Annotated in this window: 110 protein-coding genes, 2 tRNA genes, 4 pseudogenes and 1 other annotated feature (2 of these 117 only partly in view); of the genes and pseudogenes, 48 read left to right on the top strand and 68 right to left on the bottom strand. The window is 66.2% G+C overall.

Translation table 11 applies throughout. The features are described 5' to 3' along the window. The 3 genes from ACM608_RS12590 to ACM608_RS12600 form a co-directional block, all read right to left on the bottom strand. Positions 1-240 carry the 5' portion of a ribose-phosphate pyrophosphokinase gene (locus ACM608_RS12590; RefSeq protein WP_419683562.1) on the bottom strand. 165 nt of this gene lie to the left of the window's left edge, so the window shows 240 of its 405 coding nt (coding positions 1-240); its start codon is at positions 238-240; its stop codon lies beyond the left edge, outside the window. Positions 241-385: 145 nt separating this feature from the next. After that, positions 386-1,432 carry a glycosyltransferase family 4 protein gene (locus ACM608_RS12595; RefSeq protein ID WP_419683563.1) on the bottom strand — a complete coding sequence of 349 codons (1,047 nt, stop codon included), beginning with the start codon at positions 1,430-1,432 and terminating at the stop codon, positions 386-388. A gap of 3 nt (positions 1,433-1,435) precedes the next feature. Next, on the bottom strand, positions 1,436-2,281 hold the full coding sequence (locus ACM608_RS12600) for a UDP-2,3-diacylglucosamine diphosphatase (RefSeq protein ID WP_419685196.1): 846 nt from the start codon (positions 2,279-2,281) through the stop codon (positions 1,436-1,438). A gap of 282 nt (positions 2,282-2,563) precedes the next feature. Here ACM608_RS12600 and ACM608_RS12605 point away from each other — a divergent pair, with 282 nt between their 5' ends. The 3 genes from ACM608_RS12605 to ACM608_RS12615 all read left to right on the top strand — a co-directional run bounded on the left by ACM608_RS12605 (position 2,564) and on the right by ACM608_RS12615 (position 4,871). Next, positions 2,564-3,208 carry a class I SAM-dependent methyltransferase gene (locus ACM608_RS12605; protein ID WP_419683565.1) on the top strand — a complete coding sequence of 215 codons (645 nt, stop codon included), beginning with the start codon at positions 2,564-2,566 and terminating at the stop codon, positions 3,206-3,208. 7 nt (positions 3,209-3,215) lie between these two features. Next, positions 3,216-3,848: a hypothetical protein gene (locus ACM608_RS12610; RefSeq protein WP_419683567.1), complete on the top strand. Its 633-nt coding sequence runs from the start codon at positions 3,216-3,218 to the stop codon at positions 3,846-3,848. 141 nt (positions 3,849-3,989) lie between these two features. After that, positions 3,990-4,871: an OmpA family protein gene (locus ACM608_RS12615; RefSeq protein ID WP_419683569.1), complete on the top strand. Its 882-nt coding sequence runs from the start codon at positions 3,990-3,992 to the stop codon at positions 4,869-4,871. A 251-nt stretch (positions 4,872-5,122) separates the two neighbouring features. On the opposite strand, the gene ACM608_RS12620 is transcribed toward ACM608_RS12615, so the two are convergent. Next, complete coding sequence (locus ACM608_RS12620; protein WP_419683571.1) at positions 5,123-6,802, bottom strand: aminotransferase class III-fold pyridoxal phosphate-dependent enzyme; 1,680 nt, start codon at positions 6,800-6,802, stop codon at positions 5,123-5,125. Between the two features lie 11 nt (positions 6,803-6,813). On the opposite strand from ACM608_RS12620, the gene asd reads away from it, so the two are divergent. Continuing rightward, positions 6,814-7,683 carry an archaetidylserine decarboxylase gene (gene asd, locus ACM608_RS12625; protein WP_419683573.1) on the top strand — a complete coding sequence of 290 codons (870 nt, stop codon included), beginning with the start codon at positions 6,814-6,816 and terminating at the stop codon, positions 7,681-7,683. Here asd and fghA read toward each other — a convergent pair. The 6 genes from fghA to ACM608_RS12655 form a co-directional block, all read right to left on the bottom strand. After that, positions 7,672-8,514 carry an S-formylglutathione hydrolase gene (gene fghA, locus ACM608_RS12630; protein ID WP_419683575.1) on the bottom strand — a complete coding sequence of 281 codons (843 nt, stop codon included), beginning with the start codon at positions 8,512-8,514 and terminating at the stop codon, positions 7,672-7,674. The two genes, asd and fghA, sit on opposite strands and share 12 nt — an antisense overlap. Further along, positions 8,511-9,374 carry a formyltetrahydrofolate deformylase gene (gene purU / locus ACM608_RS12635; RefSeq protein WP_419683577.1) on the bottom strand — a complete coding sequence of 288 codons (864 nt, stop codon included), beginning with the start codon at positions 9,372-9,374 and terminating at the stop codon, positions 8,511-8,513. The genes fghA and purU overlap by 4 nt, the downstream gene beginning before the upstream one ends. Beyond that, entirely contained in the window at positions 9,374-10,486 is a 1,113-nt protein-coding gene (locus ACM608_RS12640; RefSeq protein ID WP_419683579.1) for an S-(hydroxymethyl)glutathione dehydrogenase/class III alcohol dehydrogenase, read from the bottom strand. The genes purU and ACM608_RS12640 overlap by 1 nt, the downstream gene beginning before the upstream one ends. Positions 10,487-10,552: 66 nt before the next feature. After that, entirely contained in the window at positions 10,553-11,092 is a 540-nt protein-coding gene (locus ACM608_RS12645; protein WP_419683581.1) for a YdcF family protein, read from the bottom strand. Further along, complete coding sequence (locus ACM608_RS12650; protein WP_419683583.1) at positions 11,089-11,913, bottom strand: FtsX-like permease family protein; 825 nt, start codon at positions 11,911-11,913, stop codon at positions 11,089-11,091. Before ACM608_RS12650 ends, ACM608_RS12645 begins: the two co-directional genes overlap by 4 nt. Continuing rightward, a complete protein-coding gene (locus ACM608_RS12655) occupies positions 11,906-12,568 on the bottom strand; it encodes a cell division ATP-binding protein FtsE (protein ID WP_419683585.1) in 663 nt (220 codons plus the stop codon). Before ACM608_RS12655 ends, ACM608_RS12650 begins: the two co-directional genes overlap by 8 nt. Before the next feature lie 96 nt (positions 12,569-12,664). Here ACM608_RS12655 and ACM608_RS12660 point away from each other — a divergent pair, with 96 nt between their 5' ends. Then, the gene (locus ACM608_RS12660; RefSeq protein ID WP_419683587.1) at positions 12,665-13,321 is read left to right on the top strand and encodes a zinc-ribbon domain-containing protein; all 657 of its coding nucleotides are present in this window, start codon (positions 12,665-12,667) and stop codon (positions 13,319-13,321) included. Here ACM608_RS12660 and ACM608_RS12665 read toward each other — a convergent pair. Then, positions 13,290-14,654 (bottom strand): MATE family efflux transporter, encoded by a 1,365-nt coding sequence (locus ACM608_RS12665; protein ID WP_419683589.1) that lies wholly within the window; start codon positions 14,652-14,654, stop codon positions 13,290-13,292. The two genes, ACM608_RS12660 and ACM608_RS12665, sit on opposite strands and share 32 nt — an antisense overlap. 115 nt (positions 14,655-14,769) lie before the next feature. On the opposite strand from ACM608_RS12665, the gene ACM608_RS12670 reads away from it, so the two are divergent. After that, positions 14,770-14,856, top strand: a tRNA-Leu gene (locus tag ACM608_RS12670). Between the two features lie 260 nt (positions 14,857-15,116). Here ACM608_RS12670 and ACM608_RS12675 read toward each other — a convergent pair. Genes ACM608_RS12675 through ACM608_RS12685 form a run of 3 tightly spaced genes read right to left on the bottom strand, consistent with a single transcriptional unit; the run spans position 15,117 to position 17,482 of the window. Next, positions 15,117-16,796 carry a recombinase family protein gene (locus tag ACM608_RS12675; protein WP_419683591.1) on the bottom strand — a complete coding sequence of 560 codons (1,680 nt, stop codon included), beginning with the start codon at positions 16,794-16,796 and terminating at the stop codon, positions 15,117-15,119. Continuing rightward, entirely contained in the window at positions 16,789-17,214 is a 426-nt protein-coding gene (locus ACM608_RS12680; protein WP_419683592.1) for a DUF2924 domain-containing protein, read from the bottom strand. Before ACM608_RS12680 ends, ACM608_RS12675 begins: the two co-directional genes overlap by 8 nt. Position 17,215: 1 nt before the next feature. Next, positions 17,216-17,482, bottom strand: coding sequence for a DUF3489 domain-containing protein (locus tag ACM608_RS12685; protein WP_419683593.1), 267 nt, complete (start codon positions 17,480-17,482; stop codon positions 17,216-17,218). A gap of 87 nt (positions 17,483-17,569) precedes the next feature. Between ACM608_RS12685 and ACM608_RS12690 the strand changes: the two genes are divergently transcribed. Next, entirely contained in the window at positions 17,570-17,767 is a 198-nt protein-coding gene (locus ACM608_RS12690) for a hypothetical protein (RefSeq protein ID WP_419683595.1), read from the top strand. 31 nt (positions 17,768-17,798) lie between these two features. Here ACM608_RS12690 and ACM608_RS12695 read toward each other — a convergent pair whose 3' ends face one another. Both ACM608_RS12695 and ACM608_RS12700 read right to left on the bottom strand, forming a co-directional pair. Then, complete coding sequence (locus ACM608_RS12695) at positions 17,799-18,023, bottom strand: hypothetical protein (protein WP_419683597.1); 225 nt, start codon at positions 18,021-18,023, stop codon at positions 17,799-17,801. 632 nt (positions 18,024-18,655) lie between these two features. Beyond that, positions 18,656-20,440 (bottom strand): YbhB/YbcL family Raf kinase inhibitor-like protein, encoded by a 1,785-nt coding sequence (locus tag ACM608_RS12700; RefSeq protein ID WP_419683599.1) that lies wholly within the window; start codon positions 20,438-20,440, stop codon positions 18,656-18,658. Positions 20,441-20,591: 151 nt separating this feature from the next. On the opposite strand from ACM608_RS12700, the gene nhaA reads away from it, so the two are divergent. Both nhaA and ACM608_RS12710 read left to right on the top strand, forming a co-directional pair. After that, positions 20,592-21,767 (top strand): Na+/H+ antiporter NhaA, encoded by a 1,176-nt coding sequence (nhaA, locus tag ACM608_RS12705; RefSeq protein WP_419683603.1) that lies wholly within the window; start codon positions 20,592-20,594, stop codon positions 21,765-21,767. Further along, on the top strand, positions 21,761-22,804 hold the full coding sequence (locus ACM608_RS12710) for a potassium channel family protein (RefSeq protein WP_419683604.1): 1,044 nt from the start codon (positions 21,761-21,763) through the stop codon (positions 22,802-22,804). The genes nhaA and ACM608_RS12710 overlap by 7 nt, the downstream gene beginning before the upstream one ends. Positions 22,805-22,848: 44 nt before the next feature. Here the strand turns inward: ACM608_RS12710 and ACM608_RS12715 are convergent, their stop codons facing one another. From ACM608_RS12715 to ACM608_RS12725, 3 genes and pseudogenes are all read right to left on the bottom strand, one after another. Continuing rightward, positions 22,849-23,577 (bottom strand): SLC13 family permease, encoded by a 729-nt coding sequence (locus ACM608_RS12715; RefSeq protein ID WP_419683607.1) that lies wholly within the window; start codon positions 23,575-23,577, stop codon positions 22,849-22,851. 388 nt (positions 23,578-23,965) lie between these two features. Then, positions 23,966-24,559: pseudogene (locus ACM608_RS12720) on the bottom strand (SLC13 family permease); the annotation flags it as partial. Further along, positions 24,556-26,118, bottom strand: a complete 1,563-nt coding sequence (locus tag ACM608_RS12725; RefSeq protein ID WP_419683609.1) for a DUF389 domain-containing protein — start codon at positions 26,116-26,118, stop codon at positions 24,556-24,558. The pseudogene ACM608_RS12720 and the gene ACM608_RS12725, both read right to left, overlap by 4 nt. A gap of 290 nt (positions 26,119-26,408) precedes the next feature. On the opposite strand from ACM608_RS12725, the gene ACM608_RS12730 reads away from it, so the two are divergent. Together ACM608_RS12730 and ACM608_RS12735 are read left to right on the top strand one after the other, a co-directional pair. Continuing rightward, entirely contained in the window at positions 26,409-26,948 is a 540-nt protein-coding gene (locus ACM608_RS12730; protein WP_419683611.1) for a DUF421 domain-containing protein, read from the top strand. Beyond that, positions 26,945-27,328: a YidH family protein gene (locus ACM608_RS12735; RefSeq protein WP_419683613.1), complete on the top strand. Its 384-nt coding sequence runs from the start codon at positions 26,945-26,947 to the stop codon at positions 27,326-27,328. The genes ACM608_RS12730 and ACM608_RS12735 overlap by 4 nt, the downstream gene beginning before the upstream one ends. 71 nt (positions 27,329-27,399) lie before the next feature. Here the strand turns inward: ACM608_RS12735 and ACM608_RS12740 are convergent, their stop codons facing one another. Continuing rightward, entirely contained in the window at positions 27,400-28,245 is an 846-nt protein-coding gene (locus ACM608_RS12740) for a type 1 glutamine amidotransferase (RefSeq protein WP_419683615.1), read from the bottom strand. 165 nt (positions 28,246-28,410) lie between these two features. Here ACM608_RS12740 and ACM608_RS12745 point away from each other — a divergent pair, with 165 nt between their 5' ends. Next, on the top strand, positions 28,411-29,526 hold the full coding sequence (locus tag ACM608_RS12745) for a flavodoxin family protein (RefSeq protein ID WP_419683616.1): 1,116 nt from the start codon (positions 28,411-28,413) through the stop codon (positions 29,524-29,526). A 72-nt stretch (positions 29,527-29,598) separates the two neighbouring features. Here the strand turns inward: ACM608_RS12745 and ACM608_RS12750 are convergent, their stop codons facing one another. From ACM608_RS12750 to ACM608_RS12760, 3 genes are read right to left on the bottom strand one after another with little or no spacing between them, the layout of a single operon-like run. Continuing rightward, entirely contained in the window at positions 29,599-29,817 is a 219-nt protein-coding gene (locus tag ACM608_RS12750; RefSeq protein WP_419683618.1) for a hypothetical protein, read from the bottom strand. After that, positions 29,774-30,349 (bottom strand): cation:proton antiporter, encoded by a 576-nt coding sequence (locus ACM608_RS12755; protein WP_419683620.1) that lies wholly within the window; start codon positions 30,347-30,349, stop codon positions 29,774-29,776. Before ACM608_RS12755 ends, ACM608_RS12750 begins: the two co-directional genes overlap by 44 nt. 38 nt (positions 30,350-30,387) lie before the next feature. Then, positions 30,388-30,894 (bottom strand): cation:proton antiporter, encoded by a 507-nt coding sequence (locus ACM608_RS12760; RefSeq protein ID WP_419683621.1) that lies wholly within the window; start codon positions 30,892-30,894, stop codon positions 30,388-30,390. A gap of 795 nt (positions 30,895-31,689) precedes the next feature. On the opposite strand from ACM608_RS12760, the gene ACM608_RS12765 reads away from it, so the two are divergent. After that, a complete protein-coding gene (locus tag ACM608_RS12765) occupies positions 31,690-33,693 on the top strand; it encodes an autotransporter assembly complex protein TamA (protein ID WP_419683622.1) in 2,004 nt (667 codons plus the stop codon). After that, positions 33,693-37,892, top strand: coding sequence for a translocation/assembly module TamB domain-containing protein (locus ACM608_RS12770; protein WP_419683624.1), 4,200 nt, complete (start codon positions 33,693-33,695; stop codon positions 37,890-37,892). The genes ACM608_RS12765 and ACM608_RS12770 overlap by 1 nt, the downstream gene beginning before the upstream one ends. Here the strand turns inward: ACM608_RS12770 and ACM608_RS12775 are convergent. Beyond that, positions 37,886-38,635, bottom strand: coding sequence for an N-formylglutamate amidohydrolase (locus ACM608_RS12775; protein WP_419683626.1), 750 nt, complete (start codon positions 38,633-38,635; stop codon positions 37,886-37,888). The two genes, ACM608_RS12770 and ACM608_RS12775, sit on opposite strands and share 7 nt — an antisense overlap. 11 nt (positions 38,636-38,646) lie before the next feature. Here ACM608_RS12775 and ACM608_RS12780 point away from each other — a divergent pair, with 11 nt between their 5' ends. Beyond that, the gene (locus tag ACM608_RS12780) at positions 38,647-39,588 is read left to right on the top strand and encodes a transglutaminase family protein (protein ID WP_419683628.1); all 942 of its coding nucleotides are present in this window, start codon (positions 38,647-38,649) and stop codon (positions 39,586-39,588) included. After that, positions 39,589-40,407, top strand: a complete 819-nt coding sequence (locus ACM608_RS12785) for a transglutaminase-like domain-containing protein (protein WP_419683630.1) — start codon at positions 39,589-39,591, stop codon at positions 40,405-40,407. It begins immediately after the preceding gene. 71 nt (positions 40,408-40,478) lie between these two features. Here the strand turns inward: ACM608_RS12785 and ACM608_RS12790 are convergent, their stop codons facing one another. From ACM608_RS12790 to ACM608_RS12820, 7 genes and pseudogenes are all read right to left on the bottom strand, one after another. Continuing rightward, on the bottom strand, positions 40,479-41,072 hold the full coding sequence (locus ACM608_RS12790) for a DUF305 domain-containing protein (RefSeq protein WP_419685198.1): 594 nt from the start codon (positions 41,070-41,072) through the stop codon (positions 40,479-40,481). A 179-nt stretch (positions 41,073-41,251) separates the two neighbouring features. Beyond that, positions 41,252-41,881 (bottom strand): annotated as a pseudogene (locus ACM608_RS12795) (tyrosine-type recombinase/integrase). A 266-nt stretch (positions 41,882-42,147) separates the two neighbouring features. After that, positions 42,148-42,432 carry a hypothetical protein gene (locus tag ACM608_RS12800; RefSeq protein ID WP_419683632.1) on the bottom strand — a complete coding sequence of 95 codons (285 nt, stop codon included), beginning with the start codon at positions 42,430-42,432 and terminating at the stop codon, positions 42,148-42,150. A 2-nt stretch (positions 42,433-42,434) separates the two neighbouring features. Then, on the bottom strand, positions 42,435-44,966 hold the full coding sequence (locus ACM608_RS12805; RefSeq protein ID WP_419683634.1) for a cbb3-type cytochrome c oxidase subunit I: 2,532 nt from the start codon (positions 44,964-44,966) through the stop codon (positions 42,435-42,437). Then, positions 44,963-45,892 (bottom strand): cytochrome c oxidase subunit II, encoded by a 930-nt coding sequence (coxB, locus tag ACM608_RS12810; RefSeq protein WP_419683636.1) that lies wholly within the window; start codon positions 45,890-45,892, stop codon positions 44,963-44,965. Before coxB ends, ACM608_RS12805 begins: the two co-directional genes overlap by 4 nt. Position 45,893: 1 nt before the next feature. Beyond that, the gene (locus ACM608_RS12815) at positions 45,894-46,298 is read right to left on the bottom strand and encodes a c-type cytochrome (RefSeq protein ID WP_419683638.1); all 405 of its coding nucleotides are present in this window, start codon (positions 46,296-46,298) and stop codon (positions 45,894-45,896) included. Positions 46,299-46,345: 47 nt separating this feature from the next. Then, a complete protein-coding gene (locus tag ACM608_RS12820) occupies positions 46,346-46,609 on the bottom strand; it encodes a hypothetical protein (protein WP_419685270.1) in 264 nt (87 codons plus the stop codon). Here ACM608_RS12820 and ACM608_RS12825 point away from each other — a divergent pair. Further along, positions 46,490-46,912, top strand: a pseudogene (locus ACM608_RS12825) (c-type cytochrome); the annotation flags it as partial. The gene ACM608_RS12820 and the pseudogene ACM608_RS12825 sit on opposite strands and share 120 nt — an antisense overlap. 13 nt (positions 46,913-46,925) lie before the next feature. Here ACM608_RS12825 and ACM608_RS12830 read toward each other — a convergent pair. Both ACM608_RS12830 and ACM608_RS12835 read right to left on the bottom strand, forming a co-directional pair. Further along, positions 46,926-47,597: a cytochrome b gene (locus tag ACM608_RS12830; RefSeq protein WP_419683640.1), complete on the bottom strand. Its 672-nt coding sequence runs from the start codon at positions 47,595-47,597 to the stop codon at positions 46,926-46,928. Then, positions 47,594-48,337 carry a cytochrome c oxidase assembly protein gene (locus ACM608_RS12835; protein ID WP_419683642.1) on the bottom strand — a complete coding sequence of 248 codons (744 nt, stop codon included), beginning with the start codon at positions 48,335-48,337 and terminating at the stop codon, positions 47,594-47,596. The genes ACM608_RS12830 and ACM608_RS12835 overlap by 4 nt, the downstream gene beginning before the upstream one ends. Positions 48,338-48,480: 143 nt before the next feature. Between ACM608_RS12835 and ACM608_RS12840 the strand changes: the two genes are divergently transcribed. Continuing rightward, entirely contained in the window at positions 48,481-49,059 is a 579-nt protein-coding gene (locus ACM608_RS12840; RefSeq protein WP_419683644.1) for an exopolysaccharide biosynthesis protein, read from the top strand. An 18-nt stretch (positions 49,060-49,077) separates the two neighbouring features. Here ACM608_RS12840 and ACM608_RS12845 read toward each other — a convergent pair whose 3' ends face one another. Further along, on the bottom strand, positions 49,078-50,124 hold the full coding sequence (locus tag ACM608_RS12845) for a sodium:calcium antiporter (protein ID WP_419683646.1): 1,047 nt from the start codon (positions 50,122-50,124) through the stop codon (positions 49,078-49,080). 214 nt (positions 50,125-50,338) lie between these two features. Between ACM608_RS12845 and ACM608_RS12850 the strand changes: the two genes are divergently transcribed. The 9 genes and pseudogenes from ACM608_RS12850 (at position 50,339) to ACM608_RS12890 (ending at position 61,815) form a co-directional block, all read left to right on the top strand. Further along, entirely contained in the window at positions 50,339-51,454 is a 1,116-nt protein-coding gene (locus ACM608_RS12850; RefSeq protein WP_419685200.1) for an alpha-hydroxy acid oxidase, read from the top strand. 157 nt (positions 51,455-51,611) lie between these two features. Further along, positions 51,612-53,396 carry a thiamine pyrophosphate-requiring protein gene (locus tag ACM608_RS12855; protein WP_419683647.1) on the top strand — a complete coding sequence of 595 codons (1,785 nt, stop codon included), beginning with the start codon at positions 51,612-51,614 and terminating at the stop codon, positions 53,394-53,396. Between the two features lie 5 nt (positions 53,397-53,401). Continuing rightward, on the top strand, positions 53,402-54,208 hold the full coding sequence (locus ACM608_RS12860) for a hypothetical protein (RefSeq protein ID WP_419683649.1): 807 nt from the start codon (positions 53,402-53,404) through the stop codon (positions 54,206-54,208). Further along, positions 54,201-56,441 (top strand): GMC family oxidoreductase, encoded by a 2,241-nt coding sequence (locus tag ACM608_RS12865; protein WP_419683650.1) that lies wholly within the window; start codon positions 54,201-54,203, stop codon positions 56,439-56,441. The genes ACM608_RS12860 and ACM608_RS12865 overlap by 8 nt, the downstream gene beginning before the upstream one ends. Beyond that, complete coding sequence (locus tag ACM608_RS12870) at positions 56,438-57,439, top strand: SDR family oxidoreductase (protein WP_419683652.1); 1,002 nt, start codon at positions 56,438-56,440, stop codon at positions 57,437-57,439. The genes ACM608_RS12865 and ACM608_RS12870 overlap by 4 nt, the downstream gene beginning before the upstream one ends. Beyond that, positions 57,436-59,019 (top strand): alpha-amylase family glycosyl hydrolase, encoded by a 1,584-nt coding sequence (locus tag ACM608_RS12875; RefSeq protein ID WP_419683654.1) that lies wholly within the window; start codon positions 57,436-57,438, stop codon positions 59,017-59,019. The genes ACM608_RS12870 and ACM608_RS12875 overlap by 4 nt, the downstream gene beginning before the upstream one ends. Beyond that, entirely contained in the window at positions 59,016-60,683 is a 1,668-nt protein-coding gene (locus ACM608_RS12880; RefSeq protein WP_419683656.1) for an alpha-amylase family protein, read from the top strand. The genes ACM608_RS12875 and ACM608_RS12880 overlap by 4 nt, the downstream gene beginning before the upstream one ends. Positions 60,684-60,759: 76 nt before the next feature. After that, positions 60,760-61,619 (top strand): annotated as a pseudogene (locus tag ACM608_RS12885) (IS3 family transposase); the annotation flags it as partial. Beyond that, positions 60,977-61,092: a sequence feature (AL1L pseudoknot), on the top strand. It overlaps the preceding pseudogene by 116 nt. Before the next feature lie 55 nt (positions 61,620-61,674). Further along, positions 61,675-61,815, top strand: a complete 141-nt coding sequence (locus ACM608_RS12890; RefSeq protein WP_419685272.1) for a hypothetical protein — start codon at positions 61,675-61,677, stop codon at positions 61,813-61,815. Positions 61,816-62,640: 825 nt separating this feature from the next. Here the strand turns inward: ACM608_RS12890 and ACM608_RS12895 are convergent. After that, positions 62,641-63,801, bottom strand: a complete 1,161-nt coding sequence (locus tag ACM608_RS12895) for an IS110 family transposase (protein WP_419682330.1) — start codon at positions 63,799-63,801, stop codon at positions 62,641-62,643. 157 nt (positions 63,802-63,958) lie between these two features. Between ACM608_RS12895 and ACM608_RS12900 the strand changes: the two genes are divergently transcribed. Beyond that, the gene (locus ACM608_RS12900; RefSeq protein ID WP_419683657.1) at positions 63,959-64,405 is read left to right on the top strand and encodes a hypothetical protein; all 447 of its coding nucleotides are present in this window, start codon (positions 63,959-63,961) and stop codon (positions 64,403-64,405) included. Further along, entirely contained in the window at positions 64,402-64,758 is a 357-nt protein-coding gene (locus tag ACM608_RS12905) for a hypothetical protein (RefSeq protein WP_419683659.1), read from the top strand. Before ACM608_RS12900 ends, ACM608_RS12905 begins: the two co-directional genes overlap by 4 nt. 209 nt (positions 64,759-64,967) lie before the next feature. On the opposite strand, the gene ACM608_RS12910 is transcribed toward ACM608_RS12905, so the two are convergent. The 5 genes from ACM608_RS12910 to ACM608_RS12930 form a co-directional block, all read right to left on the bottom strand. Continuing rightward, on the bottom strand, positions 64,968-65,240 hold the full coding sequence (locus ACM608_RS12910) for a DUF5681 domain-containing protein (RefSeq protein ID WP_419683661.1): 273 nt from the start codon (positions 65,238-65,240) through the stop codon (positions 64,968-64,970). Between the two features lies 1 nt (position 65,241). Beyond that, positions 65,242-65,490, bottom strand: coding sequence for a DNA methyltransferase (locus ACM608_RS12915; RefSeq protein ID WP_419685202.1), 249 nt, complete (start codon positions 65,488-65,490; stop codon positions 65,242-65,244). Between the two features lie 3 nt (positions 65,491-65,493). Next, a protein-coding gene (locus ACM608_RS12920) for an IS5 family transposase (protein WP_419682130.1) occupies positions 65,494-66,254 on the bottom strand; the annotation gives its coding sequence in 2 pieces (ribosomal slippage) (positions 65,494-65,921 and positions 65,921-66,254; 762 coding nt in all). Positions 66,255-66,286: 32 nt separating this feature from the next. Then, complete coding sequence (locus tag ACM608_RS12925) at positions 66,287-66,802, bottom strand: hypothetical protein (protein ID WP_419683663.1); 516 nt, start codon at positions 66,800-66,802, stop codon at positions 66,287-66,289. 87 nt (positions 66,803-66,889) lie between these two features. Then, a complete protein-coding gene (locus ACM608_RS12930; RefSeq protein WP_419683665.1) occupies positions 66,890-67,360 on the bottom strand; it encodes a ParB/Srx family N-terminal domain-containing protein in 471 nt (156 codons plus the stop codon). Positions 67,361-67,824: 464 nt separating this feature from the next. Here ACM608_RS12930 and ACM608_RS12935 point away from each other — a divergent pair, with 464 nt between their 5' ends. Then, positions 67,825-68,220 (top strand): hypothetical protein, encoded by a 396-nt coding sequence (locus tag ACM608_RS12935; protein WP_419683667.1) that lies wholly within the window; start codon positions 67,825-67,827, stop codon positions 68,218-68,220. A 23-nt stretch (positions 68,221-68,243) separates the two neighbouring features. On the opposite strand, the gene ACM608_RS12940 is transcribed toward ACM608_RS12935, so the two are convergent. After that, the gene (locus tag ACM608_RS12940; protein ID WP_419683669.1) at positions 68,244-68,747 is read right to left on the bottom strand and encodes a 2'-5' RNA ligase family protein; all 504 of its coding nucleotides are present in this window, start codon (positions 68,745-68,747) and stop codon (positions 68,244-68,246) included. A gap of 14 nt (positions 68,748-68,761) precedes the next feature. Beyond that, entirely contained in the window at positions 68,762-69,343 is a 582-nt protein-coding gene (locus ACM608_RS12945) for a PRC-barrel domain-containing protein (RefSeq protein WP_419683671.1), read from the bottom strand. 293 nt (positions 69,344-69,636) lie between these two features. Between ACM608_RS12945 and ACM608_RS12950 the strand changes: the two genes are divergently transcribed. Together ACM608_RS12950 and ACM608_RS12955 are read left to right on the top strand one after the other, a co-directional pair. After that, the gene (locus tag ACM608_RS12950; protein ID WP_419683673.1) at positions 69,637-69,813 is read left to right on the top strand and encodes a CopG family transcriptional regulator; all 177 of its coding nucleotides are present in this window, start codon (positions 69,637-69,639) and stop codon (positions 69,811-69,813) included. Next, positions 69,813-69,980 (top strand): type II toxin-antitoxin system RelE/ParE family toxin, encoded by a 168-nt coding sequence (locus ACM608_RS12955; RefSeq protein WP_419683675.1) that lies wholly within the window; start codon positions 69,813-69,815, stop codon positions 69,978-69,980. The genes ACM608_RS12950 and ACM608_RS12955 overlap by 1 nt, the downstream gene beginning before the upstream one ends. A gap of 113 nt (positions 69,981-70,093) precedes the next feature. Here ACM608_RS12955 and ACM608_RS12960 read toward each other — a convergent pair whose 3' ends face one another. Continuing rightward, positions 70,094-72,040, bottom strand: coding sequence for a potassium transporter Kup (locus ACM608_RS12960; RefSeq protein WP_419683677.1), 1,947 nt, complete (start codon positions 72,038-72,040; stop codon positions 70,094-70,096). A gap of 132 nt (positions 72,041-72,172) precedes the next feature. Here ACM608_RS12960 and ald point away from each other — a divergent pair, with 132 nt between their 5' ends. Next, complete coding sequence (gene ald / locus ACM608_RS12965) at positions 72,173-73,267, top strand: alanine dehydrogenase (protein ID WP_419683679.1); 1,095 nt, start codon at positions 72,173-72,175, stop codon at positions 73,265-73,267. 86 nt (positions 73,268-73,353) lie between these two features. On the opposite strand, the gene ACM608_RS12970 is transcribed toward ald, so the two are convergent. The 7 genes from ACM608_RS12970 to ccmC all read right to left on the bottom strand — a co-directional run bounded on the left by ACM608_RS12970 (position 73,354) and on the right by ccmC (position 78,360). Continuing rightward, positions 73,354-73,989 carry a tetratricopeptide repeat protein gene (locus ACM608_RS12970; protein WP_419683681.1) on the bottom strand — a complete coding sequence of 212 codons (636 nt, stop codon included), beginning with the start codon at positions 73,987-73,989 and terminating at the stop codon, positions 73,354-73,356. Next, positions 73,986-74,258 (bottom strand): cytochrome c-type biogenesis protein, encoded by a 273-nt coding sequence (locus ACM608_RS12975; RefSeq protein ID WP_419683683.1) that lies wholly within the window; start codon positions 74,256-74,258, stop codon positions 73,986-73,988. The genes ACM608_RS12970 and ACM608_RS12975 overlap by 4 nt, the downstream gene beginning before the upstream one ends. A 263-nt stretch (positions 74,259-74,521) precedes the next feature. Continuing rightward, positions 74,522-75,046 carry a DsbE family thiol:disulfide interchange protein gene (locus ACM608_RS12980; protein ID WP_419683685.1) on the bottom strand — a complete coding sequence of 175 codons (525 nt, stop codon included), beginning with the start codon at positions 75,044-75,046 and terminating at the stop codon, positions 74,522-74,524. After that, positions 75,043-77,085 (bottom strand): heme lyase CcmF/NrfE family subunit, encoded by a 2,043-nt coding sequence (locus ACM608_RS12985; protein WP_419683687.1) that lies wholly within the window; start codon positions 77,083-77,085, stop codon positions 75,043-75,045. The genes ACM608_RS12980 and ACM608_RS12985 overlap by 4 nt, the downstream gene beginning before the upstream one ends. Then, positions 77,082-77,516 carry a cytochrome c maturation protein CcmE gene (ccmE, locus tag ACM608_RS12990; protein WP_419683689.1) on the bottom strand — a complete coding sequence of 145 codons (435 nt, stop codon included), beginning with the start codon at positions 77,514-77,516 and terminating at the stop codon, positions 77,082-77,084. Before ccmE ends, ACM608_RS12985 begins: the two co-directional genes overlap by 4 nt. Further along, a complete protein-coding gene (gene ccmD / locus ACM608_RS12995) occupies positions 77,513-77,644 on the bottom strand; it encodes a heme exporter protein CcmD (protein ID WP_419683691.1) in 132 nt (43 codons plus the stop codon). Before ccmD ends, ccmE begins: the two co-directional genes overlap by 4 nt. After that, the gene (ccmC, locus tag ACM608_RS13000) at positions 77,641-78,360 is read right to left on the bottom strand and encodes a heme ABC transporter permease CcmC (RefSeq protein ID WP_419683693.1); all 720 of its coding nucleotides are present in this window, start codon (positions 78,358-78,360) and stop codon (positions 77,641-77,643) included. Before ccmC ends, ccmD begins: the two co-directional genes overlap by 4 nt. Before the next feature lie 374 nt (positions 78,361-78,734). Here ccmC and ACM608_RS13005 point away from each other — a divergent pair, with 374 nt between their 5' ends. Beyond that, positions 78,735-79,652 (top strand): DMT family transporter, encoded by a 918-nt coding sequence (locus tag ACM608_RS13005; RefSeq protein WP_419683695.1) that lies wholly within the window; start codon positions 78,735-78,737, stop codon positions 79,650-79,652. A 103-nt stretch (positions 79,653-79,755) separates the two neighbouring features. Here ACM608_RS13005 and ACM608_RS13010 read toward each other — a convergent pair whose 3' ends face one another. Together ACM608_RS13010 and ACM608_RS13015 are read right to left on the bottom strand one after the other, a co-directional pair. Continuing rightward, the gene (locus tag ACM608_RS13010; protein ID WP_419683697.1) at positions 79,756-80,802 is read right to left on the bottom strand and encodes a Glu/Leu/Phe/Val family dehydrogenase; all 1,047 of its coding nucleotides are present in this window, start codon (positions 80,800-80,802) and stop codon (positions 79,756-79,758) included. A gap of 33 nt (positions 80,803-80,835) precedes the next feature. Then, positions 80,836-80,912: transfer RNA gene (locus ACM608_RS13015), tRNA-His, on the bottom strand. Between the two features lie 74 nt (positions 80,913-80,986). On the opposite strand from ACM608_RS13015, the gene ACM608_RS13020 reads away from it, so the two are divergent. Beyond that, positions 80,987-81,418 carry an HIT family protein gene (locus ACM608_RS13020; protein ID WP_419683699.1) on the top strand — a complete coding sequence of 144 codons (432 nt, stop codon included), beginning with the start codon at positions 80,987-80,989 and terminating at the stop codon, positions 81,416-81,418. A 76-nt stretch (positions 81,419-81,494) separates the two neighbouring features. Here ACM608_RS13020 and ACM608_RS13025 read toward each other — a convergent pair whose 3' ends face one another. The 3 genes from ACM608_RS13025 to ACM608_RS13035 form a co-directional block, all read right to left on the bottom strand. After that, entirely contained in the window at positions 81,495-83,180 is a 1,686-nt protein-coding gene (locus ACM608_RS13025; protein WP_419683701.1) for a M10 family metallopeptidase C-terminal domain-containing protein, read from the bottom strand. Positions 83,181-83,299: 119 nt separating this feature from the next. Beyond that, complete coding sequence (locus tag ACM608_RS13030; protein ID WP_419683703.1) at positions 83,300-83,491, bottom strand: hypothetical protein; 192 nt, start codon at positions 83,489-83,491, stop codon at positions 83,300-83,302. A gap of 131 nt (positions 83,492-83,622) precedes the next feature. Then, positions 83,623-84,108, bottom strand: a complete 486-nt coding sequence (locus tag ACM608_RS13035) for an SH3 domain-containing protein (RefSeq protein ID WP_419683705.1) — start codon at positions 84,106-84,108, stop codon at positions 83,623-83,625. Positions 84,109-84,196: 88 nt separating this feature from the next. Between ACM608_RS13035 and ACM608_RS13040 the strand changes: the two genes are divergently transcribed. Continuing rightward, a complete protein-coding gene (locus ACM608_RS13040) occupies positions 84,197-84,511 on the top strand; it encodes a hypothetical protein (protein ID WP_419683707.1) in 315 nt (104 codons plus the stop codon). A 65-nt stretch (positions 84,512-84,576) separates the two neighbouring features. Here ACM608_RS13040 and ACM608_RS13045 read toward each other — a convergent pair whose 3' ends face one another. The 3 genes from ACM608_RS13045 to ACM608_RS13055 all read right to left on the bottom strand — a co-directional run bounded on the left by ACM608_RS13045 (position 84,577) and on the right by ACM608_RS13055 (position 87,811). Next, entirely contained in the window at positions 84,577-85,272 is a 696-nt protein-coding gene (locus ACM608_RS13045) for a glutamine amidotransferase (protein WP_419683709.1), read from the bottom strand. Positions 85,273-85,464: 192 nt separating this feature from the next. Further along, positions 85,465-86,868, bottom strand: coding sequence for an NAD(P)H-dependent flavin oxidoreductase (locus ACM608_RS13050; protein WP_419683711.1), 1,404 nt, complete (start codon positions 86,866-86,868; stop codon positions 85,465-85,467). Between the two features lie 82 nt (positions 86,869-86,950). Beyond that, complete coding sequence (locus tag ACM608_RS13055; RefSeq protein WP_419683713.1) at positions 86,951-87,811, bottom strand: alpha/beta fold hydrolase; 861 nt, start codon at positions 87,809-87,811, stop codon at positions 86,951-86,953. 70 nt (positions 87,812-87,881) lie between these two features. On the opposite strand from ACM608_RS13055, the gene ACM608_RS13060 reads away from it, so the two are divergent. The 7 genes from ACM608_RS13060 to ACM608_RS13090 all read left to right on the top strand — a co-directional run bounded on the left by ACM608_RS13060 (position 87,882) and on the right by ACM608_RS13090 (position 95,023). After that, the gene (locus ACM608_RS13060) at positions 87,882-89,273 is read left to right on the top strand and encodes a protein adenylyltransferase SelO family protein (protein ID WP_419683715.1); all 1,392 of its coding nucleotides are present in this window, start codon (positions 87,882-87,884) and stop codon (positions 89,271-89,273) included. A 58-nt stretch (positions 89,274-89,331) separates the two neighbouring features. Then, positions 89,332-90,744, top strand: a complete 1,413-nt coding sequence (locus tag ACM608_RS13065; RefSeq protein WP_419683717.1) for a succinylglutamate-semialdehyde dehydrogenase — start codon at positions 89,332-89,334, stop codon at positions 90,742-90,744. 220 nt (positions 90,745-90,964) lie between these two features. Further along, a complete protein-coding gene (gene cobA / locus ACM608_RS13070; protein WP_419683719.1) occupies positions 90,965-91,753 on the top strand; it encodes a uroporphyrinogen-III C-methyltransferase in 789 nt (262 codons plus the stop codon). Continuing rightward, the gene (locus ACM608_RS13075) at positions 91,750-92,046 is read left to right on the top strand and encodes a DUF2849 domain-containing protein (RefSeq protein WP_419683721.1); all 297 of its coding nucleotides are present in this window, start codon (positions 91,750-91,752) and stop codon (positions 92,044-92,046) included. Before cobA ends, ACM608_RS13075 begins: the two co-directional genes overlap by 4 nt. Before the next feature lie 9 nt (positions 92,047-92,055). After that, positions 92,056-93,684, top strand: coding sequence for a nitrite/sulfite reductase (locus ACM608_RS13080; RefSeq protein ID WP_419683722.1), 1,629 nt, complete (start codon positions 92,056-92,058; stop codon positions 93,682-93,684). 159 nt (positions 93,685-93,843) lie between these two features. Continuing rightward, a complete protein-coding gene (locus ACM608_RS13085) occupies positions 93,844-94,266 on the top strand; it encodes a DUF934 domain-containing protein (RefSeq protein WP_419683724.1) in 423 nt (140 codons plus the stop codon). Continuing rightward, positions 94,259-95,023: a phosphoadenylyl-sulfate reductase gene (locus ACM608_RS13090; RefSeq protein ID WP_419683726.1), complete on the top strand. Its 765-nt coding sequence runs from the start codon at positions 94,259-94,261 to the stop codon at positions 95,021-95,023. Before ACM608_RS13085 ends, ACM608_RS13090 begins: the two co-directional genes overlap by 8 nt. A 104-nt stretch (positions 95,024-95,127) precedes the next feature. Here ACM608_RS13090 and ACM608_RS13095 read toward each other — a convergent pair whose 3' ends face one another. Next, positions 95,128-96,642: a replicative DNA helicase gene (locus ACM608_RS13095; RefSeq protein WP_419683728.1), complete on the bottom strand. Its 1,515-nt coding sequence runs from the start codon at positions 96,640-96,642 to the stop codon at positions 95,128-95,130. A gap of 97 nt (positions 96,643-96,739) precedes the next feature. Here ACM608_RS13095 and ACM608_RS13100 point away from each other — a divergent pair, with 97 nt between their 5' ends. Together ACM608_RS13100 and dcd are read left to right on the top strand one after the other, a co-directional pair. After that, on the top strand, positions 96,740-97,222 hold the full coding sequence (locus ACM608_RS13100) for a UPF0262 family protein (RefSeq protein WP_419683729.1): 483 nt from the start codon (positions 96,740-96,742) through the stop codon (positions 97,220-97,222). 17 nt (positions 97,223-97,239) lie between these two features. Then, a complete protein-coding gene (gene dcd / locus ACM608_RS13105; protein ID WP_419683731.1) occupies positions 97,240-97,794 on the top strand; it encodes a dCTP deaminase in 555 nt (184 codons plus the stop codon). Between the two features lie 337 nt (positions 97,795-98,131). Here the strand turns inward: dcd and recA are convergent, their stop codons facing one another. Next, the gene (gene recA, locus ACM608_RS13110; protein WP_419683733.1) at positions 98,132-99,199 is read right to left on the bottom strand and encodes a recombinase RecA; all 1,068 of its coding nucleotides are present in this window, start codon (positions 99,197-99,199) and stop codon (positions 98,132-98,134) included. Between the two features lie 176 nt (positions 99,200-99,375). Between recA and ACM608_RS13115 the strand changes: the two genes are divergently transcribed. Then, positions 99,376-100,089 carry a response regulator transcription factor gene (locus tag ACM608_RS13115; protein ID WP_419683735.1) on the top strand — a complete coding sequence of 238 codons (714 nt, stop codon included), beginning with the start codon at positions 99,376-99,378 and terminating at the stop codon, positions 100,087-100,089. Here the strand turns inward: ACM608_RS13115 and ACM608_RS13120 are convergent. The 8 genes from ACM608_RS13120 to dapA all read right to left on the bottom strand — a co-directional run bounded on the left by ACM608_RS13120 (position 100,077) and on the right by dapA (position 108,016). Then, a complete protein-coding gene (locus tag ACM608_RS13120) occupies positions 100,077-100,796 on the bottom strand; it encodes a Crp/Fnr family transcriptional regulator (RefSeq protein ID WP_419683737.1) in 720 nt (239 codons plus the stop codon). The two genes, ACM608_RS13115 and ACM608_RS13120, sit on opposite strands and share 13 nt — an antisense overlap. Continuing rightward, positions 100,796-101,059, bottom strand: a complete 264-nt coding sequence (locus tag ACM608_RS13125) for a DUF6894 family protein (RefSeq protein WP_419683738.1) — start codon at positions 101,057-101,059, stop codon at positions 100,796-100,798. Before ACM608_RS13125 ends, ACM608_RS13120 begins: the two co-directional genes overlap by 1 nt. A 17-nt stretch (positions 101,060-101,076) precedes the next feature. After that, positions 101,077-101,436 carry a response regulator gene (locus tag ACM608_RS13130; protein WP_419683740.1) on the bottom strand — a complete coding sequence of 120 codons (360 nt, stop codon included), beginning with the start codon at positions 101,434-101,436 and terminating at the stop codon, positions 101,077-101,079. Between the two features lie 57 nt (positions 101,437-101,493). Continuing rightward, a complete protein-coding gene (locus ACM608_RS13135; RefSeq protein ID WP_419683742.1) occupies positions 101,494-103,866 on the bottom strand; it encodes a response regulator in 2,373 nt (790 codons plus the stop codon). Between the two features lie 8 nt (positions 103,867-103,874). Then, positions 103,875-105,935, bottom strand: coding sequence for a M13 family metallopeptidase (locus tag ACM608_RS13140; RefSeq protein WP_419683744.1), 2,061 nt, complete (start codon positions 105,933-105,935; stop codon positions 103,875-103,877). Positions 105,936-105,990: 55 nt separating this feature from the next. Continuing rightward, the gene (locus ACM608_RS13145; protein ID WP_419683746.1) at positions 105,991-106,560 is read right to left on the bottom strand and encodes a DUF2062 domain-containing protein; all 570 of its coding nucleotides are present in this window, start codon (positions 106,558-106,560) and stop codon (positions 105,991-105,993) included. Beyond that, on the bottom strand, positions 106,553-107,035 hold the full coding sequence (smpB, locus tag ACM608_RS13150) for an SsrA-binding protein SmpB (protein ID WP_419683748.1): 483 nt from the start codon (positions 107,033-107,035) through the stop codon (positions 106,553-106,555). The genes ACM608_RS13145 and smpB overlap by 8 nt, the downstream gene beginning before the upstream one ends. A 108-nt stretch (positions 107,036-107,143) precedes the next feature. Next, a complete protein-coding gene (gene dapA, locus ACM608_RS13155; protein WP_419685204.1) occupies positions 107,144-108,016 on the bottom strand; it encodes a 4-hydroxy-tetrahydrodipicolinate synthase in 873 nt (290 codons plus the stop codon). Between the two features lie 64 nt (positions 108,017-108,080). On the opposite strand from dapA, the gene ACM608_RS13160 reads away from it, so the two are divergent. Together ACM608_RS13160 and greB are read left to right on the top strand one after the other, a co-directional pair. Then, on the top strand, positions 108,081-110,138 hold the full coding sequence (locus tag ACM608_RS13160) for a transglycosylase SLT domain-containing protein (RefSeq protein WP_419683750.1): 2,058 nt from the start codon (positions 108,081-108,083) through the stop codon (positions 110,136-110,138). A 103-nt stretch (positions 110,139-110,241) separates the two neighbouring features. Beyond that, positions 110,242-110,707, top strand: the 5' portion of a protein-coding gene (gene greB / locus ACM608_RS13165) for a transcription elongation factor GreB (RefSeq protein ID WP_419683752.1). It continues 17 nt past the right edge of the window; 466 of the gene's 483 nt are visible here — the first part of the coding sequence; its start codon is at positions 110,242-110,244; its stop codon lies off the right edge, out of view.

Here is a 110,707-nt window from a genome sequence, read left to right on the forward strand (position 1 = left end):
CAGCTCCGGCTCCCCCGCCGCCCGCCCCTCGGCATCGATCCGGTCGAGCGTCTTCATCAGTTGGCGCATCTTCGGTCGGGTAAAGCGCAGCCCGATCTGCCCGAGCAGCCCGGAATAACTCACTGTCTCCCCCGCCCGCGCCGCCGCGATCAGCAGCGCGCGGACATGCGCCACATCCCCGATCCGCGCCGCCGCATCCGCCGGCGCATCGTCCAGCCACTCGGCAAGCGTCTTGTCCATGAAAGGAGGTTAGCGAAACATGACACGGCAGCAAACGTGCCTCGCACCGCTCGCAAACAGCACCCGTGCTCCTGCGAAAGCAGGAGCCTCGGCGAACCGCGGGGAACGGCTCCTGCTTCCGCAGGAGCACAGGAGGCGCTTGTCGCTAAGCCGCCGCCCGAACCCGCCCGTACGGCTCCAATCCCGCCTCGAACTGATCGCAGCACCGCGCCCAGTCGTAACCCTGCGCCAGCGTCACGCACGCCGCCCGATCGCCCTGCAGCGCCAACAGGATCGCCGCCGACAGGTCATGGCTCACCGCGCCGATCCGCCGTCCATCCGCATCGGTCGCCAGCTCGCCCAGAATGTCGAGCGGCCCCGGCACCGGATATCCGGCGACCGGCGTGCCGCAGGCCATCGCCTCGATCATCACCAGCCCGAACGTGTCGGTGCGGCTGGGAAACACCAGCACGTCCGCCCCGGCATAGGCCCCCGCCAGCCGCGCGCCCGACAACGCGCCGAGGAAGCGCGCCTGCGGGAACCGCCGGGCCAAGGCCTCGCGCGCCGGTCCGTCGCCGACCACGACCTTGGTTCCCGGCGCGTCGGCGGCCAGGAACGCCTCGATGTTCTTCTCCACCGCCACCCGGCCGACGTAAAGTTGGATCGGCGCGGCGAGCGCCGCCATCTCGGGCAACGGCGGCGCGTCGGGCGTGAACTGCGCCAGATCGACGCCCCGCGACCAGCGGTGCGTCCGGACGATGCCTCGCCCGCGCAGCTCCGCCTCCAGCGTAGCCGTCGCGGCGAAGGTCCGCGCCGCCGGCCGATGAAACCGCACCAAGGCCGGCCAGAACAGCCCCGCCGGCAACCGCGTCCGCGCCGCCAGATAATCGGCGAACCGCGTGTGGAAGGATGTCGTGAACGGCCGCCCGTTGTCGAGGCACCAGCGCCGCGCCGCCCAGCCGAGCGGCCCTTCGGTGACGATATGCACCGCCTCCGGCCCGAACGCGCTCAGCCGCCGCGCCACCTTGCCGCGTGCGCCCAGCGCCAGCCGGATCTCCGGATAGCTCGGGCAGGGGATCGTCGCGAAGCCGTCGGGCGTGACGGTCTCGACCTCATGCCCCCGCGCCCGCAGCATCTCGACAGTGCGGGTCAGCGTGCGCACGACCCCGTTGAGCTGCGGCGCCCAGGCGTCGGAGACGATCGCGATCCGCATGGATCAGGCCGCTACCGCCGCCATGCGCTTCCGGGCGAACTGCTCCGTCGCCTCTTCGCGCTTCTTCGTCGCCCAGTCGATGATCTCCATCCGACCGTCGAACTGCTCGACCAGAGCGGTGCAGCTCTCCACCCAATCGCCGTCATTGTAATAGGTGATGCCGCCGAACTCGCGGATCTCGGCGGTGTGGATATGGCCGCAGACCACCCCGTCCACGCCCCGCTCCACCGCGGCATGGGCCACCGCTTCCTCGAAGCGGCAGATGAAGTTCACCGCGTTCTTGACCCGCGCCTTCAGGAACGCGGCGAGCGACCAATAGGGCAGACCGAACTTGCGCCGCACCCAGTTCACGAAGCGGTTGCTCTTCAGCAGGAGCTCGTAGGCGCTGTCCCCCAGGAAGGCGAGCCAACGGGCATAGAGCACCACGCCGTCGAAGATGTCGCCGTGCAGGACCAGCAGCTTGCGGCCGTCGGCCGTCTCGTGGATCACCTCGGGCCACATCTCGATGCCGCCGAAATTCAGACCGACATAGTCGCGGAACATCTCGTCATGGTTGCCGGGGACGTAGACGACGCGAGTGCCGTTCTTCACCTGCTTCAGGATGCAGCGGATGACCTCATTATGCTTCTGCGGCCAGTACCAGCCCTTCCTGAGTTGCCAGCCATCGACGATGTCGCCGACCAGATACAGCGTCTCGCAGTCGTGGGAGCGGAGGAAGTCGAGCAGCAGCTCCGCATTGCAGCCCGGCGTGCCGAGATGGACGTCGGAGATCCAGATGGTACGCAGCTTGGTCCGCTCCCGTTCCGGCTCGGCCTCATGGCCGTCGTCATGGAACCAGTCCGGCAGCATGGGCGTCATCGCCTTGCGGCCGCGCGCCGGGATCGGATCGTGGCGTGCCGTGACCGGTGCCTTGGCGAGAGTAGCCATCATTGCGTGCTCCGCTTCCGTTTTGTTCTGGTTCGGTTAACAGGAAGCAGCGACGGCGCGGTTGCAGTCATGCGAACGCGGCATGTCCGCGCCGCGACAATTACAAGTCAGTTCTCCTTCGATTTTGCTTCAACAACTGTCGCCGCGCTGAAACATTTACCCGCCAATAGGCTCTGTGACGTTGATGTTACGGAGTTAATCGGAATGGCGATCGCGATGGAGACCGATAAGGTCGCTTCCGCCTATGACCGCTGGGCGCCCGCCTACGACCTGGTCTTCGGCCGGGTGTTCAAGCAGGGCCGCAGCGAGGCGATCGTCGTCGCCGAACAGGCCGGCAACCGCATTCTGGAGGTCGGCGTCGGCACCGGCATCTCGCTGCCGCAGTACCGCCGCACCACCCGCCTCACCGGCGTCGACATCTCCGACGCGATGCTCGACAAGGCGCGCGATCGGGTCCGCGACCTCGGCCTGTCGAATGTCGAGGACATCCGCGTGATGGATGCCGAGGCGCTGGCGTTCGAGGACAACAGCTTCGACGTGATCGTCGCTCAGTACGTCGTCACCGCCGTGCCGAACCCGGAAAAGGCGCTCGACGAGTTCGCCCGCGTCGTCCGCCCCGGCGGCGAAATCGTCATCACCACCCGCGTCGGTGCCGGCAAGGGCTTGCGCGGCGCGATCGAAAAGGCGCTGATGCCAATCACCAGCCGCCTCGGCTTCCGCACCGAATTTCCCTGGGAACGGTACGAGGCCTGGGCCGCCGCCAACGGCACGGTCGAACTGACAGAGCGCCGCCCGCTCCCGCCGCTCGGCCACTTCTCCCTCGTGCGCTATACCAAGCGCGCCAACTGACGGACGCATGACGATGACTACCGCGACCGCCGAAGAACGCATCGGATTCAAGGCGCATCTGGCCGAACAGCGCTGGGACGACCACCGTTACTACCATCATTCTATGGTCAACCAGAGCCTGCACTTCGTCAGCGCGGTGACCTTCCTCTGCGCCTATGCGCTGCTCTTCAAGGATCCGGCGATCGCCTCACTCCTCGCCTGGGGTGTCGCAATGACCAGCCGCCAGGCCGGCCATTTCTTCTTCGAGCCGAAGGGCTACGACCACGTCAACGAGGCGACGCACGAGCATAAGGAAGACATCAAGATCGGGTATAATCTCGCCCGCAAGTGGATCCTGATGTCGATCTGGGCCAGCTGCCCGGTGCTGCTGCTCATCAGCCCGACGCTGTTCGGCGCCTTCGATCCGCTGGACGGCGCGATGGGCTTCCTCCGCCATCTCGGCATCATGTGGCTGGTCGTCGGCGTCGGCGGCATCATCTTCCGCGCCGTCCACCTGTTCTTCCTCTACGACGTGCAGACCGGCCTGGTCTGGGCGACGAAGATCGTGACCGACCCGTTCAACGACTTCAAACTTTACCACAAGTCGCCCATCCGCCTGATCAAGGGCGAGCGCATCGACGGCGGCCTCGCCACGCACTGACCTCTCACCTGCTAGCTCAACTCACCGCACGATCCGCTCCGACTGCCCGCCCCTTCACCCACCTCGTCGCGGATGTTCATCGACCAGACAGGTCGCGCTGAACAGCAAAGGCGAGCTTAGGAAAGGTGAAGGGAGCGCTAGATGCGTATCATCTCAAATAATCATGCCGCCGGCCTCATGCTCGTCATGGCCATGCTGCCAATATCCACGGCAGTCTCGGCCCAGCAGCAGGGCGACGATGACCCCAGTATTATCGTGAACGGCGTTGCGACCCCGGCTCCAGCCCCCGCCCAAATGACCGAGGGACCAAAGGTCAAGGGCGTCATCACCGCGCGTCAGGGCGACGCCATGAAGATCATGGCCGATGACGGCACCACCCGGATCGTCGCCTTCAACGACGCGACGAAGATCAAGGCGGGTGCAGGCCTGTTCGGCAACAGCCTGCGCAACCTGTCCGGCAACGCGCTCCTCAATGGCCTGCCCGTGGAGATCGAGACGGTGCAGGGCGGCGGTCAACTGCTCGCCACCCAAGTCGAGTTCCGCAAGAGCGACTTGAAGACCGCGACGATGATCCACAACGCCACGGATCAGCGCTTCACCGAACAGGCCGCCGCCACCGAACAGCTGCGCGGCCGGGTTGGTGACATCGACAAGTACAACATCAAGAGCACGACCAACGTGCACTTCGATGTCGGCAAGGCGGACCTCTCGCCCGAGGACAAGGCCCAGCTCTGCTCCGCTGCCAGCTCGGCCGAGGCGCAGGAGAACGCGCTGTTGCTGGTCGTCGGCTACACCGACTCGACCGGTGGCGAGGAGATCAACCAGACGCTCAGCGAAAAGCGCGCCGCCCGCGTCATCAACTATCTGCAGCAGGCCTGCGGCTGGAAACCGTACCGCATGCTGACCCCTACCGGCATGGCGGAGGCCGATCCGCTGGCGGACAACGACACAGCCGAGGGCAAGGCCCAGAACCGCCGGGTGGCGGTGAACGTGCTGGTCAGCAAGAGCGTCGATAACATGTGACGAAGCGCTGCGGCCTTCCTGTCGGGGCGGGCCGCAGTCCTGCCCGCCGCATCTCGCAATTTCTTCTGTCCTACATGCAGCCTCTTCGGCCACACACTGTCGGATGACCGACTCGTCCGCGCTCATTCTCGAAAACGATCGCCTCGCGCTCGGCGGATCGCCGACACTCGGTTCGTCGCAGTCTTGTGCGGACGTATGGGGAAAGTCGTTACCTTTGCGGCCCCCCTCGCCTTGGACGAGGGCACTCGACTTCATCTCACGCCGAATAACGTTTCCCTGAGGACCTGCCGCTTGACCGTCTTGTTCGTCGCGCCCTCCGGCACCCACCACCATCCGTCGGCCTGCATCGCCTTGGCCGCCGCGACGAAGCGATCCGCCACGGCCGCGAAATCCGCGTCGTCGTAGTTCAGGCTGAAGATCATCCGCCCGCTGCCGACCCAGCTGAGCAGCAGCCCCTCCGCCCGCAGATAGAATTGCAGCATCCAGTTGTAGCGCGACGGCACATCGTAGAGCACCGTCCAGATCGTCCCGAGATTGACGATGCGCAGCGGGAGACTTTCCGCCGCCACCCGCGCGTTCAGGTCCGCCGCCCGCGCATTCCAGCGTTCGTCCACCCCCGCGTAGAGCGCCCGCCCCTCCCCGCTCTCCCACAGCCGGAGGAAGGCGTTCATCGCGCCCATGACATAGGGATGCGAATTGAACGTGCCCCGCGCGAAGCAGATATCGACCGGGCGATCGGCGCGGAACCGCTTCATCAACTCCGCCCGGCCGCAGAGTACGCCGACCGGCAGGCCGCCGCCCAAGGTCTTGCCGTAGGTGACCATGTCCGGCTGCACGCCGAAATACTCGCAGGCACCCTTGGCGGCCAGGCGGAAGCCGGTGAAGACCTCGTCCATGATAAGGACGATGCCGCTCGCGCGGCACACCTCGGCGAGGCGCTGGAGCCATTCGGCATAGGCGGCGCGGTCCACCTCGGCGCGGCGGCTGCCGTCCACCAGCGTGTTGTCCCCCGGCGCGCCCGAATTGGGGTGCATCGCCTGCAGCGGGTTGACCAGCACGCAGGCGATGTCGCGGCGGGTGGCGAGGACGCGCAGGGTGCGCTCGCTCATGTCCGCCAAGGTCAGCGTGTTGTCGGCGGGGATCGGGTTGCCGATGCCCGGCTGCACATCGCCCCACCAGCCGTGATAGGCCCCGGCGAAGCGCACCAGCCGGCGGCGCCTTGTGTGGTAACGAGCAAGGCGCACCGCCTGCATCACCGCCTCCGTCCCCGACATGTGAAACGACACCTCGTCCAGTCCGGAAACCGCCTGCAATCGCTTCACGTTGTCTGCGACGATCGGGTGAAGGCCGCCCAGCATCGGGCCGAGATCGCGGGTGGCGGCGATCCCCTCGTCCACCAGCCGCTTGTAGGTGTCGGTGCCGAGCAGGTTGACGCCGTAGGAGCCGGTCAGGTCGTAGAAGCAATTGCCGTCGAGGTCGGTCGCGGTCACCCCTTCGGTCGAGGCGAGGAAGTTGCCCATCGGCAGCGCGGCGCGAAGCTGGCGGCTGAACTGGAACGGCACGCGGTAGGTGCCGGTGAACTGCAGGTCGGAGATGTCCTCCCGCGCCTCGGCGGTGAGGGCGGCGCTTTTCGGGAAGCGTTCGCGATAGAGGGCGGAGAGGCGGGCGAGACCGACCATGCGACGTTCCGCGACATCGACCGGCGCATCGTCGGCGCGGAAGAACCGCTCGCCATCATATTCGTAGAAGCGGACGAGGCTCGCGATGCGCTTGCCCCAGCGGACATGGCCGGTCAGCGACTTGTGCTTGGCGCGGGAGAGGCGGAGGCGGGCGGGCGCTTTGCGGACGGCGAAGGCGGCGGCGCCCGCGCCAAGAAAGGCTAGCGTGGCGGAGAGCGGTGTCATCACGCTGTCATGCACTATGAAAGACATGCGACCTTATGATGACACTCAAATCGGCCTTCGCAGCGGTAGCCGCGCAGGAGGACCTCAACTTCCTGCTGACCAACCGCATCCCCCGCATCGCCTTCAGCCGGGCGATGGGTCGGATCTCGAAGGTGCGCCATCCACTAGTCAGCCGGCCCTCGATCGCGATGTGGCGCTTCTTCTGCGACGTGGACCTGAGCGACGCGGCGGAGAAGGCGTTCCCCAGCCTCCATGCCGCCTTTACCCGGCCGCTAAAGGCGGGTGCGCGGGCGATCGACCATCGCCGCGACATCGTCATCAGCCCTTGCGACGCGATCGTCGGGGCGCATGGCCGGATCGCGGGCGGGCAGGTGCACCAGATCAAGGGCTTCCCCTATACGCTCGCCGATCTGCTCGGCGATGCGAGCGATGCGGCCGAATTTGAAGGCGGTAGCTTCGTGACCTTGCGGCTGACGGCGGGAATGTACCACCGCTTTCACGCGCCCTACGACCTGACGGTCGAGGCGGTGCGCTACATCTCCGGCGACACCTGGAACGTGAACCCGATCGCGCTGAAGCGGGTCGAGCGTCTCTATTGCAAGAACGAGCGCGCGCCGATCCGCGCGCGGCTGGACGCGGGCGGGCAGCGGCTGGTGCTGGTGCCGGTGGCGGCGGTGCTGGTCAGCTCGATCCGCCTGCCCTTTCTCGACGCGGAGAAGACGGTGCGCGACGATGGCGAGCGGGTGACGCCCTGCAACGCACCTTTCCGCAAGGGCGACGAGATGGGCTGGTTCGAACACGGATCGACCATCGTCGTGCTGGCACCCGAGGGGATGACGCTGGCGGCCGGGCTGGAAGAGGGCCGCCACATCCGGCTGGGCGAGCCGCTGATGCAGCTACCGGATTAGGCGCTCCGCATGCCAGCGAAGGTGGTCGGCCATGAAGGTGGAGATGAAGTAATAGCTGTGGTCATAGCCCGGCTGGATGCGGAGAGTGAGGTCGATGCCGGCGTCCATGCAGGCGGTGGCCAGAAGCTCCGGCTTGAGCTGCTCTTCCAGGAACGTGTCCGCCTCTCCCTGATCGACCAGCAGCGCAGGAAGGCGCGCGCCGTCCTCGATCAAAGCGACGGCGTCATGCCTACGCCAGGCCGAGCGATCCGGCCCGAGATAGCCGCCCAGCGCCTTCTGCCCCCAAGGCACCCGCGACGGCGCAACGATCGGCGCGAACGCAGAGACGGCCCGGAAGCGATCAGGGAAGCGCAGGCCCACGGTCAGCGCGCCATGCCCGCCCATCGAATGGCCCATGATCCCCTGCCGCGCCATGTCCGCCGGAAAGCAGTTCGCGACGAGGGCAGGCAGCTCCTCCGTAACATAGGACCACATCCGGTAATGGGCGGCGTAAGGCTCTTCGGTCGCATCGACGTAGAAGCCGGCACCAAGGCCGAAGTCGTAAGCACCCGCCGGATCGTCGGGGACGCCCTCACCGCGCGGCGACGTGTCAGGCGCGACGAAGATCAGGCCGAGTTCGGCGCAGGCCGCCCGGTACTCGCCCTTCTCAGTCACATTGGCGTGCGTGCAGGTGAGGCCGGAGAGAAACCACACCACCGGCAAACGCGCCCCGCTCTCATGCGGCGGCACATAGACCGAGAAGGTCATTTCCGTGCCGGTTGCGATCGAGCGGTGCCTGTAGACGCCCTGCGTCCCACCGAAGGCGCGATGGCCTGCAATCTGGTCGATCATCTGAACACCACCGTTCGATTGCCGTTCAACAACACGCGTCGATCCGCCACCCAGCGTACCGCGCGGGCGAGCACCTGCGCTTCGATATCGCGCCCGATGCGGATCAGGTCGTCCACCGAGGCGCGATGATCGACACGCTCGACCGCCTGCTCGATGATCGGCCCTTCGTCGAGGTCATCCGTCACGAAATGCGCCGTGGCACCGATCAGCTTCACACCCCGCTCATGCGCCCGGTGGTATGGCCGCGCGCCCTTGAAACCGGGCAGGAAGCTGTGGTGGATGTTGATGCAGCGACCGGCCAGCCGCCCGGACAGCGCCGGCGAGAGGATCTGCATGTAGCGGGCAAGGATCAGGTAGTTCGACCGTGTCCGTTCGAAATGATCGAGGATCGCCGCCTCCTGACCTGCCTTGCCGTCGGGAAGCTCGTGGAAGGGAACGCCGTGCCATTCGGTGAGGCGGCGGAGGTCCGGGTGGTTCGACACCACGCCCATGATGTCGACCGGAAGCCCGCCGGTCCGCCAGCGGTGCAGCAGGTCGTTCAGGCAGTGCGACCCTTTCGACACCGCGATCAGGACACGCGGCCGCTCCTCCGCGCCTGCCAGTTGCCAGTCGAAGCCGAAACGCTCGGCAACGGCCTCGAACGCCTGCCGCAAAGCCGCCGTGTCCGCCGGAAAGTGGCCGGCCGCCGCCTTGAACGCCACCCGCATGAAGAAGCGGCCGGTTTCAAGGTCGGCATATTGCTGGCTGTCGAGGATGAAGCCGCCGTTATCGGCCAGCACACCGCTCACAGCGGCGACGATGCCGGGTCCGTCCGCGCAGGTGAAGGTCAGGACCCAGGACGGGTCCCCCGCCTCCACCATCAATACACCACGACGCTGCGGATGCTCTCGCCCCGGTGCATCAGGTCGAAGCCCTTGTTGATCTCCTCAAGGCTCAGGACATGAGTAATCATCGGGTCGATCTGGATCTTGCCGTCCATGTACCAGTCGACGATCTTCGGCACGTCGGTGCGGCCCTTGGCACCGCCGAACGCCGTGCCGCGCCAGTTGCGGCCGGTGACCAGTTGGAACGGGCGGGTGGCGATCTCCTTGCCCGCTTCCGCCACGCCGATGATGATGCTGGTGCCCCAGCCCCTGTGGCACGCCTCCAGCGCGGTGCGCATGACCTCGGTATTGCCGGTCGCGTCAAAGCTGTAGTCGGCGCCGCCATCGGTCAGCGCCAGCACCTGCGCGATCGTCTCCTCGCGGCTCAAGCCCTTCGAGTTGATGAAGTCGGTCATGCCGAAGCGGCGGCCCCATCCCTCCCGATCCGGGTTGATATCGACGCCGATGATCTTGCCCGCGCCCGCCAGCCTCGCGCCCTGGATCACGTTGAGGCCGATGCCGCCCAGGCCGAAGACGACGACGTTCTCGCCCACCTGCACCTTCGCCGTGTTCACCACCGCACCGACGCCGGTGGTCACGCCGCAGCCGACATAGCAGCTGGTCTTGAACGGCGCGTCTTCCCGGATCTTCGCCACCGCGATCTCCGGCAGGACGGTGAAGTTCGAGAAGGTCGAGCAACCCATATAGTGGAAGATCGGCTGCCCTTTGTAGCTGAACCGGGTGGTGCCGTCCGGCATCAGCCCCTTGCCCTGCGTTGCCCGGATCGCGGTGCAGAGGTTGGTCTTGCCGCTGAGACACGACTTACACTGGCGGCATTCGGGCGTGTACAGCGGGATGACGTGGTCGCCGGGCGCGACACTGGTGACGCCTGCCCCCACCTCCCGCACGATGCCGGCCCCTTCATGGCCGAGGACGGACGGGAAGATGCCCTCGCTGTCGAAGCCGTCGAGGGTGTAGGCGTCGGTGTGGCAGATGCCGGTCGCCATGATCTCGACCAGCACTTCGCCCGCCTTCGGACCTTCGAGGTCCAGCTCGACGATCTCCAGCGGCTTCTTGGCTTCGAACGCGACGGCGGCGCGGGTCTTCATGGGAATGGCCTTCCAACAGGGCGAACGCGGGCACGCCTTAGAGGCTGACCCGCTGCCGGGAAAGCGTCAGAGGCCGAAGATCACCGCCATGCGGCGCAACAGGTACTTGTTGTATTCCGCCAGCAGCATGGCGAAGCCCGGTTCGCTGCGTACCGCATCGGCAAGGATCGTCACCGCGGCACCCTCCCGCCCCAACGCACGCTCCAGTTCGAACCGGGCGCGCGGCATGTGCCAGTCGGTAGTGACCAGCCGGACGCTGACATAGTGGCGACGACGCAGCCAACGCACGGTCTCGTCCGCATTGGACCGGGTATCCACCGCCTCCCGCCCGAGATCGACGCAGCAGTCGAACAGCGCAGCCGGTGCCTTCGCCTGCAGGGCAAGTTCGTGCGGGCGCACGGTGGGATCGACGCCGGAGACGAGCAGCCGCTTCGCCTTGCCCGCCGAGAGCAGGGCGACGCCGCGCTCGATACGCCCCGCACCGCCCGTGAGCACGACGATCGCATCGGTCGTGCTGTTGTCGGCCGGCGCGGGCAGGGTCGATGCGAACCAGCCGAAGCCGAGCGCCCAGACGATCAGCAGGAGCGAGAAGAGCCGCGCGATCACGCCAGCCGGCCGAGGGTGTATCGGACCCGCAAGGTCGCCAGCGACAAGCCCACGGCAAGCACCGCCGCCGCGACCAGCAGCGCCGCCCCGACCGCCGAGCCAGCGGGAAAGCCGATCGAGACCGCCGCCGAACCAAGCCAAACCAGCGCGACAGCCACTGCCGCCCCGCCGATGACGCCGGGCACAGACGGACGTGCCATCTCGATCAGGATCGGCCAGAGGATCTGGTGGTCGCTCGCGCCGAGCCGGTGGATAAGGGTGATCGCCTCGCGTTGACGCGACAGGCGGGCGGCCGTCGCGCCGATCACCATCCAGCCGGCGGCGAGGATGGCGATTAGCGACCCGGCGGCACAGGCCCAGGCAGCGATGGTGAGTGGCCCCGCCGCCATCTCGTCATGCTCCGCGAGCTCGGCCGAGGGAGCGATGCGCTTCGCAATTGCCGCAATCGGCTGGGAAGGATCGCGCGCAGCGACATCGATCAAAGCAGGCAACGGCACCGCCTGCCCGGCGTGGCGGCCGAGCCACGGCGTCACCAGCCGTTCGACCTCTGCAGCGGGGACGCGTTCGGCCCGCGCGACTTCCGGCGCGGCGCGAAGGCGGGTGAGGACGTCAGCGACCTTCTCCTCCCGCGCAAGGCCGTCCGCCTCGATGATGGCGAGCGTGACCTGTCCCGGCGCACCGGCGAAGTCGCGCCGGAAATCCGCGATCGCGAAGGCCGCCGCGGCGAGCAGCGTCGCCACCATGGTCAGCAGCGCGAGGATCCACGGCAGGCTCGCGTCGGTGGGCGCCCGGTCGCGGGGCAGGATGCGGGATTTACTCACCGACCAGCCTCCCGCCCGCGAGTTGCAGCACGCCCGCGCGCGGGATGCGATCGAGCAGCGAAAGGTCGTGCGTCGCCAGCACCACCGTCGTCCCCATCCCGTTCAGCGCATCGAACAGGCCGAGCAGACGATAGGCCGAGTCCGCGTCTAGGTCGCCGGTCGGCTCGTCCGCCAGCAGGAGTTCGGGCCGGTGAACAACCGCCCGCGCCACCGCGACGCACTGCCGCTCCCCGCCCGAAAGCGTCTCGGGCATGGCATCGCTACGATGGCCGAGGCCCAGCCAGTCGAGCATCTCCGTCACGGGCTGCCTCACCTCGTCTTCGCCTGCGATGCGCAGCGGCAAGGCGACGTTCTCGGCAACGGTCAGTTCGGGCAGGAGGCGCGCCTGCTGGAACACCATGCCGGTGCGGCGACGCAGGCGCGCGGCGCGGCCGCGATCCGTCGGTGACGCGGCTTCCCCGAACAGGCGGATGAGGCCGCGGCTAGGCCGCATCGCAAGGTGCATCAGCGCGATCAGCGAGCTTTTGCCCGCCCCCGAAGGCCCCGTCAGAAAGTGAAAGCTGCCACGGTCGAGATCGAGCGAAACATCGCTCAACGTCTCGGGCGACTTGCCATAGCGAAGCCCGACATTCTCGAATTGCACGATGCTTGCCATTGCCGCGCCAATCGCACAGCGGCCGGACCCGCGTAAAGCTTGCCGCCGCAAGGGCGCGTGCATAGGATCGATGCCGATGGCGGAGCGACCCCAGACATGATCGTAACCTGTCCATCCTGTGGCACCCAGTATGACGTGCCTGACAGCGCGATCCCGCCGGAAGGACGCCAGGTTCGTTGTGCGGCATGCGGCACCGCATGGAACACGGGCGGCGCCGGCGCGCCGGAGATTCCCGCCTCGATCGAACCGCAGGGTAGCGTTCCCGATGCCCCTTCCGAGGACGAGGGCGGTGAGGATGCGTTCGCCGCCACGCCTCCCTTCGTCTCGCGTCGCCGGCCGTGGCGATGGATCGCCGCGATCCTGCTCGTCGCCCTGCTGATTGCGGGGGTCGCGGCGGGCGGGTTCTACCTGTTCGGCGGCGACATGCGCGACCGGCTGCTCGGCGGGCAGAGCGCACCCAGCCCGCTCGTCATCGAGTTGCTACGGGAGCCGGAGCGGCGGGCGATGACCAGCGGTAACGAGCTGTTCGTGATGGGCGGACGCATCCGCAATCCCACGCTCACCGCCCTGCCCGTCCCCGACATCCAGGCGGAGCTGCGCGACCGGCGCGGCAAGGCGGTCTACAGCTGGCGCATCTCCGCGCCGGTCGCGACGCTGCCGGCCGGTCGCGCGGTCGAGTTCAACAGCGCGGAGATCGACGTGCCGCGCGGGGCGGACGCGATCAACCTGCGCTTCGTCGATCGCGCCCTGTGACCCACAGGAACCGCCCGCCCTGCAACAGGGCAGCGACGACCATCCCCGCAACGAAGGCATAGGCGAGACCCGCCGCGCCGAAGCCGTTCCTGACAAGCAGCCAGCCGAGCACGCCGGTGAACAGGAAGAAGGCGATCACCGAATTGATCCCCGCCGCCACCTGATCGCCGAGCGAGCGGAGCGCGTAGGTAAAGACGAGCTGTACGCCATCGAAGAACATCAGCGGCGCGATGATCGTGAGCAGGACGACCGAGATCGCAAGCGCCGACGGATCGTCCGAAAGCAGCCGGGTGAGCGGACCGGTGGCGCAGAGATAGACCAATCCGATCGCGATCATCGTCGCGGCACCCATTCCGGCGGCGAGCAAAGTTCGGCTCCTCGCCGCCTCGCGCTCTCCCGCACCGACGGCATTGCCGACCCGCACGCCCGCCGCAGATGCAAAGCCCAATGCGAATGAGAAGGCGAAGGTGTGAAGCGAGAACACCGCCTGAAAGGCGGCGGCGGTGGCGGAGGAGATCTGCGTGGAAAGCGCGATCAGCCAGGAAAAGCCGGCAAGCTCCAGCCCCGCCGAGAGGGCCGGGGCGATGCCGAAGCGGATCAGTTCCGGCAGGCGCGAAGCGGCGCGTGCCCAGGCGGCGAGGGACATGTCACGCAGGCTCCGCTCCCGCGCGTCGGGCAGCAGCCAGGTGGAGACGAGCAGCAGCACGAGACCAAGCGTAGAGATCGACGCTGTGGCCAGCACCGCGCCGACCGCCCCGCGCGCTGGCAGACCCCAATGTCCGCCGACCCAGGCCCATGCCAGCGCCGCGTTCAACGGCAGCATGACGAGGTTCACCACCACCACACGGCCCGGACGGGAGATGCCCTCCAGGAAGTAGGATGCTGCGGCGAGGCAGAATTGGCCGGGATAGGCGAGCGCCATCGCGCGCAGCACCTCCACCCCGCCGGGCACGAGATCCGGCGCGATGCCGATTCCGCGCACCATCTCGACCGACCAGAGCCGGAGGATCAGACAGGCGGCGAGCCCCAGGATGCCGGCGAAGAGGAAGCCACGGCGAAGCTGGTCACCGCTCTCCGCGATCAACCCCGCTCCCTCCCCGCGCGAGGTGAAGACCAGCACGCCGGACAGACCCGCCAGCCCCATCACGATGGAGATGAAGGTCACCGCCCGGCCAGCTGCCAACGCGCCAATCTCGTCCAATCCGGCATGGCCGACGATCGCGACGTCGATCAGGTGCATCGTCGTCCAGTTGAGCGAGGTCAGCGCGACCGGCCATGCCAGCGCGAAGAGACGCCGCGCCTCCGCGGCGAGCGAGGCGGAAGGCGTGCTCATGCCGTCCGGATAGGAGATTTCGGAACGCTAAGACAGCCGTTGCAGCACCGGGATCGCCCTGCTAGAGGCACCCGCCTACCGGACGCCGGGGCCTCCCCGGCAGTTCACCTGATGTGCGGTCGTGGCGGAACTGGTAGACGCGCAACGTTGAGGTCGTTGTGGCCGAAAGGCCGTGGAAGTTCGAGTCTTCTCGACCGCACCACTCAGTCCTGAAATCATAGAGCGTGTGAAGGTTTACGGCGGCAACCGGAAATCTCCCGCTATTTCCGGGGGTTTGCTGAGGCCGGTTGGTGCGGTGAGGCGGAGAGCGTCTCTGATCGCGCCCCAGAGCGGCCGCTTTCTCTTCCAGTCTCAGGGCCGGGTTTTCCAGACCTCACTTATGCCTGTCAGCATCGCGGTAAGCGACGCTGATGCAGCTGCGCCTGCTCGTAAGCGCGCTTCGTCAGCAACTCGGGAAGGCGATTAGGGGAGCAGCGCGGTCCGCTGCTCAGCCCAGTTCGCGGAGATGGGCGCGCTCATCAGCCTGGCGGCCGTGAGACTGGAGGGCTGCGCCCCGTCAGCGATCATCCTGATGATGTCGGGTGCAAGCCAGCTGATCTGCAACAGGCGCGCGTAGCGCTTGCGGCAAGCGCCAGCACTGAACGCGAGTGCGGCGATTGATAGCTCAGGCTTGGCGATCACGAGATCGCGGATGGCGAACGCCTCAGCGAGCAGCGCGATCATTCGCTCGTCCGGAGCAGCAGCAGGTGTGACATTGTCGTTCGCACCAGCCAGAACGAGCCGCAGCTCATGCCCTCGCCGCACGCGCTCGACCTGCGCCGACAAGGTCGTGATGGTGTTGATCCTCTCTGACCAGTTGCCGCCGATCAGGGTCTCGATCAAGCGAACATCGGGGATGCGGATCTCGATCTGCTCCTCGTACAAGGTGACCTTCTCGACGCCGATGTCGGGAAGCTGCTCGAGCTTGAGGTCGTCGGCCAGCCGGGCGGCCACGGCTGCTCCTGCAGACGCTGATGCTGGAGCAGCCGTGGCGATGATGCGGGTGATCTGATTGCGGTCACGCAGCAACATGCGGATGCGATTGGCGACGACCTGCTCGAGGTCATGCGCGCTGACCCGCCAGCGCGGACGCTGCTCATCGGCCTCTCGGGTCATGTAGTAGCGGTAGCGCTTCGGCCCACGCGATGCATGGCTCGGGGTCATGGCCCTGCCCTCCCCATCGTAGAGCAGGCCGATCAGGTGCGACTGGCGTGGCGTCCGCTCGAAGCCTCCGCCAGGTCCTCGCTCCGCCAGCTTCTGCTGGACGGCGTCCCAGAGCGTCCCGCTGACAATCGACGGATGCTCACCGGCATGCGCCTCGCCGCGATGGACGATGAAGCCCCGGTAGATGCGGTTCGACAGCAGATGGTAGAGCGTGCCGCGCCTGAACGGCTGCCCGCCACGATGTGGGCCGCTGGTGCGGACTTGGATCTTGGTCTTGTGACCGTCGCGTGTGAGCTCTTCGATCAGCGCGTTGACTGACGGGAGTTGCACGTACCGATCGTAGATGTGGCGGACGAGCTCGGCCTCGGTCTCATGAACCACGAGGCGGCGGTCTTGTACTTCGTACCCGAGCGGCACCGGTCCACCCATCCACATGCCCTTGCGCTTGGATGCGGCGATCTTGTCGCGGATGCGCTCGCCGGTGACCTCGCGCTCGAACTGAGCGAAGGAGAGCAGGACGTTGAGCGTCAGCCGGCCCATGCTGGTGGTCGTGTTGAAGGCCTGCGTGATGCTGACGAAGCTGGCGCCCTTCGCGTCAAGGACCTCAACGATCTTGGCGAAGTCGGCCAGACTGCGGGTGAGCCGGTCGACCTTATAGACGACGATCACATCGACTCGGCTTGCCTCGACCTCGGCCATCAGCCGCTTGAGGCCGGGCCGCTCCATGTTGCCGCCGGAGAAGCCACCATCATCATAGTGGCCGGATACGAGTACCCAGCCCTCATGACGCTGGCTGACGATGTAGGCCGCGCAAGCCTCGCGCTGCGCATCGAGGCTGTTGAACTCCTGCTCCAACCCCTCCTCGGTCGACTTGCGCGTGTAGATGGCGCAGCGGACCTGACGCGTGTCGCGGGTGAGCGGCTTGGGTGCCTTAGCCACCCCGCATCACCTTGGCCGAGGTCAGCCCGAAGAAGCGCGGCCCCGACCAGTGCGCGCCGGTCACCTCGCGGGCGATCTGGCTGAGCGAGGTGTAGCGTCGGTCCTCGAAGCGGTACCCGCCCTCCTCCACATCGACGATGATGGTCCGCCCGCGCCAACTGCGGATGAGCTGCGCGCCCGCGCTCAGCTTGGGCGCGGCGATCGGTGCAGGAGCAGCCTCCCGAGAAGTGATCCGCCGCAGCACAGCGGCGGACAGGCCGCCATAGCGCTGCTCCTGCATCCTGTAGGCGATGCCCATCCGAAGCAGATCAGGCGACAGCTTGGGTGCCGCCGATCCGTAAAGGTCCTGCCAGTGATCGCGCAGCCGCGCTGGCGACGATGTCGCCAGCGCTTCGATCTGCCGCTCGAGCTTCGCCATGTCAGGCTGCCTTGACGAAGTAGCAGGTCTCCTCGCCCCGCTTGTCCTTCAGGATAGCGTTGCCCTTCTTGCGAAGTCCCGTAAGCGCAGCCCGCGTCGTGTGGGGCAGCCAGCCGGTGGCACCGGCGAGTTCCGCAAGCGTGGCACCCTCGCCCCGCCCGAGCAGCTGGAGCACCAGCTCGGACTTTGTCCTGGGTGGCGGCGGTGCCGGCTGAGCCTCGGCCTTCTTGGCTCGGCGCTTGGGCTGGGTGTTGGTCGCGTTGGTCATGGTCGTCTCCGCTGATCGGAGCGGCACGGTGCCGCTCCCATCAGCCGAAGCCCCGTCGACCAGCGTCGATCGGGGCAGCGCCCGTTCATGCGGGGCGCGACTCACGTCCTTGGCTTCGCTCTGCTTGCAGGCGAAGTCCACGGCTATTCGGACACCCTCAAGAACATTAGCCATCTGGTGACGCCCATTGCACCAAGTGCACTGAAGGACAGCCGCAAGAAGCCGACGAGCATTGGCGACGCCATCTTTCGCGCACCCCGGGTACTCACCGGCGAGCAGGACTGACCCGATCAGCGAAGATGTCCGGCGGCGGCGGTCAGCCGACGAACGGGTGCGACACCCTGACGGCATCGATCGCGCGCTCGGCAATCACGACATCGCATTGCGCGCCACTTGGTCGCACATCCCAGTTGCAGTGAGCATGGGTGGAACGCGGGTAAACTTTCAGCTCGCCCAGTATCTGGCGCCATCGTGCTAGGCCGCCGCCGTTCTCCTTCGCAAGCTTACGGATGATCAGGTCTTTCAGCTCAGAGGCGATCATGCGCGGGTATTTTGCCGATCCTGCCTTGGCGTCAAGCCTGCGGCTCGACGCCAAGGCCAGGCGAGCTATGCGCCCCTCCCCAGCTGCCTCCCGCAGTCCCAAGGCAAAAGTCACTGATGGTGGAAAGCGGAATGGCCGCTTCGGGAGCTGAGTAGTGAGTTGCTGTCGTTCGTTAATCCGTCCTGACGAGCACGTGATTGGGGCCACCTAGACCGCCACACCTCTTAAAAGTGACCGCTCGTCAGAAATAGCTCTCCGCTGTCAGCTAGATCTAGGTCTCGGGTTATCAGAGGGCCAAGGAGGCCTCGGCTCTTCCAGATGTCGGGAAGAATAGAATACTGAAAGTTTTCGCCGAGGCGGCTTGGCCAAACTTCCAAGGCGTGGCGCGCGGTCACCTGCGGGATCGCAGCCCCACAATCATTTGTAGAGTTGAGGTCCCAGCCGAAACTCACGCGCACACGTCCTGGGGAATGCCGGCAGGTCTCCTCGATCCTGTCGAAATCCATTCCGCTAAAAGATGAGCCACTTTTGGCACGGGGCGCGGCCGTGTTAGCCACGCCATGATCTGACAGCCACCTTGGATCGAAAGTCGATCAGACGCTCGGGGCGGATGCAGTGCGTCAGGTTTGAGATCAGGGCGTCTTTTCTGTATAGAGCCCGAGCAGTTCGCCGCTTGCGAGCACGTGACCGACCATAGCAGCGAGCAGCTGATCACGGGTCGTGCCGAGCGGCAGATCGAGCGGGCGATCGAGGGCGAGCAGCTGAAAGTGGTAGCGGTGTGGGCCATCGCCCTTCGGCGGGCGCGGGCCGTACCAGCCGACCGTTCCCCGGCTCGTAGCGCCCTGCATCATGCTCTCCAGCGGTTCACCGCTCAGCCGATCGCGCTCCTGCAAGCCGGCCGGCAGGCTCGTGACGCTTCCCGGTATATTCCAGGCAACCCAGTGAACCACGGGCTTCGGATCGGCTGCGTCGGGATCCTCCATGATGATCGCGTAGGTCGCGGCACCTGAGACGGCTGTCCAGCTCAGGGCGGGCGAAATGCCGAGGCCGTACTCGCTATGCTCGCGCGGAATTGCCGTCTGCGCGGCGAAGGCCGGCGCGGTGACGCGCATCGGCGCGCGATCGCGTGCCCGTGCTTCCGGCCGCTTCAGCGCGAGCGGCACGTTCGCGCCGCGCGCCGCCTGCCGCAGCATCGGACCGCTTGGGGGCGCCAGCGCCTTGGCCTCGCCGGTCGCTCCGTCGTAGCTGATGCGATAGAGGATGCCAATGGCATCGTCCGACAGCAGGATCGATCCATCGCGCATGATCGTGACACCGGATGGGCGGCCATAATGGCTCGCTCCGTCTGATCCCATGAAGCCGCTGACGAAGCTTTCGACGCGCGTCGGCTGTCCAGCCGCGTCGAAGCGGACGCGCGCGAGTTCATAGCCGGAGGCTGGCTTGCGGTTCCAGCTGCCACGCAGCGCGACAAAGGCGTCGCCCGCCACATCGGGGCCGAACCCGCCGCCGGGATGAAACGCCCATTGCATGCCCGCGGAGTGGGCGACATGCATCAGCACCGGATTGGTGGAAGCGGCCGCCCATTGCGCACCAGTGATGCCGCCGGGCGGTTCGTCCTGCGGATTGAGCTTGCCGTTCTCGAAGACATAGGGCCAGCCGTAGCGGCGGCCCTGTTCGATCAGATTGATCTCCTCGCGCTGCATGTCGTTGCCCAGCCAGTCGATGCCCTGGTCCCAACCCCAAAGCTCGCCGGTAAGCGGATGCCAGCCGAAACCGATCGTGTTGCGCAAGCCCGATGCCCAGACCTGACGCTTTTTCCCGTCCAGGCTCGCGCGCAGGATGGTGGCGTTCTCCTGACTGGATTCGTCGCAGGCATTACAGGTCGATCCGGAGCTGATGTAGAGCATCTTGTCAGGCCCGACCGCGAGCGTCCGGTTCAGGTGCTGGCCGGCGTCGGGCAAGTCATCGATCAGAGTCTCGACTACGCCGATCCCGCCATCCGGGCGGAGCGGAGCGCGGAAGACCTCGCGCGCCGTCATGAAGTAGAGGCGACCATCGTGGATGGCCAGGCCGTGCAGTCCGGGCCGGTTCACGATCACGCTCGGCGGTCCGTCAGCGCGACCGTCATGATCGGTGTCCGCCAGCCGGATGATGTCCCCTTCGGAACGCCGGCTGACGTAAACCGACCCGTCAGGCGCCACTGCGATCATGCGCGTATTGCCGAGCCCGCTGGCCCACACGGCGGCGCGGTATCCCTTCGGAAGCCTGAGCCGCTGCGCGAATTCCGCGTCGGGCTTTACGGGGGTCAGCTCGAAGAAATGCGCTTCGACCGGCCGCTTGTCGCTGTCCTCAGAGCTGCTCTGCGCCAGAGCGGGCGAAGCAGACAGAAGGGCGGCAGCAAGCAGCGAGATCTTCATGAGGCACTCCCCGATCGGTCATTCGATAATGCACGGCGTCGGCCCATCGCTCCGCACGCCTGCGACAAAAATCTGGAGCCCTTCGCCGTTTCCCTCACGAGCGTCTGAACGGATGGGCGACGAAGACGCATCGCTTCGCTAAAGGCCCACCATGACCTCGCCCAATCAAGCCAAGCCTCAATCCGCACTCCGGGCGATACTGACAGGAGAGGCGGCGGGCGGAATCGTGCTCGTTGCCGCTGCCATGGTCGCGCTTGTCATCGCGAACTCTGGTCTGAGTGAGACCTATTTCGGCCTGTTGCATGTGGAGCTTGCCGGGCTGTCCGCGCTGCACTGGATCAACGACGGGTTGATGGCGCTGTTCTTCCTTCTTGTGGGGCTTGAGCTCAAACGCGAACTGCTGGACGGGCAACTCTCGACCTGGTCGCGGCGGACCTTGCCTCTTGCCGCAGCTGTTGCGGGGATGGCAGTCCCCGCCATCATCTATATCGCGGTGAACCGGGCTGATCCGGTCGCAATGCGGGGTTGGGCGGTGCCCACGGCAACGGACATAGCGTTCGGGCTTGGTGTGCTCGCGCTGATCGGGTCGCGTGTGCCGGTATCCCTCAAGGTGCTGCTGACGGCGATCGCGGTCATCGACGATCTTGGCGCGATCATCGTCATCGCACTCTTCTATACGAGCGATCTATCCCCGATGCCGCTGTTCGCCGCCGCACTCGGCTTGGTGGTGCTCGTTGGTCTCAACCGGGCGGGCGTGCGGGCGATCTGGCCCTACCTGCTGATTGGTCTTGGGGTGTGGTATGGTGTCCTCCTGTCGGGCGTGCATGCCACCCTGGCGGGCGTGGCGGTGGCCCTGACGGTGCCGATTACCTGCACGCCCGCGCGCCCCGAGGATACGGGTTCCCCTCTCCACCGGCTGGAACATGCGCTGCACCCGTGGATCGCCTATGCAGTGCTGCCGATCTTCGCCGTTGCAAATGCGGGCGTCGACGTTCGCGGGTTGGATGTGGCGGCGATGCTCGCGCCGGTGCCCCTCGCCATCGCTGCTGGCCTATTCGCCGGCAAGCAGCTCGGCGTGTTCGGGCTGTGCTGGGCGTTGATCCGCGCGAACATCGTCGACAAGCCTGCGCATGCCAGCTGGGCCCAGCTCTACGGAATGGCTGTGCTCTGCGGTATCGGCTTCACGATGAGCCTGTTCATCGGAGGTCTCGCGTTTGGCGAGGGGCCTCCGCTCGACGATGCGGTCAAGATCGGCGTGCTGGTCGGCTCGGTGGCTTCGGCGCTCGTCGGCTACGCAGTGCTGAGATGGGCACGGCGCGAATGCTGAACCCGCGCCCTGCGACGGTCCGCTCGGCACCACGCTTTTTCCGGCGAAGCCGCCTGCGCGCGCCCGCGGCTCTGGCGATCCGCATCGGCGCGGCGCTGCTGCTCGTCGGGATCGCACTGGCGGGTCACTGGCTCGACCGGGGCGGGCTGCGCGACAATGTCGACGGGCATGTATCCTTCCGCGACGTGATCTATTTCACGATGATCACGGTCACCACCGTCGGCTATGGCGACATCGTGCCGGTCACCGATCGCGCGCGTATGTTCGACACCTTCGTGGTGACCCCGGTCCGCATATTCGTGTGGCTGATCTTTCTCGGCACGGCCTACACGTTCGTGCTGCGCAACACTTGGGAGCGATGGCGCATGGCGGCGGCACAACGGCGCTTGAACAATCATACAATCGTCTGCGGCTTCGGCGCGACGGGAGCGGAGGCTGCGGCGGAGCTGGTAAGGCGCGGCTGCCCTCCCGCCGAGATCGTCGTCGTGGACGAGGCGGAGGAGCCGTTGGAGGCGGCACTGGAGCTGGGGCTCGCCACCGTACACGGCGACGGAACCCACAATGCTGTGCTCGAGGCCGCGGGGATCAAGCGCGCGCGCGCCCTGATCATCGCGCCCAACCGTGACGATACCGCCGTTCTCATCGCGCTCACGGCACGCCGCCTGGCGCCGGCTGTGCCCGTGGCCGTGCTGGTCCGCGCTGCGGAAAACGAGGATCTCGCCCGCGATGCCGGGGCGAGGATCATCGTCAATCCGGTAAGCTTCGGGGGGCAGCTGCTGGCCGGCTCCAGCATGGGCGCCCATATTTCCGACTATGTCTCCGACCTTGTCACCTCTCACGGTCGGGTCGCGCTGAAGGAGCGGCCGGTCGCTGGGGGGGAGATAGGACTACACCTGCGGGACATCAGGCCCGGACAGGGGCTTCGGCTGTATCGCGGCGAGCGGATCCTCGGCTTCTGGGAAGACGATGCCGTGCTGCAAGCAGGCGACCTCGTCGTCGAGATCGTTCCTCAAACCGCGCGCGACGGGCTGGCCTGAGCTAAGACAGCACCGATCAGGCGACCGCGCGTGGCTTGGCCGGGTCAGCCGCCGGACAGGACGACGGCTGCAACGCCGACGACAATCACCACCAGCGGCGCACCCATGCGGGCATAATCGCCAAAGCGGTAGCCGCCCGGTCCCATCACCAGCAGGTTGTTCTGGTGTCCAATCGGGGTGAGAAAATCCGCCGAGGCTCCGATCAGCACGGCGAGCAGGGCCGCATCGGGGGAGACGCCCAGAAGTTTGGCGGCGTCGATTGCGAGAGGCCCCATGATGATCGCAGTCGCGACATTGTTGAGGAAGATCGAAAGCAGCAGCGTCGTCGCGCACAGCGCAGCGACGACGGCCACCAGTGGCAGGCCGGCAAGCGCCTGGCCCAGCCACGCGGCCGCGATCTCCGCCGCTCCGCTCGTTTCGAAGCTGCGCCCGACCGGGATCATCGCCGCCAGCAGAACGATCACGGTCCAATCGATCGAACGGTAGACTTCCTTGGGCGGCAGCAGGCGCAGAGCGGCCAAGAGCACCGCCGCCCCGAGGAAGCTCAGCGCGGGCGAGACACCGCCGAGGACGATGGCCGCGATCGATGCCAGGAACAGCAGCACCGTGGCTATGGCGCGAGCGGAGGCAATGGGCTGCGGATCGAACCGATCGATCTCCAGCAGGCGCGCGGCTGGCGCGAAGCGCGCGATTGCGTCCGCCGAGCCGCGGATGAAGCTGGTCGCCAGCCTGAATGCGCATCCGCGGAAGCATGGCTCGCTCCCGCGCGGCACGCGGGCCGACAGCGACCACCGTCAGCGCCTCATCGCTTCGGATGCGGATCGCATCATGAGCAAGGCCGATCAGCGGCGAGCCATGGCCCACGACCACGCGGGTCGTGACGGCATCCGTGCTCTGTTCCATGGGAACGGTCGGATCGAGCTGAAGCTGCTTTGCCACATCCCATTGGTTCTCCCGCGCGAGCACGAGCAGCCGGTCACCCTCGCGAAGGTCCTCCCTCGCGACGAGGAGCCCGCCATCGCGGTATACCGCCAGCAGGCGTGCGCTGGCCTCCCTCAGACGCGGCAGAAGCGGCCCGACCGGCTGATCGGAAGGGGCGAGCAGCTCGAACACCCGCCAGGGCCGCTGTCTCGCCCGCTCCTCTGCTGCGCGGATGGGCAAGAGGCGCCACCCAGCGATCGAGAGGTAGACCAGGCCTGCGATCGTCACCGCAGTACCGACCGGCGTCATCGTGAAGAAGCCGAACGGCGCGCCAAGCTCGCGTTCGCGGACCGAGGAGAGGATCAGATTGGCGGGCGTTCCGATCAGCGTGGTCATACCGCCGAGGATGGTCGCGAACGCGAGCGGCATGAGCGTGGCCGTCGGCGGCTGTCGGGCATCGCGGGCGACCTCGGCCGCGATCGGCATGGTGATGACTAGTGCCGCGATGTTGTTCATGAAGGCCGAGAGTAAGGCCGCGACGACAAGAAGCATCGTCAGCCGCAGCGGAAACGGAGCTCGCTGCGGCATCAGTGTCCTGGCGAGCGCCGACGCGACGCCCGACAGCTCCACCGCGCGGCCGACCACGAGGATGGCGGCTACCGCAATCACCGCCGGGTCGGCGAAGCCCGCGAGCGCGTCGTCTGGCGAGACCAGCCCGAGCACCAGGGAGGCGAACAACGCCAGGAGCGCAACGAGATCGTGCCTTACGCGCTCCGAAACAAACAGTAGGAGCGCGATGGCGAGAATGACGGCGCTTAGCGCCGCAGGACTCATAGCGGCTCGGTTGCCGGCGTGGACGGCGTCAGCCTGAAGCTCTGGCCCTCGGCAGGAGCGGCGACCGGAGCGACCCCGGCCCGCCGAAGCTGATCCGCCACCGCCGCCCCCCGCCTCTGCGCCAGCGTGAGCCTCTCCGCCGGCTCGCCACCACGAAATCCCGGCACCGTGAGCGCGGGAACGTTCCACCTCTTGGCGGCCCAGGCGGAGAGCAGGACGGCGCGCCGTGCCGTCGGATCGAGCTGGTCGTTGCCGTCCGCGAAGGAAATTGGCGGAAGCTCTTTGAGGGGCGGGCGGATCGCGACGCTCCAGCCGGTGACCGCCTGCCTGATCCGCTGTTCAAGAACCCAATAGGCGGCAAGCCCCGCATCCGGGAGTGCCGCCGCGGATGCTTCGACTCGGCGATGATCGCGATCGAGCGTAACCGCTTCGGCCGAAACTCCGGCGGCCAGCGCCACTAAGCGCGCGAGGGCATCGCTCTCGCGCTCGGCGACCGCGGCGCTTTCCTTGGCTTGCTGGAGTTCGGTGCGTTGCGCGTCCAAGGCCGTCGCCCCGGGGGCGAGCAGGACCTGATCGAGCTGAAGGTCGACCGCTCTTCCGAGCCGTTCCTCCATGCGCTTGTCCAGCCCCGCCACGTCGGCGCGCGCAGCCTGCGGCGCGATCACGACAGTCCGAATGGCTGCGGGTTCGGCGTCGAAGTCGATGTCGAGTTGGGTGACCCGCGACTGCGCACCGAATTGTTCGCTCAGCATTGAGCGCACCTGAGACACGATCAGCGCCTCGCGCGCGATCCGTGACAAGGAGAGCGCGAGAGGCACTCCCATCGCGACGAAAACCAGGATCAGCAGCGAAGTCTGAAGCCAGCTCTGCCGGTGGGAGAGCTGGTGACCGAAGCCGTAGAGACGCGCCATCACCGTGGCGGAAAGCGCGATCGTCACGAAGTTGGTGACGAAAAGGGCCAGCGCCCCTCCGAAGACCGGCAGGTTCCAGGTCGCGATACCGTAGCCGACAACGGCAAGCGGCGGCATCAGCGCGGTCGCGATCGCCACGCCGGTGATCGTCTCGCCGCGGCCCCGAATTATCGCGAAGGTCCCCGCCAGTGCCGCGAACAGAGCCACGAGCAAGTCAAACAGGTTCGGGCGGGTGCGCGCGAGGATTTCGGCCGTCGGCGCTTTGAGCGGTGATGCCAGAACAATCAGGGCGGTGAATGCCACAGCGATCAGCGTGCCCGACGCGAGCGCGGCAAGCGACCGGCGCATCTCCGCGAAGTCGAAGGTCGCAAGGCCGAAGCCAAGCCCCAGGATCGGGTTCATCAGCGGCGAGATGAGCATCGCGCCAATCACGACCGCGGGCGACGAGAGCAGCAGTCCGAGCACAGCGATGCCCGCCGACATCATAATCATGAAGATGAACCGCGCGGACCAGCCGCTCTCCTCCACGATCCGCGCCAGCACCCTCTCGTGATCGATGCCGTGCGAGAACGCGCGTCGCCACGCCGGCCCGCCGGAGGCACCAACGTCGGTCGCGGCGTCCACGTTCGGCGGATCGAAGAGGTTCATCGCCGTCGTTTTCCTATGCTCGCCACCCGTCCATCAACCCATCCGCGTCCGGACAGATCCGAACTGCGCGACACCATGCCGATGTAAGGAGCGGGATATGCCGATGATCCCGGCACCTTCGTTCACAACATCCAACCCGTTGTCTCGGCCGATGCCATGCAGCAGATGCCGGGCCAAGACCAGCGGTCGTGCGTCACGGTTCGCGGCGAAGGTGCTTTGAGGACGCCTGGCATCGCGCCTTCGCCGGAACCCTGCAAGGCCCGGCGCTTTCCCCATCAGCGATGCTTGCCATGGGCGGGCCAATCCTGAGGACCAACATGTTCTTCGACAGCTGGAGCGGACTGCTGCGCGTCCTCATCCTTGGCACGTCAGCCTATCTCGCACTGGTGCTGATCCTGCGGATCAGCGGCAAGCGCACGCTGGCGAAGATGAGCGCGTTCGACCTCGTGGTGACGGTGGCGCTTGGCTCAACCCTAGCAACGATCCTCCTGACCAAGGACGTCGCCCTTGCGGAAGGGGTGCTCGCCTTTCTTGTCCTCGTGCTGCTCCAATATGTGATCGCTGCCCTTTCGGTGCGCTCGCGGCTGGTCAGGCGTCTGGCTAAGGCGGAACCGGCCATGTTGCTTGAAGACGGCGTGTTCGACGATCAGGCGCTCCGGCGGGAGCGGGTGACACGCCAGGAGGTATTCGCCGCCGTCCGTGGCAGCGGCGCCGGCGATCTGGCGGCCATCGCGGCGGTTGTGCTGGAGACAGATGGATCGTTCAGCGTGATCGCACAGTCGAGATCGGGATCACGCTCGGCTCTCCCGCAGTGCGGAACCCCAAAGTGAGTGGCGCGTCGGATCGCGTGAACCTCGCGCAGAGTCGTACCGAACTGGCGGAGGATCGCACGGTCCTGGCGCACGAGCGCAGCTACGCAGGCTGGCTCCGCACCGGCATGGCGGCAGTCGGCATCGGTCTTGGATTCAACGCACTGTTCGAAGCGCTACATCCCGCCTGGGTGCCGAAGGCGATTGCGACCGTCTTCCTGCTGATCGCGGCGTTCATCTTCATCTCTGCCCAGCAGCGTGCCTGCCGCAGCCTTTCGAGGCTGGATGCACATAAGGTGACGATCATTCGCCCGATCAGGATACGCCTGCTCACCACCGCGCTTGTCACGGCGACATCCATGCTTTGCGTCGCGATCTGGACGCTTGTCTCCATCCCCTGATCAGGTGAACTGCCAAGGTTCAAGTCGCGGCCAAGCATCCCGATTGCGCCGGGACGCACAACCTACAGCCTTCATGAGTTCGGGCTAAGCTGGCGGATGCGGCCCAAGAAATTTCGCAGTTCCAGCCGACGCCGACCTTCATCGGCGTAGTCGTCGTTCACGCCCAGACGCCACCTCGCCCCGGCGTCTGAAGGGCTCTCTTCGAGACGGGCAAACAGGGCGGCATGAGCGTCTACATCCGCCTGATCCCGGGCGAGGCCCTCTTCGATGAGCGTTTCAGCGCTCCGCCGCAGGGCTGCGCCGATCTCCCCCGGCGACAACTCGGGGTGGTACTGCACACCCCAGAAGATCCCGCGATCGAACCGGATCTCGGCAGCATTGATCTGCCCGGCGGCGTTGGTCGCAAGCACTCGCCCTTCAGGTGGCAGCTCGGACACTTCGTCCCCGTGGATCGTCGCAGCGTCCCATACCGGCGGCCGGCCCTCCAGCAGCGGATGGCGCTCACCCAACGCCGCGCGTATGATGCGGCGGGCGATGCCGGCTTCGCGCTGCCCCGCAATGCGGCGAACCTTCCCCCCGGCAGCGGCCGCCGCTATCTGCAGTCCCGCACATGATCCGAAGCTTGGCGTACCGGACGCGAACACCCCGCGCATGAAGGCCAGCTGTCGGCGAACCTCCGGCGCCTCCTCATAAACGTGCAGCGGTGATCCCCCCAGGAAGACGGCGTCGAAGCGACCGATCGCTTCCGCCGACATGAGCTGCTTCTGCTCGTCGGCTGGTTCGGTCAGTTGGGTGTCGCAGCCGGGAACCAGCTCGCGCAGCGTTGCCGCGAAGCTTTCGCCCGCACTTGCGCCGACGCTCGCTCGTCTGGCCTGACGATCCTCCTTGGTCTCACTCTCCACAACCAGAAAACGCATGCACAGTTCTCGCTCGATCAGCCTCGTGGACGCCGGCTGCCGAACGCCAGGCAGCGGAAATGCTTCCGACTGAAATGCAGGTGCCTACTCCGTGCGGGTGTGAACGGACCCGACAGACCGGACATGTGTTCTTCCATCGACAATCGAACTGCGGCCGGAGAGACCATGCGCATCAAATCTATCGGCGAGGCGCTGCTTGGGACGGTCTCGGCACCGGCACCGCGGAAAGGATCGGCCAGCCCGCGGCTCGACGAGCATGAGTTTAAGCGACGTTTTCTTAGCCAGTTCAAGGATGGCGCCTTCCAGCCATTGAAGACGGAGCTGGACCGCATCGCCGATGCCGCATGGGACGCATACCTACACGAGCGCAAAAGCCCCGAGACGCGAAAGGCAGGGCCGGGTTACGCTGACCCCGACTACGAACTTGCGGTTGACTGGATTGCGGCGAAGGAGGCGATCGAAGCGGCGCAGGCTCACCATGAGGATCCCGGCGGACCGCTTCGGGTCCTCCTCATCAACGGATCGTCAAGGTCGGAACATACCTGCCCGAGCGAGCTGTCGAAGTCCTGGCGACTCTGCCAGATGGCGCGGGAAACGCTGGAGCAGGATGGCTTTCGCGTCGAGTTCCTCGATCTCTCGCACCTTGCCTCCGAATACGGGCGGCACATCCACCCGTGCAAGGCTTGCTTCTCGACCGCTGCGGCGCTGTGCCACTGGCCCTGCTCGTGTTACCCGAACTACTCGCTGGGCCAGACCCAAGACATGATGAACGACATCTACCCGAAATGGGTGGAGGCGCATGGCGTGATGATCGTGACGCCGGTCAACTGGTACAGCCCCTCCTCGCCGATTAAGCTGATGATGGACCGGCTGGTCTGCGCGGACGGGGGCAATCCCGATCCCTCCCTTACGCATGGCAAGGAAGCCGAGCAGGCCAAGCGGGAGGAACTGAAGGGCTGGAGCTATCCGCGCCACCTCAAGGGACGACTGTTCTCCGTCATCGTCCACGGCGATGTCGAAGGTGCGGAGAACGTCCGACGCGGCCTCGCGGACTGGATGCGCTTCATGCACATGGAAAGTGCGGGCCCTGCGGCCGAGCTCGACCGCTACATCGGCTACTGGAAGCCCTATGCGACAAGCCATGACGAGCTGGACCGAGATCGGGACATCCAGGAAGAGGTACGGAACGCCGCGCGTACCCTTGGTGAAGCGCTTCGGGCGCAACGAGCGGGTCGGCTGCACCAATCGGGCCAGACGTTGGACGATCCTCGACCGAAGTGAGCCGCAGCTTCGGTCACGACCCTTACTATCGTCTGCATGGCGGGATCAGAGCGCCGGGCCATTTGCATCGTGTCAGGTGTCGCCTGCCGGTCCCTGAAGGCCGGGCGGAGGCGTATCGGCATCGGGATCGCGACCCTGGCTGAGGTCCAACTGCCGCATGACGGGCGTTACTGTCAGCCCGTGCAGCAGGATCGAAAGCAGGGCGACGAGCCCGACCAGCCCCCACACCCGATCGGCTGCCGGAAACTCAGCGTGGTTGAACGCATAGGCGAGATAGTAGAACGATCCCACGCCCCGGATGCCAAAGAAGGCAAGGGTGAGCTTCTCCCCCGTCTGCCTTGAGCCTCGTGAGGCCAACCAGCCCGGCGAGCGGCCGGACGACAAGGATGATCGCCGCCGCCGCGACAACATCCGCCCAGCCGAGCGGACGGAGAAGGCCGCTGACCAGGGCGCCGCCGAACAGGAGCAGCATGACCATCATCGCAATGCGTTCGACCTGCTCGGTGATGCTGTGCATCTGGTGGTTGAAATCATGGTCGCGGTGCGAGCGCCTGAGCGTCAGCGCGGTGACGAAGACGGCGAGGAAGCCGTAGCAGTGGATGATTTCCGTGACCCCGTAAGACACGAAGGCGGCGGCAATGGCGATCAGGCCGTCTCCGGTCGCGGCCAGCTTCGTCTCCGCGGGGACGTGGAAGGTCAGCCAGCCGAACGCCTTGCCGATCAGCCAACCGCCCGCCACTCCGGCGCCGATCTCCCACAGCACATTGTAGCCGACCCACTTCGCCAGCCAGGGCTCGCCGGTGGCGGCGGACAGGGTCAGCACGATGGCGAGATGGACGAATGGAAAGGCGAGGCCGTCGTTCAGCCCGCCTCCGAGGTGAGGCCGAACCGCACCTCGTCCTCGTCGCCGGACTTGGGTGGGCCGACCTGGACGTCGGCCGCCAGTACCGGGTCGGTGGGCGCCAGACTGGCGCCCAGGAGCAGCGCCACCGTCCAGGGCAGGCCAAGCCAGACGCCACCGATAGCCGTGATCGCCGCGATGCTGAGCGGCATGGTGATCGCCAGCAGCCGCCAGGTGACCCGCCACTTGCGCCAGCTGAAATGCCGGTCGAGCTTCAGTCCGGCACCCATGAGCGCGATGATGACCACGAACTCGGTGAACCGCTCGGCGATGTCGGGGAAGTCGAGCGGCAGGGGCCGCAGCGTCACGAGGGGCGATGAGAATAGCGCAGCACCGATCGCGATGCAGACGATCGGAAGCGAGAGCGGCATCTTCTTCAGCGCCAGCGGCAGCCACGCCACCAGCGCGATCAGGAGACCAAACCCGGTCAGGACAAGGATGTAGGGTTCAGGTGCGATCGGCGGCATCGATGCAGAACAGATCGCCAGCGCATCGGCTGCATAACTGATGCAGTTGTTCTGGCGAGTCCGCGGCGCAGATCGCACCGAGCCCTTGCGGTCGCCGCTCCATTGTATCCGCCGCCCGTATCGAAAGGCAGCACATGTAGGGTGGATTGGCGGCACGAGCTAACTTCAAAGGTGATAATCCTTAACAAGCGACCGCTTCCGAGATGGTCAGAGGCTAGCCCGATTGTTCGAGTGTGGGTCGTAGTGCCGGCAGCCTTACAAACCCGCCCCGCTCGGCTGCTGCTGCGCCGCTACCTGCGCGGGCGAACAGCTCTGGAACGCCGAACAGGCCCGGCCGCCGCGCCACCCCGCATCCGCTGCTGATAGCGCCGTCCTGACAAGCCCAGCTACATCGCGCGCGACAAGGTATTTGGTGAAGTCTGGCCGTTACTGGAGAGGTCCCTGGCGATCGGGGGTACGCGTCTTGCTCCGGCCCCTGGGCCCGCGCGCGACGGTAGCGTCAGACTATCGGATGGCGGACATGAGATGGTCGGTGGATGAAACGAGCTAGTCTCCCACCGGCGACTGCTGGGCGGGAGCGTGATCGCCCCGGTGCGAGGGCAGCCTTCGGAACGGCGCCAATCGCCGCCTCCGCGAAGACTGATAAGCACGCATTTGGCGACTGATCCCACAGGAGGATCTACATGCGCGTCTGGCCACACATGCCGCTTCGCATGGAAAGAGCTGCAACCAACCTTGCAGATGCATGTTCAATGACTCTCGGCCGGTGGTGACGCTCTTTAGAGATCGGGGATTGTGTTCAAGTTCGTTTCCTTTGCGCTGCTGAGCACGTGGGTGCTTGCGGCGCCTGCCGCTAGTGCCCAGCAGAGCGACGGCGACCTTCTTCAAAGCGGGGAGTTTGATGCATCTCTGCCATCTTTAGAGGCGACGCGATCGCCAGGGGAAGACGAGCCGATCGCGCCGCCACCTGCCGATCCGGTTCTCAACGAGCTGCTTCCGCCGATCGCCACATTCGACACCACCCCTCCCGCTGACATCGTCGCTACCGACGAGAAGGCGAAGGAGGTGCCCTACGATGTCAGGCTGGACGGGCTGAAAGAGGTCGGACTCGAAGACGAGTTCAGGGGCCTCTCGGCGCTGCTCAGCAAAGGGCGCGAGGCGGCCAACGCCAGCCAGATCGGCGCGCGGGCGGAAGAGGACGTAAAGCTCGCGGAGCGGCTGCTGCGCTCGCAGGGCTATTACGATGGCCTCGCGACAGTCGCGATCGACACGCTGCCGAACGCCCGCAACCGCCTCACCGTCTCACTAACCGCCACACCCGGCCCACGCTACGCGTTTGGCGATGTTGTCGTGACCCAAGCGCCCGATGAGGCCCGCCGTCTTGCTCTGGAGGCGCTCGGTCTCACAGCCGGCAAGCCGATCATCGCCGCCGAGGTCGAGACGGCCGAGGCGAACGTTGCGCTGCGCCTGCCCGAGCAGGGGTATCCCTTCGTCGATGTCGGAGAGCGGGACATCCTGCTCGATGAGCGCGACCATACCGGCGACTATACGCTGCCGGTGGCGGCGGGGCCGAAGGCGCGGTTCGGCGGCATCCGCACGGCGGGTGACCCAGTGTTCGATGCCGGTCATATCGGCGTGATCCAGCGCTTCGACGCCGGCGAAGTCTACGACAGCCGACAGGTCGATGATCTTCGCCAGGCGCTGATTGCCACCAGCCTGCTCTCGACCGTTGCGATCGAGCCGGTGCGCACCGGCCGGGTGAACGCGGACGGCACCGAGACCGTCGATCTGCTCGTTCGCCAGACCGAGGGGCCTCCGCGCACGCTGTCGGGTACGGCGGGCTACGGTACGGGAGAGGGGATCAAGCTCACGGGATCGTGGACCCATCGCAACATGTTCCCGCCGGAAGGCGCGCTCTCCTTCGATGCGGTGGCGGGTACCCAGCAGCAGAGCCTTGCCGCCAACTTCCGCCGCTCGAACGCCGGTCAGCGTGATCGCGTCTTCGCGCTGGGCACCAGCATCGCCCGGCAGGATTTCGAGGCGTACGGTGCGCAGACGGTGAGCCTCACCGGCAGCCTCTCGCGCGCCTCCACCCCGATCTTTCAGAAGAAATGGGTGTGGAGCATCGGCGGCGAGGTCACCGCATCGCGCGAAACCCGCTTCCGCCCCGCCGATGGCGAGCGGCCGCGCAGCACCTACTTCATCATCGCGCTCCCGGGGCAGCTCGGCTACGATGGCTCGAACAGCCTGCTCGATCCCACAAGCGGCTTCCGCGTCACCGGCCGACTGAGCCCCGAGGCGCAGAAGCGCAGCGGCGGAGGCGGTTATAACGGCTATGCCCGCGTCCTTGTCGAAGGCAGCGTCTATTATCCGGTGTCGGACGCGCTGGTGATCGCCGGCCGTGCGCGGGTCGGATCGATTCTTGGGGCGAGCCGCGACAGCATCGCGCCGTCGCGGCGCTACTATGCCGGTGGCGGCGGATCGGTGCGCGGCTTCGGCTTTCAGGAGCTTGGTCCGAAGGGCGCCAACGGCGATCCGATCGGCGGCCGCAGCCTTACCGAATTCGCGATCGAGGCGCGCTACCGCTTCGGCAATTACGGGATCGTGCCGTTCTTCGATGCGGGCCGCGTGGGCGAGGGATCGACTCCGTCGCTGTCGCGAATGCGCTACGGCGCTGGCATCGGTGCGCGCTACTACACGAACTTCGGTCCGATGCGGATCGACGTCGCCACGCCGATCAACCGGCAGGAGGGCGAGTCGAAGATCGCGCTCTACATCTCGATCGGGCAGGCGTTCTGATGGAGGGGGTCGAAAATTCGGGTGCCCCGACAGGAAGCCCGCGCTGGAAGCGGATTGCGAAATGGCTGGCGATCAGCGTCGCCGGCTTGGTCGCGATCGTCTTCGTCGCGGTGCTGGCGATAAACACCGGACCGGGCCGCGCCTTTCTCGTCAGCCAGCTGAGCGGGTACGAGACCGCGTCGGGAATGAAGATCGGCATTGGGCGCATCAACGGCTCGCTCTACGGCCGGATGCGGATCAGCCGGCTGGAAGTGAGGGATACGCAGGGCGTGTTCCTGCAGGCCGATCACCTGACGCTCGACTGGCGCCCTTTCGAATACCTTACCGCAAGCAAGGTCAACATTCGCGGGCTGCTCTCGCCCGAGATCGTGCTGCGCCGCCTTCCGGTGTTCGAGGAGGTGCCGAGCGATCCTGACGCGCCGATCCTCCCCGATATCGACGTGTCGCTCGGCCGTCTCACGATCGACCGCTTCGTCGTCGAGCCGCCCGTCACCGGCAAGCGCCATATCGTCCGCATAGCGGGCAAGGCTGAGATCGCCGATGGCCGCGCTCAGGTAACGGCTGATGCGGCGGCGCTGCGTGCGGCGGGCGTCGCCGGTGGCGACAAAGTTGCGATCCTGCTGGACGCAGTGCCAGACGCCAACCGTCTGCGCCTCGATGCCGACGTGATCGCGCCAGCCGGCGGGTTGATCGACAGCTATGCCGGGCTCGGCAAGGCGGTGGCTTTCCGGCTGGGCGGCAAGGGTGACTGGAAGGCATGGAATGGTCGTCTGCGCGGCACGATCGGCGGTGCCTCGGTGGCGGACCTGACAATCGCCGCCCGCGACGGCCGCTTCCGCGTGCAGGGCCCGACAATGCCGGGCGTGGTGCTCGCCGGCCCGGTGGAACGCGTAACTGCGCCGAAGCTCGACGTCGATCTGGATGCGACGCTCGGCGAGCGGCTCTTCGACGTGAAGTTCACCGCCCGCTCCGATGCGCTCGCCGTCGATGCGGGCGGCACGATCCACCTCGGCAGGAGCCGCTTCGGCAATTTTCAGATCAATGCCGCGCTTCTGAAGGCCGGCGCGATCGCGCCCAATGTCTCGGGCAAGGACATCAAGGCCTCGGCGGTTCTGGACGGGGCGTTCGCCACGCCCGCCGTCGCCTACCGCATCAGCGCCGAGCGTGCCGCCTTCGGCTCGATGGGAGTCGAGGGGCTGCGGGCCGAGGGACGCGCGACGATCGACGCCGACCGCATTGCCATACCGGTCAGCGCGACCGCGCGGCGCGTGACCGGCCTGAATGCGGCGGCAGGTGGCTTGCTCACCGATCTCTCGGTCAACGGCGATCTCGCTTGGTCCAAGGGCAAGCTCCTCTCCGACAATCTCCACCTCAAATCGGCGAGGATCGACGCCACCGCGATCATCCTCGCCGATCTCGCGACGGGCACCTACACGGGCGCGCTGAAGGGGCGGGTGAACGACTATCATGTCGATGGACTCGGCCGCGTCGCGCTCACCACCGATACCGAGCTCGTGCCTGGCGCGAACGGGGGATTCGGCGTACGCGGCGCGTTCCGGGTCGTGACCAAGCGGATCGACAACGAGACGCTGCGCAACACGCTGGGCGGCAATGCGGTGACGATCGGCCGCTTCGGCTTCGACGGGCGGGTGGCGCGGCTGACCGGCCTTGCGATGACCGCTCCCGATTTCCGCATTACCGGCGGCGGCGGCAGCTACGATCTCGAAACCGGACGCATCGATTTCCGCGCTGGTGCCACCTCGAAGCTCTATGGCCCCGCCACCGTCACCGCCAGCGGCACGCTCGAACGCCCGCTCGTACAACTTCGCGCCGCGCGGCCGGAGCTCGGCATCAATCTCACCGGCCTCGCGGCCGAGTTGCGTGGCGTGGCGGGCGGCTATGCGATCCGCGCGACGGGCAGTACCGACTATGGCCCGCTTTCCGGCGACATCCTGATCCGCAGCGGATCGGGCCCTCTCGCCGTCGATATCCGGCGCGCGACGTTCGCCGGTGTCGATTTCGTCGGCAGCGTCGTGCAGAGCAAGGCGGGACCGTTCGCGGGGCGGCTGACGCTTGCCGGATCGGGGTTGAACGGTGGTGTGCGCCTTTCGGCGGCGGGCGCAAACCAGCAGGCCGATATCGATGTGACGGCGAACGCCGCGCGCATCCCCGGCCCGACGCCGATCACGCTCGGGCGCGGCACAATCAAGGCGCGGGCGGTGATGTACCCCGCCGCTCCCTCGATCACCGGCCGCTTCGCACTTGCCGATCTGCGCCAGGGCGAGACGCTGGTGGGCCGCGCTCAAGGGCGGATCGATTACCGGCGCGGGCGCGGCACGGTGGCGCTGACCGCGAACGGACGGAGCGGGGTGCCTTTCGACGTCGCGGCACAGGCGCGCCTCGCCCCCGATCGTATCGTTGCCAATGCCAAGGGCAGCGTCGGCAACACCGCCTTTCGCCTGTCGCAGCCGGCAGTCGCCACCAAGGCTGGTGCGGACTGGGTTCTGGCTCCGGTCCGGCTCGTCGTGCCGCAGGGCACGGTCGAGCTCTCCGGCCGCTATGGCCAGGAAACCCGCTTCCGCGCGCGGATGGACAACTTCGACATCGCCATCGCGCAGGCGTTCGTGCCCGGCCTCGGCCTTGGCGGTCGCGCGACAGGCAATGTCGATTACAGCCAGGCCGCCGGTTCGGACGTCCCGAACCTGCGCGCCCGCATCGACGTGAAGAATTTCACCCGCACCGCCGCCTACGTCGTGTCGGATCCGGTGGACATCGCCTTCCTCGGTACGCTCGACCGGTCGGGGGGCGACATGCGCGCGCTGATCCGGCGTGGAGGCGGACTGGTCGGCCGAATGATCGCGCGCCTCGCTCCTCTCGGCCCCGGGGCCAGCCTGTCCGAACAGCTGTTCGCCAGCCCGCTTTCCGGCGGCGTGCGCTATAACGGCCCTGCCGACGTGCTGTGGACGATGACCGGCATCTCCGGTCAGGATCTCAGCGGGCCCGTTGCCGTTGCCGCCGATTTCGGCGGGCGGCTCGATCGGCCGACGGTGAACGGCATCGCCCGTGCGAAGACGCTGCGTTACGAAAACACCGCCTTCGGCACCGTCATCTCAAACATCGCGCTGGAAGGGCGCTTTACACAGTCGCAACTCCAGCTCGTCTCGCTGACCGGCAAGGCGGGCACCGGCTCGCTCTCCGCGTCCGGGACCGTCGGTCTCGATGCGGCCACGGGGTTCCCGATCAACCTGCAGGCGCGGCTCGATCGCGCTCAGCTCGCGCAGAGCGACGCATTGGGCGCGACCGTCAGCGGCACGATGACGATTACCAACGGGCCGGGCGGCGGGCTGATCAAGGGCGATTTCCGCATCCCCGAGGCGCGATACCAGGTCGTGCTCCAAGGGGCTGCCGAGGTGGCCGACCTGTCGGGCGTGCGCCGCCGTACCGACAAGCCTGCCGCTAAGGCGAACGCTCCCGCGCCGAGCAATTGGAAGCTCGACATCCGCATCCGCGCCGACAACCAGATCTTCGTCGGCGGAATGGGGCTGGAGGCCGAGTGGGCGACCGACATGCGCGTCTCCGGCACCGCCACCGATCCGCGGGTAGTGGGCACGCTCTCGGTGGTGCGCGGCACCTATTCGTTCGCCGGTCGCCGCTTTGATCTCGACGACGACGGAGAGATACGTTTCGATGGCGGCCCGCTCACCAACCCGGAACTGAACCTTTCAGCCGACACCACCGTCGAAGGGGTCACCGCCACGATCAGCATCGGCGGCCGCGCGCAGAACCCGCAGGTCACCTTCACCTCGACGCCGACCTTGCCGCAGGACGAGGTGCTCTCCCGGCTTCTGTTCGGCGAAAGCGTCACCTCGCTCTCGCCGACGCAGGCGATCCAGCTCGCCGCCGCGCTCAACTCACTGCGTGGCTCGGGCGGCGGCCTCAACCCGCTCGGCAAGCTCCGCTCGGCGACGGGGATCGACCGCCTGCGTGTGCTTGGCGCAGACAAGACGGCGGGCAGGGGTACCGCGCTTGCCGCTGGTCAATACATCTCCAACGACATCTATGTGGAGGTCATCACCGACGCCCGCGGCTTCACCGCCACCCAGCTGGAGATCGCGCTGTCGAAAGCGCTCAGCCTGCTCAGCCAGGCTGGATCGTTTGGCGGGTCGAATGTAGGTCTGCGGTATTCAAAGGATTATTGACGTCTCGCGTCGGATAGCGCCGGCAGCAACCAATCTGCAACGCGCTCTATTCCCAATGAAGTAGCCAGCAGATCCTGCCGGATCTCAATTTCTGCATAGGGTATCATCGAAGCATAGGCGTGAAGCGGTACTGTGTAATCGGTGCCGTCCATTCGATACGGCTCGTTCTCTCCGACGACTAGACCAGACTTGTCGCGGAAACTGGCGAGTAGCGCCAGCGCATACCGGACATCACCTTGGTGGTGGAGAATTCCCACATGCCAAGGTCGGGCAAACCCATCCATCAGCGGGGTGAAGCTATGGAGGGATATGAGTACCGTCACGCGTCCCGCGTCGCTGCGCTGCTGTATCAGGCTCGAGATCGCCTGCTGATAAGGTTGGTGGATCTCGGCGCATCTCTGTTTGCGGTGAGCCCCCATGTTCCCGGGGATTGGTGTTCCATCGCTTACGTGCGGTACCGCTTCCGAGCTCAGCGGGTTGCGATTGCAGTCTATGACCAGCCGGGAATAGCATTGGCGAATGAACACAGCGTCCATCCGGGCTGCGAGCAGACCGCCCAGCTCACGCACGCCGATATCCAGCGCGATGTGACGCGCGCGATCGGCAGGCGAAAGGCCAAGCGTGCCGAGCGCCGCGGGAATGCTATCTCCGGCATGATCGCCGATGAACAGGAACGGCGACCGGCCTGCGGGGTTTTCGATCATCACGGGCGGCGGATCGCCGGCCCCCAGCAAGGCGCTCACGCGGGTCTCCGATGCCGAACCTGATCATTCATCATGTCACGCTCTACAGCTATTCGCAGCCGGTGTCGTTCGGCGAGCACCGGATCATGGTACGCCCGCGGGAAGGGCATGATCAGTGGTTGACCGAGGCGCGGCTGGACATCGATCCTGCTCCCGCCGCGATCCGCCAGATCCACGACGTGTTCGGCAACTCGGTGACGATCGCGCGGTTCGACCGCCCTGCCACCCAGCTCAGCATCGAGAGCACGATCCGGATGGAGCACCATCCGCTGGAAAGCCACGCCGTGCAGATCGAGGATTACGCCAAACTCTATCCCTTCACCTATTCGTCGGAGGACATGCCCGATCTGCTAAGGTCGATCGAGCGGGTCAATCACGATCCATGGCGAATGATCGACGATTGGGCGGACGGCTTCGTCCGCCGCGACGGGCCGACCGACACCCTGGCGATGCTGACCGCGATCACCGCTGCGATCTGCCGCGATTTCACCTATGTGCCACGTCAAGAGAAGGGGACGCAGACGCCGCTGGAGACGCTCCGGCTGGGTCAGGGCACCTGCCGTGATTTCGCCGTACTGATGATCGAGGCGGTGCGCGCGCTAGGCTTCGCCGCGCGCTTCGTCTCCGGTTACGTCTACAACCCGGCGATCGGCGATGGGAACGTCGGCGGCGGCAATACGCACGCTTGGGTCCGCATCTTCCTGCCGGGCGAAGGTTGGGTGGAGTTCGATCCGACCAACGGCATCGTCGGTAATCGCGGACTTGTTCGCGTCGCCATCGCCCGCGATCCGTATCAGGCGGTGCCGATCTCTGGCACGTACAGCGGCTTGCCGGAAAGCTTCACGGGGATGACGGTGTCCGTAGAAGTCGATCTGGAGGCGGAACCAACTTCCGCTCGGAGCGCTCCTTCAACGACCGAACAGTCGGCGATCCCTGCCGCGCATGGAGCCTGAATGTTTATCCGCGCCGGCTACGAGATCACGTTTGAGACAGATCGGGCGGTGCCGACCCTGGCTTTATTGAGCGTTCATCCCTCGCGACATCACGATCTGCGCACACCGCAACGCATCCTCGCCGATCCCGACATTCCGATCTTCGACTATGTCGATCACTTCGGAAACGTTTGCACACGGTTCACCATTCCGGCGGGCGGACTGACGCTCAGAACCGATTACGTGATCGAGGATCCCGGCACGCACGACCTTCACGCGCCCGACGCTGAACAGTGGCCGGTCGAGGCGCTGCCGGAGGATGTGCTCGTCTACCTTCTCGGCTCCCGCTATTGTGAGACGGACCGGATGTCCGAACATGCCTGGGCGTTGTTCGGTCATGTGCCTCCGGGCTGGGCGCGGGTGCAGGCAATCGTCGATTACACGCACAATCACGTGGAATTTGGCTACCACCATGCACGATCGACCAAGACGGCGTGGGAGGCGCATCAGGAGCAGAACGGCGTCTGCCGCGATTTCGCCCATCTCGCCGTTGCACTGTGCCGCTGCATGAACATTCCGGCGCGCTATTGCACCGGATATCTAGGCGATATCGGTGTTCCTCCGGTGGATGCGCCGATGGACTTTTCGGCCTGGTTCGACGTGTTTCTCGGCGGGAGATGGTACACGTTCGATGCCCGCCACAACCGCCCCCGCATCGGTCGCATCCTCATGGCGCGGGGCCGCGACGCCACAGACGTGGCCCTGACGACGATGTTCGGCCCAACGGTGCTTGCGAAATTCCACGTTCATACCAACGAGGTTGCCGCGCCCGATCTGTGACGTGGACGTTGGTTCCGCCCGAGCTTTCACTTCCGACCGCTGAGATTGCAGAGTGAGGGTCCGGCGATGGATCATCGGATCGGTGCGCGTGTGTTCACCCCAACATCCGCGTCGGTCTCGCCCGGAGGTGGCGGCGCGCCGCGATCCCGATAGGAGGGAAGGTCGGGCGCGTCCGCCGGCGTCGGTCGTGCCTCCAGTCGCGCAATCTCACGCTTCATCTCGGCGATCTCACGGATCTGCGCGTCGATGATGCGGTCAGCGATGAGGCGAACGCGCGGGTCTCGAATGTGAGCTCGCTCGCTGGTCACGATCGCAATCGAGTGATGGGGAATCATGGCCTTCATGTAGCTGACGTCACTGATCGTTTCTTGGCTACGCACCAGCCACAACGCGCCGGCGAAGATGATGGCTGAGCTGGCGAGTATGCCGAGGTTCGCCTGACGGTTCGGATACATGCCCCACATGAAGCCGAGCATGATGACGGCCATGGTCGCGCCCATCACCGCCGCCATCCAGGTTCGCGTCTGGCTGTATTCGACGTGGTCGAGAGCATAGGTGTTGAGGTACATGAGGCCGAACATCGCGACGGGCGACGTCGCGATCATCGCGAAGAATCTGCCATAACCCATGCCGGCGTGCTGGCCTTGTTGCCTGTCGTGGTCCATCTCCACCTCCCTGTTTGCGGCGTGCTCCAACGCGCGAGATGCGTTGACGCTCATCCGGCGATGCATGGCGAGTGACGACCTTTACGAGTATCCATCACGGAAGACCGCCACCCGCAAGATGAACAACTGTCCGGTTGTCGGAACGCACTCGCATCGCGAGCGGCCGGTACTGCGTCCGCTCAGACCTCAGTGCGCTCGGCAAGCTGCAAAGCATCTTCTACGTCAACGCCCAAGTATCGCACAGTGCTGTCGATCTTGGCATGGCCGAGGAGGATCTGAACGGCGCGAAGGTTGCCCGTCCCCTTGTAGATGATCGACGCCCTTGTGCGTCGAAGCGAGTGCGTCCCGTACTCCTGAGCCGGGAGGCCGATGCCGACCACCCACTCGTGCACGACGGGCATACTGGCGCGTGCTCATGTGGGCCATGTAGTCGTTGCGGCTCGGAAAAACGAAGTCGTTCAAGGTGCCGCCTCGGCGTTCCAACCATATACGCATCGTCTTGCGAGCCGTGTCCATCATTTCGAACTTCACCGGCCGCTTGGTCTTTTATTGAACGATGATCGCTGGGTCACGGACGCTCCCGCCCGACACGACATCCCCGATCCGTACTTTGACCACATTACAGCCGCGCAGTTTGCTATCGATAGCGAAGTCGAACAGTGCTCGGTCCCACAATCGCCTATGCTGGTCGAGCCAGAAGCGAATGGCCCAGACCTGCTGCTGCTTCAGCGCCCGCTTGGCGCCAATCAGTCGGCCTTCGTTCCAGGGTCGCAGTTCGTGAAGGCAGGATCCATCGACGAATGACCCATTGATCATCTCGCGCCGGAAAGGCAAGCGGCCTTATCGGCCGATCAAAGTAGATCAAGCGCGGTAAACCGGCGGTTCGAAGATGTGGTCGATGGGACGGGGTCAGGAAGCATGAATGAATGGTCGAATTTGGCGCGAATGGGACACTGCTGAGCGGCCAACATCGGTCGAGCCGGGCAATGGTCGTCGACGGAAGGCAGAAGAAGAGACAGCTTCCGAGAAGGTTAAGCGTCTGGAAGTGAAATCAGAGACTTGATATCGGAAATGATCAGGCGAGAATAGCCGGCAGCGCCTGCCAAACTATGGCAACACCAGATATCGCCAGCCCTCCAAGCGCTACCGCGCGCATCCACTGGTCAGATGGACTCCCGGCATCACTGCGCGAAAATTTTGCAAGTAATACTGCCCCCAGCCCAAGGCAAACCACCGTCACGACAAGAGCCAGCATACGGGCGAGCATCGTGGTCAGAAACACGCTGGCAACGACGTACAGCGTGAAGAAGTGGAACGTCCAAAGGAGCAATCCGCTCAGCAGATAGGTCCAGCCGCGCACTGCTATCCCCCGAAACCGCGGGTCAGTACTGCCGTCAGCGCGCCCTGTGCGGCGGCATAGATTACCCACAATACGCACAGGTCCAGGCTGTTGTTGCGCGGACGCACGATCATGGCCCGGCTGTTCCGCGCCGAAAGATAAGCCGCCATCAGCAGTCCGATGGCACCGAGGATACTTTCGAGCGACAGCAGCCCGTATACCGTTGCTCCCTGGCCGCTCGTGTCCGGGCGCAGTCCCGAGTCCAGCCAGGTCCACAGATCGGTCCCGGTGCCGAGTGCCAGGGCCAAGGCAGCGCACAGGAAGAGGACGCCGGGTGTCCAGAGTTCTGTCTTCTCGCGGGTGAGCATGCGCCGCGAGAGCCAGGCCAGGCCTGCCGCGAGTGCATAGGAAGGAAGGACGAACATCAATCCGCCCCATCCCGCGGGCGCGACCCAGAAGCGCGGCTGAACGCCATAGAGATAGAGGAAGCTGAAGACGGCCATGACGAAGATCATGCCGACCACGACAAGCAGGATGACCATCGCCCACCAGCCGTGGCTGGCAGGCCCCGTCACATAGGTGGGCAGGCAGATGCCGGCGCCGACATCGACTTCCTCTTCCTTGACCAGCCGATCAGTATCCCAGAGCCAGCGCAGCACGCCCAGGATCGCCAGCACGCCGCACACCAACGAGGGAAGATAGGCTTGCACGGTCAGCAGGAGGAAGAAGCCCGCGGTGAACACCGCCGCGAGGAACGGCCATACCGAGGGGCCGGGCATGATCTGGAGGTATTGCGGCTCCGCCCGCAGCGGGCTGGTTATGATCGTCTCGCGCAGCCCGGTGGCGGAGTTCGGGAGGAAGTAGCGCCCCTGCTCCACATCGTCGGCAAGCTTGGGATCGTCCCACAGCGGCTCGCGGCTCTTCACGACCGGTATGCTGCGGGTCGAGTAGAGCCCGGTCGGAAGCCATTCGAGCGTGGCTCCGCCATAGACGTTGCCGGCATCGTCATCCGTAGTGAATCGGAAATTGCGGGCGAGATCGACAAGGAAGACCAGCACGCCGGCCGCCAGGATGAATGCGCCGGCGGTGGAGATCATGTTGATGACCTCCCAATCCCGGCCGGGAAGATAGGTGTAGACCCGGCGCGGCATGCCCATGAAACCGACGATGTGCATCGGCCAGAAGGTGACCTGCATACCGACGAACATCAGCCAGAAAGCCCATGCGCCGATCCGCTCCGACAGTGCACGGCTGCTCGTCATCGGCGCCCAATAATAGAACGCGGCGAACATCGGGAACACCATCCCGCCGATCAGCACATAGTGGAGGTGGGCGACGATGAAGTAGCTGTCATGCGCCTGCCAGTCGAACGGCACCATCGCCACCATGACGCCGGTGAGACCGCCGATAACGAAGGTGATGAGCCCGCCGAGCACGAACAGGGTCGGCACGTTGTAGCGCGGCTTGCCCACCGCGAACGTCGCGATCCAGGAGAAGACCTGGATGCCCGCCGGCACGCTCACCGCCATGCTCGCCGTCGAGAAGAAGCCGACCGACAGGTTCGGCATTCCGGTCGTGAACATGTGGTGTGACCAGACGCCGAAGCTGATGAAGCCGGTCGCCAGGAACGCCAGAACGATCAGGTAATGCCCGACGAGCGGCGTGCGGGCCAGCGTCGCCACCATCATCGAGACGAGGCCCGAGGCGGGCAGGAAGATGATGTACACCTCCGGGTGGCCGAAGAACCAGAACAGATGCTGCCAGAGCAGCGGATCGCCGCCCCGCGTCGGATCAAAGAACGGCCAGTTGAACGCGCGCTCCAGTTCAAGCAACAGCGTGCCGAGGATGACCGAGGGGAAACCGACGACGATCATCGCCCCGAACACCAGCATCGCCCAGGCATAGACCGGCATCTTGTCGAGCGTCATGCCCGGAGCGCGGGTGCGCAATACGCCGACGATGATCTCGATCGCTCCGGCAATCGCGCTGATCTCGATGAAGCCGATGCCGAGCAGCCAGAAATCGGCGTTGATGCCGGGCGAATAGGCAAGGCTGGTGTAAGGTGGATACATGAACCAGCCGCCCTCGGGCGCTAGGCCCACAAGGAGCGAGGCGAAGAAGCACAGCCCGCCGACGAAATAGGCCCAGAAGGCGTAGGCCGAGAGCCGGGGAAAGGGCAGGTCGCGGGCGGCCAGCATCTGCGGCAGCAGCAGAACCCCGATCGCCTCCACCATCGGCACGGCGAACAGGAACATCATCACCGTGCCGTGCATGGTGAAGAACTGGTTGTAGGTCTCCTGCGGCAATATGCCCTGAAGCGGCAGCGCCAGCTGCACACGCATCACCAGCGCAAGGATGCCGGCGAGCAGAAAGAAGAGGAAGGCGGTCGCGACGTAGAAGAAGCCGACATAATTATTGTTGACCGCCGTCAGCAGCGCCCAACCCTTCGGCGCGCACCAAATCCGCTCCAACTCCTTCAGCTCGTCCGGCGGACGCTCCTCCTTCGTGGGAAAGCGGTCGTAGAGTGCCGGATCGAAGCCGGTCTCCGACCTCATTTCTGCGCCTGCAGGTAATCGGCCAGCGTGCCCAGTTCTGCGGCGGAAAGCATTTTATAAGGTGGCATGCGGTTGCCGGGCTTGATCGACTGGCTGTCGCCGATCCATCCCATCAGCGTGCCGCGATTGTTGGGAAGGATGCCCGCGCCGAGCGATCGCCGGGACGCGACATGGGTCAGGTCCGGCCCGGCTGTCCCGTTCGCATCCGTACCCGCGATCCGGTGACATGCGGCGCAACCGGTGGATCGGAACAGCGCGGCGCCTCGCACGGCAGGCTGCGGGCGCGAGATGCGGCGAGCCGCCATCATCGCCTCGAACTCGACGGGATCATGGGCGATGACGACGAAGCCCATCAGGGCGTGCGGCCCGCCGCAATATTCGGCACATTGCCCGCCGAACACGCCGGGCTTATCGGCCTGGATCGGCAGGACGTTCCGACGGCCGGGCACCATGTCGAGCTTCCCCGACAGGCGCGGAACCCAGAAGCTGTGAATCACGTCGCTGGATTCGAGTTCCAGCACCACCGGACGTCCGGCCGGGATGTGCAGTTCGTTCGCATCTAGCATGGTGGCCCGGCCCTGCCCGTCGAGATAGGCGACCCGCCACCACCACATCTCACCCGTGATGCGCACGCGCATCGCCTCGGCCGGCAGCGGTGCGGTGAGGTTCCGGGTCAGGCTCAGCCCATAGACGAGCAGCAAGCTCAGGACGATCACGGGGAAGACAATTCCGCCAATCCAGATGGCTTTGGTCCCGCCGAGCCTGCCCTTGAACGGCATGCTTCCGAACAGCGCGACCCATAGCGCCGCCAGCACGATGGTCAGCACCCCGGCGGCCATCGCTAGCAGAACCCAGCTCAAAGTCGTGATCGAACCAGCATAGGGGCCGGCAGGATCGAAGACCGGAATGATTGACGCGTCGGGCATATCAGCGATCGCCCGTGGCATAGAGATAGGCGGCGACATCGCGCGCTTCCGCATCGCTCAGCGGCATCGCCGGCATTGTAGTGCCAGGCAGCACGGCTGGGGCGTCGCGAATGAAGGCGGCGAGCGTGTCGGCGCGGTTCGGCAATCTGCCGGCAATGAGTCCCTGATCGGCAAATCCCTCCAGCGAAGGACCACTCTGTCCGCGGGGCCAGCGAAGGCCAGGAATCACATGACATGCGCCGCAGCCGGCGCGTTCGATCGCCTCCAGCCCACGCTGGACGTTCGCCTGCGGCATGTGATGCACCTCGTCAGGCGGCGGTTTGCATGCGGGAGTCAGCAGCAGCGGCAAGAGAGCGCGAATGATCTGCAACAATCCCCCTATCCCGCCGGCAGCTTTCGCGGCCACGCCTTGGAACAGTTCGAAACGGGGGCGGTTCCCACAACACGATGGTTTCAGCACGCATAGCCTTGATGGGCGTGGCGACATTCGCCCTGTCGGCATGCGGCCAGGTCGAGCGGAATGCGGCCGACCAGTTCACCGCGACGGGTAAACTCATCGCCTTGAGCGGGGGCGATGCCGGCGCATCGAATGCCTGCATGACTTGCCACGGCATCGATGGACACGGAAACGGCGCGGGGACGCCGCGGCTGGCCAGCCTCGATCGTGGATATATGGCGGCACAGCTTGAAGCCTATGCGAGCGGACGCCGACAGCATGCCGAAATGGCTTCGATCGCCCGCAGGCTTACTGCGGACCAGCAGGACGCCGTCTCGGCATATTACGCGGCGATGTCATTCGCGCCCGAGCCATCTTCCCGAAACAAGCCTGCCAATCTTGCGGCGGCGCTCTACCACCGCGGCGACCCGGCCCGAGGGTTGGCGTCCTGCGCTTCGTGCCATGGGGAGCGGGGCGAAGGAGTGGGCCTGGCGAACCCGCCTCTCGGCGGTCAGCCCGCAGCCTATCTTGCTGAACAGCTTGATCTGTGGCGGGCGGGGAAGCGGCGGAGCGATCCGCAGAACGTGATGCTCCAGATCAGCCGAAAGCTGTCTCGCCAGGAGTCTGTGGCTCTCGCGGCTTATGCGGCTCGCCTCCCCGCGGGTCCTCCGCATCGGGGATTTCCGGCAGCATACCCCGTAGGACATCGTGACGGTCCCAGAAATGGTGCTTCAGTGCCGCCGCCACGTGCAGTGGAATGGTCAGAAGCAGGGCGAGAACCAGCACATGATGCACATCCTCGGCCACGTCCATGATCTGCCAGCGTAGTGTCAGCGGCAGCTCGTGGAATGGCAGCTGCGGCCAGGGTACGAACCCGGCCAGATAAAGCGGTCCCGGTTCGGCGATCGACGACCACATCGCCCAGCCGCTCAAAGGCAGGCCGAAGAACGCAATGTAGAACACATAATGTAATGCATAGGCGATCCGCGTCTGCCATCCCTGCTTGTCGGCGTCGTTGACCGGACCGGGGATCATGAGCCGCCAGCCGAAGCGCGCCAAGGCGAGCAGCAGGATCGGCAGCCCGACCATGCTGTGAACCTCATAGCCGCGCAGTTTGTCACCACCTGCGGGAAGCCAGCTCGTATAGTAGCCCCAGCCGATCTGGAAAATGACGAGCAGGGCCATGATCCAGTGGAAGGCGATGCCGACCGGCGAGTAGCGGCTACGCTCCGTATGCCCCCGTGCCCATCTGCGAAGCCCCTCGATCATCCTGCCAGTGTCGCCGCTCGTTCGCGCGCGAACGAACGCGCCAGTAAGGCGATTGCCGCGGCCAGATAGATGCCTGCGCCCGGTGCCCACATGATAAGGCCGGCGAGTTGCTGATCCTCCAGAGGGGACAACCCCCAAGCGATCGGGCCGATGAAATGCGGCGCATAGAGCGCGGACTGGGCGAAGGTAAGCAGTGCCCCGAGCAGTCCCATCTGAACCATAGTGCCCAGCAGCGCCGCGACGGCGCTGGTCACCGGCGCCCGGCGGATCGCGCTCCACAGGGCCAAGGCGCTCAGCCATAGAGTAGCCTGCATCAGCCAATAGGCTAAATCGCTGGCCAGCGCCCAAGCATAAGCTTGCGGCACATGCCAGGCCCAGAAGACGAGCGCGTGAGCAGTCGTCCACGACAGGGCTCCGCCAGCGAGGGGAACAAGTCGAGGAAAAGCAGCAATGAGCATCGGCGGCAATATCGCGGTCAGAAACAAATGATGGACCGCCCGAGCCGAAAACAGCGCCGAGGTCAGCGCGCAGAATGGCGATACGAACAGCACCAACGCCAAACCGATAGCACCGATCGCCACTCGGCGTTCAAGCGCGCGCATGTCGGGATAACGCATCACCAGGAGCACGGCGAGGCCGAGCGCCAGCAGGAGGATTGGGTCCAGATTCCACCGGCCAAAAATCTCGGCCGGGATGGGAGCCGACCCGCAATAAGGTATCCAGGCTTCCCTGTTGAACAAGTTGTGCCCCCTTTCAAACCGGCGTCTGCGGAACCGGCAGAACGGCCGCTCGGTTCCTTACAGTGACCTCGTTGCACGGCCGAACAGCACTGTAGTTGCGGATTTTCAGGAACGTCGCGTCGAACGGATCGGTTTATGCCTCCATGGCAGATGAGATCAGCAGCGTCGGCGACATTCTCGACAAGCTCGAAGACCTCGCAAGCAAGGATGATCGCGTCCATATCGGTGGCTTTGTCGAGGCTTTCGGGCAGCGGAGCTACGGTCCGTTCCTGCTGGTCCCGGCCCTTCTGGAAATATCCCCGGTCGGCGGCATACCCGGCGTTCCAACAGTGCTCGCCGCGATCATCCTGCTATTCGCCGTGCAGATGCTGTTTGGCCGAAAGCATCTTTGGCTGCCGCGATTTGTGAGCGCCCGCTCGCTGGATGGCGAGCGTGTCGCCAAGGGAGCGGACAAGCTGCGCGGGCTTGCGAGGTTTCTGGACAGGTGGTTCCACGGCCGGCTCGCAACCTTCACCAAAGGCTTATGGGTCCGCATCGCGGCGGCCCTTGTCATCGTCCTCACGCTAACGGTTCCGCCGCTGGAACTCCTCCCGTTCGCCAGCACTGCCCCCATGGCAGCCATCGCTGCGTTCGGCCTGGCGTTGCTTGTGCGTGACGGGGCTCTGATGATCGTCGCCTTCATCGCGGCTGGCCTAGCGCTCGCACTGGGAGTGGGTTGGTAGGCGGACTTTGACCGGAAGCTATTGAGCGAACTTCGCCATCACCACCATGCCGCCACAAAACAGGAGGACGGCGGCCACAGCGTCATAGCCCATACGCCAGATAGCGCGATTTTTTCGCTCCAGTAGTCCTACCGTGAAACAGCCGGTCATCAACAGGGCGAGGAGCGCGCCCAATGCCTCGAACGTCCCCGCGCTGCCAAGCACAGGCTCGCCCGACGCAAGCGCGTCCGCCATCAGCAGGAGCATGAGATTGAAAAGATTGGTGCCGAAGATGTCGCCGACCGCGAGTTCGTATCGTTTCTCGCGCACGGCCGCGATGATCGAACTCAGTTCGGGTAATGAGGTTGCAAAGGCAACCAGCACAAATCCGATCATCCCTGACGAGATGCCCGTCTTGGCAGCGATCGCGTCAGCTGATTGCGACAGCGCGACGCCCGCCAGCAAGATGAGAAGGCCAAGGCCAGCCGTGACAAGGATCAGGTGCCGCAGGGAACGGGTATCCGGTTCTTCCTCTTTGTCGTCCTGCCGGTCCGGCCCTTCCGCGTCCTCGGCGGGTTGCCACACACTGCGGCGCTCGAATCTCGACGAAATGGCGATCGCCAGCAACGCTCCGAGCGCAACGAAAATAGTGCCCGCCCCAACACCGAACACGGGATAGTCACCGCTCATGACGGTCATGCACACGATGCTCAGCAGCATCATGCCCAGCACGCCCTGCATAAGCGTGGCAGGCTTGGCGACCACGCTGGTCAGGGCGCCCCGACCGAAAACAACGTCCGCTACCGCCAGCAGCAGGACATTGACCGCCGCGCTGCCGAGCAGATTGTTGACGGCAAGCGGCGCGTTGCCGGCGAGAGACGATGTCGCGACGGTCGCTAGTTCCGGTAGGGAGGTAATTCCGCCGAGCAGCAGCATCCCGGCGAAGGCCGGGCCGATATGCAGCTTTTTCGAGATTGCATCGACATGCGAGGACAGCCGGCTGCCCGCGCCCCACACGATGACTGCGGCACCCAGGAAAATCGCTGCGACAGCCCAGAGCGGCATTTGTGAGATGTCGAAAGGCATGTGGTGAAATACATCGGGCCCCGCCGATGTTCCGGGCACCACCGAGGAGGGAACCCCAGGGCTCCGACTTCGCTGGCAAGGCATGAACGAACGGGAACCGGCACATGCGGACGAGCCCCGCATGGGCAAGAGGCTGCATCGCCGCTATTACACCGGCGCCGATCTTGCGCGCGTGCGGTCGATTGGCGATCTGCGCGCGCGGGCGTATCGGCTCATGCCCCGCTTCGTACTCGAATATTTGGAAGGCGGTGCCGGGGATGAGGCGACGCTCTCACGTGAGCGTGCGGCTTTCGCCGACTGGAGGTTCATGCCGCACCAACTGGTCGATGTTGCTGATCGGACACTGGAAGCGCCGATCCTCGGGAAAATCGCTCCGATTCCGGCTGTCGTCGCACCGACCGGGTTGAACGGTCTCTTTCGCCGCCGTGGAGATATCCTGCTGGCGCAAGCCGCGGCGAAGGCCGGCATTCCCTTCACGCAGAGCACGATGTCCAACGAACGCATGGAGGACGTCGCGGTCGTCCCGGGACTGCGCCACTGGTGGCAGCTCTACATCTTCGGGCCGGACGAGATCTGGCAGGAACTGCTCCGGCGCGCGGAAACATGCGGTGTCGAGGCGCTGGCGCTGACGACGAATGCGCAGATCTTTGGCAACCGGGAATGGGATGCGCGCACCCGCATCTCGCGATCGATGCCCAGCCCTGCAACACTGTTCGATGCCGCGCGCCATCCGCGCTGGGCGGCAATGACGCTGAGCCGTGGAATGCCGGTATTCCGCAACGTGATCGATTTCGTACCGAAGGAACGGCGCAGCTTCTTCGACAGCGCCTTCTGGATCCGCGAGCAGATGCCCCAATCGCTGTCGTGGCGTGATGTCGCGAAGATCCGTCAGCGCTGGCGCGGTCCGTTCCTGCTCAAGGGATTGCTCAACCTGGAGGATGTGCGCCGCGCGCTCGACAGCGGCGTGGATGGCGTGATCCTGGGAAGTCACGGCGGCCGGCAGGCGGACTGGGCCATTTCCGCCCTCGACCTTCTGCCACAGGCGCGCGAGATCGTGGGCGACCGCTTCGCGCCGATGATGTCCGGCGGCATCCGGCGGGGCACCGACTTGCTGAAGGCGCTAGCTTTGGGCGCCGACGCAGTGCTCGCCGGCCGCGCTCCGCTTTACGGCCTCTGCGCCGCCGGTGCCGGCGGAGCGGCGTGCGCGCTCGAATTGCTTCGAGAGGAGGCGCTTGACGAGATGGGCCAGTTGGGGGCGGTCAGCAGAGCCGACCTGACGCCGGAACTGCTTGTCTCCGCCCACCAAGGTTTCAGGCCCGCATCGAAGTGACCGCTGCAAGATCGCGAAGCGTGCTCTTTGGCCAACGTTCGCAACTACTAAGCAACGTGCCATTCACGTCGCCCGGTCTTTTCCGCTCTTTCGGAACGCTCCCTCGCACGGTCGGTTACCCTGGAACACTCGAAACTGACGCTTGAGGAGGCTGCATGTGACGCAGACCGTCGGGGAGTATTTCTGGGACCGGCTTCACCAGTGGGGCGTGCGCCGCATCTTCGGCTATCCCGGAGACGGTATCAACGGCCTGCTCGGCGCCCTGCAGAAGGTGCCCGACAAGTTCGAGTTCGTGCAGGTGCGCCATGAAGAGATGGCGGCGTTCATGGCCTCCGCTCATGCGAAGTTCACGGGCGAACTCGGCGTCTGTCTGGCGACGTCCGGTCCAGGGGCGTCCCACCTCCTGACAGGCCTGTACGACGCGCGCATGGACCATATGCCGGTTCTGGCGATCGTCGGCCAACAGGCACGCAGCGCCGTGGGCGCGCATTATCAGCAGGAGCTGGACCTCACGTCGATGTTCAAGGACGTGGCCGGGGCGTTCACCGGCTACGCCACTGTTCCGGCACAGGTGCGCCACCTCACCGACCGGGCGGTGCGCATCGCGATGGCCGAGCGGCGTGTCACGGCGCTTATCTTTCCCAACGACCTTCAGGACATGAAGATGGAGGAGCCGCCGCGCAAGCATGGCGCTGTCTTCTCCGGCATCGGCTGGTCTCCGTTCGAGGTCGTGCCGCGGCAGAACGACCTTCGGCGCGCTGCAGAGGTGCTGAATGCCGGCAGCAAGGTCGCAATCCTTGTCGGTGCTGGTGCCCGCGAAGCGACGGATGAGGTCATTGCCATCGCGGACGTCCTTCAGGCGGGCTGTGCAAAGGCGCTGCTTGGGAAACAGGTGCTGCCAGACGACCTCCCCTGGGTAACGGGTTCCATAGGCCTGCTGGGCACGAAACCGTCCTACGAGTTGATGATGCAGTGCGACACGCTGCTAATGTTGGGCTCGGGCTTTCCCTATTCAGAATTCCTGCCGGAGGAGGGACAGGCGCGCGGGGTTCAGGTCGATATCGACCCCGGCATGCTGTCGATCCGCTATCCGATGGAAGTGAACCTCACCGGCGACGTGAAGGCCACGATTGAGGCGCTGCTGCCGCTCATCCAGCGAAAGACGGATACGGCATGGCGAGATACGATCGCCGAGTGGAACGCCGATTGGCAGGAAACTCTGATCGATCGCGCCCACGCCAAAGCAGACAAGGTCAATCCGCAGCGGGTGTTTACCGAATTAAGCCCGCGCCTGCCCGAGCGCGCCATACTGACCAGCGACAGCGGCTCCTGTGCAAACTGGTACGCCCGCGATCTCAAGATCAGGCGCGGCATGATGGCGTCGCTGTCGGGTGGCCTGGCCTGCATGGGCGCGGCGGTGCCATACGCGATCGCGGGCAAGTTCGCGCATCCCGACCGCCCGGTGATCGCGATGATCGGCGACGGCGCGATGCAGATGAACAACATGGCCGAGCTCATCACCGTTCAGAAATACTGGCAGAAGTGGGCCGACCCGCGCCTTATCGTCATGGTCCTCAACAATGAGGATCTCAATCAGGTCACCTGGGAGCAGCGGGCGATGGAGGGCAACCCCAAGTTCGAGGCGACCCAGCAGATACCCGACGTGCCCTATCATAAGTTCGCGGAGCTGATCGGACTGGAAGGCATATTCTGTGACGATCCCGAGCAGGTCGGCGCCGCATGGGATCGTGCGCTCGCCGCGCGCCGGCCGGTCGTTCTGGAGATGAAGACCGATCCCAACGTGCCGCCGCTACCGCCGCACATCAGCCTGGACCAGGCGAAGGCATTCACCTCCCTGCTGTTCAAGGGCGATCCCGAACAGGGATCGATGATCAAGAACACCGCGCGACAGGTTTTCGCCAGCATTTTGCCAAAGGGTTGAGTGCGTTGGCGAGCGCGACAATCCGCGGGCCGGACTCCGCCATTCGGCTGCTGTCGGCAGGCGCGGGATTGGTGCATTCGGCCGTGCTGGCGGACAGCGGCGTCGAACATTACCGGGGATCATTCCGCAATCCGGCGATGCTGCTGCCGCTCGCGACGTCGACAGTGAACATCGCGATCGACTGTACACGGCTGGTCGATGCCCGCGGCGCGTCCGACTCGGGGTTCCGCCTGGCAGGCCAGGGCGGCGCCATGGCGGTCGGGCTGATCGGCATGGGCTTTCACCTGTTCAACATCGGCAAGCGCCCCGGCGGGTTCGGCTGGGGCAATCTGTTTCATGCGGCGCCGATCGGCGCACCGGCCGCCCTCGTCCTCGCGGGCGCACTGGGCGCGGCGGCCGATCGCGCGCATGGGCCGATCATCTTCAACGGCAGAGCCGTTGGCGCGCTTTGCGCCGCCGGTATCATGGGGACGGCGGCCGAGGCGGCGCTGCTCCACTTCAGAGGAGCCTTCCAAAACCCGGCGATGTGGCTCCCCGTGGCCGTGCCGCCTATCGCGGCTGCATCTCTTGCCATCGATGCCGTCGCCGGACGAGCGCGGCCGACCACCGCCGCGCTTCTGATCGTTACCGCGGCGCTGGGGTTCGCGGGTGCGGCGTTCCACGCTTATGGCGTGTCGCGGCGGATGGGGGGCTGGCGCAACTGGCGGCAAAACATCCTTGCCGGTCCTCCGCTTCCGGCGCCGGCGGCCTTCACCGGGCTCGCTGTCGCGGGGCTCGGCGCGCTCCGGCTGATCGGCGGTGCGCGTGGTTGAGCGCTTCCCCGGTTACGATGTGCTGGCGAAAGCGGACAGCGAAAGCTGGGACGCGATCACCCGCCGCATCGTCGCGGAGCGGATCGCCCTGACGGAGCGCGAGGACATATTGTCCGACCGGCAACGACTGACGCTCCGCGCCGTGGTCGATCGCATCACACCGCAGCCTCCCGGCCGTCCGCCGATTAATGCGGCGGCCATCCTCCTCGAAAGGATGGCGGGCGCGGACGGCGAAGGCTTTCGGCATCACCGCCTTCCGCCGCTGCGCGCCGCCTGGTCGCGCGGGCTGGACGCGCTCGAGGCCGAGGCTCGCGCGCATCACGGCCGCGCCTTCGATACGCTCGACGGCGAGGCGCAGGACCGATTGCTGCGCCTGGCGGAGGCGGGCGAGGCCTCCGACCCGGCGTGGGGCGACATGCTGCCGGCCATCTTCTTCAACTGGCGGCTCGTGCCCGATGTGGTCGCGGCCTATTGGTCCACCCCTCCGCCTGGAGCGCCATGGGTTTCGGCGGACCGGCGAACCCGCGCGGCTATGTGCGGCTCGACGCGGATCGGCGCGACCCCTGGGAGAGCAGCGAAGATGTCGAGCGGCCCGGCCATGTCGGTTGAGCCGCGCGCGAGGCACGGCCGGGCGCCCGACGTGTTCGTGCCCGGCGGCTGGACGCCGATGCGCGAGCATCGCGAGACCGACGCTGTCGATTTCGCGATCGTCGGGACGGGAGCGGGCGGCGGAACCCTGGCCTGCCGTCTGGCGGAAGCCGGCTCTTCCGTCGTGGCTTTCGATGCGGGCGCCTATTGGCGGCCGCTGGAGGATTTCGCGTCCGACGAGCGGCACCAGTCGAAGCTCTTCTGGAACGACGATCGCATCGTGGAAGGCGCGAACCCGCTGAAGCTGGGCACGAACAACAGCGGCAAGGCAGTCGGCGGGTCGACCGTTCATTATGCCATGGTTGCCCTGCGCTTTCGCCCGGAATGGTTCAAGAGCCGGAGCCTACTCGGCTATGGTGCCGATTGGCCGATCGACTGGCGCGAGATGTGGTCCTACTATGCGGAGGTCGAGCAGGCGCTCGCCATCGCGGGCCCGGTGACATATCCGTGGGGCCCCAAGCGGCCGCGCTACCCGCGGCGGGCGCACCCTCTCAACGCACCCGCCGCGCTGCTCGCGCGTGGAGCCGAGGCGCTGGGCATCGGCTGGAGCGAGGCGCCAATCGCCACCCTATCCTCGCCGCGGGGCAAGGCGCACCCTTGCGTCTATCGCGGCATGTGCACCATCGGCTGTTCGACCAACGCCAAGCAGTCGGTGCTCAACACGTGGCTGCCGCGCGCACTGGCGGCCGGCGCCGAGATTCGCGATCTCGCGATGGTCGGCCGGATCGAAACCGACGCGCGTGGCACGGCGACGGGGGTTCATTATCACCGCGAGGGCGAGTGGAGCTTCCAGAAGGCGCGCAACGTGGTCGTCGCCGGCTACGCGATCGAGATGCCCCGGCTGCTCCTGAATTCCGCTAGCGCGTTGTTCCCCGATGGCCTCGGCAATTCCTCCGGGCTGGTCGGCCGCAACCTGATGGTTCAGCTCAACCAGGCCGTCTGGGGCCAGATGGAGCAGGAGGTGCGCTCCTACAAGGCGCCCCCCAGCCTGGCCCTCACCGAGCATTGGAATTACGAGGATCGCGGCAAGGATTATCATGGCGGCTGGTGCTATATGAGCCAGGGACCGCTACCCATCGGCTGGGCGCAGACGCTTGCGGGCGGGCGCCGAATGTGGGGCCAGCCACTTGTCGCCGAGATGAACCGCGCCAACCATTCGGTCGGCCTCAAGATGGTGGGCGAGGTGATGCCGTCCCCGGACAACCGGGTGACCCTAGCTGACGAAGTCGATGTGTACGGGCTGCCGATCCCGCGTATCACCTTCTCCTACGGTGACAATGAACGCGCCATGCTGGCGCATGCGCTGCCGTTCATGGAGCGAGCCCTGGAAGCCGTGGGCGCGCGCGAGATCTGGCACGAGGAAGAGGATACGTGCCATCTCAATGGCACCGCCCGCATGGGCGACGATCCGGCGACGAGCGTCGTCAATGCCGATTGCCGGAGCTGGGACATCCCCAATCTGTGGATCTGCGACGGCTCCGTCTTTCCGACCGTTGGCGGAGCCAATCCTTCGCTGACCATCCAGGCCATTGCCTGCCGCACAGCCGACCGCATCGCCGCCATGGGAAAAAGGGGAGAGCTATGAAGGATAACCGCCCCACCATCGTGGTCACGGGCGCCTCAGCGGGCGTAGGCAGGGCCGTCGTGCGCCGCTTCGCGCGAGACGGCGCCTGCATTGCGCTCATCGCGCGCGGCAAGGATGGATTGGACGCCGCCGCGCGAGACGTGGAGGCGGCTGGCGGAGAGGCGCTGGTGCTTCCGCTGGACGTGGCCGACGCCCAGGCGGTCGAAGCCGCCGCAGAGGCGACGGAAGCCTGCTTCGGTCCCATTGACATCTGGATCAACGCCGCCTTCGCGGGCGTGATGTCGCGGTTCCTCGACATGGACCTGAACGACTACGCCCGCGTCACCGACGTGACCTATCATGGTCAGGTGCATGGCGCGATGGCGGCGTTGAAGCGCATGGTCCCGCGCGACCGGGGAAGCATCGTGCTGGTCGGCTCGGCGCTCGCTTATCGAGGCATTCCGCTCCAGTCCGCCTATTGCGGCGCGAAGCATGCCGTCCAGGGCTTCCAGGATTCGATCCGCGCTGAGCTGCTGCACGCCAAGAGCCAAGTGCATGTATCGATGGTCCAACTGCCCGGCGTCAATACGCCGCAGTTCGACTGGATCCGCACCACGCTACCGAAGAAGGCCCGACCTGCGAGCCCTCCCTATCAGCCGGAGGTGGCCGCGGACGCCATCCACTTCGCCGCCCATCATCGGCGCAAGCAGGTGATCGTCGGCTTCCCTGCGCTGGAGGCGATATGGGGTGATCGCTTCGCGTCATCCATGCTTGACCATTATCTCGGGGCGACCGGCGTCGAAGGTCAGCAGGACGAGGATGCGATCCCGCGTGGCTATCGCGACAATCTCTACGAACCGGTGCCGGGCGACCATGGCGCGCATGGCCGTTTCGACGCGATCGCCAGGACACACAGCCCGCATTGGTGGATGAGCAAGCATCGTGCGGCGCTCGGCGCGGCGGGCGCTCTGGCCGCCGGCATAGGGGGCGCGCTGCTCCTGGGGAGGAAGACGCGATGAGCCGGTGGTGGCGCGAGGCCGCACTCTATCAGATCTATCCCCGATCCTTTCAGGACAGCGACGGCGACGGTGTGGGCGACATCGAGGGCATCCGTCGCCGGCTCGACCACATCGTCGATCTGGGCGTGGGCGCGATATGGCTGTCGCCGATCCTCCGCTCGCCCATGGCCGACTTCGGCTATGATGTGTCGGACTATCGCGACATCGACCCGCTGTTCGGTGACATGGCCGCGTTCGACCGGCTGCTGGAGGAATCCCATGCGCGCGGGCTCAAGCTATTGCTCGATTTCGTGCCGAACCACAGTTCCGACCGACATCCCTGGTTCGAGGAGAGCCGGTCGAGCCGCGACAACGCCAAGCGCGACTGGTATATCTGGCGCGACCCTGCCCCGGACGGCGGCCCGCCCAACAACTGGATGAGCAATTTCGGCGGCAGCGCCTGGGCATGGGACGAACGCACGGGGCAATATTATTATCACGCCTTCCTGCCCGAGCAGCCCGACCTCAACTGGCGCAATCCCAACGTGCGGGCGGCGATGCACGATGTGCTGCGCTTTTGGCTCGACAGGGGCGTGGACGGCTTTCGTGTCGATGTGATCTGGCACCTGATCAAGGACGATCAGTTTCGCGACAATCCGCCCAATCCCGATTACCGGCCCGGCCGGCCCGACATCGATCGCCACCTGCAGGTCCATTCCGCCGACCAGCCCGAGGTGCATGATGTGATCGCGGAGCTGCGCCGCGTGATCGAGGAATATCAGGACCGCCTGCTGATCGGCGAGATCTACCTGCCGATCGACCGGCTTATGTCCTATTATGGCAAGGACGATCGCGGCGTCCACCTGCCGTTCAACTTCCAGCTGATCAACTGTTCCTGGCGCGCCGATGTGATCGGGGCGCTCATCGATGAATATGAAAGGGCACTTCCGGAGGACGGCTGGCCCAACTGGGTGCTGAGCAATCACGATCAGCCACGCATAGCCGCCCGGGTGGGCGAGGAGCAGGCGCGGATCGCGGCGATGCTGCTGCTGACGCTGCGCGGAACGCCGACGCTCTACTATGGCGACGAGATCGGCATTGACGACATAGCTCTGTCGGAGGTGCAGGCGCGCGATCCCGCGGCGATCAACGAGCCGGGGGTCGCGTTCAATCGCGATCGGGCGCGTTCTCCGATGCAGTGGTCGAACGAAGGATTTGCCGGCTTCTCGGCAAGGGAGCCCTGGTTGCCCCTGACGAACGACTGCCGGGAGCGGAACGTAGCGGTACAGCGGAAAGCGCCGGGATCACTGTTCAATCTCCATCGCGCGTTGCTTCGCCTGCGCTCCTCTGAGCCGGACCTTTTGACGGGCGCCTATCGCCGGGTCGCATCGGAACCGCAGCTACTGGCGTATCAGCGCGGTCGGGCGATCGGCGTGCTTCTGAACCTGTCGGCAGAAAGCGTCCCGCTCGTGCTCCCGGCCGAATGGCACGGGGCCGACGTGCTGCTTTCCGCACAGGAGGCCTGCTCCCTCTCCGACCTGCCCCAACAGCTTGCGGGCGGAGAAGGCTTGATCCTGCGCATCCGGGAGGACGAGGCATGATCCCCGACCTCTGGTACAAGAATGCGATCATCTACAGTCTGTCGCTCGACGCATTCCTCGATGCCAATGGCGACGGCATCGGTGATTTCCGCGGTGCCATGCGGCGGCTCGACTATCTTCAGGGGCTTGGCGTCACCGCTGTTTGGGTCGCTCCTTTTCAGCCGTCGCCACACCGCGATCATGGCTATGACGTCGCCGACTATTACGGCGTTGATCCGCGCTACGGCTCGCCGGGCGATTTCGTGGAGTTCGTGAACGCCTGTCACCAGCGCGGCATGCGGGTGATCATGGACCTGGTGGTCAACCACTGCTCGGACCAGCACCCCTGGTTCCAGGCGGCCTTGGCGGATCCCAAGTCGCGCTTTCGCGACTATTTTATCTGGGCAGACAAGAAGCCGGCGGACGCTCATAAAGGCGTGGTCTTCCCCGGCGTGCAGAAATCCACCTGGACCTACAGTCGGGAGGCGAAGGCCTGGTATTTTCATCGCTTTTTCGAGTTCCAGCCGGATCTCAACATCGCCAATCCCGATGTTCAGGCGGAAATCATGAAGATCGTGGGCTTTTGGCTGCAACTCGGCGTGTCGGGTTTCCGCATGGACGCGGTGCCGTTTCTGATCGCCGCGGACAGCATAAATGTCGATGATCCCGAGCCCGCCTACGACCTTCTGCGGGAAATCCGCGCCATGGCCCAGTGGCGCAAGGGGGACGCCGTATTGCTGGCGGAAGCAAACATCCCGCCAAACGAGGCAATAGAGTATTTCGGCGCGGACGGCGATCGCATCCACATGATCTTCAACTTCCCGGTCAACCAGGCGCTCTTCTATGCCTTGGCGAGCGAGGACGCGACGCTCCTCAAGGAAGCTATCGTGACTTCCGGGGAGCCACCTGAGACCGGACAATGGGCGAACTTCCTACGCAACCATGACGAACTCGACCTCGGCCGCCTCACCGAGGAGCAGCGCGCGACCGTATTCGCCGCCTTCGGCCCCGATCCTGAGATGCAGCTCTACGATCGCGGCATCCGTCGCCGGCTGGCACCGATGCTGGGCGGCGATCGGCTGCGGCTCGAACTGGCCTACAGTCTCATGCTCACTCTGCCTGGGACGCCGGTGCTGCGCTACGGCGACGAGATCGGCATGGGCGACGATCTGGACCTGCCCGAACGGGATGCCGCGCGCACGCCGATGCAATGGTCGGCAGCCGTCAACGGTGGCTTTACCCTCTCCGAAACGCAGGTACGGCCGCCGATCGATCGCGGTCCTTATGGCTATCAGCAGATCAATGTCGCCGGTCAGCGGAGCGACCGCGACTCGCTGCTCAACTGGACGGAACGGGCCATTCGGCTACGCAAGGAATTGCCCGAACTGGGGCGCGGGCGATGCGCGGTCCTGGATAGCCCGGCTAGCATCCTTGCTCTGCGATACGATTGGCAGGGCGAGGCTTCAATCTACATCCACAACTTCAGTGGGCAAGCGATCGAGTTCACTTTCGATTGCAAGGGGGATCAGGCAGACGCCCGAACACTGATCTGCCTCCAGACCGCCTGTCGCAGCGAAGCTGATGAAGATCGTTTATGTCACATCATGATCGAAGCACATGGCTACCGTTGGTTCCGATACGGTGGTCTGGACGAGCTCACACATATGCACGGTGGCCAGCATTGAGTTCCGCCAGCGGCGCGGCGAACTGAACCGCCCCGGGTCTGTCGGAGGCTCCAACTCCTGAGAAGGTGGAGCCTGTATGAGTAAGACGACGAACAAATTTGCGCCGGAAGTCCGCGAGCGAGCGGTGCGGATGGTGATCGATCACGAGCGTGATTATCCTTCCCGCTGGGCGGCGGTGGTGTCGATCGCGGCAGGCGCGCCGGTGTCCCGACCGAGGTTGCCGACAAGGTGAAGGCGCTGGAACGCGAATTCCGCGAGCTGCGCCAGGCCAACGAGATTCTGCGCAAGGCGTCCGCATATTTTGCACAGGCGGAGCTCGACCGCCGTTCCGGCGATGATCGCGTTTATCGATGATCACCGCGATGCTTACGGGGTCGAGCCGAACTGCCGCGTCCTGCCGATCACCCCATCCACTTATCATGAGCGCGTCGCACAGCGGCAGGATCCAGCACGCCTGTCGACGCGGGCGCAGCGGGATGTCGCCCTGAGGCCCGAGATCGCGCGCGTGTTCGCCGAGAACTTCGCGGTCTACGGCGTCCGCAAGGTCTGGCGGCAGATGATCCGGGAGGGCTTCCCGATAGCGCGCTGCACCGTGCAACGGCTGATGCGTGAGATGGGCCTGGCAGAGGTGATCCGAGGCAAGCCGGTGCGCACGACCATCAGCGACAAAGCGGTGCTGTGCCCGCTCGATCACGTCAACCGCAGGTTCTACGCGCCAGCGCCGAACATGCTGTGGGTGTCGGACTTCACCTACGTCGCGACATGGACAACGCTTTGGCCGAGACGATCAACGGCCTCTACAAGGCCGAGGTGATCCACAGGCGTGGACCGTGGCGCAGCTTCGAAGCGGTCGAGTACGCGACCCTCGAATGGGTCGATTGGTTCAACCATCGTCGGCTGCTTGAGCCCATCGGCAACATCCCGCAACCCAAAGCCTCCGGCAGGCCCGGCGCGGTTCACCGCGTGCGAGAATGTCCATGCCAGGAGGAGCGTGCCAATCGACAGCGCAGTCCCGGACGCGTCCTTCTCGCCGGTGGGCACCCACGCTACCGACGCCATTACGGCCAGCATGACAACGCCGGTTATGTACGAGCAGGATGCCGCGATTGGCGTCGTTCTCTTCGGCCTGTGAGCGCATTTTAGCCGTGGTCCCCTTCCGAAGCAGGGGTAAGATCGACACCAGGAACGCCATCGAGGCGATATCGAACCCCGCGAGTGACGTCTGGTCCGTTCAGCACGGCTCAGTTGAAGGACGCAGGTGCGACTGCTTTGTATGCCGATGTCGCCGACCTGCTAGCCAAGTTCGACCAGTCGCCCCTTTCGAGCTGACGAGCGCGGATAGTCGATCGGGACGGTGCGGAGCGAACCACCGTCGCACGTCAAGCTGATCCTCATCACCGTGCCATCGATCCCTGGCCGGCCCAATCGCCACCTCGCTGCCGCCACTGCACATTCGACTTGCCTGTCGCCGGCATTCGAGCAATCTGACCCCGCTCCTGTGAAAGCCGGGAGCGGGGCGTCGAAACCCCTCTACGCATGCTCGGTCACAGCTTCAGCTGAGGCCGGGTGGCATGCGCGCATGTCCAGCCGGCTTGCCGGTAAAGGCGCATGCGCCTGATCATCGACCAGGTTTCCAACATTCTCTAGCTGAGGTCCCCTGTGGCGGGGCGACGCTGGCAGTGCTACTTCATCATGGTTCGCCTTTTCTGGCAACGTCCTTGTGTTCGGTGTTGATCAACCCGGGGTGCAACAGTCTCTTCGGGGTCATGCGATGGTTGCGTAAGGCAGCCATGTTCTGTGTCGCACGCCACATTGGGGTCGGTTCGTATCGAAGGGTGGCGCTCCAACAACCGTAGCTCGGGGTCATCGCTGCCCCAACGTTCAAAGCGAAGTCGCCGGTCCCTCCGCCTCCCGGGAGGATCGTACCGTCCATGAGGACGGATGGGGTGAAAGGCTGTCAGGCGCGCGCCGCCTGCATCATCTGGCGGTGCGGCTCGACCGTCTCGGCCTTGAACTGAAAGTGGGTGCCGTCGCGCCACATTCCGAACAGGATGATGGCGAGCTTGCGCGCGACCGCCACCTTGGCCTTGTTGAAGCCGACCTTCTTGGCGAGCCGTAGACCCCAGTCCTTGAGCGAGGAGAAGGTCTTGGTGGCGGACAGCAGCACGGTGGCAGCGGTGACGAGATGGGTACGGGTGAGCCGGTTACCCATCTTGCTGATCTTGCCGTGGGTGAGGCTCTCGCCCGACTGGTAGACCCTGGGCGTGAGCCCGAGATAGGCCGCCACATCGTCGGCGCGGTGGAAACGGGACGGCTCCTCGATGGCTGTGAAGAACGACAAGGCGGTGATGGCGCCGAGGCCGGGCACCGCCATGAAGCGCCGGCAGATCGGGTTGGCGGCGGCGAGCATCTCCAGCTCGGTCTCGATCCGCTCCGCGTCGGCCTGGAGCCGCTCGCACAGGTCGAGCACCGGCAGGATGCGCGGGCGCATGTTCAGCCCGTCGCGATCCTGGATCTGCATCAGCTGCTCGATCACACGGTCGCGATAGGTGGCGGCCGACTTGGCGCCGGGCTCGACCCGCCCGCCATAGACGCGCAGCAGCCCCCGGATCATGTTCTCGTTGGCGAGCCGCTGCTGCACCAGCCGGTGCCGCATGATGAGCTGCGCGCGCACCTCGTAGCAGGCCGCGCTCTTGACGTAGACCTCCGTCAGATAGTCGCGGCCCGTGCGCGTGATCTCGGCGATGCCGCGGGCGTCGTTGGCGTCCGTCTTGTTGCGCTTCAAGGAGAGCACACGATGCACCTGGAGCGCGTCCATCACCGCCACCTGGTAGCCAAGCCGGCGCAGGCCGCCCGACAGGTGCACGGACATGGCGCCCGTCTCCATGCCGACCACCGCCACGTTGGAAGCGAAATTCTTGGCCAGGTAACGTCCGATCTCGGTCGGATGTGTCTTCATCGAGCACTGGTGGACGACCTTGCCGTCGCCATCCAGCACGCACACCGCCGTCGACTTGAGCCCCACATCGAGGCCGACCCATACGCGGCCCCGCGCCGGGTCCGTCTCGGCCGCCGCCCGCACAGCCAGGATCTCGGGATTGCTGATCTTCTTGGTCATCGCGCTCTCTCCTTCCGCGCGCCATCGTGCACCCGCCGGACAGAGAAGACCTCAGCTAAACCACAACCGGCCGACAGGCCGCCGCCCCGAGAGGACATAGGTGCGGCGATCGCGGCCAGGCGGAAGCGGAGGCGCACCTCGACGACGGGGGTGACCAATGCCGTTTCGCTTCAACATGCTTCTGGAGGACGCCGGGATCGATCCCACGCAGGTCCGCCTTCTCCGGCATCAAACGCCGCTTTCCGGCGGCCGCACGCTTCTCGACATCTGGCATGGCGATCGGGCGGGCTTTGAGGATTACCAGTCGATCCAGAAGGCGGCTCAGCGGACGAGCTTCGCGCGCCCTTACTGGGCGGCCTTTGTCGGCACATGGGAGGGCCGTACGATGTTCGCCGGCCTCTATGAGGCAGGTGACGCGGTAAACGTGCCCGAGGCGGTCCATCTGGCGACAGGAGAGGTTCTGCCCGCCGGTGACGCCGATCGTTACCAGACGAGGCTTAGCAACCATCTCAGGCCCTATATCGGCTCTACATCGACTGGGGTGGCGGATCATTCGGCAAGCGGGCTTGGAACCAGCGGGCGGAGCTTCAGGACAAGCTGGTGACCGAGTTGCACCTGGACGGCGCGGAGAAGCCGTTCCCGGGGCTGATGGACCTATTCGCGCCGCTCTCGGCCCTGGCCGAAGCGCCGCCGTCCTGGATCCAGCGTCTGGTGGCCGCCCGCGGCATCTATCTCCTGACCTGCCCCCGCGACGGCAGCCTCTATGTCGGTTCCGCCGCCGCCGAAGGCGGCTCTTGGCAACGCTGGACCGACTACCGTGTCAACGGCCATGGCGGCAACGTTGCGCTCATCGGGCGCGATCCCGCGACTTCACCGTCAGCGTCCTGCAGGTCGCGGGTTCAGCCGATACGCCCGAGGACATCCTCGCCATGGACAATGTCTGGAAGCGCAAGCTGATGACCCGCGAACTGGGCCTCAACAGGAACTAACCGGGCCACCTCCAAGATGATGCGCGGGGGTTCTTATGGCCACTGGGCCTCCTCCCTCCGGGCGTCTTCAGCGAGACCTTCGACGAAGTCGTAGATTGATTGCGGCGTCGGCTTGCGGGACACGGGCTCAGCTATCGAAAGCGCTGGATCGAGCAAAAACCGCGCAATAGCTAGTTTTTAGCGGATGTTTGCTTTGTTGAAGCTGTCCATTAACGAAAGGGCGATTGCCTCGGTCAAAGGCGCTTTCCGCTTTCGACCATTTTCCGAGACGAAGACGTCGCCGGTCAGTGCCTTTTTGAAGGCTCTGGCCAGGTCGGTGTTTGCAAGTGCCCTCGCCTTTGAGCGCCGGCGCCCTTCTGGGTTACCGGACGGCATACCGTCCTTGAACTGCGTCCGCCTAGATCCCTCGCCATTGCCCCGGCCGACCCCGGTGTTGCGTTTCCGGGCCATGTCAGCGCTCCTTTCCGGAGGTCCGCTCGACGGCGGTGTCAGCGAAGGTCATGCCGGTTCCCGCGTGTCGCGCCCGTTGCCCTGTCGCGGCTTCAAAGCGCCTGATGGACACATCGACATAGCGCGGATCGAGTTCGACAAGGCAGGCGGTGCGGTCGGTCTTCTCCGCGGCAATCAGTGTCGTTCCTGATCCTCCAAAGCTGTCCAGCACGAGTTCACCGGGCGCCGTGGAGTCGAGGATTAGGGTCAGGACTCATTGTGGTAGCCAGAAGATGATGGCGGCGGCGATGCAGATGGCCGAGAAGAAGGTGTGCGCGCATCGGTCATAGCGTGTGTGGATGCGTCGCCAGTCTTTGAGGCGGGCGAACATGTTTTCGACGCGATGACGCTGGCGGTAGAGGGTGGTGTCGTGCGGGATCGGCACCTTGCGCGAGCGGGTGGACGGGATGCAGGGCGCGATCCCGCGTTGAGCGAGTGCGGCGCGGAAGCGGTTGCTGTCGTAGCCGCGGTCGCCGAGCAGTTCGCGGGCAGGCGGCAAGACCGGCAACAGCAGGGCAGCACCTTTGTGGTCGCTCATCTGCCCTTCGGTCAGCAGCATCGCGACGGGGCGCCCCTGTCCGTCGCAAACGGCGTGGAGCTTCGAGTTCAGCCCGCCTCTGGTCCGGCCGATGCAGCGGGGAGCAGCCCCTTTTTGGCAAGGCTCGCCGCCGTGCGGTGCGCCTTCAGGTGGGTGGCGTCGATCATTAGCCGTTCGGGCGGGGCACCCTCGGCCGCGAGCCCTGCGAATATGCGCTCGAACACGCCGAGCCGGCTCCACCGCACGAAGCGATTATACAGCGTCTTGTGCGGTCCGTAGCCAGCCGGCGCATCCTTCCACTGGAGGCCGTGGCGGATGACGTAGACGATCCCGCTCACCACCCGTCGATCATCAACCCGCCGCAGCCCGCGCGAGCGCGGGAAGAACGGCTCGATGCGCGCCATCTGTGCGCGCGACAACAGCATCAGGTCGGACATGGCTCACCTCCGACCCGATTGGAATCACATGCTCACGCCGTCGTAAAGGGTCCTGAGCCTAGATCGGCGATCATGGCGACCGGCTTTACCGTGGGGTGCAGCTCCAGCGATCTGGTTCTGCCGCGGCCGAAACTGGTCATGCCAGGGTAGTGCAGAACGTTTGTGCGGTTACGACCGTTCTTGCCCAGCATGATGTTGTTTCGGTGAGGCGCATTGCCGTGCCGGAACACGCCGATGAGTTCGTGCGCGGACCTGTATAGAGCGCCCTGCCCTGCGTTGTCCTTCGCCCAGACCAGCAGGTTGAGATAGGCTAGGTCGCAAGACGCCGCCGCCCCAAGAAGCTCGCTCAGATGCCGCCAGTCCTGGTAGAGGTAGAGCAAAGCCCCCTGCACTAGGTGAGGCTGCAGCGCCGTTACGGCCGAGACCAGGAAGGCGGTGAACTCCTCGGGCGACATCTTGCCCGTGGCCATCACGAAGTCGTCGTGCCGGGTCCGGCCATTGCCAGAGACATTGTTCTTGATCGGCACGTTGTATGGTAAATCACTCACAACGGCTCGGAACTGTCTGTCGCGGGCAAGGGCCGAGATGACCGCCGGATCGGTTGCGCTTCCACAGATCAGTTCGTGCCGGCCAAGCTACCAGTGATCACCCACAACGCTGACCGGGGCACGCACCGGTTCCGGCGCCTCGTCGAGATCGGCGAGCTCATCGACGCGGTGTCGACCGATCAGCACATCTCGCTCGCCGATGGTGAAACCGCTGCTGCCGAGATTGATCTCGGGGGCCCCCCGCCCGATCTCGAAAAACTCCTGACGGAGCGCGTCCAGGTCCCAGGATCTGCCCTCGGCAAGCTTGTTGTCGGCGAGTGCCAGCAGGCGCGCCTGTTCCTTCGTAAGGTGGTCCAGCCTGACAGCCGGCACCTCCTCAAGATTCAGAAGTTTCGCAGCGTCCAGACGACCGAAGCCGCTCGCGACCACGCCATCGTCATAGACGGTGATCGGGAACACGAAGCCGAACTCGGCGATGCTCTCAGCAATCCTCCGGATCTGCTGACGGCTGCGTTTCCTGGTGGCATTCGGTCCTGGTCTGAGGCTGGCGACCGGCATATGCGTGATCTGGACCCGAACGGCGGCAACGTTGCGCTTCCGCGCAGCTGATAACGTACGTGCTTCTCCCATTGATAGCGCTCTCATACATAGCCGTGCCTTCCGAATTGTCGGCTCAAGGTTAATATATCGTCGCGCTGCATTGAAATATGTCAAAGTTTATCTTTGTCAATACTTCGACTAAGCGCCAATAGCAGGCCGCTTAGACCGCCCAATTTGTAAGGTGCGCTTAGCTAAAAAAGTAAAGCAAGCTCGCGTGACTTGCGTCCAGGAAGGCGTCAACGAAGAGGTCGATGGGCGCGCATATCCGCGTGCGCCTGCTCTCCGGAACCTATCCAGCCCTTCTCCAGATCTATCCGGTTACCTTTCCTGTTCTTCTCCAGTTCGCCGATGGTAGGAACTTCCATAAGTTACCGCAAATTTCATGCATTTAGACGTACTACTACTTCGGTGACCTTCCAGGATTGCATGCCACCGCGGTGAACGCATCCTTTATTGAGGTCATGGCATCTTATCGTCGTGGAAAGCAGGCCGACGGCCCCCTAGAAGCGGTCCGGACGGCATGGCGCGCCCTGCTCCGTTTCGCGGGGGCCGAACCGCTGTTGGCACGAGTGCTGATCGCAAGCGTTCTGGACGGAGAGCCGCCTTTGGCCCTCCAACTCAATTTGCGGCGCCTGAGACGCGATCTCGCCACGCTGCATCACGATGGTTTGCTGACGACGACCCCGGACGCTGCCGTCGCCATGCTCTGGACGACAGCAGTCGGCGCCGTATCCATGATGACCGCACCGGAGCCTAACGATGAGGCGCTCAACGAGGCCCTGCTCCATGCCCTGATCCTTCAGATCACGCGCCGATGAATTCGTCGTGCCGTCGTCCACTCTCATCCCCTGAACGTGTAGCGACCGATCGCCTCCCAAGGGCCGTCGCGATAGTACCAGCTGGCGAGGCCGGTGATGGTGATCGGGCGGGGGCGGAAGTCGGCGCGTAGGTCATCCATGAGCTTTCGTGCTTCCTCCGGCGCGACCTTGTTCTGGATGGTGATGTGCGGGCGCCAGCCGGCGCGGTCCTGAGGGGTGAGGACCAGTTCGAAGGCTTCGGCGAGATCTTCGCGGATCGTCGCGAGGCCGGGGCAATCGATGCGGAACGCGACACCGCGCCCGAGTGACATCAGGGAGGCGGCCGAGGCGGGGAGCGGAGGGCCGGCGCTGACGGCTGTCAGGCGGTGATCCAGCTCGCCCGACAGGCTCGGCGGCAGGTGGTGGAACAGCGTCAGGTGCGCCGAGAGGACGTTCCGTTCAGGCGGAAAGTGCGCGCGACGAAGTCCGTCGGCCCAGGCGAAGCTGGCGTCGTCGAGCAAGGCCGTGACGATGATCGGCGCGATCATGGCGTCGTGAAAAGTCAGGCGGGGCGGAGGGCGGCGGGCCAGTCCGCCTCCTCGATCGCCGGGAGAGCGCGGATGGTGTCGGCATCCAGATCGACGGTGAAGTCGCCCTGGCAGATGTCGAAGCGGTCCCAGGGCAGCGCGTGGAACCGCTCGGCAATGCCGCCCACCCCGCCCTCGCGCAGGACGACGAAGGCGATGCGACCGCTGTCGCATTCGACCATCGCGTCGACCGAATGGGCGACGGTAGTGTCCTGATCGGGGCCGAGAACGGCCGAACCCTTCAGGCGGCTGGCGGGGAAGAGCGTCGGGCGGGGTGCGGCCTCGCTCTTCTCGGCGGCGCGCTTCGCCCCCTCCTCCGCCCTCGCCTCGCGACCCAGCCAGCGCCAGATGCCGACGATGTCGATGAGGAGGAGGATACCGTTCTGCCAGAGGAGGTTGGTCTGGCCGGTGACCCAGGCGACCACCAGCCAACCGACCGCGCCGAGGGTGAACACGACGAAGCCCCAGCCGGTGACGCGCGGGCCGAGATTGGCGGCGGTCATCATCGCGGCGAGCGTGGTGGTGATCGCGGCGAACAGGCTGGCGGTGGTTTCCATGAGCGCTCCTCTCAAGCGGGACGGGGACGCACCACGCGAACGGGGGTTCCGGCGGTCGGAAGTTTACTAAGTTGACACTACGTCACGCCGGAAAACGTCCATTCAGCGGACGCGAGCGGGCCGAGGCGATGGTACGGGGTTCTACCGGGATGCGTTCCGAACTTCATCTCGGGGCCATGAACCCTTGGGCGCGCTGTAGGACAGCAGATTTGTCCGCCCGTCGTCCGAACGCAAAAGCCTGTTGTCACAGGCGCTCGCTTCCGAGCCTTCGCCCGCCGTGATAGAAGCCGCGCATGAAGATCGATCGCGCTCTCTTCGACGATGCCGATCCCCAAGCCGAAGTTGAAGCTGACGCTCGGGCGGAAGCAGATGTCGCTGCTGGGCGGACGATCGGTCACAATGCCGTACGCCATTGGCTGCGATCCTGGGGAACGGGCAGGATTTTGCCCAAGCCGCATATCGGGGACTGATGCTGAGGATCGAGTGGACGGCAGAGGCCGTCGAGAACCTCGATGCGATTTCGAGTTATATAGCGGCCTTCAATCCAGCGGCTGCAGCACGGCTAATCGCCCTGGCTGAGAGTCTGGCCGAGTTCCCGGAGCGCGGACGCGATGCGGGTGAGGTCGGCGCGAGATGACGATCGTCTGGCCCTATGTGCTGCGCTACCGGACCTAGACGATGTGATCTTCATCCTACGCATCAAACATGGTGCCCACGCAGCGGACGAATAGACGCCGGCGCTCAACTACTTCAAATCTCGACCTGGCTGCCCAGTTCGACCACGCGGTTGGTCGGCAGCTTAAAGAACTCCATCGCGCTTTCGGCGTTGCGGAGCATCCAGGCGAAGAGCTTTTCGCGCCAGATCGCCATGCCCGGCCGCGACGAGGCGATGAGGGTTTGGCGGGCGAGGAAGAAGCTGGTGTCCATCATGCGGAACTGCGGGCCGCATTCGGTGACGGTGGCGAGCGCGCCGGGGACGTTGGTTTCCTGCATGAAGCCGTAGCGCAGGACGACGCGGAAAAAACCCTGGCCGAGATCCTCGAAGCGCATCCGCTTCTCCGGCCCGACATAGGGCATGTCCTCGATCTTCACGGTCAGCAGGATCACCCGCTCGTGCAGCACCTTGTTGTGCTTCAAATTGTGGAGGAGCGCGTGGGGGATGCCGTTTTCCGACGTGGTCATGAAGACGGCGGTGCCGGGCACGCGGGTGGCGGAGTTCACCGCAGACTTGATGAAGACGGGAACGGGGATCGCCGATTCCTGCAGGCGGTCGATCATCAGCTTCCGCCCCTTTGCCCAGGTGGTGAGCGCGGTGAAGGCGATGAGGCCGATGAGGAGCGGGAACCAGCCGCCGTCCGGCACCTTCGTGAGGTTCGACGCGAAATAGAGGCCGTCGATGACGAGGAATAGGCCGAGCGCGCCCGCCGCCACCGCCTTCGGCCAGTTCCACACGCGAAACACCAGCACGCCCAGCATGCAGGTGGTGATGAACATCGTGCCGGTCACCGCGATGCCATAGGCGGCGGCGAGGTTGGACGATTCCCGGAAGGTCAGGATCAGCAGCATGACCATGATCATCAGCGCCCAGTTGACGGCGGGAACGTAGATCTGGCCGAGCGAGGAGGCGCTGGTATGCTCGATCCTGAGGCGCGGGATGAAGCCGAGCTGCACCGCCTGCTGACAGACCGAGAAGGCGCCGGTGATCACCGCCTGGCTGGCGATGATGGTGGCGAGCGTGGCGAGGACGACGAGGGGGAGGCGCAGCTCCTCCGCCGCCAGAAGGAAGAACGGATTCTCGACAGCGCTCGGCGTGTCGAGGATCAGCGCGGCTTGCCCCGCATAGTTGAGGAGCAGCGCGGGGAAGATCAGCCAGACCCAGGCGGCCTGGATCGGACGGCGGCCGAAATGGCCCATATCGGCATAGAGCGCCTCCGCGCCGGTCAGCGCCAGCACGACGGAACCGAGAGCGAGGAAGGCGAGCGTGGTATCCGCCTGAAAGAAGCGGAAGGCCCAGACGGGGTTGACGGCCTGAAGGATGTCCGGCCGCTGGATGATGCTGAGGACGCCGAGGACGGCGAGGGTCAGAAAGTAGACCAGCATGATCGGGCCGAAGAAGCGGCCGAGCATGTCGGTGCCATGCGCCTGAATCATGAACAGGCCGATGAGGATGCCGGCGGCGATGGGGAGCACGAAGGGCTCGAACCCGCTTTGGACCACGACGAGGCCCTCGACGGCGGACATCACCGAGATCGCCGGGGTAATCATGCAATCGCCGAAGAACAGGGCGGTCGCCAGCACGCCGAGCAGGACGAGGCCGCGCGACCAGCGACCGCTGCCGCCGGTCCGCCGCTGGATGAGGGCGAGGAGTGCGAGGCTACCCCCCTCCCCCTTGTTGTCGGCGCGGAGGATGACGAAGATGTACTTGAGGCTGACGATGATCACCAGCGACCAGAAGATCAGGCTGAGCACGCCGAAGATGTGGAGTGCGTCGGGCGGCAGCTTGTGATGGCCGATGAACGTCTCCTTCATCGCATAGAGCGGGCTGGTGCCGATATCGCCATAGACGACGCCGACCGCGCCGAGCGCGAGCGCGGGCAGTCCCTTCGGCCCGTGGCCGTGCGCTTCGTGGATGAGGTCCGGCGCGGTGCCGGACGCATCGCCCAGAGATCCCTTTGACGCTTCGGCCGCCGATGTCACGCTGGGTATGGCTCCACGCGCTGCCGCCCCTGGCCGCGCGTCGCGCGCCCTAGCACTGGCCCGAAAGCCGTGCAATGCGGCAACCCAACAGCATGAGCGCGGTTGTGAACGTCAAGAGACAGGAGACGATCCATGCGCATCGGCGTGCCGAAGGAAATCAAGAACCACGAATACCGGGTCGGCCTGACCCCGCCCTCCGTCGCGGAACTGACCGCGCAGGGGCACGAGGTGATCGTCGAGACGCGGGCCGGGTCCGGCATCGATTTCGACGACGAGGATTACACGAAGGTCGGCGCGCGGATCGCCGGCACGGCGGCGGAGGTGTTCAAGGCCGCCGACATGATCGTGAAGGTGAAGGAGCCGCAGCCGGCCGAGATCGCGATGCTGGAGGCACGGCATTTGCTGTTCACCTACCTCCACCTCGCCGCCGACAAGCCGCAGGCGGAGGGGCTGATGAAGTCGGGCGCGACGTGCATCGCCTATGAGACGGTAACGTCGAACAACCGGGGCCTGCCGCTGTTGAAGCCAATGTCCGAGGTGGCGGGGCGCATGTCGGTGCAGGTCGGCGCGCATTACCTGGAGAAGGAACAGGGCGGGCGCGGCATCTTGCTGGGCGGCGTGCCGGGGGTGGCGCCGGCGAAGGTTGCGATTCTCGGCGGCGGCGTGTCGGGCGTGAACGCGGCGCAGATGGCGGTGGGCATGCGGGCGGATGTCACCATCTACGACATCAACAACGACCGGCTGGCCGAGCTGGACATGTTCTTTTCCAGCCAGATCAAGACCGCCTATGCCAGCAAGGCGGCGATCGCTGCGGCGGTGAAGAACGCGCATCTGGTGATCGGCGCGGTGCTGGTGCCGGGTGCCGCCGCGCCGAAGCTGGTGACGCGCGAGATGGTCAGGACGATGAAGCGCGGATCGGTGCTGGTCGATATCGCGATCGACCAGGGCGGATGCTTCGAGACGAGCCATGCGACCACCCATGAGGACCCGGTGTTCGAGGTGGACGGGGTGATCCACTATTGTGTCGCGAACATGCCGGGGGCGGTGGCGCGGACCTCCGCCTTTGCGCTGAACAATGCGACGCTGCCGTTCGTGGTGAAGCTGGCCGGGCTGGGCGCGGAAGCGGCGATGGCGGCGGACCCGCATCTGGCGAACGGGCTGAACGTCTCGGGTGGGCGGATCCGGCACAAGGCGGTGGCGGAGGCGCTCGACCTACCCTTCAACTGACCGGCCGTTCGCGCTGAGCTTGTCGAAGCGCCGGTGAGACCGTCGGCGCTGGCGCTTCGACAGGCTCAGCGCGAACGGCACCGGGGTTATTTGCGCGCAGTCATCGCTTCGCGGAGCTTGGCGGTGACGAAGAGGCGCATTTCGATTTCGCCGCGCCACGGAGCGTCGGCGGGCGCGCTCGCGAGGAGGCGTTTCCATACGGCTTCCGCGGCGTCGATCTGGCCGGAGCGGAGGAGCGCCTCGCCAAGGAACAGGCGGGGGGCCGGGTTGGCGGGATCGAGGGCGGCGGCGCGATCGAAGGCGAGTTGCGCGGCGGGGGTGACCAGGCCCTCGGCATGGGCGGTGAGTGCGTTGCCGAGGCCGGTCCAGAGGGCGACGCTCTTCGGGTTCTCGCGCAGGCCGCTCCTGATCGCGGTGACCGCGCTCTGGGTGGCGCCCTGGCGGATCAGGGCGTCGGCGAAGGTCAGCCACTGGCCCTCCAGCCCCACGGCGGTGAACCAGCGGAACCGCTCCTTTTCGAAGAAGCTGTCCGGGCGCTGGGCGGTGCTGGCGGTGTCGGGCTTGCCGGGCAAGCCGGGGCGACCCTGCCAGGCATAGCCGGCGAGGCCGATGGCGAGCGCGGCGGCGAGGAGCGTCAGCGCGCCGCGATCCAGCCGGGCGAAGCGCCAGGTGAGCGCGAGGAGCGCGGCTGCAAGGGCGATGGCGATGAGGAGGCCGGTCAACGCCGCCTCCGGAACCGGCCGCGCGCCAGGACGAGGCCGACGAGGATGAAGAGGATGGGTGCGGCCCAGAGCGGCCAGGTCAGCGGCTCGACCGGTGGGCGGAAGGTGACCCACGCGCCGTAGCGATCGACCAGCCACTGGCGGATCGCGTCGGGCTTCTCCCCAGCGGCGATGCGGCTGCGGACGAGCGCGCGCATGTCGCCGGCGAGTTCGGCATCCGAATCGGCGATCGACTGGCCCTGGCAGACGAGGCAGCGGAGCGAGGCCATGAGGTCCTTGGCTGCTGACTCTTGGGAGGGGTCCGGGAGCTGGCGGTTGGCCCAGTGGGCGGGTGGGAGTGTGGAGTCCGCGTGGGCGGGGGTCGTGGCGAGGAGGAGGGCCAAACATCCTCCCCAAGCTCGGTTGGGGAGGGGGACCATCCGAAGGATGGTGGAGGGGCGGTGCGCAGCACCGGCTGCGCCGGCCCCTCCACCACCGCCTGCGGCGGCGGTCCCCCTCCCCACGCTGCGCGTAGGGAGGATGAAAGATGTCCTCACTTCGCGGCCTCGATCTGGCGGAGGAGTTCGGGGATGTGTTCCTCGCGGATGTCGCCGATGTGCTGGTGGCGGATGATACCCTGCGCGTCGATGACGAAGCTTTCGGGGACGCCGGAGGAGCCGAGCGCCATCTGGACGCTGCTCGTCGCGTCGCCGCCGATGCGGGCGTAGGGATCGCCGAAGCGCTGGAGGAAGGCGGCGACGTCCTCCGGCTTGTCGCGGATGGCGATGGCGTCGATCTCCACGCCGGCCTGCTTCAGGGCGAGGAGCTGGGGAGACTCGGCGGCGCAGGGGACGCACCAGCTGGCGAAGATGTTGAGGAGGCGCGGGCGACCGGTCAGGTCGGCGCGCGAGAGGCCGGGCTTGCCGGGGGTTGCGGGCGGGAGGACGAAGGCGGGAAGCGGCTGGCCGACCAGCTTGGAGGTGATCGCGTGATCCTCCGGCACCGACAGGCGGAAGATTGCGAAGCCGATAAAGGCGATGAACACCACAAGGGGCGCCCAGAGGATCAGCCGCTTCATGCCCAATGCACCCTTTCCCGCGCGGCGCGCTCACGGGTGACGCGCCCGATGAGGGACAGCACGCCGCCGATCGCGATCAGCGCGCCGCCGGCCCAGATGAGGGTGACGAACGGCTTCCACCAGAGGCGCACCTGCCAGCGACCATCCTCCCCCTGCCGGCCGAGGACCACGTAGAGCTGGCCATCGAGGCGGGTGGCGATGGCGGCCTCATTGGTCTCGGTGGGCGGGCGGCTGAAGCTGCGCGCCTGAGGGGCGAGCGCGAAGGGAGCCCCCTCCCCGCGTCTGGCGGTGAAATGGCCTTCGATGGCGGTCCAATTGGGGCCGGCGACCGGCTCCACCCCGTTCAGGGTCATGTGGTAGGGACCGACGGCGAGCGGCTCTCCGAAGCGGGCGGCGGTGAGGGTTTCACGGGTGAACGCGCTTTCGCTGGCCATGCCCGCGACGCTGACCGCAACGCCGACATGGGCGACGACCATGCCCCAGGTGAAGAGCGGCGTGCGGCGCAGGTTGCGGCCCCAGAGCGGGGCGAGGCTGGCGACGCCGACCCCTGCGGCAAGGGCGAGACCGAGGACCGGCATGATCGACGCGCCGGTGCAGAGGACAATGAAAGCGACACATGCAAGCGTGATCGCAGCCGGGATCGCGAGGCGGCGGGCGAGCGGCTTCAGGTGGTCGCGACGCCAGCGGAGTAGCGGGCCTGCTGCCATGATCGCGATCAATACCAATGCGATAGGCCCGGCGGCGGCGTTGAAATAGGGCGGGCCGACCGACAGCTTCTCACCCGTCACCGCCTCAGCCAGCAGCGGGTAGAGCGTGCCGATCAGGACGATGCCGAGGATAGTGGTGAGGAGAAGGTTGTTGGCGACGAGCGCCCCTTCGCGGCTGAGCGGATCGAAGCGCGCCCCTTCCCGCACCCGGCCGATGCGCAGCGCGAAGAGAGCGAGCGCGCCGCCGATGTAGAGGGCGAGCAGGCCGAGGATGAAGCTGCCCCGGCTGGGATCGACGGCGAAGGCGTGGACGCTGGTCAGGATGCCCGAGCGGACGAGGAAGGTGCCGACCATGCTCATCGAGAAGGCGACGACCGCGAGCATCACCGTCCAGGCGCGCAGCCCGTCGCGGGTGGCGACGACGGTCACCGAATGGAGCAAAGCGGTGGCGGCGAGCCAGGGCATCAGCGAGGCGTTCTCGACTGGATCCCAGAACCACCAGCCGCCCCAGCCAAGCTCGTAATAGGCCCAGTAGCTGCCCGCCGTGATGCCGAGGGTGAGGAAGACCCACGCGCCCAAGACCCAGGGCCGCATGGCGCGGGCGAAGGCGGGTCCGACCTCCCCGGTCATCAGCGCGCCGAGCGCGAAGGAATAGGCGATCGAGAGACCGACATAGCCGAAATAGAGCGTCGGCGGGTGGAAGGCGAGGCCGGGGTCTTGCAAGAGCGGGTTGAGGCCGGAGCCCTCCGCCGGCGCGGGATCGAGCCGCGCGAAGGGGTTCGAGGCGATGAGGAGGAAGGCGTAGAAGCCGAGCGCGATCCCCGCCTGCGCGGCAAGGGTGGTGAGGCGGGTGGCTTGCGTCAGCTGCCGTTCGAAGAGCGCGACGCCCGCGCCGCAGAGGGCGAGGACGGTGACCCAGAGGAGCATCGACCCCTCATGGTTCCCCCATGCGCCCGCGAACTTGTAGAGCCAGGGCTTAGCGACATGACTGTTGTCGGCGACGAGCTTCACCGAGAGGTCGGTGTCGAGGAAGACGGCGATCAGGCAGGCGAAGGCGGCGGCGACGCAGAGCGCCTGGAGGACGGCGACGGGGCGGACGAGGGTGGCGAGCGGGTTGGCGGCGCCCTCCCTATCCCCATCCGGCCGTTCGGGCTGAGCTTGTCGAAGCCCCAGTGATGCCGGCGGTGCTGGCCCTTCGACAGGCTCAGGGCGAACGGCGTTGGGGACAGGCGGAGAGGCGTAGGCGCGTGCCCCCGCGATCCCCGCCCATAATTGCAGCGCCGCGAGCGCCGCCGCCAGCCAGAGCGCCGCGAGGCCTGCTTCGGCGATCACTTTTCGAGCGTCTCGGTCTTGTGTTTATCGCCTTCCAGCTGCGGCGGCATGTAGCGTTCGTCGTGCTTGGCAAGAATGGTGGTGGCGTCGAACACGCTGTCGGGGGCGAACTTGCCCTCTGCGACGACGCCGGAGTTCTCCTTGAAGAGGTCCGGCGTGATGCCGGTGTAGCGGACGTCGGTGCGGTATGCGCCGTCCAGCACCGTGAAGGTGATCGAGACGCCGTCCGCCGCCCGCTTGATCGACTTGTCGGCGACCATGCCGCCCAGGCGGATCGCCTTGCCGACGGGAACGCCATCGCGCGCGACATCGGCGGGGGAGTAGAAATAGGCGGCCTGATCCTTCAGCGCGGACATGGCGAGGAGGACCGCCGCGACCACCGCAGCGAGGCCGAGCAGGATCAGAACGAGACGCTGGTTCTTGGCCGTCATCGGTCGCGCCGGAGCGCCTCCGCCCGGCGTTCCGCGTGGCGCATGGCGGTGAAGCTGGCGAAGGTCAGCGCGGTGAGCGCGGAGATGGCGATCGCATAGGCGGCGAGGACGAAGGGCCAGTGCGTCATGGCTCGCCCATCCGGCGCAGCCGCGCCTCGACGCGGGCCTCGGCGAGGAGCGCGCGCATCCGCATCAGCACGATCGCGGCGAAGAGCAGGGTGAAGCCGAGCGTTGCGACCGGCAGCGGCCAGAGGATTTCGGCCGAGATCGAGGAGCCGGTGAGCGTGATGCTCTGCCCCTGATGGAGCGTGCGCCACCAGAGCACCGAATAGTGGATGACGGGGATGTTGACCGCGCCGATCAGGCCGAAGAGCGCGGTGACGGTGCCGCCCCCCTGCCCGCGTCGCGCGTCCGCATCCGAGAGCGCGATATAGGCGACGTAGAGGAAGAAGAGGACGAGCATCGAGGTCAGCCGCCCATCCCATTCCCACCATGTACCCCAGGTCGGGCGGCCCCAGATCGAGCCCGTTGCAAGGCAGATCGCAGCGAACACCGCGCCGGGAAGCGCCAGGGCGCGAGCGGCGACCCCGGCGAGGGGGTGGCGCCAGACGAGCTGCATCAGGCTGGCCGCCGCGATACCCATCCAGCCGGCCATGCCGAGCCATGCGGCGGGGACGTGGACGTACATGATGCGCACCGTCTCCCCCTGGAGGTAGTCGGGCGGGGTCAGCAGCAGGCCGGAGGCGAGCGCCACGACGCTCAGGATCGCCCCGGACCAGCCGAGCCAGGGGGTCAGCGGGCGGGCGATCGACAGGAAACGGTGCGGATTGGCGAAGATGTGCATAGGCGCGCACCGGAGCCATAGAGGAGGACGGCGCGGCGGGAAAGCGGGGTGGTGGTGCATTTGCCCGCGTCGTCATCCTGACGGAGGTCAGGATCCATCTGCGCTTCGTTCAAGCTGCTGCTGCCGCGCCAAATGGATGCTGAATCAAGTTCAGCATGACGGGAGAGAGCTTACCTCTGCCCTTTCGTACGAATTTGGCGTGCGCCGCGCGAGAAGGGGACCCGCGGGCTGTTGACCGTAGTTGGGGAGAGGCGTGTCCAGATAGGGGGAAGGGGCGGTTTGAACCGGAACGAGGACGCCTGCCTTTAGCGAGTTGGGCTCAACGCGGGACACGGGAATTGCGCCGCCCCGGTCCCTCCCCTAACGCCAGGCCCATGTCCGCGCGTGGCCCCGAGAACATCCCGTTGGGGATCGCGCTGCGCTGTGCGGCGGCGGGCTTCTTTTCGATCCAGTCGAGCCTGTTGAAGCTCGCCAGCGCGGACGGGGTGGTGGCGCCGGAAATGCTGCTCTACCGCGCGCTGTTTGGCCTGCCGGTGGTGCTCGTCTGGGTGATGTTCGGGCCGGGCTTCGGCGCGCTCCGGATGAACCGGCCGTCAGTCCATATCGGGCGGTCGGCGCTGGGCATCGCGTCGATCCTCTGCACGTTTCAGTCGATCGTCATGTTGCCGCTGGCCGACGCGATCACGATTGGGTTCACCGCGCCGATCTTCGCCACCCTGCTGTCGGCGATCATCCTGAAGGAGGCGGTGGGACCGCATCGGCGCTGGGCGGTGGCGCTGGGCTTCGTGGGGGTGATCGTCATCATGCGGCCGGGTGGATCGGGGCATGAGGTGCCGATCGCGGGCGTGCTGATCGCGCTGATCGCGGCGTTCGGGACGGCGGCGGTGACGATCACGCTGCGCACGGTCGGCGGGCGGGAGACGACGGCGTCGCTGGTGTTCTGGTTCTTCACGTTCTCGACGCTGGTCGGATTGGCGCTGCTGCCGTTCTTCGGATCGGCGCACCGGCCGTGGACCTATGCGGTGCTGGTGATGGCGGGGCTGGCCGGGGGGACGATGCAGCTGACCATGACCGAATCGCTGCGCCATGCGCCGGTGTCGGTGGTGTCGCCGTTCGATTACCTGCAGATCGTCGGCGCGACGATCCTCGGCTGGCTGCTGTTCACGCAGAGCCCGACGGTGAACACGGCGGCGGGCGCGCTGCTGATCGGCGGCAGCGGCCTGTATACGGCCTGGCGGGAGCACCGGCTGCGGCGGGTGCCGCCCGTGCCGCCCGCCCAAGCGGCGGGGTAATTCTGAGTTCGACCCGTTCGTGCTGAGCGAAGTCGAAGCACGGGAACCGCGCGAATCGATTGTTGCCCGTCCTTCGACTTCGCTCAGGACGAACGGAGGTAAACTATGCGCGCCCGATCAGTTCGCGGGCCAGCCGGTCGGCGACCACCGCCGCCGGCTCGCCGCTGGCGGAGCTTTCGTCCCAGACCTGGTAGAGGCGGCTGGGGATCTGGGCGACACGCGCCTCGACCTCGGCCGCGCTGCCTTGCCCCGCATATTCGAGGACGACGTTGATGATGCCGCCGGCGTTGATGACGTAATCGGGCGCGTAGAGGATGCCGCGATCGTGGAGGCGCTGGCCGTCCTCCGGCGTCGCAAGCTGGTTGTTGGCGGCACCCGCGACGATCGGCGCGCGGATGGTGGGGATGCTCGCCTCGTTCAGGACCGCGCCCAATGCGCAGGGACTGAACACGTCGGCATCGGCGGAGAGGATCTGATCGACGGGCAGCACCTCGGCCCCCAAAGCGGCGGCCAGCGTCTCCGCGCGATGCTGATCGACATCGGCGATGGTGATGCGCGCGCCTTCACCCGCGAGGTGACGGGCGAGGCCGCCGCCGACGCTGCCGACGCCCTGGATGGCGACGTGGATGCCCTCCAGCCGATCGGTGCCGAGCGCGCGGTTCACCGCCGCCTTGACGCCGAGGAAGACGCCGAGGGCGGTGGACGGGCCGGGATCGCCGCCCGCCTGACCCTCGGCCGGGGGCAGGCCGGAGACGAAGCGGGTGCCCTTCGAAAGCGCGACCATGTCGTCCGCCGAGACACCGACATCCTGCGCGGTGATGTAGCGGCCGCCCAGGCTGTCCACGGCACGGGCGAAGGCGGCGAGGAGTTCGGGGGTCTTGGTGTGGTTTGCATCCGCCAGGATGACGCCCTTGGCGCCGCCCGCCGGCAGGCCGGCCATCGCGTTCTTGTAGCTCATCCCTCGCGACAGGCGCAGCGCGTCGGTGATCGCGGCATCCCGGTCGGCATAGTGCCAGAAGCGGACGCCGCCGGAGCCGGGGCCGAGATGGGTAGAGTGGACGGCGATGATCGCGGTCAGGCCCGCGGCGGGATCGCGAAAGAGGTGGACGCCCTCATGATCGTCGAAATCGGGATAATCCCAGGGCGTCATCGCCGGACCTCTACGCTACAATAAGGGAGAAGATGGGGCGATCGACGGGGATTGAACCCGCAACCTCCGGTACCACAAACCGGCGCTCTAACCAATTGAGCTACGATCGCCATAGCTGCTACGCGGCAGCGCCCGCGCTCTTACGGGCGAGCGCCGCCGCGCGCAAGGAGGAAGGCTGGCTCCCATGAACGCGACGATCCACAAGTTCGGCTGGCCGGGGACGCTGATCGCCGAATATACGCATTGGATGGTGCTGCTGCGGCCGCAGGCGGTGACTCTCGGGTCGCTAGTGATCGCGGCGAAGTCGCCCGCCACCGCATTCGGCGCGCTGCCGGTCCACGCCTTCACCGAACAGGCGCAGGTGATCGCCGATGTGGAGACGGCGCTGGGCCGGTCGGTGGGGCCGGAGAAGATGAACTACCTGATGCTGATGATGGTGGACCCGCATGTCCATTTCCACGCCTTCCCGCGCTATGACGGGGTGCGCACGCATGGCGAGCTGGAGATCGCCGATGCGGGCTGGCCGAAGACGCCGGACCTTGGCAGCGCGGTGATGCTGAGCGAGGCACAGGTGGCGGATCAGGTGGCGTGGCTGAAGGCGGCCTGGCCGGGGTAGGACCTGCCCCGGACACCATCGCGGGAACTGCGGCGAGCGATTCCAGCCTTGGCTGGGATGACGTGAGCGGGAGCGGCTAGAGGATGAAGTCCGCCGCCGTCAGTTTGAGCGCCGGATCCACGACGATGGTGAAATCCGCCTTCCGGTCGCCGTTCACGTCGCCGTAGACCAGCGTGTCGGCACCGGCGATCTCGTAGCGGATCTGGCCTGCCCTGCCGGAGAATGCGGCGGTGCCGAGGAAGGTGAAGGCGTCGTCCTTCGCGGTCTTCGCATTGGCATCGACGAGGCTGAGGTCGATCCTGTCCTGACCCCTTTGGAAGTCGGTGATGAGGTCCGCCGCCGCCTTGGCCGTGCCACCGAAATGACCATCGTCGAAGCCGAAGCGGTCCTTGCCCGCGCCGCCGGTCACCACGTCGCGGCCTACCCCGCCTGTGATCACATCGTTGCCGCCATTGCCGTAGATGCGGTCGTTGCCGGCACCACCGTCCAGCCTGTTGGCGGTATGGTTGCCAGTAAGGGTGTTGGCGCCCGCATTGCCCGTGCCGTCGATCGCCCTGGTGCCATCGAGGACAAGGTTTTCGACATTCGCGGAGAGGGTGTAGCTGCTGCTGGCCGCACGGACGGTGTCGGTCCCCTGACCGGCCAGTTCGACGATCAGGTCCCTGGCGCTGTTGACGTGATAGGTGTCGTTGCCGCCGCCCCCCGCCATCCGGTCGGTCCCCGCCCCGCCGTTCAGCGTATCCGCACCCGTGCCGCCGGTCAGCGTGTCGTTGCCATCGTTACCGGCGATCAGCACGGATGACGTGCCGGTATAGGTGATCGCATGGGGCGCGATGCCGATGCCGGTGATCTCCGCCAGTTTGCCGGCGAGCTTGGCCGAGCCGGAGAGGCGGATGGTGTCGCCGTCGACCACGTCCAGCTTCACGTTCTCGCCGGCGGTGAAGTCCACGAATGCGGTGACGGTCCCCTTCAGCCCGCCGCCGGTGATCGCGAACGCCTTGGTCGGTAGAGTTGGAGCTGCGACCGCATAGCCGCCTGCCGTGTAGCTGGTGACGGCCGACAGCCCATTGGAAATCCGCAGGTCGCCCCGCCCCTCACCCACCGAGTAGAAGGCGTCCTTGTCCTTGTCGGCATAAGCGACGCCGACGAGCTGGGGGCCGGTCAGCCGCTTGCCGAAGTCCTGCGTCACGACAAGCGGGCCGACGACGGTGCTGGCGTTGTTCTCGTTGAGGATGGACAGGCCGATCTCGTTGAACTTGCCGTTCATGATGTTGTTGCGATGGCCGGCGGGGCTTTGCATCCCGTCGGGGCCGTAGCCCCAATCCACCATGAAGCCGGCATGGGCATGGAGCACCGATTCGGAGAAGGCGTAGATGTTCTCGCCGAGCGACCACCAGCCCTTGTAACCGGCGGCATTGGCGCGATCGGCGAGGCTTTTCTCGCCGGGAAGCTGGTGCGACTGCGCATTGGCGTCGCTCGGATTCTTCCTGGAATAGTCGACCATCGCCTGCGAGTGGCCGGTCGCGGCTTTCGACAGGGCGGCGTTCCAGGCGAGCGGCTGTACGACCGCAAGCTTCGAATAGGCGGCCTTCAGTGCCGCGCCCGAGACGCCGAAATAGCTGAGCGCACTGGCGATGTCGTGATCCCTGGACCCGAGACTTGTATAGGAGGCAATGTAGCGATCCGCATTCCGCATCGGATCGATCCGCGTCTCGTTAACGAGTTCGAGCAGGTACTGCTCAGCCGCCGAGGGGCCCGACATCTATTCGCGCGCGCCCGCGCCGATGGACGGAAAGTTCATCGTGGCACCCCTCGTTTTTACCCGCTTTACTTAACGGTGTCTCTATCGGCTGTCATAGGTTAACGTCGGGTAGAAAGAGGTCAGGCTGCCTGCTGCACGGCGTCGCTGCCGTCGTCGAGGAGATCGTCGAGCACCGTACGCAAAGCATCCGATCGGGCGCGGTATTCCGCGGCCCATTGCAGCATCTGCCGGGCAAGCGCGTGATCGGCGATGCCGAGCGCCAAGCGCTCGCAACGCTGCGCCTCGACGCGCAGGACCTCGGCATAATCCACGGGGTGATCCAAGTTCTACTCCGACCGATGGACAGGAACTTGTCCGATCCTGGTCGTTACACTGCCGCAACGTGGTTGAGATCGCGTCACCCCGTACGGTTAATGCAGTACTAAGGTCGATTTAGTTCGCCTTACTCGATCACCTCGCCCCGGCCCACGCCCCAGAGATGCGCGGTTTCGATATAGCCGCCCTTCCCGTCCACCTCGAACCGGCACCAGCCCGCGGTGCATTTCGAGATATGTCCAACGGCGCCCTCTTCCACCTGGAAGGTGACGCGCGATTCGAGGCCGGGCTGCTTGCGGAGCGCCTGCATGCCGCCGCGTACGATGGCTGTGCGATCGTCGGTCAGGAGGTTCGACATGACCCAGCCCTGCGCGCCGTCCGGATCCTCGATCTTGCGCCAGGCGGGAAAGGTCTCGATCACGCGGACCGGCAGGCCGCGACGCTGATAGAGCCAGATCGCGGGATAGTTGCGGCCCGGGCCGGTGCGGGTGCGCGCCTTGCCGGCCGAGATCGACGCCCAATAGGGCGGCTTCTTCAGCTCCGGCGCGGCATGAGCCGGCAAGGCGATCAGGCTTCCCAGAATGAGGAACCGTGCCGCCAAGATGAACCCCATATGTACCCCTGCACCACTGTGATCGGCGGACGGAACGCCAACGCCGCCTCGTGCATTGACCCGCCGGAACAGACACGAGGATTGACCCATGTTCACGCGTTTCACCACTCTGTCCAGCACCGCGCTGATCGCCGGCGCAATCGCATTTGCGGGTCCGGCCTCCGCGCAATCGGCCGGCGAGATCCTGAAGGGCGGCGCGATCGGCGGCGTCGGCGGTGCGGCAGCCGGCGCGATCATCCCGGGCCTTTCGGTCGGTGACGGTGCCCTGATCGGTGCGGCCGGCGGCGCCGTGATCGGCGGCATCAACGGCGCCAAGAACGACAAGAAGCATCGCCGCTATTATCGCGATAGCCGTGGCCGCAGCTATTACGTCAACAAGCGCGGCGAGCGCCGCTATCGTTAAGTAAACGCGTTCAGCGTCTCACGCGAGGGCGCCCGGCACCCTGTTGGTGTCGGGCGTTTTCGTGTTCAGGCGAGGCCCGCCAGCCATCGCCGCGCGAGCGCGCGGCCGGCAGAGACGGCCGGGGGACCGAGCGTCGTGTAGTCGGCGCGCAGACGTTCCGGCGTGGTCCCCGCCTCCGCCGCATAGGCCTCGCCGCCGGCCAGCCAGGCCTCGAACCGCTCGTCCTCGCCCATTTCCGGGTGGCACTGGATGGCGAGGATGTTGGGGCCGATGCTGAACGCCTGGGTGTAATTGGCCGTCCGGGCGAGCACGGTCGCACCCTCCGGCAGATCGAAGGTGTCGCCGTGCCAGTGCAGCACCGGCACGCCGTCGATCCGGGCGAGCGGGGAGCGGTGGCCGGCTTCGGTGATCTCGACAGGTGCGAAGCCGACCTCCTTGACCGGTCCCGGATAGACCCGCGCGCCCGCCGCCGCCGCGACCATCTGCGCGCCGAGGCACACGCCGAGCGTGGGGCGACGCGCGGCCACGCGCTGGGCGAGCTTGGCAACCTCGCAGGGGATCCAAGGATGCGCCTCGGTTTCGTACACACCCATCGGCCCGCCCATCATGACGAGCAGGTCGGGCGCGATCAGGTCGACGGACTGGAAGGCCGGGTCGGCGACATCGATGCGGTCGACAACGTACCCTGCCTCCTCGATGGGGAGGCGGAAACCGGCGACGCCTTCATAGGGTACATGGCGGACGATCAGCGCTGATTTCATCGGCGAATGAAACAGGTTTGCGGTCGCGGGGTCCACGATCAAAATCTGCGTGGGGCTAAAGCGTGGGTCATTGAAGGTGTCATGCCAGCGAAGGCTGGCATCGCTTCGTCTTACGGGCGCGCTTTCTGTCGACCCGATGCCAGCCTCCGCTGGCATGACAGAGAGGGCCACCGTCAGATGAGCGGCTCCGCCTCAATCCCCAGTGGCGATGCGGTCCACCAGTTGCTTCACGGTCGGGACGAAGCCGTTCGAGTAGAACGGGTCCTTCTTGAACCGGTAGGCGGCGTGGCCGGCGAACATCAGGTTCTGGTCGACGTCGCCGCCATGCGCGATGTCCTGCAGCGTCTTCTGGATGCAGAAGCTGCGCGGATCGGCGAGGCGGCCGGTCGAGTTCTTTTCGTTATCCGCCCAGGACGAGAAGCCGCACTGGCTGAGACAGCCCATGCAGTCGGCCTGGTCCTTGCGGATGACATGGGTCGAATCCGGCGTGACGAAGACGAGGGTGTTGTCCGGCGTCTTCAGCGCGTCGGTGAAGCCGCGACCGTACCATTCGCGGGCGCGGAGCAGGTCGTTGCGGGTGACCCAATAGCGCTTGTTTCCGACGCCGACGTCGAGCTGGTACTGATGGTCGCCCGCCGCCTGCGTCGAGAACGGGATCTGCCGTTCCGACCGCGCCTCCAGATCGAGGAGGAAGGGGTTTTTGACCGCCGAGGAGTAGAAGCCGGTCGGCGAGAATTTGTGGAGGAGGATGTCGCCTTCATCCAGCTGCGTCAGCCGGGCCTTCCACGCCTCCGGGATCGGGCTTTCCTGGGTGAGCAGCGGACGCGTGCCGAACTGGAAGGCGATACGCCCAAGTTCGGGATTGTCGATCCAGTCGTTCCATTCGCGCAGGAACCAGACGCCGCCCGCCATGACGATCGGCACGTCGTCGGACACGCCGCCCTCGCGCATCGTCTCGCGCAGTTCCTTGACGCGGGGGTACGGGTCCTGCGGCTGGCGCGGATCCTCGGCATTGGAGAGGCCGTTATGGCCGCCGGCAAGCCAGGGGTCTTCGTAGACCACGCCCGCCAGCCACTCCGCCGCCTTGGAATAGGCGCGCTTCCATAAGGCACGGAAGGCGCGGCCGGAGCTGACGATCGGCAGATAGCTGACGTTATAGGACGCCGCGATCTCGCTGAGCTTGTAGGGCATGCCCGCGCCGCAGGTGACGCCCGCGACCATGCCGCGCGTCCGTTCCAACACGCCGTGCAGCACCGCCTGCGCGCCGCCCATTTCCCACAGCACGTTGATGTTGATGGCGCCCCGGCCGTTCGAGATCTCGAACGCCTTCTTGACCTGCTGCACCGCGCCCTCGATGGCGTAGGCGATCAGCTCCTCATGCCGGTCGCGCCGGGTGAGAGCGTGATAAACCTGCGGAATAATCTTGCCGTCAGGATCGTAACTGTCGGCATTCACCGCCGAGACGGTGCCGATGCCGCCCGCCGCGGCCCAGGCACCGGAACTCGCATGATTGCTGACCGCCACGCCCTTGCCGCCTTCGATCAGCGGCAAGACCTCTCGGCCGCCGTAGACGATCGATTGCAGACCCTTGAACATCACTTCTCCAGTGCGGACTTGACCGCGTGCTACAACTTGGCGCGCCCCTACATCAAACTGACATAGATTGCGTGGGGAAACTTCAAGCGGCGACGCGCGCCAGAAGCCGGTCGATCGCCTCCCCACAGCCGGGTTCATCCAGTGTCGGCGCATGACCCACGCGCGGCAGGGTCAGGCGTTCCATGTCGGGCAAGGCCGAGGCCATGCGATCGGCGGTGGCGGTGCTGATGATGTCGGACAGCGCGCCCCGGACGAGCAAGCCGGGCTTGCCGCCAAGCTTCGGCAGGAGCGTCCACATGTCGAAGCCGGCGGCGCCATTGGGGACACGGAAGGGTTCGGCGATCTTGCTGTCATAATCCGCGACGATACGGCCGGAGGAGGTCAGGCGGCAGAGGCGTTTGGCCATCGCCAGCCAGTCCTCCAGCGCATAATCGGGGAAGGCGTGGCCGTGCAGTTCCGCCTTGACGCGCGCCGCGTGGAGCCAGGTCGGCCAGGACGAGCCGCGCCCGACATAGCCGCGGATGCGGGCGAGCCCCGCCTCCTCGATATGCGGGCCGATGTCGTTGAGGAGGTAGCCCGCGAGGCGATCCCCCTCCGCCGATGCAAGGAGCATGGTGAGGATGCCGCCGAGCGAGGTGCCGAAGGCGACGAAGCGGTCGATCTTCGCATCGGTCAGCAGCGCGTCGAGATCCTGCAAGTAGATCGGCGGAACATAGGTCATCGCGTCGGGCGCATAGGCGCTCTCCCCGCGCCCGCGCAGTTCGACGCAGATCACCCGCCATTCGGGCGAGAGGCGCTCGGCAAGGGCGGCGAAGTCGCGCGCGTTGCGGGTCAGGCCGGGGATGCAGAGGATCGTCGGGCGATCGGCGCGGCCGGGATAGTCGCGGTAATGCAGGCGCAGATTGTCCCGCGACCACCAATAGCCGTCGGTATATGCCGCCAATTCACGCCTCCGCCGCCGGGCCGGCACGCTGCCGGTTGCGGGATCGCACCCGCGCCACCCATATCGACGGATGCCCGACGCCCCGCAAGCCGCCCCCTTCCGCCCCGAGACCGCCATCCTGTCGCTGGGCGACGACTTCTACGATCCGGTGAAGGCGGCCGACTTCCCGCAGACGATCCTGCGGTTCCGGAACCAGCGGGCGGCGGAGACAGTGGGGCTGGGCGACCTCGACGAGGCCGCGTGGCTCCGGCATTTCGGCCGGTTCGAGGCCCTGCCGGGGAGCCTGGAGCAGCCGCTAGCGCTCCGCTACCACGGGCACCAGTTCCGCAACTACAATCCGGATATCGGCGACGGGCGTGGCTTCCTGTTCGCGCAGTTGCGCGATGCGGACGGGCGGCTGCTCGACCTCGGCACCAAGGGTTCGGGGCAGACACCGTACAGCCGCTTCGGCGACGGGCGGCTGACCCTGAAGGGCGGCGTGCGCGAGGTGCTGGCGACCGAGATGCTGGAGGCTCTGGGCGTGAACACGTCCCGAACCTTCTCGCTGATCGAGACCGGCGAGACGCTGGAGCGGAATGACGAGCCCTCCCCCACCCGCTCGGCCGTGCTGGTGCGCCTGAACCACGGGCATATCCGCATCGGGACGTTCCAGCGGCTCGCCTTCTTCCAGCAGGAAGACGAGTTGCGGCGGCTGACCGACTATTGCCTGATCGAGTTGTACGGCGACCAACCGGGCGAGGATGGGCCGGGGCGGCTGCTCGACCATGTCGTCAGCGGCACGGCGCGGCTGGCGGCGAGCTATATGGCCGCGGGCTTCGTCCACGGCGTGCTCAACTCCGACAACATCAACGTGACGGCGGAAAGCTTCGATTACGGACCCTGGCGGTTCGCGAAGACCTGGGACCCGCGCTTCACCGCCGCCTATTTCGACCAGCAGGGGCTCTATGCCTTCGGGCGGCAGGCGGAGGCGATCCTGTGGGACGTGTACCAGCTGGCGGGGACGCTCGCGCTGATCTCGCCCGTCGAGCCCCTGCAGGCGGCGGTGGATGCGTTTCCGGCGCGGTTCGAGGCGGCGATGCGGGCGGCGATCCTCGGTCGGCTGGGCGTGAAGCCGAAGTCGGAGGAGGATGATCTGGCGCTGATGGGCGTGCTGGAAAGTGCGCTGATGAGGGGTGGGGTCGAGATCGACCGCTTCTTCTTCGACTGGGCGGGCGGACGGCGGCGCGGCGCGTCTCCGGCCGACTATTCGGGCGAGGCGTTCGCTGGGTTGGAGCAGGCGCTTGCCGGGTATGAGCCTTCGCACCCACTCGATCACCCTTACTGGGGGGATGCGGTGCCTTGCTCGATGCATATCGAGGAGGTCGAGGCGATCTGGGCGCGGATCGCCGAGGCGGATGACTGGTCAGCGTTCGAGGCCAAGGTGGCCGCGATCCGCCGGATGGGTGAGGCGATGCGCGGTTAACCCCACTTTGACCGTTACGGATGCAGAAGAACGTTTCCAGGCAGCCGTCACGAGAATCATGGCCGACATCATCTCCATCGACCCATGCACCGGCGAGACCGTGTGGCGTGCGCCGGCGGGGGATGTCGATGCGGCGGTGGCGGCGATCGCGGAGAGCTGGCCGATCTGGGCGGCGCGGCCGCTGAGCGTGCGGATCGAGACGATGCGGCGCTATGCCAATGCGATCCGAAAGCGAGCCGAGGAACTGGCGACGCTGATCTGCCGCGAAACGGGCAAGCCGCGCTGGGATGCGCGCGCCGAGGTCAACCTCGTCATCAACAAGATCGAGGCCTCGATCAGCGCCTATACGGAACGGACCTCGCAGCGGCGGCTGGAGGGGGAGCTGGGGCAGCGCGTCGCGGTGCGCCACAAACCGCATGGGGTGCTGGCGGTGCTCGGCGCGTGCAACCTGCCGGCGCATCTGCCGAATTCACATATCGTGCCCGCCTTGATCGCGGGGAACGGCATCGTCTTCAAGCCGTCGGAGAAGGCACCTGCGACGGGACAGCTGCTGGTCGAGTGCCTGATCGAGGCGGGGGTGCCGGCGTCCGCGATCATGTTCCTGCCCGGCGGGCCCGAAGAGGGTCGCGCGCTCGCCCGGCATCCCCTGATCGACGGGGTGCTGTTCACCGGGCGGACACGCAACGGGATTGAGATGCACCGCCAATTCGCCGACACGCCGCACAAGATCCTCGCACTGGAGATGAGCAGCAACAACGCCGCCGTCGTCTGGGACACGCCCGACCTGTTCACCGCCGCGACGATGGTGGTGCAGTCCGCCTTCCTGACGTCCGGCCAGCGCTGCACCGCCGTCCGCCGGGTGATCGTCCGCGACGGAGCGCATGAGGCTATCCTGGGCGAGATCGCGCGACTGACCGACCGGCTGATCGTCGGCGCGCCGGATGACGATCCCGTGCCGTTCATGGGACCGGTGATCGACAATGACGCGGCGGATGCGGTGCAGGCGCAGTTCCTCGACCTCGTGCTGCGCGGCGGGCGGCCGATCCGTCACCTCGGCCGGCCCGATCCCGACCGGCCGTTCCTGACCCCGGCAATCATCGATGTGACCGATGCGACCGAGCGGCCGGACGAGGAGATCTTCGGCCCGGTGCTGCAGGTGGTGCGGGTCGCCGACTTCGCGGGTGCGGTGGCAGAGGTGAACCGATCTCGCTACGGCCTGGGTGCGACGCTGATCGGCGGCGGGCCGGAACTGTACGACCGGTTCTGGGCGACGACGCGGGCGGGGCTGATCAACTGGAACCGACCGACCAGCGGCGCGCCGCTGAACGCCCCCTTCGGGGGACAGGGGCTGTCGGGTAACCAGCGCGCGAGCGCCTCCTATGCAGCGGATTTCTGCGCCTATCCGGTGGTGTCGGTCGAGGCGGAGAATGCGCGGGCGATGATCGGCGTGGGGTTGAGGGAGGCGGCGTGACCGCTTCATCCTCCCTGAGCTTGCTCGGGGAGGGGGACCAGCAAAGCTGGTGGCGGGGCGGGGCGTAGCACCGGCTTCGCCGGCCCCTCCACCACCGCCTTCGGCGGCGGTCCCCCTCCCCGCGCTTCGCGCAGGGAGGATGAGGCTCCAAAACTTTCCTACACCTTCCCCAACCGATCCTCGCTTGTGGGCGCGGGGCATCCGGCCCATCTGGCGGACCATGCCAGGTCCCCTCGATCCCAACGCGCGCGGCAAGGTCGTGCTGGTCGGTGCCGGCCCCGGTGATCCGGGTCTGCTCACCGTCAGGGCGGTGGAGGCGCTGCGGTCCGCCGATGTGGTCGTGCATGACGGGCTGATCGACCCGCGTGTGCTCGATTATGCGCCGGCCCATGCGCAGCGCATCTCGGTCGCCAAGCGGCGCGACCGCCATACCTTGCCGCAGGAGGCGATCAACGCGCTGGTGGTGGCGCATGTCCGCACCGGTGCGGTGGTCGTGCGGCTGAAGGGCGGCGATCCCTTCGTCTTCGGGCGCGGGGGCGAGGAGGTCGAGGCGGTGCGTGCGGCGGGCATGCCGGTCGAGGTGATCCCCGGTGTTTCGGCGGCGCTCGGCTGCGCGGCGGAGGCGATGCTGCCGCTTACGCACCGCGATTGGTCGAGCGCGGTCAGCTTCGTCGCGGGCCAGTGCAAGGGTTTGAGCGAACAGGACTGGACGGGGCTGGCCGGCAAGGGCCGCACCCTCGTGATCTACATGGGCGTGTGGTCGGGCGGGTGCATCGCCGACAAGCTGATGACCGACGGCCTTGCACCCGATCTGCCGGTGGCGGTGCTGGAGCGGGGTACGCTGCCCGGTGCCCGTGCGATGCGGACGATCCTCGCCGATCTCGGCGGGATGCTGGAGCGGGAGAAGGTGGTCAGCCCGGCGATCATCGTGGTCGGCGAGGTGGTCGAGCTCTCCGACGCGGAGGACAAGCTGCGCGTTCTTGCGGGCCGAGCGGAGGCGTTGTCGTGAAGATCCTGACCGGCAACGACCTGGAGAGCGGCGATGTGGTCTGGTGGACCGGGCGCGGCTGGTCTCGCCATGTCGCCGAGGCAGTGGATGTGGGCGATCAGGGTGCGGCGATCCTGGCGGTCGAGGAAGCGGCGCGACGGGTGAACGTGGCGTATCAGATCGAGGCGCTGCCCTCCCCCGACGGCCCCCGCCCGGCGCATATCAAGGATCGCATCCGCGCCTATGGGCCGACGGTGCGCCCGGACCTGTCGCTCGCGCCGGGCGACGAGGGTGCCCTGGAACGGATCGTCTGAGGAAGCAGAATGTACCGTTACGACGAATATGATCAGGCGATGGTCGATGCCCGCGTGGAGGAGTTCCGCGGGCAGGTGGAGCGGCGCCTGTCGGGCGAGCTGACGGAGGACCAGTTCAAGCCGCTCCGGCTGATGAACGGACTCTATCTGCAGCTGCACGCCTATATGCTGCGCGTGGCGGTGCCCTATGGCACGCTGGACGGGCGGCAGATGCACATGCTGGCGCATATCGCGCGCAAGTACGACCGTGGGTACGGGCATTTCACGACGCGGCAGAACATCCAGTACAACTGGATCAAGCTGGACCAGACGCCGGATATCCTGGCCGAGCTGGCGACCGTCGAGATGCACGCCATCCAGACCAGCGGCAATTGCATCCGCAACATCTCCTCCGACCAATATGCCGGAGCGGCGGCGGACGAGGTGGCGGACCCTCGCCCCTGGGCCGAACTGCTGCGCCAGTGGAGCACGTTCCACCCGGAGTTCAGCTACCTGCCGCGCAAGTTCAAGATCGCGGTGATCGCGGCCGAGGAAGATCGCGCGGCGATGCGGCTGCACGACATCGGGCTACAGCTAAAGCGGAACGAAGCGGGCGAGCTGGGCGCGGCGGTCTATGCGGGCGGCGGCATGGGGCGCACGCCGATGATCGCGCCGCTGATCCGCGACTTCGTGAGTGCGGACGATCTGCTCAGCTACGTCGAGGCGTGCCTGCGCGTCTACAATCGCTACGGCCGGCGCGACAACATGTACAAGGCGCGGATCAAGATCCTGATCCACGAGATCGGCGCGGACGAATACCGCCGTCAGGTGGAGGAGGAGTTTCTCCATGTGAAGACGCTGGGGCTCGACCCGCCCTTGGCCGAGTTCGAGCGGATCAGCGCGTTCTTCGCAGCCCCCGCCTTCGACGCGGATGCGCCTGATGTGGTTGACCGCAGCGATCCCGATTTCGCGGTCTGGCTGGATCAACAGACGGCGGCGCACAAGCAGCCGGGCTATGCGATTGTGAACATCAGCCTGAAGCCGATCGGCGGCATTCCTGGCGACGCTACGGCCGACCAGATCGACGTGATGGCGGACCTCGCCACCCGCTACGGCTTCGACGAGCTGCGGGTGACGCATGCGCAGAACATCGTCCTGCCGCATGTCCGCAAGGCCGATCTCTACGCGGTGTGGCAGATCCTGTCGGAAGCGGGGCTGGCTGACGCCAATCTCGACCTCATCACCGACATGATCGCCTGCCCCGGCCTCGACTATTGCTCGCTCGCCAATGCGCGTTCGATCCCGGTGGCGCAGAAGATCTCCGAGCGGTTCGCGGGCCAGCAGCATGACCTCGGCGAGCTGAAGCTGAAGATCTCCGGCTGCATCAACGCCTGCGGGCACCACCACGCCGGTCATATCGGCATCCTCGGCGTCGACCGGAAAGGCGAGGAGAACTACCAGCTCTCCTTCGGCGGATCGGGCGCGGAGGACGTCAGCCTCGCCAAGATCGTCGGCCCCGGCTTCTCCGAAGACGGCGTGGTCGATGCGATCGAAAAGGCGACCGACGTCTACAAGGCCTTGCGGCAGGATGGCGAGCGGTTCCTCGACACCTATCGCCGCGTCGGCCTCGATCCGTTCAAGGCGGCGATCTATGGGTGATGCAACTGTCTCAATCCTCCCCAAGCTTGCTTGGGGAGGGGGACCAGCGAAGCTGGTGGAGGGGCCGGCGCGTAGACGGCGGTTGCACCTCCGCCCCTCCACCACGCCGCTTCGCGTTGCGGTCCCCCTCCCCAAGCTGCGCTCAGGGAGGATGTTTGCATGAGCATCATCCGCCTACGTACCGACGCCGTGCACGAAGAGCCGGCCGTCACGCTCGACTCCTTCCTCGGCCAGTCGAACGCGACCGCCGTGCGGATCGAGCCGGGCGAGGACGTGCGGCGTCTTCTGCCGCATCTCGACCGCATCGCGCTTATCGAAGTTTCTTTTCCGGCGTTCCGCGACGGGCGGGGCTATTCCGCCGCGTCGATTCTGCGCGAGGCGGGATATGTGGGCGAGCTGCGGGCCGAGGGCGACGTGCTGATCGACCAGCTCAGCCATATGCGCCGCTGCGGCTTCGACAGCTTCGCGCCGAGGAACCCGATCGACGCCGACGCGGCCGAGCGGGCCTTCGCCACCTGGGACCATGTCTATCAGGGCGCAGCCGATGGGCGCGCGCCGATCTGGAAACTGCGTCATGGCTGAGGCGGCACGCAGGATCGACATGCTGGACGTGCGGCCGGCCTTCACCCAGGCCGACGCCGATGCGCTGAACGCGCGCTTTGCCGGCGTGGACGCGCGGACGATGCTGCGCACCCTGTTCCGGGAGGGCACGCTCGGGCGGACGGCGGTGGTCTCCTCCTTCGGCACGGAGAGCGCGGTGCTGCTCCACCTCGTCGCCGATGCGGATCCGGAGATCCCGGTGCTGTTCGTCGATACGCTGAAGATGTTTCCGGAGACGCTGGAATATCGCGAGGCGCTTCTCGACCGGCTGGGTGTCGTCAACCGGGCGGTGGTGACGCCGGATGCCGAGGTGCTGGCGAGGAAGGACGAGAACGGGTTGCGCTGGTCCTACGACCCGGACGGCTGCTGCGAGATCCGCAAGGTCGAGCCGCTGAAGCGTGCCAAGGAGGGCCTGGACAGCTGGATCTCTGGCCGCAAGGCGTTCCAGTCGGTCACCCGCCAGTCGCTGCCCCGCTTCGAGGTCGAGGACGGGCGGCTGAAGATCAACCCGCTCGGCGACTGGGTGAAGGCGGATCTGGAGGCGTATTTCGTGGCGCACGATCTGCCCCGTCACCCGCTGGAGGCGCAGGGTTATTTGTCAATCGGCTGCGCGCCCTGCACCAGCAAGGTCATGCCGGGCGAGGACCCGCGCGCCGGGCGCTGGCGCGGCTGGGACAAGGTGGAGTGCGGGATCCACGTTTCAGCGACGGATGATCCGGCGAACGAGCCGGCGTTCTGACATCCGTCGTCACCCCAGCGAAGGCTGGGGTCGGCGGACGTATTCCCCTATATCAAGCGATCCCAGCCTTCGCTGGGATGACGTGACGGGTGCCGGAGTGCGGTTCAGGACCGCATGCTGTCCGGCATGTACCGGTCGTCGGCATAATCCGCGAACTTCGTATATTTCGCCTCGAACGCCAGTTTCACGCGGCCGGTGGCGCCGTGGCGCTGCTTGGCGACGATGACTTCGGCCATGCCGAACGCCTCCTGCATCTTGCCCGCCCATTCGTCATGGGTGGAGACGGTCTTGGCGTCGTCGTTCGCGCCGGGAACCTTCGGCTCGGTGTTCTTGAGGTAGTATTCCTCGCGGTAGACGAAGAGGACGATGTCGGCATCCTGCTCGATCGAGCCGGATTCGCGCAGGTCCGAGAGCTGCGGGCGCTTGTCCTCGCGCTGTTCGACGGCGCGGCTGAGCTGGGAGAGGGCGAGGACGGGGACGTGGAGTTCCTTGGCGAGCTGCTTGAGGCCGCGGCTGATCTCCGAGATTTCCTGCACGCGGTTGCCGTCCCCCGACTTGCCCGAACCCTGGAGGAGCTGGAGGTAGTCGACGACGATGAAGTCGACGCCGCGCTGGCGCTTGAGACGGCGGGCGCGGGTGCGGAGCGCGGCGATGGTGAGGCCGGGCGTGTCGTCGATGTAGAGCGGCAGGCTTTCGAGATCGGCGGCGGCGCGGGCGAGGTTGCGGAAATCGGCCTGGCTGATCTTGCCCATGCGGAGGTCCTCGGAGCTGATCCGCGATTGCTCCGACAGGATACGCGTGGCGAGCTGGTCCGCCGACATTTCGAGGCTGAAGAAGGCGACGGCGGCGCCGGCGGATTTGCTGTCCTCGATCCCGTCCTCCCGATCGCGGACGAGGCGGCGGGCAGTGTTGAAGGCGATGTTGGTGGCGAGCGCGGTCTTGCCCATGCCGGGACGGCCGGCGAGGATGAGAAGGTCGGAGCGGTGGAGGCCGCCCATCTTGGCGTTCAGCGCCTCCAGCCCCGTGGTGATGCCGGAGAGATGGCCGCCGGAGTTGAGCGCCTTCTCGGCGGTCTCGACGGCGAGGCGGGTGGCCTGGGCGAAGGTCTTGACCGAGCCTTGCTCTCCGCCCTCCTCCGCCACCTTGTAGAGCGCGACCTCGGCTGCCTCGATCTGACCCTTGGGGTCGACGGCGTCGCTGGTGTCGGTGGCGCTGGTCACCATGTCCCGGCCGACGCCGACGAGCGCGCGGAGGAGCGCCAGGTCGTAGATCTGCTGGGCGAAGTCGCGCGCGCCGATCAGGGCGGCGCCGCTGCCGGTCAGTTGCGCGAGATAGGCGGGACCGCCGACCGCCTTCATCCCCTCATCCGCCTCGAACATCGGGCGCAGCGTGACGGGATTGGCGATCATGTTGCGGTCGGCGAGCTTCAGCACCGCCTCGTAGATGCGGCCGTGGAGAGGATCGTAGAAATGGTCGGCGCGCAGCCGCGTCTGCACCTCCTCCACCAGTCGGTTGTCGATCAGCATCGCGCCGAGCAGCGCCGCCTCCGCGTCGACATTATGGGGCAGCTTGGGCGCGACGGCCGCGTCTTCCGCGACGATTCGGAGGGCTTCGGGCATGGCCGCACCATCGCGCGGATTGCAGGCCGGTGACAATCGCGAAGCGCGCAAGCGTGCGGCGATTGTGTCCGGCGCGACGACCGCCTAACCGGGTGGGATGGCCGAGCCGCGCATCATCGCTGTCGAACTAGACGAACGGACGATCATTCGCCGGTCGGAGGTGGTCGAGCGCGAGCGCGAGGTGGCGGTGACCGATCTTCTCGCCGAGAATCATTTCGCGCCGGTGACGGCCTATCCCGGCGGCTATGCGGGTCCGTTCCGGGTGATGCTGCGTGTGGCGGACGGGCGGCTGGCGATCGATATCGCGGCTGAGGATGGGACCGCGCTGGAGACGATCACGCTGGGGCTAACGCGGTTTCGGAAGCTGGTGCGCGATTATTTCGCGATCGTCGACAGCTATTACCGGGCGCTGGGGCAAGCGACGGCTCAGGCGATCGAGCCGATCGACATGGCGAGGCGCGGCATCCACAACGAAGCGGCGGAGACGCTGCAGGAGTGCCTGGCCGGCAAGGTCGACGTCGATTTCGACACCGCGCGGCGGCTGTTCACGCTGATCTGCGTGCTGCACATCAAGGCCTGAGGGGAAAGAAGAGCGCGATGTCCGTGATGTCCGACAAGTGGATCCGCGCGCGGGCGACGGAAGACCGGATGATCGAGCCGTTCGTCGAGGCGCAGCGGCGCGACGGGTGCATCAGCTACGGCCTGTCCTCCTATGGCTACGACGCGCGGGTGTCCGACGAGTTCAAGATCTTCACCAACATCGACAGCGCGGTGGTGGACCCCAAGGACTTCGCGGCCAACAGCTTCGTCGATCGCAAGACTGACGTGTGCATCATCCCGCCAAACAGCTTCGCGCTGGCCCGCACGGTCGAGTATTTCCGGGTGCCGCGCGACGTGCTGGTGATCTGCCTGGGCAAGTCGACCTATGCGCGCTGCGGGATCATCGTGAACGTGACGCCGCTGGAACCCGGCTGGGAAGGGCATGTCACGCTGGAATTCTCCAATACGACGCCACTGCCCGCGAAGATCTACGCAAATGAGGGGGCGTGCCAGTTCCTGTTCCTGCAGGGGAACGAGCCTTGCGAGGTGAGCTACGCCGACCGGGCAGGAAAATATATGAGGCAGCAAGGGGTGACGCTGCCGCGGCTATAGGGCGCCCCTTTATCATTTGCCGCGGCGTAACCATTCTCGAGCTGCCTTCCCCTCCATCGTCATCCCGCGGAGGCGGGGATCCACCGGGCGGCAGGCGCAGCGCCCCGTTTCCAAAGAAAGAGCGCGTTGCACCGTGGATCCCCGCCTTCGCGGGGATGACGGGGTGGGAGGGCCAGCGACGAGAGGAGAACGGCGAGCGTCGCTCTTGTTGCGCCTACCCCTCCACCGCCTTCGGCGGTCCCCCTCCCCCTCCGGGGGAGGATGAGCTTGTCTGCTTGGCCGAAGGTTCCGAAGGTTCCGGGAAAACGACAACGCGCCGGGTCCCCGGAGCAGTCGATCAATCTTCCGGGCCAGGATTGACCATCAGTTCTTCGGCGACGGCCTCGGTGCGGGCGCGGATCGCCTTTTCTAGGCGGTCGGCTACCTCCGGATTCTCGCGCAGGTAGTTCTTCGAATTCTCGCGGCCCTGGCCGATGCGGATCGAGTCGTAGCTGAACCAGGCGCCCGATTTCTCGACCAGCCCGGCCTTGACGCCGAGGTCGAGGATCTCGCCGACCTTGGAGATGCCTTCCCCGTACATGATGTCGAATTCGACCTGCTTGAACGGCGGCGACACCTTGTTCTTGACCACCTTCACGCGCGTCGTGTTGCCGACGATGTCCTCGCGCTCCTTGATCTGGCCGGTGCGGCGGATGTCGAGGCGGACCGAGGCGTAGAACTTCAGCGCATTGCCGCCGGTCGTCGTCTCCGGCGAGCCGTACATCACGCCGATCTTCATGCGGATCTGGTTGATGAAGATGACGACGCAACGCGAGCGGCTGATCGAGCCAGTGATCTTGCGGAGCGCCTGGGACATGAGGCGCGCCTGCAGGCCGACATGGCTGTCGCCCATCTCGCCCTCGATCTCCGCGCGGGGCACCAGCGCGGCGACCGAATCGATCACCAGCACGTCGATCGCGTTGGAGCGGATCAGCGTGTCTGCGATCTCCAGCGCCTGCTCACCGGTGTCGGGCTGCGACACGATCAGTTCGTCGATGTCGCAGCCGAGCTTCTTCGCATAGACCGGATCGAGCGCATGTTCGGCATCGACGAAGGCGGCGGTGCCGCCCGCTTTCTGCGCCTCGGCAATGGCGTGGAGCGCCAGCGTGGTCTTGCCCGAGCTTTCCGGGCCGAACACCTCGATGATGCGGCCGCGCGGCAGGCCGCCGATGCCGAGCGCGATGTCGAGGCCGAGCGAACCGGTGGACACCGCCTCGATCTGCATCGCTTCCCGGCTGCCCAGCTTCATCGCAGAGCCCTTGCCGAAGGCGCGGTCGATCTGCGCCAGTGCGGCGTCGAGCGCCTTCTGCCTGTCTGAATTCACGCCCGTCCCCTCGGATCCGATCACTTTAAGCTGTGCGGCCACGGCCTGCCTCCCTGCTAGATCGTCGCGCCTGAATGGGCAACGGGAAGCGCTCATGTATCCTGTTTGTTCCGTTCGAACAAGGGGAGAACACAGGTAAGATTGGCAAGCCTGCTTCGCTTAGGTTATGACGGCAGCGCAATAGCTTGCGTGTGCGACGCGCGGAAAGGGCGGACTTCATGCGGGTCGCATTGCTGGAAGACGATCCCGCCCTGTCGGTCCAGATGGCCGAGATACTGGAAGGCGATGGACGCGACTGCCGGAGCTTCGGCACGGTCGCCGCGATCGAAACGGGTTTGCGCCGCGACACGTTCGACCTGCTGATCCTGGACTGGATGCTGCCCGACGGCACCGCGATCGACCTGCTTCACCGCCTGCGCCAGAGCGACAAGCCGGTGCCGCCGACGATCATCGTCACGGTGCGCGATGCGGAGGGGGACATCGTCACCGCGCTGCAGGCCGGGGCCGATGATTACCTGACCAAGCCGATCCGCCCTGCCGAGTTCCGTGCGCGCGTCGGCGCGCTGCTGCGGCGGACCTATCCGGTCTCGAGGGAAACGCAGTTGACCTTCGGCGCCTATGTCTTCGACCAGCCGAGCGCGACCCTGACGGTGAACGGCGAGCGGGTGGTGCTGACGGGCAAGGAGTATGAGCTCGCGCTCCTCCTCTTCCAGAACATGCATCGGCCGCTGTCGCGGGCGTACATCATGGAACGCGCCTGGGGCCTCGCGGCCGACCTGCCGACCCGCACGCTGGACGTCCACATCTCTCGCCTGCGGTCCAAGCTGAACTTGCGGCCGGAAACGGGGTTCAGGCTCACCTCGCTGCACAATTACGGCTATCGGCTCGACCAGATCGAAGCGGGGGCCGCGGAGCCCGCCTACTCCTCGTAGCCGTCGAGATAGAGGTAGCTGTCGTCGAACTCCGCCACTTCGCGCAGGCCGGCGAGATCGTGGACATCGACGCGCCCCCGACGGAACGTCGCCAGCCCCCGTTCGCGGATCTGGCGAAGGGTGCGGTTCACATGGACGGCGGTCAGCCCCATGCACTCGCCGAGCTCCGACTGATTCAGCGGGAATTCGAAGCTGTCGCCCTTCATCAGGCCCACCACGTCCAGGCGCGTGTGAAGTTCGCAGAACAAAGCGGCCACGCGGGACAGGGCGGTGCGGCTGCCGAGCGAGACGACCCATTCGCGATGGATCGCGGCGTCGAGATTGGTCGAGAACCAATAGAGCCGCATGATGCGGGGAAAGGCATCGACCAGCTCACCGATCCTCTCATGCGGGACGATGGCGATCCGGGCATCGGTTATGGTGAGAATGCTGTGGTCGAGACGCTTCAGCGTGAACCCGTGCAGGTCGGCAAAGTCGCCGGGAACATGGAGTTCGCTGATCTGGCGATGCCCCCCGGCCAGGTCCTTGTAGCGCGCGAGGAACCCTTCAACCACCAGCATGCTGGTGGAGAGCCGGTCGCCCTGGCGCACCACGGTCATGCCGCGACGAAACTCCCGCACCTCCGCAACGGTCGCACGGATGGCGTGCTGTTCCTCCGCGGTAAGCTGATGTCTAGCGTGTAATCGCGCGAGGTGGCGTTCGATCATCAGTCGCCGGGCGCACGCACATGCAGCGCCTCGGTAAACGCGACATACAGGACGTCTCCGCCGCCGTCCTTCCGCACTGTCATGTGACCCTTCATGTCGAGCGTCCCATCATGGACCTCGGCACTTAGCAGAGACCGGATGTCGCGAACAGCGGCTTCGCGGGCATCGTCCAGATTGGACAATTCGCGCCCCTCCTCATCGGTCGTGGCGCCGGTGCGGTTGTGAAGGTCGAAGAAGTACCGTGTCATGCGCGCGAAACGCACATGAACGCACAAGTTTCCTACTGCCCGAACAGCCGGCCGAGCGCGGCGGCGACGCCATCCATGGTGAAGGGCTTGTTCAGCACCGGAGCGGCGGCATGGCGGGCGGGCGGCGGATCGACATGCCCGCCGGTCGCCAGCAGAAAGGGGATTCCCGCATCCGCCAAAGCGTCGGCAACGGGCCAGCTCGGCTCGCCCCCGCGCAGATGCACGTCGAGGATGGCCGCACCGAAGCCGCCCTGCCCCACGCGCGCGACAGCATCGGCGACGTTGTCTACATTGCCGGCGGCGGGGTGATCCAGCATCTCGAGGAAATCCTCGAGCATCATGGCGATCAGCGGCTCATCCTCGACAATCAGGACCGCGGGCTTCCCGCTCATCTAACCCCCTACAGGAACGCAAGGGCCGTAGATGGAAAGAAACCGGCGCGGCGTCAATCACTTCAACCCGGCGGCGTCCCGGGCAGCCTCGGCCAGCTGCTGGACCGAGAACGGCTTTGGCAGGAAAGCGACGCGGTCGAGGTCGATCGAGCGGCGCAACTGCTCCTCGGCATAGCCGGACATGAAGAGGACCGGAATGTCGGGAAGCTTCTCGCGGATGGTGCGGACCATCGTCGGGCCGTCCATCACCGGCATCACCACGTCCGAGATGAGAAGATCGATCGCAAGATCCCGCTCCTCCAGCAGTTCGAGCGCCTCTTCGCCGTTGGAGGCGGTGACCACGGCATAGCCCTGGCGGGTGAGCGCGCGTTCGGCCACGGCGCGGACCATGTCCTCGTCCTCGACGAGGAGGACGGTGCCGGTGCCCCAAAGCTCGTTGGCCTTGGCGGGCGCGGCTTTCGCGGCGGGAGCGGCGGCCGTCTCGGCATGGTGGACGGGCAGGTAGATCGTGAAGCTCGTCCCCTCCCCCATCACCGAATCGGCGAAGATGAAGCCTCCGGTCTGCTTAACGATGCCGTAGACGGTGGAGAGGCCGAGGCCGGTGCCCTTGCCGACCTCCTTGGTGGTGAAGAACGGCTCGAACACCTTGCCGATGATGTCAGGCGGGATGCCGGTGCCGGTGTCGGCGATCTTGAGGGCGGTGTAGTCGACCACCGGCATGATCTCGCTGTCGATCCGTTTCACCTGGGATGCGGGGACCGCGAAAGTCTGGATGGTCAGCGTGCCGCCGTCCGGCATAGCATCGCGCGAATTGACCGCGAGGTTGACGATCACCTGCTCCAGCTGACCCGGGTCGGCGCGGACGGTGCCGAGGTCGCGGCCATGCTTGACGGTCAGCGTGACCGTTTCGCCGAGCAGGCGCTTGAGGAGGTTCGACACCTCCGACACCACGTCCGGCACCTGCAGGAGCTGGGGACGGAGCGTCTGCTGGCGCGAGAAGGCGAGGAGCTGGCGGGTCAGGCCGGCGGCGCGGTTGGAGTTGTGCTTGATCTGCTGGATGTCGTCATAGTCGCTGTCGCCCGGCGAATGACGCATCATCATCAGGTCGCAATGGCCGATGATCGCGGTCAGGATGTTGTTGAAATCGTGGGCGACGCCGCCGGCGAGCTGGCCGACCGCCTGCATCTTGGTCGCCTGCGCCACCTGACGCTTCAGCTTCACCTCTTCGGAATTGTCCTTCAGGCTGAGGAGGACGGTGGCGTCGCCAAGGCCGCGTGCGCTGGCGATGGTCAGCGCCACCGGCTCGTCGGGGCGATCCTTCAGGCGGACGGCGAGGTCGGTGGCGAAGGCCGTGCCGCCGCTCGCGAAGCGGCGCACGGCGTCGGCGACGGCGCCCTTGTCCTCCTTTTCGACGAGGTCGCTGGGGTAGACCGGTCGCGTTTCGGGCGTGATGCCGGCGGCATGTTCGAACGCCTGGTTGAAGAACAGGAAGCGGCCGTCGCGGTCGGCGAGCGCGAGGCCGAGCGGGAGCATCGACAGGAGGGCGTTGAGATGCCCTTCCGCCGCGGCGCTGGCGCGGGCGCCGGGATGCTCGTCGAGGAGGAGGAAGAGGGCGTCGGAGTCCGGATCGTCGCGCAGGGGAACCTGCACGAAGCGGAGCGGACTGGCGCTCTCCCCCTCGTTTGCGAAGCGGATCAGGTCGTCGGTGCCGGCGGTCAGGAGCGTGATGAAGTCCTGGCCGTCGATACGGGCGGAAAGGCCGCCCAGCGCACGATGCAGGAAGACGGGATTGGCTTCGAGGAGCGTGCCGTCGCCGGCGACGAGCGCGACCATCAGCCCCGCCTCGCCCAGGCGGCGGCCGGCGGCACCGGAGATCAGCCGCCGTGCCTGATCGACCAGGTCGATCGTCTCGGCGCGACGAAAGCGCCAGACGAGATGGTCCTGCGCATAGCCGGCGCGGGTGACCTCGACATCGATCGCATCGCCGCCGATCCGGACGTCCGCCGCAACCGCATTGCCGTCGCGCCAGGCGACCCGCTCGGTCTCGGCCAGCCTGCCATCGCCATCGGCGGCGCCGGGATTGGTGAACTCGCCCAGCCAGGCGGCGAAGCGGTCGTTGGCGCAGATCAGCGCGCCGCCCCGGCCGGTCACCGCCACCGCCTCGTCCGAGGCGCCGGCGGCGACGCGGAGGAGCGGCCAGTCCGCCTCCGGCGCGGCAGAGGCGAGCGCCGCCTGGCGGCGGGTCGACAGGATCACCGCCAGGCCGGCGAAGAGCGCGGCGGCGAACAGACCGGCGGCCGCAAGACTCCCGAGCGCGAGGCAGACGAGCGCCACCGACAGGATAGCGAGCCCGCCGACGATCCAGAGGTGAAGCTGGCCGGCCGGCCGGTCCTCAGGTTCGTCGAAGCTCAGCAGGCTTTGGCTCGCCACTGTCTATTCTACCAGATCCGCACGCGGCCATCGGGCGCGAGGTACAGCTTCTCGCCGGCCTTCGGCTTGAACGCATCGTACCAGGGATCGAGATTGCGCACGACCGCCGCGCGCTCGGCCGAAGGCGAGTGCGGGTCGGTCTTCAGCCGCGAGCGCAGATTGTTCTCACGGTAGCTGCGCCTCCAGACCTGCGCCCAGCCGAGGTAGAAGCGCTGGTCGCCGGTATAGCCGTCGATCACCGCCGCAGGCCTGCCGCCCAGCGACAGCTTGTAGGCGTCATAGGCGACGGTCAGGCCGGCCAGATCGGCGATGTTCTCGCCGAGGGTCAGCGCGCCCTTCACATGTTCGCCGGGCAGCGGCTCATAGGCGTCGTACTGCGCGACCAGCTTGTCAGTGAGCGAGGTGAAGCGGGTGACGTCCGCAGGCGTCCACCAGTCGGCGAGGCGGCCGGTCGGGTCGTATTTGCGGCCCTGATCGTCGAAATGATGGCTGAGCTCGTGACCGATGACCGCGCCGATGCCGCCATAGTTCACCGCCGGATCAGCCTTCGGGTCGAAGAACGGCGCCTGGAGGATGGCGGCTGGGAAGACGATCTCGTTCCACACCGGATTGGCGTAGGCGTTGATCTCCATCGGCGTCATCTGCCACTCGGACCGATCGGCCGGCTTGCCGAGCTTGGCGGCATTGAAGGCCCAGGTCGCCTCCTTGGCGCGGGCGTAGTTGCCGATCAGGTCGTCACGCTTCACGACCAACGTCGAATAGTCGCGCCACTTTTCGGGATAGCCGATCTTGGGCGTGAAGGCGGCGAGCTTCTGCAGCGCCTTGGCCTTGGTCTCCGGCGACATCCAGGCGAGCTTTTCGAGGCGCGGCTTCCACGCGGCGAGGATGTTGCGGATCAGCTGGTCCGCCGCCGCCTTGGTCTCCGGCGGGAACCACTTTTGGACGTACACCTGCCCAAGTTCGTCGGCCATGCCGGTCTTGACCAGATAGACGCCCCGCTTCCAGCGCGGCTGATCCTCCGGCGTGCCGTTCAGCGCCTTGTCGCGATAGGCGAAGCGCGCATCGACGAAAGGCTTCGACAAATAGAGCGCCGCGTCGTCGAGGGTGAGCGCCCAGGCGTAGTCCTTGAGCACGGCGAGCGGAGTGTCAGCAATCGCCTTGGCAGCACCCGTGATCGCCGAGGGCTGGGCAATGAGGAAGCGCTGCTGCCCTTCGAAGCCCGCCGCCTTCAGGAAGGCGGTCCAGTCCAGGCCGGGCGCGTTCCGGTCGAAGTCGGCGCGGGTCCAGATGTTGTAGGTCTTGTCCGCATCGCGGCTCTCGGTGCGGGTCCACCACACCTTGGCGAGCTTCGCCTCGAAATCGAGAATCGCCTGCGCGCGCGCCGCCCCATCCTTTTCGCCCGCCAGCGTGAAGAGCTGGGTGAGATATGCGGCAGCGGCGGTCTTCGCCTCGACCAGCTTGGGATCGCTTTCGAGGTAATAGTCGCGGTCGGGGAGGAAAAGGTTGCCCTGCTTTACCGACACGATCGGCTGGTCGGGGTTCTTGTCATCCAGCTGGACCTGCATCTTCACGGGGCCGAGGGTGATGACCTCGCCATAGAGGCCGTCGGGGTCCCAGCCGCGCGTCGCGCCGAATGCCGCCGCCGCGCCGCCCTTGTCCTTGATCGCGGCGATCTTCGCGAGCGTGGGCTTCAGAGGGGTCAGCCCCTTCGCCTCGACCGCCGCCTCATCGACATAGCTGGCATAGAGGTCGCCGATCTTGCTGCCGGGTCGGGCGGCGGCGGTCTGCAGGATGTCCACCGTGCGCGCCTGGCTGAGTTCGTCGAGGACGGTGAACAGGCCGTAGTTCGACCGATCGGCGGGGATCGGCGTGTTCTTCTCCCACGCGCCATTGGCGAAGTGGTAGAAATCGTCGCCAGGCTTCACGCCCTTGTCCATGCCGGCAGTGTCGAAGCCGAAATCGCCGTATTTCGGCGTGGCGAGCTTCGCCGGGCTGGTGTCGGGGGTCGTCTGGGCAAAGGCGGTGCCGGCGATCATGGTGCTGGCGAGAAGTGCGAGGATGGTTTTCATCGTTATCCCTCGGTTGGCTGGATGGCGCGCGACGCTAGTCCCTTCCTTGGGGCGATCAACCCCGGATGGCGCGATTATGTTGCCGCTGCTTCCACTTATGCGCGATCCATCCGCGCCAGATGAGGCCGGCCGCGACATAGCCGACGCTGCCGGCGACGCTGGCGATGGTGAAGAGACCGAGGATTAGCGCGGGTGCGGCATCGGAGAGCAGCCAGGCCTTCCACTGCAGCCAGTCCGCCCCCTCCCGATACAGGGCCATCAGCGTGGCGGGATCGGCATGGAGGCCGAACACCGTGCTGCCCACCCAGATCGCGGTGAGAATGATGAGGGGGGTGGTGACCGGATTGGTGAGGAGCGTCGTGCCCGCCGTCAGCGGCACATTGGCGCGGAAGGGCACCGCGATCAGCGCGGCGCTGGCGAACTGCACGAAGGGTATCATGATGAAGATGCCGGCGAACAGGCCGAGCCCGATCGCGCGGGGCACCGAGCGGCGGGTGAAGCGCCAGAGCGCCGGTTGCAAGAGGAGATGCGCGACCGGCCGGATCCAGCGGTTCGCCTCAAGCTGCTCCCGCGTCGGCATGGCGGCGCGGAGCTGATCGGCGAGCCAGGTCTTTCGCTCAGCCACGTTCCCGCATCAGCCTCTGCTGATCGCGCTTCCAGTCGCGGTCCTTCTGGGTGTCGCGCTTGTCGTGAAGCTTCTTGCCCTTCCCCAGCGCGATCTCGACCTTGGCGCGGCCGCGGGCGTTGAAGTAGATCGACAGCGGCACCAGCGTCATTCCCTCGCGGGTTAGCGCCTTGAACATCCTTTCGATCTGCCGTTCGTGCAGCAGCAGTTTGCGGGGCCGCTTGGGCTCGTGGTTGAAGCGGTTGCCGTGGCTGAACTCGGGCACATTGGCGTTGATCAGCCAGACCTCGCCATTCTTCACCTCGGCATAGCTCTCCGCGATGGAGCCCTCGCCGAAGCGCAGCGACTTCACTTCGGTGCCGGTCAGCGCGATGCCGGCCTCAAAGAAGTCTTCCAGATAATAGTCGAACTTCGCCCGCCGGTTTTCGGCCAGGATCTTGGTCTTCTCGAATTCTGCGGGGCGAGGACGGGCCATGACTCTATTCTGACGTCATCCCAGCGAAGGCTGGGATCGCTTGGAGTCGAGCGCACGCAAAGCCCTCGCCGACCCCAGTCTTCGCTGGGGTGACAATGTCAGGGCAAGTCAAATCAGCCCCGCATGGCGGAGCGCCGCATCGACCGCGCGGCGGCTCGCCTCGCTGGCGGGCGTCATCGGCAGGCGGATATCGTCGGGAAAGTCGCGGGTCACGGCAAGCGCGTATTTGGTCGGGCCGGGTGAAGCATCGCTGAACAACGCGGCATGGAGCGGAAAGAGCCGGTCCTGCAGCGCCAGCGCGTCGGCCCAGCGCCCTTCCAGGCAGGCAGACTGGAAATCGGCGCAGAGGCGCGGCGCGACATTGGCGGTGACCGAGATGCAGCCGACCCCGCCCATCGCCATAAAGCCGAGCGCCATGTCGTCATTGCCCGACAGCTGGCAGAACTCCGTGCCGCAGAGCAGGCGGTGGGCGGAGACGCGCTCGACCTTGCCGCTGGCGTCCTTGATGCCGACCACGCCGGGCAGCTTCGCGATCTCGCCCAAGGTCTCGGGCAGCACGTCCGTTACCGTGCGGCCGGGCACATTGTAGAGGATGATCGGCAGGTCGCAGCGTTCGGTCAGATAGCGGTAATGCGCGAGAATGCCGTCCTGATTGGGGCGGTTGTAATAGGGCAGCACGACGAGGGCGGCGGCGGCGCCCGCCTTCTTCGCGCTCTCCATATGCTCCAGCGCGACAAGCGTGTCGTTCGATCCGCAGCCGGCGATCACCGGCACCCGGCCCGCCGCCTGCTCGACACAGACCGCGACGACGCGGTTGTGCTCCTCGATCGACATCGTCGCGGATTCGCCAGTGGTGCCGCAGGGGACGAGCGCCGAGGAACCCTCCGCCACCTGCCAGTCGACGAAGGCGCGAAACACCGACTCGTCGAAGCGGCCGTCGCGGAAAGGCGTCACCAACGCCGGGATCGATCCGCTGAACATGGGCATTCGCTCCCTTCCCGACCGCACCCTTCACGATCGCACAATGGCACGTCATAGTCGCGCCATGACGCGTAACCGTAACCTTCGCGGGCCTGATAGGGACCGCCGCCGCCACCTGTCCAGCGTACTGAAGCGCGGGGTGGCCATGTTCGCCCTCGTCGCTTCGGTCGCGGCTGCCGCCGCCACGCTGACGGCGGATCAGCAGAGCTGGTATCGCGCCCGCCTCGGCGTTCCAGGCAGTGCGATGCCGGCGGTGCAGCCGCAGCCCGATGCGCTGGCGGAGACGATCGTCCGCTGGAACCAGCTGCAGCAATCCGATAGCTGGCAATTCGCGGATTACAGCCAGTTCCTGCTCGCGCACCCCGGCTGGCCCGGCGAGTCGGCGATGCGCCGCGCGGCGGAGCGGCAGCTGAACCTCGACAGCTATGTGCCGGCGCAGGCTGTGGCGTTCTTCACCCGCTTCCCGCCGCTCACCTCCACCGGCCGGGCGAAATATGCAGAGGCGCTTCTGTCCTCCGGCAAGCCCGATCTCGCCCGCAAGGAGGCGGTGGCGGTGTGGACCCGGTCCACCATGCCGCCCGATGTCGAGGCGCGGCTGCAATCCCGCTTCGGCGCGAGCTTCGACCAGATTGCGCAGGATCAGCGGATGGAGGCGCTGCTGTGGAAGCGCTCGACCGCCGCCGCGATGCGCCAGATGGCGGTCGTCTCTCCCGCCCGCCGCCCGATCTATTCGGCGCGGCTGGTGCTGCAACGGAAAGACCCCGGCGCTCTGGCGGTGGTGACGGCGCTCGGCCCCGCGGCGGAGACCGATGCCGGCCTGCTCGCCGACACGGCCCTGTGGATGCGCGACAGCACCCGCAGCCTGGAGGCCCGCGCGCTGCTCGCCAAAGACGTGCGGCTCGACGCGCCGCCTTACGATCCCGCCGCCTGGCTGGAGACCTTGGTGACCATCGCGCGGGGTGCGGCGGCGGACAACCAGTGGACCAATGTGCTCGGCATCGCCAAGAAGCTCGACCAGACCTACCCGGCCGGCACCTTCGTGCGCGACCGCGATTTCGGCGAGCGCGACGATTACACGACGCTCGCCTGGCTGGGCGGAATGGCGGCGATGAAGCAGGGGCGGGCGGCCGAGGCGATCCCGCTGTTCGAGCGCTACGCCAATGCCGCGAAGAGCCCGCAGTCGCAGTCCAAGGGCATGTACTGGGCCGGCCGCGCCGCCCATGTGGCGCGCGACGAGGCGACGGCGCAGCGCTTCTGGACCAGCGCCGCCTCCTACCCCGACCAGTTCTATGGCCAGCTTGCCAATGAGCGGCTGGGCCGTCCCCTCGCCCCGCCCCCGCCGCTCAACGCCAGCCAGGTGACGGCGGGAGCGCGCGCGGCTTTCGAGGCGCAGGAACTGGTCCGCGCGGTGCGGATGATCGGCGAGCTTGGCGACTGGCAGGACCAGACCAAGTTCATCCGCGCGCTCGCCACGACGGCGGGCTCCGACATGGATCATGTGCTGGTGGCGGAATTGGCGCAGAAGATAGGGCGACCGGATCTCGGCGTCATCATGGCGCGGGCGGCGCGGCTGAACGGCGGGTCCGACTATGTGCGCACCGGCTTTCCGACGCTGGCCATTGCGGAGCCGCTCCGCCCCTACTGGACGCAGATCCACGCCATCGCCCGGCAGGAGAGCCAGTTCGACCGCATGGCCGTCAGCCAGGCCGGCGCACGCGGTATGATGCAGCTGATGCCCGGCACCGCGCGGGAGCAGTCGGGCAAGATGGGCCTGCCCTATGACAATATGCGGCTGACCAGCGATCCCACCTACAACCAGACGCTCGGCACCGCGTACTTCCAGCGCATCCTTGACCAGTTCGGCGGCAGCTATCCGCTGGCCGTCGCCGCCTACAATGCCGGGCCGGGCAATGTACGGAAGTGGATCGCGCAGAACGGCGACCCGCGCCTGCCGGGCGTCGACATCGTCCAGTGGATCGAACTGATCCCCTTCACCGAGACGCGCAATTACGTGCAGCGCGTGCTGGAGAACGCGGTCATCTACGACATGCTGAACCCGAACAAGCAGGCGCCCGCAACGATGCCGCTCAGCCGCTATCTCGGCAAGACGACGCCGGGTTGAGGTCAGAGGCCCACGGTGCTCCTGCGAAAGCAGGAGCCTCTGCGCCACGCCCGTGTATAGGCTCCTGCTTTCGCAGGAGCACGGTGAAGCGTTCGGAAGCGATATGGAAAAGAGCAACCCGATCACCGCCGCCGGCTTCGCCGCTCTTCGCGCGGAATATATCGACCTGTTCGAGGTCGAGCGCCCGAAGCTGGTCGAGACGATCAGCTGGGCGGCGGGGAACGGCGACCGGTCGGAAAACGGCGACTATATCTACGGCCGCAAGCGCCTGCGCGAGATCGACCGGCGGACCAACTTCCTGTCGAAACGGATGGCGGCGGCGCAGGTGATCGACCCCGCGCGCCAGCCGGACAAGGCGCGCGTCTGGTTCGGCGCGACCGTCACCATCGCCGACGAGGAGGAAAACGAGCGCGTCGTGACGCTCGTCGGCGAGGACGAGGCGGAGGCGGGCGCCGGGCGGATCAGCTGGAAGAGCCCGCTTGCCCGCGCGCTGAAGGGCGCGGGGATCGGTGACGTACGCGGCGTCGACCTGCCCGCTGGCCGCAAGGAATATGAGGTGGTCGCGATCG

This window comes from Sphingomonas sp. ID0503, from assembly GCF_048565625.1.
In the GTDB taxonomy this organism is placed as follows: Bacteria; Pseudomonadota; Alphaproteobacteria; order Sphingomonadales; family Sphingomonadaceae; genus JBLZUR01.

Excerpts from the sequence above, each read along its gene's own strand:
- ACM608_RS12605 (WP_419683565.1), top strand. The coding sequence starts at position 2,564 with ATGGCGATCGCGATGGAGACCGATAAGGTCGCTTCCGCCTATGACCGC.
- coxB (WP_419683636.1), bottom strand. The coding sequence starts at position 45,892 with ATGCCCGACGCGTCAATCATTCCGGTCTTCGATCCTGCCGGCCCCTAT.
- ACM608_RS13090 (WP_419683726.1), top strand. The coding sequence starts at position 94,259 with ATGGCTGAGGCGGCACGCAGGATCGACATGCTGGACGTGCGGCCGGCC.
- ACM608_RS13130 (WP_419683740.1), bottom strand. The coding sequence starts at position 101,436 with ATGAGCGGGAAGCCCGCGGTCCTGATTGTCGAGGATGAGCCGCTGATC.
- ACM608_RS12725 (WP_419683609.1), bottom strand. The coding sequence starts at position 26,118 with ATGAACCTCTTCGATCCGCCGAACGTGGACGCCGCGACCGACGTTGGT.
- ACM608_RS12895 (WP_419682330.1), bottom strand. The coding sequence starts at position 63,801 with ATGACCAAGAAGATCAGCAATCCCGAGATCCTGGCTGTGCGGGCGGCG.
- ACM608_RS13020 (WP_419683699.1), top strand. The coding sequence starts at position 80,987 with ATGAACGCGACGATCCACAAGTTCGGCTGGCCGGGGACGCTGATCGCC.
- ACM608_RS12770 (WP_419683624.1), top strand. The coding sequence starts at position 33,693 with ATGGAGGGGGTCGAAAATTCGGGTGCCCCGACAGGAAGCCCGCGCTGG.
- ACM608_RS12910 (WP_419683661.1), bottom strand. The coding sequence starts at position 65,240 with ATGGCCCGGAAACGCAACACCGGGGTCGGCCGGGGCAATGGCGAGGGA.
- ACM608_RS13060 (WP_419683715.1), top strand. The coding sequence starts at position 87,882 with ATGCCCGACGCCCCGCAAGCCGCCCCCTTCCGCCCCGAGACCGCCATC.
- ACM608_RS13100 (WP_419683729.1), top strand. The coding sequence starts at position 96,740 with ATGGCCGAGCCGCGCATCATCGCTGTCGAACTAGACGAACGGACGATC.
- ACM608_RS12830 (WP_419683640.1), bottom strand. The coding sequence starts at position 47,597 with ATGATCGAGGGGCTTCGCAGATGGGCACGGGGGCATACGGAGCGTAGC.
- ACM608_RS13140 (WP_419683744.1), bottom strand. The coding sequence starts at position 105,935 with ATGAAAACCATCCTCGCACTTCTCGCCAGCACCATGATCGCCGGCACC.
- ACM608_RS13005 (WP_419683695.1), top strand. The coding sequence starts at position 78,735 with ATGTCCGCGCGTGGCCCCGAGAACATCCCGTTGGGGATCGCGCTGCGC.
- ACM608_RS12740 (WP_419683615.1), bottom strand. The coding sequence starts at position 28,245 with ATGCGTTTTCTGGTTGTGGAGAGTGAGACCAAGGAGGATCGTCAGGCC.
- ACM608_RS12780 (WP_419683628.1), top strand. The coding sequence starts at position 38,647 with ATGCCGAACCTGATCATTCATCATGTCACGCTCTACAGCTATTCGCAG.
- nhaA (WP_419683603.1), top strand. The coding sequence starts at position 20,592 with ATGACCTCGCCCAATCAAGCCAAGCCTCAATCCGCACTCCGGGCGATA.
- ACM608_RS12655 (WP_419683585.1), bottom strand. The coding sequence starts at position 12,568 with ATGGCAAGCATCGTGCAATTCGAGAATGTCGGGCTTCGCTATGGCAAG.
- ccmC (WP_419683693.1), bottom strand. The coding sequence starts at position 78,360 with ATGCACATCTTCGCCAATCCGCACCGTTTCCTGTCGATCGCCCGCCCG.
- ACM608_RS13080 (WP_419683722.1), top strand. The coding sequence starts at position 92,056 with ATGTACCGTTACGACGAATATGATCAGGCGATGGTCGATGCCCGCGTG.
- cobA (WP_419683719.1), top strand. The coding sequence starts at position 90,965 with ATGCCAGGTCCCCTCGATCCCAACGCGCGCGGCAAGGTCGTGCTGGTC.
- ACM608_RS13120 (WP_419683737.1), bottom strand. The coding sequence starts at position 100,796 with ATGATCGAACGCCACCTCGCGCGATTACACGCTAGACATCAGCTTACC.
- ACM608_RS12680 (WP_419683592.1), bottom strand. The coding sequence starts at position 17,214 with ATGGCGAAGCTCGAGCGGCAGATCGAAGCGCTGGCGACATCGTCGCCA.
- ACM608_RS12785 (WP_419683630.1), top strand. The coding sequence starts at position 39,589 with ATGTTTATCCGCGCCGGCTACGAGATCACGTTTGAGACAGATCGGGCG.
- ACM608_RS12700 (WP_419683599.1), bottom strand. The coding sequence starts at position 20,440 with ATGAAGATCTCGCTGCTTGCTGCCGCCCTTCTGTCTGCTTCGCCCGCT.
- ACM608_RS12870 (WP_419683652.1), top strand. The coding sequence starts at position 56,438 with ATGAAGGATAACCGCCCCACCATCGTGGTCACGGGCGCCTCAGCGGGC.
- ACM608_RS12685 (WP_419683593.1), bottom strand. The coding sequence starts at position 17,482 with ATGACCAACGCGACCAACACCCAGCCCAAGCGCCGAGCCAAGAAGGCC.
- ACM608_RS12620 (WP_419683571.1), bottom strand. The coding sequence starts at position 6,802 with ATGTCTTTCATAGTGCATGACAGCGTGATGACACCGCTCTCCGCCACG.
- ccmD (WP_419683691.1), bottom strand. The coding sequence starts at position 77,644 with ATGACGCACTGGCCCTTCGTCCTCGCCGCCTATGCGATCGCCATCTCC.
- ACM608_RS12900 (WP_419683657.1), top strand. The coding sequence starts at position 63,959 with ATGCCGTTTCGCTTCAACATGCTTCTGGAGGACGCCGGGATCGATCCC.
- ACM608_RS13160 (WP_419683750.1), top strand. The coding sequence starts at position 108,081 with ATGACGCGTAACCGTAACCTTCGCGGGCCTGATAGGGACCGCCGCCGC.
- ACM608_RS12945 (WP_419683671.1), bottom strand. The coding sequence starts at position 69,343 with ATGGAAACCACCGCCAGCCTGTTCGCCGCGATCACCACCACGCTCGCC.
- ACM608_RS12950 (WP_419683673.1), top strand. The coding sequence starts at position 69,637 with ATGAAGATCGATCGCGCTCTCTTCGACGATGCCGATCCCCAAGCCGAA.
- ACM608_RS12695 (WP_419683597.1), bottom strand. The coding sequence starts at position 18,023 with ATGATCGCCTCTGAGCTGAAAGACCTGATCATCCGTAAGCTTGCGAAG.
- dcd (WP_419683731.1), top strand. The coding sequence starts at position 97,240 with ATGTCCGTGATGTCCGACAAGTGGATCCGCGCGCGGGCGACGGAAGAC.
- ACM608_RS13095 (WP_419683728.1), bottom strand. The coding sequence starts at position 96,642 with ATGCCCGAAGCCCTCCGAATCGTCGCGGAAGACGCGGCCGTCGCGCCC.
- ACM608_RS12745 (WP_419683616.1), top strand. The coding sequence starts at position 28,411 with ATGCGCATCAAATCTATCGGCGAGGCGCTGCTTGGGACGGTCTCGGCA.
- ACM608_RS12790 (WP_419685198.1), bottom strand. The coding sequence starts at position 41,072 with ATGGACCACGACAGGCAACAAGGCCAGCACGCCGGCATGGGTTATGGC.
- ACM608_RS12595 (WP_419683563.1), bottom strand. The coding sequence starts at position 1,432 with ATGCGGATCGCGATCGTCTCCGACGCCTGGGCGCCGCAGCTCAACGGG.
- ACM608_RS13025 (WP_419683701.1), bottom strand. The coding sequence starts at position 83,180 with ATGTCGGGCCCCTCGGCGGCTGAGCAGTACCTGCTCGAACTCGTTAAC.
- ACM608_RS12820 (WP_419685270.1), bottom strand. The coding sequence starts at position 46,609 with ATGCTGTCGGCGTCCGCTCGCATAGGCTTCAAGCTGTGCCGCCATATA.
- ACM608_RS12805 (WP_419683634.1), bottom strand. The coding sequence starts at position 44,966 with ATGAGGTCGGAGACCGGCTTCGATCCGGCACTCTACGACCGCTTTCCC.
- ACM608_RS12640 (WP_419683579.1), bottom strand. The coding sequence starts at position 10,486 with ATGAAGACCCGCGCCGCCGTCGCGTTCGAAGCCAAGAAGCCGCTGGAG.
- ACM608_RS13010 (WP_419683697.1), bottom strand. The coding sequence starts at position 80,802 with ATGACGCCCTGGGATTATCCCGATTTCGACGATCATGAGGGCGTCCAC.
- ACM608_RS12875 (WP_419683654.1), top strand. The coding sequence starts at position 57,436 with ATGAGCCGGTGGTGGCGCGAGGCCGCACTCTATCAGATCTATCCCCGA.
- smpB (WP_419683748.1), bottom strand. The coding sequence starts at position 107,035 with ATGGCCCGTCCTCGCCCCGCAGAATTCGAGAAGACCAAGATCCTGGCC.
- ACM608_RS12930 (WP_419683665.1), bottom strand. The coding sequence starts at position 67,360 with ATGCCGGTCGCCAGCCTCAGACCAGGACCGAATGCCACCAGGAAACGC.
- purU (WP_419683577.1), bottom strand. The coding sequence starts at position 9,374 with ATGGTGGAGGCGGGGGACCCGTCCTGGGTCCTGACCTTCACCTGCGCG.
- ACM608_RS12610 (WP_419683567.1), top strand. The coding sequence starts at position 3,216 with ATGACGATGACTACCGCGACCGCCGAAGAACGCATCGGATTCAAGGCG.
- ACM608_RS13045 (WP_419683709.1), bottom strand. The coding sequence starts at position 85,272 with ATGAAATCAGCGCTGATCGTCCGCCATGTACCCTATGAAGGCGTCGCC.
- ACM608_RS12690 (WP_419683595.1), top strand. The coding sequence starts at position 17,570 with ATGCGGGGCGCGACTCACGTCCTTGGCTTCGCTCTGCTTGCAGGCGAA.
- ACM608_RS12845 (WP_419683646.1), bottom strand. The coding sequence starts at position 50,124 with ATGCCTTTCGACATCTCACAAATGCCGCTCTGGGCTGTCGCAGCGATT.
- ACM608_RS12850 (WP_419685200.1), top strand. The coding sequence starts at position 50,339 with ATGCCCCGCTTCGTACTCGAATATTTGGAAGGCGGTGCCGGGGATGAG.
- ACM608_RS13050 (WP_419683711.1), bottom strand. The coding sequence starts at position 86,868 with ATGTTCAAGGGTCTGCAATCGATCGTCTACGGCGGCCGAGAGGTCTTG.
- ACM608_RS13065 (WP_419683717.1), top strand. The coding sequence starts at position 89,332 with ATGGCCGACATCATCTCCATCGACCCATGCACCGGCGAGACCGTGTGG.
- ACM608_RS12760 (WP_419683621.1), bottom strand. The coding sequence starts at position 30,894 with ATGCCGCCGATCGCACCTGAACCCTACATCCTTGTCCTGACCGGGTTT.
- ACM608_RS12840 (WP_419683644.1), top strand. The coding sequence starts at position 48,481 with ATGGCAGATGAGATCAGCAGCGTCGGCGACATTCTCGACAAGCTCGAA.
- ACM608_RS12955 (WP_419683675.1), top strand. The coding sequence starts at position 69,813 with ATGCTGAGGATCGAGTGGACGGCAGAGGCCGTCGAGAACCTCGATGCG.
- ACM608_RS12615 (WP_419683569.1), top strand. The coding sequence starts at position 3,990 with ATGCGTATCATCTCAAATAATCATGCCGCCGGCCTCATGCTCGTCATG.
- dapA (WP_419685204.1), bottom strand. The coding sequence starts at position 108,016 with ATGTTCAGCGGATCGATCCCGGCGTTGGTGACGCCTTTCCGCGACGGC.
- ccmE (WP_419683689.1), bottom strand. The coding sequence starts at position 77,516 with ATGACGGCCAAGAACCAGCGTCTCGTTCTGATCCTGCTCGGCCTCGCT.
- ACM608_RS12660 (WP_419683587.1), top strand. The coding sequence starts at position 12,665 with ATGATCGTAACCTGTCCATCCTGTGGCACCCAGTATGACGTGCCTGAC.
- ACM608_RS12600 (WP_419685196.1), bottom strand. The coding sequence starts at position 2,281 with ATGCTGCCGGACTGGTTCCATGACGACGGCCATGAGGCCGAGCCGGAA.
- asd (WP_419683573.1), top strand. The coding sequence starts at position 6,814 with ATGACACTCAAATCGGCCTTCGCAGCGGTAGCCGCGCAGGAGGACCTC.
- ACM608_RS12975 (WP_419683683.1), bottom strand. The coding sequence starts at position 74,258 with ATGGCCTCGCTCCGCTGCCTCGTCTGCCAGGGCCAGTCGATCGCCGAT.
- ACM608_RS12710 (WP_419683604.1), top strand. The coding sequence starts at position 21,761 with ATGCTGAACCCGCGCCCTGCGACGGTCCGCTCGGCACCACGCTTTTTC.
- ACM608_RS12980 (WP_419683685.1), bottom strand. The coding sequence starts at position 75,046 with ATGAAGCGGCTGATCCTCTGGGCGCCCCTTGTGGTGTTCATCGCCTTT.
- ACM608_RS12880 (WP_419683656.1), top strand. The coding sequence starts at position 59,016 with ATGATCCCCGACCTCTGGTACAAGAATGCGATCATCTACAGTCTGTCG.
- ACM608_RS13085 (WP_419683724.1), top strand. The coding sequence starts at position 93,844 with ATGAGCATCATCCGCCTACGTACCGACGCCGTGCACGAAGAGCCGGCC.
- ACM608_RS12940 (WP_419683669.1), bottom strand. The coding sequence starts at position 68,747 with ATGATCGCGCCGATCATCGTCACGGCCTTGCTCGACGACGCCAGCTTC.
- ACM608_RS13035 (WP_419683705.1), bottom strand. The coding sequence starts at position 84,108 with ATGGGGTTCATCTTGGCGGCACGGTTCCTCATTCTGGGAAGCCTGATC.
- ACM608_RS12730 (WP_419683611.1), top strand. The coding sequence starts at position 26,409 with ATGGGCGGGCCAATCCTGAGGACCAACATGTTCTTCGACAGCTGGAGC.
- fghA (WP_419683575.1), bottom strand. The coding sequence starts at position 8,514 with ATGATCGACCAGATTGCAGGCCATCGCGCCTTCGGTGGGACGCAGGGC.
- ACM608_RS13040 (WP_419683707.1), top strand. The coding sequence starts at position 84,197 with ATGTTCACGCGTTTCACCACTCTGTCCAGCACCGCGCTGATCGCCGGC.
- ACM608_RS13115 (WP_419683735.1), top strand. The coding sequence starts at position 99,376 with ATGCGGGTCGCATTGCTGGAAGACGATCCCGCCCTGTCGGTCCAGATG.
- ald (WP_419683679.1), top strand. The coding sequence starts at position 72,173 with ATGCGCATCGGCGTGCCGAAGGAAATCAAGAACCACGAATACCGGGTC.
- ACM608_RS12665 (WP_419683589.1), bottom strand. The coding sequence starts at position 14,654 with ATGAGCACGCCTTCCGCCTCGCTCGCCGCGGAGGCGCGGCGTCTCTTC.